General features: G+C 70.6%; 94 protein-coding genes, 2 tRNA genes, 1 pseudogene and 1 riboswitch (1 of these 98 running past the window's edge). Of the genes and pseudogenes, 47 read left to right on the top strand and 50 right to left on the bottom strand.

Translation table 11 applies throughout. The features are described 5' to 3' along the window. The 5 genes from ACFV6E_RS19325 to ACFV6E_RS19305 form a co-directional block, all read right to left on the bottom strand. Positions 1–353, bottom strand: the 5' portion of a protein-coding gene (locus tag ACFV6E_RS19325) for an anti-sigma factor family protein (RefSeq protein WP_385462980.1). It extends 598 nt beyond the left edge of the window; 353 of the gene's 951 nt are visible here — the first part of the coding sequence; its start codon is at positions 351–353; its stop codon lies off the left edge, out of view. Continuing rightward, positions 350–1,099 (bottom strand): RNA polymerase sigma factor SigM, encoded by a 750-nt coding sequence (sigM, locus tag ACFV6E_RS19320; protein ID WP_385176145.1) that lies wholly within the window; start codon positions 1,097–1,099, stop codon positions 350–352. The genes ACFV6E_RS19325 and sigM overlap by 4 nt, the downstream gene beginning before the upstream one ends. Before the next feature lie 28 nt (positions 1,100–1,127). Then, positions 1,128–2,843, bottom strand: a complete 1,716-nt coding sequence (locus tag ACFV6E_RS19315) for a serine/threonine protein kinase (RefSeq protein ID WP_385176147.1) — start codon at positions 2,841–2,843, stop codon at positions 1,128–1,130. Between the two features lie 118 nt (positions 2,844–2,961). Then, a complete protein-coding gene (gene murJ, locus ACFV6E_RS19310; RefSeq protein ID WP_385462977.1) occupies positions 2,962–5,175 on the bottom strand; it encodes a murein biosynthesis integral membrane protein MurJ in 2,214 nt (737 codons plus the stop codon). A 46-nt stretch (positions 5,176–5,221) separates the two neighbouring features. Then, positions 5,222–7,654 (bottom strand): DUF6049 family protein, encoded by a 2,433-nt coding sequence (locus tag ACFV6E_RS19305; protein WP_385462974.1) that lies wholly within the window; start codon positions 7,652–7,654, stop codon positions 5,222–5,224. Positions 7,655–7,889: 235 nt separating this feature from the next. On the opposite strand from ACFV6E_RS19305, the gene ACFV6E_RS19300 reads away from it, so the two are divergent. Further along, complete coding sequence (locus ACFV6E_RS19300) at positions 7,890–9,332, top strand: CCA tRNA nucleotidyltransferase (RefSeq protein ID WP_385462971.1); 1,443 nt, start codon at positions 7,890–7,892, stop codon at positions 9,330–9,332. A gap of 127 nt (positions 9,333–9,459) precedes the next feature. On the opposite strand, the gene ACFV6E_RS19295 is transcribed toward ACFV6E_RS19300, so the two are convergent. From ACFV6E_RS19295 to ACFV6E_RS19280, 4 genes are all read right to left on the bottom strand, one after another. Beyond that, positions 9,460–9,939, bottom strand: coding sequence for a hypothetical protein (locus ACFV6E_RS19295; RefSeq protein ID WP_385159824.1), 480 nt, complete (start codon positions 9,937–9,939; stop codon positions 9,460–9,462). 118 nt (positions 9,940–10,057) lie between these two features. Next, positions 10,058–11,320 (bottom strand): MFS transporter, encoded by a 1,263-nt coding sequence (locus ACFV6E_RS19290; RefSeq protein ID WP_385462969.1) that lies wholly within the window; start codon positions 11,318–11,320, stop codon positions 10,058–10,060. An 89-nt stretch (positions 11,321–11,409) separates the two neighbouring features. Further along, positions 11,410–12,492 carry an inositol-3-phosphate synthase gene (locus tag ACFV6E_RS19285; RefSeq protein ID WP_385159828.1) on the bottom strand — a complete coding sequence of 361 codons (1,083 nt, stop codon included), beginning with the start codon at positions 12,490–12,492 and terminating at the stop codon, positions 11,410–11,412. Between the two features lie 44 nt (positions 12,493–12,536). After that, a complete protein-coding gene (locus ACFV6E_RS19280; protein WP_385159830.1) occupies positions 12,537–13,220 on the bottom strand; it encodes a PadR family transcriptional regulator in 684 nt (227 codons plus the stop codon). A gap of 374 nt (positions 13,221–13,594) precedes the next feature. On the opposite strand from ACFV6E_RS19280, the gene ACFV6E_RS19275 reads away from it, so the two are divergent. Together ACFV6E_RS19275 and ACFV6E_RS19270 are read left to right on the top strand one after the other, a co-directional pair. Further along, positions 13,595–16,243, top strand: a complete 2,649-nt coding sequence (locus ACFV6E_RS19275) for a transglycosylase domain-containing protein (protein WP_385462966.1) — start codon at positions 13,595–13,597, stop codon at positions 16,241–16,243. 108 nt (positions 16,244–16,351) lie between these two features. Further along, positions 16,352–17,857 (top strand): glycosyltransferase family 87 protein, encoded by a 1,506-nt coding sequence (locus ACFV6E_RS19270; protein WP_385462963.1) that lies wholly within the window; start codon positions 16,352–16,354, stop codon positions 17,855–17,857. Between the two features lie 103 nt (positions 17,858–17,960). Here the strand turns inward: ACFV6E_RS19270 and ACFV6E_RS19265 are convergent, their stop codons facing one another. The 3 genes from ACFV6E_RS19265 to ACFV6E_RS19255 form a co-directional block, all read right to left on the bottom strand. After that, entirely contained in the window at positions 17,961–18,992 is a 1,032-nt protein-coding gene (locus tag ACFV6E_RS19265) for an alanine racemase (protein WP_385159836.1), read from the bottom strand. A gap of 59 nt (positions 18,993–19,051) precedes the next feature. Continuing rightward, entirely contained in the window at positions 19,052–20,173 is a 1,122-nt protein-coding gene (gene femX, locus ACFV6E_RS19260) for a peptidoglycan bridge formation glycyltransferase FemX (protein WP_385462961.1), read from the bottom strand. A 232-nt stretch (positions 20,174–20,405) separates the two neighbouring features. After that, positions 20,406–20,744 carry a hypothetical protein gene (locus ACFV6E_RS19255; RefSeq protein ID WP_385159840.1) on the bottom strand — a complete coding sequence of 113 codons (339 nt, stop codon included), beginning with the start codon at positions 20,742–20,744 and terminating at the stop codon, positions 20,406–20,408. Positions 20,745–21,043: 299 nt separating this feature from the next. Here ACFV6E_RS19255 and rpsF point away from each other — a divergent pair, with 299 nt between their 5' ends. From rpsF to rplI, 4 genes are all read left to right on the top strand, one after another. Then, positions 21,044–21,334 carry a 30S ribosomal protein S6 gene (gene rpsF, locus ACFV6E_RS19250; protein WP_004950685.1) on the top strand — a complete coding sequence of 97 codons (291 nt, stop codon included), beginning with the start codon at positions 21,044–21,046 and terminating at the stop codon, positions 21,332–21,334. 78 nt (positions 21,335–21,412) lie between these two features. Continuing rightward, positions 21,413–22,006, top strand: coding sequence for a single-stranded DNA-binding protein (locus ACFV6E_RS19245; protein ID WP_385159842.1), 594 nt, complete (start codon positions 21,413–21,415; stop codon positions 22,004–22,006). Between the two features lie 44 nt (positions 22,007–22,050). After that, a complete protein-coding gene (gene rpsR / locus ACFV6E_RS19240; protein WP_003949403.1) occupies positions 22,051–22,287 on the top strand; it encodes a 30S ribosomal protein S18 in 237 nt (78 codons plus the stop codon). 18 nt (positions 22,288–22,305) lie between these two features. Then, on the top strand, positions 22,306–22,752 hold the full coding sequence (rplI, locus tag ACFV6E_RS19235; RefSeq protein WP_385159844.1) for a 50S ribosomal protein L9: 447 nt from the start codon (positions 22,306–22,308) through the stop codon (positions 22,750–22,752). 202 nt (positions 22,753–22,954) lie between these two features. Here rplI and ACFV6E_RS19230 read toward each other — a convergent pair whose 3' ends face one another. Then, positions 22,955–24,292: an MATE family efflux transporter gene (locus tag ACFV6E_RS19230; RefSeq protein ID WP_385462959.1), complete on the bottom strand. Its 1,338-nt coding sequence runs from the start codon at positions 24,290–24,292 to the stop codon at positions 22,955–22,957. 459 nt (positions 24,293–24,751) lie between these two features. Here ACFV6E_RS19230 and dnaB point away from each other — a divergent pair, with 459 nt between their 5' ends. The 3 genes from dnaB (at position 24,752) to ACFV6E_RS19215 (ending at position 28,196) form a co-directional block, all read left to right on the top strand. Then, positions 24,752–26,230, top strand: coding sequence for a replicative DNA helicase (dnaB, locus tag ACFV6E_RS19225; RefSeq protein WP_385159848.1), 1,479 nt, complete (start codon positions 24,752–24,754; stop codon positions 26,228–26,230). 42 nt (positions 26,231–26,272) lie between these two features. Then, positions 26,273–26,707 (top strand): VOC family protein, encoded by a 435-nt coding sequence (locus tag ACFV6E_RS19220; protein ID WP_385159850.1) that lies wholly within the window; start codon positions 26,273–26,275, stop codon positions 26,705–26,707. Between the two features lie 103 nt (positions 26,708–26,810). Next, a complete protein-coding gene (locus ACFV6E_RS19215; protein ID WP_385462956.1) occupies positions 26,811–28,196 on the top strand; it encodes a serine hydrolase domain-containing protein in 1,386 nt (461 codons plus the stop codon). Between the two features lie 106 nt (positions 28,197–28,302). On the opposite strand, the gene ACFV6E_RS19210 is transcribed toward ACFV6E_RS19215, so the two are convergent. Both ACFV6E_RS19210 and ACFV6E_RS19205 read right to left on the bottom strand, forming a co-directional pair. Beyond that, positions 28,303–28,755 carry a GNAT family N-acetyltransferase gene (locus ACFV6E_RS19210; RefSeq protein WP_385159854.1) on the bottom strand — a complete coding sequence of 151 codons (453 nt, stop codon included), beginning with the start codon at positions 28,753–28,755 and terminating at the stop codon, positions 28,303–28,305. A 60-nt stretch (positions 28,756–28,815) separates the two neighbouring features. After that, a complete protein-coding gene (locus ACFV6E_RS19205) occupies positions 28,816–29,274 on the bottom strand; it encodes a MarR family winged helix-turn-helix transcriptional regulator (RefSeq protein ID WP_385159856.1) in 459 nt (152 codons plus the stop codon). Here ACFV6E_RS19205 and ACFV6E_RS19200 point away from each other — a divergent pair. Together ACFV6E_RS19200 and ACFV6E_RS19195 are read left to right on the top strand one after the other, a co-directional pair. Next, positions 29,189–30,625, top strand: coding sequence for an MFS transporter (locus ACFV6E_RS19200; protein ID WP_385462953.1), 1,437 nt, complete (start codon positions 29,189–29,191; stop codon positions 30,623–30,625). The genes ACFV6E_RS19205 and ACFV6E_RS19200 overlap by 86 nt on opposite strands. A gap of 118 nt (positions 30,626–30,743) precedes the next feature. Beyond that, entirely contained in the window at positions 30,744–31,166 is a 423-nt protein-coding gene (locus tag ACFV6E_RS19195; protein ID WP_385462951.1) for a heme-binding protein, read from the top strand. A gap of 110 nt (positions 31,167–31,276) precedes the next feature. On the opposite strand, the gene ACFV6E_RS19190 is transcribed toward ACFV6E_RS19195, so the two are convergent. Further along, a complete protein-coding gene (locus ACFV6E_RS19190; protein WP_385462948.1) occupies positions 31,277–32,143 on the bottom strand; it encodes a GNAT family N-acetyltransferase in 867 nt (288 codons plus the stop codon). Positions 32,144–32,773: 630 nt separating this feature from the next. On the opposite strand from ACFV6E_RS19190, the gene ACFV6E_RS19185 reads away from it, so the two are divergent. After that, complete coding sequence (locus ACFV6E_RS19185; RefSeq protein WP_385462944.1) at positions 32,774–34,042, top strand: globin domain-containing protein; 1,269 nt, start codon at positions 32,774–32,776, stop codon at positions 34,040–34,042. 34 nt (positions 34,043–34,076) lie between these two features. On the opposite strand, the gene ACFV6E_RS19180 is transcribed toward ACFV6E_RS19185, so the two are convergent. The 5 genes from ACFV6E_RS19180 to ACFV6E_RS19160 all read right to left on the bottom strand — a co-directional run bounded on the left by ACFV6E_RS19180 (position 34,077) and on the right by ACFV6E_RS19160 (position 37,787). Further along, positions 34,077–34,559, bottom strand: coding sequence for an NUDIX domain-containing protein (locus ACFV6E_RS19180; protein WP_385159866.1), 483 nt, complete (start codon positions 34,557–34,559; stop codon positions 34,077–34,079). Positions 34,560–34,626: 67 nt separating this feature from the next. Continuing rightward, positions 34,627–35,532 carry a LysR family transcriptional regulator gene (locus ACFV6E_RS19175; protein ID WP_385159868.1) on the bottom strand — a complete coding sequence of 302 codons (906 nt, stop codon included), beginning with the start codon at positions 35,530–35,532 and terminating at the stop codon, positions 34,627–34,629. 205 nt (positions 35,533–35,737) lie between these two features. Then, positions 35,738–36,910, bottom strand: coding sequence for a cystathionine gamma-lyase (locus ACFV6E_RS19170; RefSeq protein ID WP_385159870.1), 1,173 nt, complete (start codon positions 36,908–36,910; stop codon positions 35,738–35,740). Next, entirely contained in the window at positions 36,907–37,398 is a 492-nt protein-coding gene (locus tag ACFV6E_RS19165) for a low molecular weight protein-tyrosine-phosphatase (RefSeq protein ID WP_385462941.1), read from the bottom strand. Before ACFV6E_RS19165 ends, ACFV6E_RS19170 begins: the two co-directional genes overlap by 4 nt. A gap of 8 nt (positions 37,399–37,406) precedes the next feature. Beyond that, positions 37,407–37,787, bottom strand: coding sequence for a phage holin family protein (locus tag ACFV6E_RS19160; protein WP_385159874.1), 381 nt, complete (start codon positions 37,785–37,787; stop codon positions 37,407–37,409). A gap of 81 nt (positions 37,788–37,868) precedes the next feature. Between ACFV6E_RS19160 and ACFV6E_RS19155 the strand changes: the two genes are divergently transcribed. From ACFV6E_RS19155 to ACFV6E_RS19140, 4 genes are all read left to right on the top strand, one after another. Further along, positions 37,869–38,186, top strand: coding sequence for a cupin domain-containing protein (locus ACFV6E_RS19155; protein WP_385160006.1), 318 nt, complete (start codon positions 37,869–37,871; stop codon positions 38,184–38,186). A gap of 195 nt (positions 38,187–38,381) precedes the next feature. Continuing rightward, complete coding sequence (locus ACFV6E_RS19150; protein ID WP_385159876.1) at positions 38,382–38,594, top strand: DUF5326 family protein; 213 nt, start codon at positions 38,382–38,384, stop codon at positions 38,592–38,594. Between the two features lie 485 nt (positions 38,595–39,079). Then, the gene (locus ACFV6E_RS19145) at positions 39,080–39,805 is read left to right on the top strand and encodes an IclR family transcriptional regulator (protein ID WP_385160008.1); all 726 of its coding nucleotides are present in this window, start codon (positions 39,080–39,082) and stop codon (positions 39,803–39,805) included. 98 nt (positions 39,806–39,903) lie between these two features. Further along, positions 39,904–40,341 (top strand): SsgA family sporulation/cell division regulator, encoded by a 438-nt coding sequence (locus ACFV6E_RS19140; protein WP_385462938.1) that lies wholly within the window; start codon positions 39,904–39,906, stop codon positions 40,339–40,341. A gap of 113 nt (positions 40,342–40,454) precedes the next feature. Here ACFV6E_RS19140 and ACFV6E_RS19135 read toward each other — a convergent pair whose 3' ends face one another. Further along, the gene (locus ACFV6E_RS19135; protein WP_385462935.1) at positions 40,455–42,272 is read right to left on the bottom strand and encodes a YibE/F family protein; all 1,818 of its coding nucleotides are present in this window, start codon (positions 42,270–42,272) and stop codon (positions 40,455–40,457) included. A gap of 72 nt (positions 42,273–42,344) precedes the next feature. Continuing rightward, positions 42,345–42,501: riboswitch (TPP riboswitch) on the top strand. Between ACFV6E_RS19135 and thiC the strand changes: the two genes are divergently transcribed. Then, positions 42,494–44,335 (top strand): phosphomethylpyrimidine synthase ThiC, encoded by a 1,842-nt coding sequence (gene thiC, locus ACFV6E_RS19130; RefSeq protein WP_385462933.1) that lies wholly within the window; start codon positions 42,494–42,496, stop codon positions 44,333–44,335. It overlaps the preceding riboswitch by 8 nt. Positions 44,336–44,369: 34 nt before the next feature. On the opposite strand, the gene ACFV6E_RS19125 is transcribed toward thiC, so the two are convergent. Then, positions 44,370–44,756: a VOC family protein gene (locus ACFV6E_RS19125; protein ID WP_385160010.1), complete on the bottom strand. Its 387-nt coding sequence runs from the start codon at positions 44,754–44,756 to the stop codon at positions 44,370–44,372. A gap of 5 nt (positions 44,757–44,761) precedes the next feature. Then, positions 44,762–45,127 carry a DUF1801 domain-containing protein gene (locus ACFV6E_RS19120; RefSeq protein WP_385159883.1) on the bottom strand — a complete coding sequence of 122 codons (366 nt, stop codon included), beginning with the start codon at positions 45,125–45,127 and terminating at the stop codon, positions 44,762–44,764. 188 nt (positions 45,128–45,315) lie between these two features. Between ACFV6E_RS19120 and ACFV6E_RS19115 the strand changes: the two genes are divergently transcribed. Next, positions 45,316–46,200, top strand: a complete 885-nt coding sequence (locus ACFV6E_RS19115) for a LysR family transcriptional regulator (RefSeq protein ID WP_385462930.1) — start codon at positions 45,316–45,318, stop codon at positions 46,198–46,200. 152 nt (positions 46,201–46,352) lie between these two features. Here the strand turns inward: ACFV6E_RS19115 and ACFV6E_RS19110 are convergent, their stop codons facing one another. From ACFV6E_RS19110 to ACFV6E_RS19100, 3 genes are all read right to left on the bottom strand, one after another. Further along, the gene (locus tag ACFV6E_RS19110) at positions 46,353–47,228 is read right to left on the bottom strand and encodes a hypothetical protein (protein ID WP_385462928.1); all 876 of its coding nucleotides are present in this window, start codon (positions 47,226–47,228) and stop codon (positions 46,353–46,355) included. A 182-nt stretch (positions 47,229–47,410) separates the two neighbouring features. Beyond that, positions 47,411–48,493: a metallophosphoesterase gene (locus ACFV6E_RS19105; RefSeq protein ID WP_385462925.1), complete on the bottom strand. Its 1,083-nt coding sequence runs from the start codon at positions 48,491–48,493 to the stop codon at positions 47,411–47,413. A gap of 209 nt (positions 48,494–48,702) precedes the next feature. Next, positions 48,703–49,815 carry a LacI family DNA-binding transcriptional regulator gene (locus ACFV6E_RS19100; RefSeq protein WP_385159891.1) on the bottom strand — a complete coding sequence of 371 codons (1,113 nt, stop codon included), beginning with the start codon at positions 49,813–49,815 and terminating at the stop codon, positions 48,703–48,705. Between the two features lie 458 nt (positions 49,816–50,273). On the opposite strand from ACFV6E_RS19100, the gene hisC reads away from it, so the two are divergent. The 6 genes from hisC to ACFV6E_RS19070 all read left to right on the top strand — a co-directional run bounded on the left by hisC (position 50,274) and on the right by ACFV6E_RS19070 (position 61,253). After that, positions 50,274–51,356 carry a histidinol-phosphate transaminase gene (hisC, locus tag ACFV6E_RS19095; RefSeq protein WP_385462922.1) on the top strand — a complete coding sequence of 361 codons (1,083 nt, stop codon included), beginning with the start codon at positions 50,274–50,276 and terminating at the stop codon, positions 51,354–51,356. A gap of 477 nt (positions 51,357–51,833) precedes the next feature. Further along, positions 51,834–53,348, top strand: a complete 1,515-nt coding sequence (locus ACFV6E_RS19090) for a cytochrome ubiquinol oxidase subunit I (protein WP_385159895.1) — start codon at positions 51,834–51,836, stop codon at positions 53,346–53,348. Positions 53,349–53,368: 20 nt separating this feature from the next. Next, entirely contained in the window at positions 53,369–54,373 is a 1,005-nt protein-coding gene (gene cydB, locus ACFV6E_RS19085; protein ID WP_385462919.1) for a cytochrome d ubiquinol oxidase subunit II, read from the top strand. 66 nt (positions 54,374–54,439) lie between these two features. After that, positions 54,440–58,099, top strand: a complete 3,660-nt coding sequence (gene cydD, locus ACFV6E_RS19080) for a thiol reductant ABC exporter subunit CydD (protein WP_385462916.1) — start codon at positions 54,440–54,442, stop codon at positions 58,097–58,099. A gap of 143 nt (positions 58,100–58,242) precedes the next feature. Beyond that, entirely contained in the window at positions 58,243–59,862 is a 1,620-nt protein-coding gene (locus tag ACFV6E_RS19075) for a GAF domain-containing protein (protein WP_385159902.1), read from the top strand. 311 nt (positions 59,863–60,173) lie between these two features. Beyond that, positions 60,174–61,253, top strand: coding sequence for a M23 family metallopeptidase (locus ACFV6E_RS19070; protein WP_385159904.1), 1,080 nt, complete (start codon positions 60,174–60,176; stop codon positions 61,251–61,253). 4 nt (positions 61,254–61,257) lie between these two features. Here ACFV6E_RS19070 and ACFV6E_RS19065 read toward each other — a convergent pair whose 3' ends face one another. Continuing rightward, positions 61,258–62,178, bottom strand: a complete 921-nt coding sequence (locus ACFV6E_RS19065) for a Cof-type HAD-IIB family hydrolase (protein ID WP_385159906.1) — start codon at positions 62,176–62,178, stop codon at positions 61,258–61,260. Between the two features lie 203 nt (positions 62,179–62,381). Here ACFV6E_RS19065 and ACFV6E_RS19060 point away from each other — a divergent pair, with 203 nt between their 5' ends. Further along, entirely contained in the window at positions 62,382–63,299 is a 918-nt protein-coding gene (locus ACFV6E_RS19060; protein ID WP_385159908.1) for an LLM class flavin-dependent oxidoreductase, read from the top strand. A 106-nt stretch (positions 63,300–63,405) separates the two neighbouring features. Here ACFV6E_RS19060 and ACFV6E_RS19055 read toward each other — a convergent pair whose 3' ends face one another. Then, complete coding sequence (locus tag ACFV6E_RS19055) at positions 63,406–63,954, bottom strand: RNA 2'-phosphotransferase (RefSeq protein WP_385462999.1); 549 nt, start codon at positions 63,952–63,954, stop codon at positions 63,406–63,408. A gap of 251 nt (positions 63,955–64,205) precedes the next feature. After that, complete coding sequence (locus ACFV6E_RS19050) at positions 64,206–65,975, bottom strand: SDR family oxidoreductase (RefSeq protein ID WP_385462913.1); 1,770 nt, start codon at positions 65,973–65,975, stop codon at positions 64,206–64,208. 282 nt (positions 65,976–66,257) lie between these two features. On the opposite strand from ACFV6E_RS19050, the gene ACFV6E_RS19045 reads away from it, so the two are divergent. The 6 genes from ACFV6E_RS19045 to ACFV6E_RS19020 all read left to right on the top strand — a co-directional run bounded on the left by ACFV6E_RS19045 (position 66,258) and on the right by ACFV6E_RS19020 (position 70,581). Next, positions 66,258–67,265 (top strand): ABC transporter ATP-binding protein, encoded by a 1,008-nt coding sequence (locus ACFV6E_RS19045; RefSeq protein ID WP_385160014.1) that lies wholly within the window; start codon positions 66,258–66,260, stop codon positions 67,263–67,265. Further along, a complete protein-coding gene (locus ACFV6E_RS19040) occupies positions 67,255–68,160 on the top strand; it encodes an ABC transporter permease (protein WP_385159912.1) in 906 nt (301 codons plus the stop codon). The genes ACFV6E_RS19045 and ACFV6E_RS19040 overlap by 11 nt, the downstream gene beginning before the upstream one ends. Further along, the gene (locus tag ACFV6E_RS19035) at positions 68,157–69,068 is read left to right on the top strand and encodes an ABC transporter ATP-binding protein (protein ID WP_385462910.1); all 912 of its coding nucleotides are present in this window, start codon (positions 68,157–68,159) and stop codon (positions 69,066–69,068) included. The genes ACFV6E_RS19040 and ACFV6E_RS19035 overlap by 4 nt, the downstream gene beginning before the upstream one ends. Positions 69,069–69,078: 10 nt before the next feature. After that, positions 69,079–69,798, top strand: coding sequence for an ABC transporter permease (locus tag ACFV6E_RS19030; RefSeq protein ID WP_385159916.1), 720 nt, complete (start codon positions 69,079–69,081; stop codon positions 69,796–69,798). Between the two features lie 91 nt (positions 69,799–69,889). Then, positions 69,890–70,177, top strand: a complete 288-nt coding sequence (locus tag ACFV6E_RS19025; protein WP_385159918.1) for a hypothetical protein — start codon at positions 69,890–69,892, stop codon at positions 70,175–70,177. A 319-nt stretch (positions 70,178–70,496) separates the two neighbouring features. Then, positions 70,497–70,581 (top strand) — tRNA-Ser (locus tag ACFV6E_RS19020). Between the two features lie 60 nt (positions 70,582–70,641). Here ACFV6E_RS19020 and ACFV6E_RS19015 read toward each other — a convergent pair. The 9 genes from ACFV6E_RS19015 to ACFV6E_RS18975 all read right to left on the bottom strand — a co-directional run bounded on the left by ACFV6E_RS19015 (position 70,642) and on the right by ACFV6E_RS18975 (position 81,450). Next, a complete protein-coding gene (locus ACFV6E_RS19015; RefSeq protein WP_385159920.1) occupies positions 70,642–71,457 on the bottom strand; it encodes an HAD family hydrolase in 816 nt (271 codons plus the stop codon). Then, positions 71,454–72,731: a serine--tRNA ligase gene (gene serS, locus ACFV6E_RS19010; RefSeq protein WP_385159922.1), complete on the bottom strand. Its 1,278-nt coding sequence runs from the start codon at positions 72,729–72,731 to the stop codon at positions 71,454–71,456. The genes ACFV6E_RS19015 and serS overlap by 4 nt, the downstream gene beginning before the upstream one ends. 609 nt (positions 72,732–73,340) lie before the next feature. Next, positions 73,341–74,276, bottom strand: coding sequence for a prephenate dehydratase (pheA, locus tag ACFV6E_RS19005; protein ID WP_385462908.1), 936 nt, complete (start codon positions 74,274–74,276; stop codon positions 73,341–73,343). A 154-nt stretch (positions 74,277–74,430) separates the two neighbouring features. Beyond that, the gene (gene efeB, locus ACFV6E_RS19000) at positions 74,431–75,846 is read right to left on the bottom strand and encodes an iron uptake transporter deferrochelatase/peroxidase subunit (RefSeq protein WP_385462904.1); all 1,416 of its coding nucleotides are present in this window, start codon (positions 75,844–75,846) and stop codon (positions 74,431–74,433) included. 6 nt (positions 75,847–75,852) lie between these two features. After that, positions 75,853–78,066, bottom strand: a complete 2,214-nt coding sequence (locus tag ACFV6E_RS18995; RefSeq protein WP_385462997.1) for a copper resistance CopC/CopD family protein — start codon at positions 78,064–78,066, stop codon at positions 75,853–75,855. A 259-nt stretch (positions 78,067–78,325) separates the two neighbouring features. Next, the gene (locus ACFV6E_RS18990; RefSeq protein ID WP_385462901.1) at positions 78,326–78,826 is read right to left on the bottom strand and encodes a copper chaperone PCu(A)C; all 501 of its coding nucleotides are present in this window, start codon (positions 78,824–78,826) and stop codon (positions 78,326–78,328) included. Continuing rightward, complete coding sequence (locus tag ACFV6E_RS18985; RefSeq protein WP_385462898.1) at positions 78,823–79,476, bottom strand: SCO family protein; 654 nt, start codon at positions 79,474–79,476, stop codon at positions 78,823–78,825. Before ACFV6E_RS18985 ends, ACFV6E_RS18990 begins: the two co-directional genes overlap by 4 nt. Before the next feature lie 112 nt (positions 79,477–79,588). Then, complete coding sequence (locus ACFV6E_RS18980) at positions 79,589–80,335, bottom strand: YcnI family protein (RefSeq protein WP_385462895.1); 747 nt, start codon at positions 80,333–80,335, stop codon at positions 79,589–79,591. Positions 80,336–80,538: 203 nt separating this feature from the next. Continuing rightward, positions 80,539–81,450 carry a hypothetical protein gene (locus ACFV6E_RS18975; protein ID WP_385462893.1) on the bottom strand — a complete coding sequence of 304 codons (912 nt, stop codon included), beginning with the start codon at positions 81,448–81,450 and terminating at the stop codon, positions 80,539–80,541. A gap of 248 nt (positions 81,451–81,698) precedes the next feature. Here ACFV6E_RS18975 and ACFV6E_RS18970 point away from each other — a divergent pair, with 248 nt between their 5' ends. After that, positions 81,699–82,205 carry an ATP-binding protein gene (locus ACFV6E_RS18970; protein ID WP_385159936.1) on the top strand — a complete coding sequence of 169 codons (507 nt, stop codon included), beginning with the start codon at positions 81,699–81,701 and terminating at the stop codon, positions 82,203–82,205. A 566-nt stretch (positions 82,206–82,771) separates the two neighbouring features. Next, complete coding sequence (locus tag ACFV6E_RS18965; protein ID WP_385159938.1) at positions 82,772–83,641, top strand: alpha/beta fold hydrolase; 870 nt, start codon at positions 82,772–82,774, stop codon at positions 83,639–83,641. Positions 83,642–83,728: 87 nt separating this feature from the next. Here the strand turns inward: ACFV6E_RS18965 and fxsT are convergent, their stop codons facing one another. The 4 genes from fxsT to fxsA all read right to left on the bottom strand — a co-directional run bounded on the left by fxsT (position 83,729) and on the right by fxsA (position 91,848). Next, a complete protein-coding gene (gene fxsT / locus ACFV6E_RS18960; protein ID WP_385462890.1) occupies positions 83,729–87,700 on the bottom strand; it encodes an FxSxx-COOH system tetratricopeptide repeat protein in 3,972 nt (1,323 codons plus the stop codon). A 77-nt stretch (positions 87,701–87,777) separates the two neighbouring features. Next, a complete protein-coding gene (locus ACFV6E_RS18955) occupies positions 87,778–89,031 on the bottom strand; it encodes a TIR-like protein FxsC (protein ID WP_385159942.1) in 1,254 nt (417 codons plus the stop codon). Between the two features lie 198 nt (positions 89,032–89,229). Further along, positions 89,230–91,626, bottom strand: coding sequence for an FxsB family cyclophane-forming radical SAM/SPASM peptide maturase (locus ACFV6E_RS18950; RefSeq protein ID WP_385462887.1), 2,397 nt, complete (start codon positions 91,624–91,626; stop codon positions 89,230–89,232). A 21-nt stretch (positions 91,627–91,647) separates the two neighbouring features. After that, positions 91,648–91,848 (bottom strand): FxSxx-COOH cyclophane-containing RiPP peptide, encoded by a 201-nt coding sequence (gene fxsA / locus ACFV6E_RS18945; protein ID WP_385159946.1) that lies wholly within the window; start codon positions 91,846–91,848, stop codon positions 91,648–91,650. An 828-nt stretch (positions 91,849–92,676) separates the two neighbouring features. Here fxsA and ACFV6E_RS18940 point away from each other — a divergent pair. Together ACFV6E_RS18940 and ACFV6E_RS18935 are read left to right on the top strand one after the other, a co-directional pair. Beyond that, entirely contained in the window at positions 92,677–93,624 is a 948-nt protein-coding gene (locus ACFV6E_RS18940; RefSeq protein WP_385159948.1) for an intradiol ring-cleavage dioxygenase, read from the top strand. Between the two features lie 9 nt (positions 93,625–93,633). After that, on the top strand, positions 93,634–94,485 hold the full coding sequence (locus tag ACFV6E_RS18935) for a triphosphoribosyl-dephospho-CoA synthase (RefSeq protein ID WP_385462884.1): 852 nt from the start codon (positions 93,634–93,636) through the stop codon (positions 94,483–94,485). 88 nt (positions 94,486–94,573) lie between these two features. On the opposite strand, the gene ACFV6E_RS18930 is transcribed toward ACFV6E_RS18935, so the two are convergent. Both ACFV6E_RS18930 and ACFV6E_RS18925 read right to left on the bottom strand, forming a co-directional pair. Continuing rightward, positions 94,574–96,061, bottom strand: coding sequence for an aminopeptidase P family protein (locus ACFV6E_RS18930; RefSeq protein ID WP_385462882.1), 1,488 nt, complete (start codon positions 96,059–96,061; stop codon positions 94,574–94,576). Between the two features lie 133 nt (positions 96,062–96,194). Next, complete coding sequence (locus ACFV6E_RS18925; RefSeq protein WP_385159954.1) at positions 96,195–97,715, bottom strand: PP2C family protein-serine/threonine phosphatase; 1,521 nt, start codon at positions 97,713–97,715, stop codon at positions 96,195–96,197. A gap of 491 nt (positions 97,716–98,206) precedes the next feature. On the opposite strand from ACFV6E_RS18925, the gene ACFV6E_RS18920 reads away from it, so the two are divergent. Together ACFV6E_RS18920 and ACFV6E_RS18915 are read left to right on the top strand one after the other, a co-directional pair. After that, positions 98,207–98,872, top strand: a complete 666-nt coding sequence (locus ACFV6E_RS18920) for a bifunctional DNA primase/polymerase (protein WP_385159956.1) — start codon at positions 98,207–98,209, stop codon at positions 98,870–98,872. Positions 98,873–98,927: 55 nt separating this feature from the next. Beyond that, positions 98,928–99,530 (top strand): hypothetical protein, encoded by a 603-nt coding sequence (locus ACFV6E_RS18915; protein ID WP_385159958.1) that lies wholly within the window; start codon positions 98,928–98,930, stop codon positions 99,528–99,530. Positions 99,531–99,794: 264 nt separating this feature from the next. Here the strand turns inward: ACFV6E_RS18915 and ACFV6E_RS18910 are convergent, their stop codons facing one another. The 3 genes from ACFV6E_RS18910 to ACFV6E_RS18900 all read right to left on the bottom strand — a co-directional run bounded on the left by ACFV6E_RS18910 (position 99,795) and on the right by ACFV6E_RS18900 (position 102,746). Continuing rightward, positions 99,795–100,784 carry a DUF5926 family protein gene (locus ACFV6E_RS18910; RefSeq protein WP_385159960.1) on the bottom strand — a complete coding sequence of 330 codons (990 nt, stop codon included), beginning with the start codon at positions 100,782–100,784 and terminating at the stop codon, positions 99,795–99,797. 384 nt (positions 100,785–101,168) lie between these two features. After that, positions 101,169–101,810 (bottom strand): ATP-binding protein, encoded by a 642-nt coding sequence (locus tag ACFV6E_RS18905; protein WP_385159962.1) that lies wholly within the window; start codon positions 101,808–101,810, stop codon positions 101,169–101,171. Positions 101,811–101,927: 117 nt separating this feature from the next. Continuing rightward, complete coding sequence (locus tag ACFV6E_RS18900) at positions 101,928–102,746, bottom strand: glycerophosphodiester phosphodiesterase (RefSeq protein ID WP_385462879.1); 819 nt, start codon at positions 102,744–102,746, stop codon at positions 101,928–101,930. Positions 102,747–103,003: 257 nt separating this feature from the next. On the opposite strand from ACFV6E_RS18900, the gene ACFV6E_RS18895 reads away from it, so the two are divergent. Next, entirely contained in the window at positions 103,004–104,545 is a 1,542-nt protein-coding gene (locus ACFV6E_RS18895; RefSeq protein ID WP_385159966.1) for a trypsin-like peptidase domain-containing protein, read from the top strand. A gap of 173 nt (positions 104,546–104,718) precedes the next feature. After that, a tRNA-Ser gene (locus ACFV6E_RS18890) sits at positions 104,719–104,805 on the top strand. A 131-nt stretch (positions 104,806–104,936) separates the two neighbouring features. Here the strand turns inward: ACFV6E_RS18890 and ACFV6E_RS18885 are convergent. Next, positions 104,937–105,677, bottom strand: coding sequence for a glycosyltransferase family 2 protein (locus tag ACFV6E_RS18885; protein ID WP_385159993.1), 741 nt, complete (start codon positions 105,675–105,677; stop codon positions 104,937–104,939). Positions 105,678–106,105: 428 nt separating this feature from the next. On the opposite strand from ACFV6E_RS18885, the gene ACFV6E_RS18880 reads away from it, so the two are divergent. Then, entirely contained in the window at positions 106,106–106,582 is a 477-nt protein-coding gene (locus ACFV6E_RS18880) for a histone deacetylase (RefSeq protein ID WP_385462877.1), read from the top strand. 6 nt (positions 106,583–106,588) lie between these two features. Here ACFV6E_RS18880 and ACFV6E_RS18875 read toward each other — a convergent pair whose 3' ends face one another. After that, a complete protein-coding gene (locus ACFV6E_RS18875; RefSeq protein ID WP_385159997.1) occupies positions 106,589–107,467 on the bottom strand; it encodes a bifunctional DNA primase/polymerase in 879 nt (292 codons plus the stop codon). A 392-nt stretch (positions 107,468–107,859) separates the two neighbouring features. Between ACFV6E_RS18875 and ACFV6E_RS18870 the strand changes: the two genes are divergently transcribed. The 6 genes and pseudogenes from ACFV6E_RS18870 to ACFV6E_RS18845 all read left to right on the top strand — a co-directional run bounded on the left by ACFV6E_RS18870 (position 107,860) and on the right by ACFV6E_RS18845 (position 115,271). Continuing rightward, the gene (locus ACFV6E_RS18870; RefSeq protein WP_385159999.1) at positions 107,860–108,183 is read left to right on the top strand and encodes a hypothetical protein; all 324 of its coding nucleotides are present in this window, start codon (positions 107,860–107,862) and stop codon (positions 108,181–108,183) included. A 395-nt stretch (positions 108,184–108,578) separates the two neighbouring features. Beyond that, positions 108,579–109,568: pseudogene (locus ACFV6E_RS18865) on the top strand (bifunctional MaoC family dehydratase N-terminal/OB-fold nucleic acid binding domain-containing protein); the annotation flags it as partial. A 524-nt stretch (positions 109,569–110,092) separates the two neighbouring features. Continuing rightward, positions 110,093–111,259, top strand: coding sequence for a lipid-transfer protein (locus ACFV6E_RS18860; RefSeq protein WP_385160001.1), 1,167 nt, complete (start codon positions 110,093–110,095; stop codon positions 111,257–111,259). Between the two features lie 52 nt (positions 111,260–111,311). Next, on the top strand, positions 111,312–112,622 hold the full coding sequence (locus ACFV6E_RS18855) for a glycoside hydrolase domain-containing protein (RefSeq protein ID WP_385462874.1): 1,311 nt from the start codon (positions 111,312–111,314) through the stop codon (positions 112,620–112,622). Between the two features lie 245 nt (positions 112,623–112,867). After that, positions 112,868–113,425, top strand: a complete 558-nt coding sequence (locus tag ACFV6E_RS18850; RefSeq protein ID WP_385160004.1) for a SigE family RNA polymerase sigma factor — start codon at positions 112,868–112,870, stop codon at positions 113,423–113,425. 202 nt (positions 113,426–113,627) lie between these two features. After that, positions 113,628–115,271: a long-chain fatty acid--CoA ligase gene (locus ACFV6E_RS18845; protein WP_385462995.1), complete on the top strand. Its 1,644-nt coding sequence runs from the start codon at positions 113,628–113,630 to the stop codon at positions 115,269–115,271. Positions 115,272–115,343: the final 72 nt, after the last annotated feature.

Raw genomic sequence — 115,343 nt, 5'->3', positions numbered from 1 at the left:
GAAACATGCGCGCCGTCGCCGTCGCAGTCGTCGTCGACCGGCGGACGGGAGGTGCTGACCGACGTCTCGGCCTCGGCGGCATCGAGGCCGGGCGCCGTGGCGCTCAGCAGAGCCTCCGCGGCGAGCGCGGCATCGATCCGTCCCGCGACATCGGCGGGCATGGTGGACGGTCCTGGAAGCGTGCCGAGAAGCCCCTGGATCTCCTCCAGGGACGCGTAGACGTCCGCGCAGACCGGGCAGTCGTCCAGATGCCGTCGTACGTCCGTGGTGCGCGAGGAGGAGAGAAGTCCCTCCGTGAGGTCGGAGAGTTCCGTGACGTCCGGGTGCCCGGCCGCATCGGTCGTGGATGTCACGCTCGCCCACCTCCGCCCTTCACAGCAGCTGAATCGCTTGGTCCTGCGTCGCCCGGTCCTGTGTCGTCCGGTCCCGCTTCCGGTGGGACGGACGCGCCCCGCGTCCGGTTCCTTTCACCGGACGACTCGTCGCCCGGTGGTCGTTTCCCCGGCCTTTCCCGGCCGTCGTCCTCCGTGCGGAGGTGGGCGAGCAGCGGCAGCAGTCTTGCTCTGCCCCGGGCACAGCGGCTCTTGACCGTCCCGGTGGGCACATCGAGCACACGGGCGGCCTCCGCCACCGGGTACCCCTGCATGTCGACCAGGACCAGGGCGGCCCGCTGGTCGGGCGGCAGAGTACCCAGCGCCTCCAGGAGTTCTCGGTGGAGGTCGTTGCGCTCGGCGGGAGCCGACGCCGATTCGTGCGGTTCGAGGAGCTGCTCGAGACGCTCGGTGTCGTCGACTGGGGAGGTCTTCCGGGAGGCCGCCTTGCGGGCACGGTCCAGGCAGGCGTTCACCGTGATGCGGTGCAGCCACGTGGTGACCGCCGACTGGCCACGGAAGGTGTGGGCGGCCCGGTAGGCGGACACCAGGGCGTCCTGGACGGCGTCGGCGGCCTCCTCACGGTCCCCCAGGGTCCGCAGCGCCACCGCCCAGAGCCGGTCGCGATGGCGCCGGACCAGCTCCCCGAAGGCGTCGGGGTCCCCTTCGACATGACGGGTCAGGAGGTCCTGGTCGCTTGCTTCGCCGTGAGCGCCCGCATCGGCCATCGGACCCCCTCCCCTCGGTCGACGCCTGTCAGCCGGTGAACTTCACATCCGTTATGGCCTGCTTGTAGCCGGCCCCGCTGAAGTCGTCCTTGCCGGCGTACGGCGCCGCGGTGATCCACACCAGTACGTACCGCGTCTTCACCGCCTTGTCGGCGGAGATCTTGAGCTGCTGACCGGACGTCGTGGCCGTCGCGATCTTCTTCATGGAGCTGAGCGGGGCCGAGGACGACAGCGAGTCGGCCGCGTACAGGGAGGCCGTGGTGTGGTCGCCGCTGTAGTTGAGCCCTATCGACGCCGCCGAAAGATCCTGCGACGAGCCCAGGTCGTAGACGATGCCCACGCCCTCCTTGAAGGGTGCGAGGACCGGACCCCCGGTGTACGAATAGGTGCGCCAGTACGTCGAGCTGTCACCGTCGTAGGTCAGACCGACGTCGCCGGCGTGCTGGGGCTTCCCGTCCGGGTAGTACTCCTGGGCCCCCTGGATCGTGATCGGCTTGACCGGCTTCGTCTCGTCGCCGCTCTTGTCGTTGCCGTCCGTGGTCTGCGTCTTGTCGGTCTCCTCCGACTTGCCGTGGTCCATCAGCGCGTCCGCCAGCTGCCAGCTGCCCAGTCCGAGGGCGGCGATGAGCAGCGCGGAGACGGCCCACTTCAGTGCCTTGCCGGTGCGGCTCTGCAGCGGAGGCGGCGGGGCGGCCACGGGCTGGGTGACACCAGGATGCGGTGGCTGACGCCCGTACGTGCCCTGCTGGTACGTCGTGCGCTGGTACTCCGGCGGTGCGGTGAAGGCGGGCTCCGGCGGGCGGATGCGCGGCATCTCGCTGATCGCCTTGACCAGTTCCTCCGGAGTGGTGCACGGGGGATCCTGGCGCGAGGCGGTCGCCCCGTCGTTGGCGAGCGCGCGCATGGCGAGCTCCGAGAGACCGCGGTGGACGCCGGCCCGGACCTGGTCGGGTGCGATCAGACCGATGCCCTTGGGCAGCCCGGAGAGACCGTAGGCGTCGTCCTCGTACGGCCAGCGCTGGGTGAGCGCGGCGTACAGGAGCGCGCCGATGGCCTCCGTGTCGGTGCGCTGCGGGGTGTCGGAGCTGATCCCGCGCAGCGCGGCGTTGACCGCGAGTCCGCGGATGCGCCACTGGCCGGACGACGAGCGGAGCACGCAGCCCGGAGTGAGCCGCAGATGGGCCAGGCCCTCGCGGTGTGCGGCGGCCATGGCCTGGGAGACCTGGGTGACCATCTGGTAGGCGTCGTGCACCTCCAGCGGGCCGGAGGCCAGGAGCGTGGTCAGCTCCGTGGCGTCGGGGAGCCACTCGTGGACCACGTAGACGAGGTCGTTCTCCTCGACCGCGTCCAGGACCTGGACGAAGCGGGGATCACCCAGCAGGGCGGAGGAGCGGGCCGCGGCCAGCACCGAGCGGGCCCGGGCATGGTCGGCGGGCAGCAGGTGCACGCCGACGGCACGGCGCAGCTTCTCGTCCACCGCGCGCCAACTGCTGAATCCGTCCAGACGGGTGACGCATTCTTCAAGGCGGTAGCGTCTGGCGAGCTTGTGACCGCTGTGCAGTTCAGGCGGTGAGACTTTTCCGGGATCCTCCGTCCCGCCGCTCCCCTGTGCCTCGTCGCTCTCCGTGTCCCGCTCCCGGTTCTGGGCCACCCCGTCGGCCGTGGACTGGTCCGCCTGCGCGGTCAGCGGCTCATCACCGCTGTTGTCTGCCACGTCGACGGCAGCCGTGCTCCGTTCTGCCACCGTCGTTCCTGCCTCCCCATCCGTTGCGCGCTGTCCGACGCCGAAACCAATTGTGCCCACAGTCCGCCGCTATGCACGACACGCGGTGGCGGACGATGGTTGTGCGCTTACCCCCGCCTCAGCGCCCCAGGCGCCCGCGGACCATGCCGACCATTGAGTTGAGCTCCTCGATGCGCATCTTCCGCGCGGCCACGAAGAAGACACCGAAGAGGAGGAAACCGCCGCCCGCGAGGGCGAGCATCGAGCCACCGACCCCCTGGCCCAGGGACTTGCTGATGCCGTAGCAGGCCGCGCCGCCGACCAGGGCCGCCGGCACCGAGGCGATACCGAGCCGCGCGTACGTCCGCAGGACACGGGAGCCGTCCAGATCGCCGCCCAGCCGCTTGCGCAGCCGGTTCCAGGCGACGCCGACACCGATCGCGTACGCGAGACCGTAGGAGGCCGCCATGCCGACCACGGCCCAGCGGGCCGGGAGCACGAAGTAGCACACGGCGGAGGCGCCCGCGTTGACGACGGCCACGATCACCGTGTTGTAGAACGGCGTCCGGGTGTCTTCGTAGGCGTAGAAGGCGCGCAGGACGACGTACTGGACGGAGTACGGAATCAGGCCGAGGCCGAAGGCCATCAGCATGTAGCCCATGTTCGTCGCCGGGCCGGTGCCGGAGGAGCCGAAGATCAGCGTGCACATCGGGATGCCGAGCGCGACGAACCCGAAGGCGACCGGGACGATCGCGACGGCCGTGGTGCGCAGCCCCTGGGAGATGTCGTCACGAACGGCGCCGCTGTCGCCCTCATGGGCCGAGCGGGAGATCCGCGGCAGCAGGGCGGCCATCAGGGAGACCGTGATGATCGCCTGCGGCAGGCCCCAGATGAGCTGTGCGTTGGCGTAGGCCGCGAAGCCGGTGCCCTTGACGGGGGAGTCCTTGGTCGCCGCGGTGGAGAGCTGGGTGACGACCATCGCGCCCGCCTGGTTGGCGAGGACGAAGAGGACCGTCCACTTGGCGAGCATCACGGCCTTGCCCAGGCCGTGGCCCTTCCAGTCGAAGCGCAGCCGCATGCGGAAGCCGGTCTCCCGCAGGTACGGGATCATGGCGAGCGCCTGGACGACGAGGCCGAGCAGCACACCGATGCCGAGGAGCCGCTGGCCCTCCAGCGGGATGTTCGAGACTTCCATGTGCGAGTTGGCGGCGCTGCCGTACACCCAGATGAAAGCGCCCAGGGTCACGATGATGACGATGTTGTTCAGGACCGGGGTCCACATCATCGCGCCGAACCGGCCGCGGGCGTTGAGGACCTGGCCCATCACCACGTGGATGCCCATGAAGAAGATCGAGGGCAGGAAGTACCGGGTGAAGGTGACGGCGACCTCGTTGGCCGCGGGGTCGCTGGCGATCGGGTCGGACAGCAGCCGGACCAGCAGGGGCGCGGCGAACATCGCGAGGCCGGTGAGCACGCCGAGCGCCACCATGACCAGGGTGAGCAGACGGTTGGCGTACGCCTCACCGCCGTCGTCGTCGTCCTTCATGGCGCGCACGAGCTGCGGCACGAAGACGGAGTTGAGGCCACCGCCGACGGTGAGGATGTAGATCATCGTCGGCAGCTGGTAGGCGACCTGGAAGGAGTCACCGAGCAGGCCGAGACCGAGGGCCGAGACGATCAGCGCGGAGCGGACGAAACCGGTGAGCCGGGACACCATCGTGCCCGCCGCCATCAGGGCGCTCGACTTCAGCAGGCCGCCTGCCCGGCCGCCCTTCTTCGGTGCGGCAGCGGCGGGCGCGGGCACCTGGGCGGGCACTTCAGGACCCTGACGCGGAGCGGGAGGGGGCGGCGTACCCGGCATGGCGGGCGCCTCCATGGCAGGACGCACACCGTCCTGCTGCTGGTCCCGGAAGAGGTGGGCGAAGGCATCGGGTTCGTGGCGCTGCTCGCCGGCCTGCGAGACCAGGTCGTCCACACCGACGAACTGGGTCGTCCGGGGGTCCTCGCCGTACGGCAGGTGCCGCGTCGGGCCCGCGGGCTCCGGCGGTGGCGTCTGCGCCCAGACACGCGGGTCGGGGGCGTACGGGGAAGCGGGCGGCTGGGCGTAGAGCGGTGGGGGTGCCTGGTACGTGCCCGGGTGCGGCGGGGGGTGCGCGGCGCGGTCGTAGAGCGCCTCGGTCACCGGGTCCTGCGCGGACAGGTCGTGCCCCCGGTACGGGTCCTGGTCGTAGGCGTCCTGGAAGTACATGTCCGCGGGGGGCCCCGGCGTCTGGCCGGGCTGGGGCGGAGGGCCCTCGGGGTATCCCGAGTCGCCCGCGCCCTGACCGCGGTCACCGTCGTACGGCGCGTTCATGGTTACCCCACCTCATCGTCCCCGGGCCCACCGGCCACGACATCGCTCAACGGTCCACTCTCTCACCCGCGCCGGACGGGTCGGTGCTTTCCGGTGCGGTGTCCGCTGTCGGGTCACTCGGCTGCTCCGGGGCGTCCGTCCCGGCTCCGGAGGCGGAGTCCCCCGTGGATCCGTCGTGTGAGTCCGTGGTGACGGTGTTCTCAGTGTCTACGGTTCCGTCGGCGGCCTTGTTCAGGTCCTCGGCGTTCTCGTCGTCCTCGTCGAGTTCACGGTCCTCCTCGGCCTTCCGGGCCGCCGCGCGCTTGCGCTGCGTGTACATCCGGAAGCCGGCGAGCACGAGGAGCAGGACACCGCCGGCGATGACCAGCATCACCGTGGGCGTGACTTCGTTGACGTCCACGTCGAAGGTGACCGCGGGGCCGTAGGGCCGGTTGTCCTCCGTGTACAGCTGCGCCACCACCGTGACCGGGCCGTTGGCGTTGGCGTTGGTGGTGAACTTCACCGACTGGCTGTGCCCGCCCGAGACCTTGATCTGCTGCTCGTAGTAGGGACCGTCACCGATCTTCAGCCGGTTCGGCTGCTTCGAGGTGAGGCGCAGCAGCAGGTGGTCGGCGCCCTGCACCAGGTTGTTCTGCACCGTGACCGGGATCGTGGCGCTGCGCCCGGAGAGCTTGGTCTCCGACTTCTCGATCAGCCGGACCTGGCCGGTGAGCACCTGGAGATAGGACTGCACGCCCTCGCGGAAGGCCTGGCCCTCTTCGGCACGGCCGCGCCAGGAGGTGGACATGCCGCGGTTTATGGCCAGCCCGAAGGGCGTCACGACGCGGGAGGAATCGCTGAGGATCACCTGGAAGCTGTCGAGCTTGTCCTGGATCTCCTCGGTCCGCTCGAAGGCCGCCTGCGGGAGCTGCTGTTCCCTCAGCGCGGAGGGGTAGGCGGAGGCGGACGGCACCCGGGTCGTGGCGTCGGGGTCCGGCTTGGCCTTCGCCGCGACGGACAGCTCCTGCGAGTCGGACCAGGTGCTGTTCTGGAGGTCCTTCAGAGCCTGGGCCATCGTCTGGGCCTGGCTCGCCGACGGCATGCGCTGCGGGGCGACCACGATGTTGCGCTGGTTGCCCGGGTCCTGGAGGTTGATCAGCAGGCTCTGGGCGAGGAACCCCTGCACGGCCAGCACCGAGTCGTCCGCCTTGGTCATGTCGCCCTCGAAGGCGGTCGAGAGGCGGGCGTCCGCGACCACCGCGGTGGTGCCGCCGCCGATGGGCCGCGCCGCGCTGGGCGTGTACGGCAGCCCCCCGGTCTCCTTGAGGCTGTCGCTGCGGGCGATCACCTTGTCCGCGCCCGCGGAGGTGGCCACCTTGACGATCGAGGGGTCGATCGCCCCGTCCGCCGGCCAGGCGAAGTCGGTGCTCGGCGTCACGTGCAGGATGGTCTTCACGGTGTCGGCGGCGACTTCGGTGGCGTCCTTGAGGTGGCTCAGGGAGCCGGTGACGGTCTTGCCGTTGTGAGCCAGCGACGCCAGATCGGGGTCGGCGAAGGGGAGGGAGACGACTTCCTTGTCCTGGACCGTCTTCTCCAGCTTGTCGAGCCAGGCCTTCGCCACCGCCTGGTTCTTCCCGACCGTGTTGGTGCCGTTGGCGCCCTTGATCTCGTAGCTGTCGCGCATCGCGTCGACCGACGCCAGCAGATCCGGGTCGACGACCCAGGTGACGTCGAGATCCCTGCCCAGCGACAGCATCTGGTCCAGCCGGCCGCCGGGGGAGAGCTCCTTGGCGAGGTCGTCGTTCTCGAAGACGGGCGTCTGCTGTTCGTTCGAGCCGGTCTCGGCCGTGAGGTGGACGGTCGAGATCAGCGGCCAGAGATACGTGGTCTTCGTCCTGGTGTCGGCCTCGTCGGACTGCCAGGGCAGGAAGGTGCGCTGGATCCCGAGCACCTGCTCGTACGGCTGGGCGGCCGTCTGGCCGGACACGGAGACGCCAAGCTGGTAGACGCCGTCGGAGCCGAGGTTCAGCTTCTTGACCGGCACCGAGATGCTGAAGTGCTGCGAGACGCCGGTGGTGAGCTTGGAGAACTCCTGGACGTACTTGCCGCCGACCCGCGTCCCGTCGACGCCCTGCTGGTAGGTGGTGCGCTTGGTGACGTCGTCGAGCGCCGTGCGGCTGTTCAGGAAGGAGCCCACCCGCAGATCCACCCGGGCGTCCGTGACCGCCTGCTTGCGCGTGTTGGTGACCGTGCCGGAGATGGTGACGGTGTCGCCGTCGGTGGGGACAGTGGGGCTCACCGTGTCGAGGGCGACATCGACCGGGCCCGAGCTCGCGGCGGCGGCCGGAGAGGTCTGCGGGGCCGCCTCGGCCGCCGGCATGGCAGGCAGTTGCGCCAGCCCGGCCAGCAGGGGCGCACCGGCGAGCAGCGCACCGGTGCGCCGCAGCCACCGGCGGGCAGGTGAGGCACTCATCCCCTGGAAGTCTGCCGCCTCGGCCACGCGCTCGCCCGTCCCTCGTCGTCGTTCAGTGGTCGTCGGATTGTGCGTCCACGCATGGTAACGATGTGCGCCGAGGGTAAGTGCCGCGGTCTGCTCCACAAGATCCGCAGGACACGGGCCACTGTCCACTATGTACGTCTATCCCGGACACTGTCCCCGCGCGCACCGGTGGAGGGGCGTGTGCACGTTTTATGGAGGCGCCCCGGGCCGTGCGGGCCACGTACCCTTTTCTGTTGTGCCGAACGCCAACGAAGACAACCCCAGTGCCCTGAGTCAGGTGCAGCGCCGCGCGGTGAGTGAACTGCTGCGGGTGTCCCCTGTCGCCGACGACCTCGCCCGCCGTTTCCAGGACGCAGGGTTCTCGCTCGCCCTGGTCGGAGGCTCGGTCCGGGACGCGCTCCTCGGCCGGCTCGGTAACGACCTGGACTTCACGACGGACGCCCGCCCCGAGGACGTACTGAAGATCGTGCGGCCCTGGGCGGAGGCCGTGTGGGAGGTCGGCATCGCGTTCGGCACGGTCGGCGCGCAGAAGGACGGCTACCAGATCGAGGTGACCACCTACCGCTCCGAGGCGTACGACCGGACCTCGCGCAAGCCGGAGGTGTCGTACGGGAACTCCATCGACGAGGATCTCGTCCGCCGCGACTTCACGGTGAACGCGATGGCCGTGGCGCTCCCCGAGAAGGAGTTCGTCGACCCGTACGGCGGTCTGGCGGACCTGTCCGCGCGGACGCTGCGCACGCCCGGTACGCCGGAGGAATCCTTCTCCGACGACCCGCTCCGGATGATGCGCGCCGCCCGCTTCGCCGCGCAGCTCGACTTCGAGGTCGCCCCCGAGGTCGTCGCCGCGATGACGGACATGGCCGGGCGCATCGAGATCGTGTCGGCCGAGCGGGTACGGGACGAGCTGAACAAGCTCGTCCTGGCCGCCCACCCGAGGAACGGCCTGACGCTGCTCGTCGAGACGGGGCTGGCCGAACGCGTCCTGCCGGAGCTGCCCGCCCTGCGGCTGGAGCGCGACGAGCACCACCGGCACAAGGACGTCTATGACCACACGCTGATCGTCCTGGAGCAGGCGATGGAGCTGGAGCAGGACGGGCCCGATCTCACGCTGCGGCTCGCCGCGCTCCTGCACGACATCGGCAAGCCGCGCACCCGTCGCTTCGAGAAGGACGGCCGGGTCTCCTTCCACCACCACGAGGTGGTGGGCGCCAAGATGACCAAGAAGCGGATGACGGCGCTCAAGTACTCCAACGACCTTGTGAAGGACGTCTCGCGCCTGGTCGAGCTGCACCTGCGCTTCCACGGGTACGGCGCCGGAGAGTGGACGGACTCCGCGGTCCGCCGCTACGTACGGGACGCCGGCCCGCTGCTCGACCGGCTGCACAAGCTGACCCGCTCCGACTGCACCACCCGCAACAAGCGCAAGGCGACGTCGCTCTCCCGGGCCTATGACGGGCTCGAAGAGCGCATCGACCAGCTCAAGGAGCAGGAGGAGCTGGACGCCATCCGCCCGGACCTCGACGGCAACCAGATCATGGAGATCCTGGGCGTCGGTCCGGGGCCGGCGATCGGCCAGGCGTACAAGTATCTGCTCGAGCTGCGTCTGGAGAACGGGCCCATGGAGCACGACGCGGCCGTGACGGCACTCAAGGAGTGGTGGGCCGAGCAGAGCTGAGCGGCACGAAGGGCGTCATGTTTCACGTGAAACATGACGCCGGATACGCCGAGGGCATGACTCCCGATACGCCGAGGGGCGGTGTTTCACGTGAAACACCGCCCCTCGGCGTATGCCGACCGAGCTGTTACTTGGTCTCCTTCAGGCACAGCACCACGTCATGGCCGCCGCCGGTCTGGATGTACGAGATCTCCGCGTCCGAGACGCTCTCACACTTGCTGTCGTCGCTGGTGCTGTCGAACTTCTCGACGACCTTGTACTCGGAGTCGCTCGACGAGCAGTCGACCGTCTTGAGGTCCGGGCTGACGCTGGTGCCGTCGTTGTGCATGCAACTGCCCACGGAGGCGGTCTCCGCGTCGCTCTGCCCGAGGTACCACTTCACCCCGTACAGGGCTATCGCGACCACGATCAGGGCGACGATGCGCAGAGCCTTCTTGCCGAACCGGCTGCCGGAGGACGGCGGCGGGACCGGGGCGCCGGGCGCGCCCTGCTGGAACGGCGGGTACGGCTGCTGCTGGGGGAACCCCGGCTGTGCGGGTGCTGCCGCGGGAGCGCCGGGCTGCTGGGCGAACGGGTTCTGGCCCTGAGGCGGCGGCGGAGTAGTCACTTGGGGGTCCCCCTCGGAACGTGTGGATTCGCATGGCGCGAAATAAGACGTGCGTAAGTTATCGGGCCGCACTGACATTTCAGTAGCCGAGGGGCCCTCTGTGTCATTGATGTGACACTTACTGGCGAGCAAAGCGGTGCATAGTCACAGCAACCGCCCCGTAGATAACGGCTACCGTGATCACCAGCGGGACGGAGCGTCCGTCGGGCGGCAGCATCAGCGCGGCCACCGCGGCGGCGCCGACGAACGCGACGTTGAACAGCACGTCGTAAACGGAGAAGATCCGGCCACGGTAGGCGTCGTCCACGGAGGACTGCACGAGGGTGTCCGTGGCGATCTTGGCCCCTTGCGTGGTCAGACCGACCACGAAGGCCAGCAGGAGCATCGGGACCACGGTGAAGGTGAGCCCCAGCGCGGGGCTCATCGCCGCGGCGAGGGCGGCGCAGACGGTGATCCATCGTCCGGAGCCCAGCTTCTCGGCCGTGGCGGGGGTGATGACGGCAGCCGCGAAGAAGCCCGCTCCGGAGATGCCCACGGCCAGGCCGAGGAGCGCGAGGCCGCCCTCCGAGTCGGACGACCACGCGTACCGGCAGAGCATGAGCACCATGACCGTCAGGGCGCCGTAGCAGAAGCGCATCAAGGTCATCGACGCGAGCGCCCAGGCGGCCTGGCGGCGGGCCGGCTGGGCGAGATGACGTACGCCGGCCACGAGCCCGCGCGCGGTGTCGCGGAGAGCCGAACCCAGCCGCGGCCGCAGCGACCGCCTGTCGGGCCCGAGGAGGTCCGGAGCGATGCGCAGGGACGCGAGCGCGGCGGCCGCGTACAGGGCGGCCCCCAGGAGGACCACCGCCGTGTTGGAGTCCGCGGCCAGCAGCCGTACGGCGAGGGCGACGGCGCCGCCCGCGCTGGCGCCCAGCGTGCCGGCCGTCGGGGACAGCGAATTGGCGATGATCAGGCGCTCGGAGTCGACGACCCGCGGCAGCGCGGCGGAGAGACCGGCCAGGACGAAGCGGTTGACCGCGGTCACGCAGAGCGCGGAGGCGTAGAAGAGCCACTCGGGGACGTGGCTGACCATCAGGAGGGCCGTCGCGCACGCCAGCGCGGCGCGCAGCAGATTGCCGTAGAGGAAGACCTGGCGCCGTCGCCAGCGGTCCAGCAGGACGCCCGCGAAGGGGCCGACGAGGGAGTAGGGCAGCAGCAGGACGGCCATGGCCGAGGCGATGGCGGCCGCCGAGGTCTGCTTCTCCGGGGTGAAGACGACGTACGTGGCGAGGGCCACCTGATAGACACCGTCGGCCCCCTGGGACAGCAGCCGTACGCCGAGCAGGCGCCTGAAGCCCGTGAAGCGCAGAAGTATCCGCAGGTCGCGCACGACAGCCATGGGCACAGCCTCACACAGGAGGAGGGCCCCCGGGCGCACTGCCCCGGGGACCCTCGACGGACGAACCGGATCTCGTCTCCTGACGAGTCCTAGCGCTCGACCTCACCCTTGATGAACTTCTCGACGTTGTCGAAGGCCTCGTCGTCGAAGTACTGGACCGGCGGGGACTTCATGAAGTACGAGGACGCCGACAGGATCGGGCCGCCGATGCCGCGGTCCTTGGCGATCTTCGCGGCGCGCAGGGCGTCGATGATGACACCCGCGGAGTTCGGGGAGTCCCAGACCTCGAGCTTGTACTCCAGGTTCAGCGGGACGTCACCGAAGGCACGGCCCTCAAGGCGGACGTAGGCCCACTTGCGGTCGTCGAGCCACTGCACGTAGTCGGACGGGCCGATGTGGACGTTCTTCTCCCCCAGCTCGCGGTCGGGGATCTGAGACGTGACGGCCTGGGTCTTCGAGATCTTCTTCGACTCGAGGCGGTCGCGCTCGAGCATGTTCTTGAAGTCCATGTTGCCGCCGACGTTGAGCTGCATGGTGCGCTCGAGACGGACACCGCGGTCCTCGAACAGCTTGGCCATCACCCGGTGCGTGATGGTGGCGCCGACCTGCGACTTGATGTCGTCACCGACGATCGGGACACCGGCCTCGGTGAACTTGTCGGCCCATTCCTTGGTGCCGGCGATGAAGACCGGGAGGGCGTTGACGAAGGCGACCTTGGCGTCGATGGCGCACTGCGCGTAGAACTTCGCCGCGTCCTCGGAGCCCACGGGCAGGTAGCAGACGAGGACATCGACCTGCTTGTCCTTGAGGATCTGGACGACGTCGACCGGCTCCTCGGCGGACTCCTCGATGGTCTGGCGGTAGTACTTGCCTAGCCCGTCGAGGGTGTGGCCGCGCTGCACCGCGACGTCCTTGTGCGGGACGTCGCAGATCTTGATGGTGTTGTTCTCGCTGGCACCGATGGCGTCCGAGAGGTCGAGACCGACCTTCTTCGCGTCGACGTCGAAGGCGGCGACGAACTCGACGTCACCGACGTGGTAGTCGCCGAACTGGACGTGCATCAGGCCCGGCACCTTGGTCGCCGGGTCGGCGTCCTTGTAGTACTCGACGCCCTGTACCAGCGACGCGGCGCAGTTGCCCACGCCGACAATGGCTACGCGAACCGAACCCATTCCGGTTGCTCCCTGTGTGTACTCGGTGAGACCCCGAACGGGTCTCACGTGGCGGTGTCGTCGGACGGATCCGGCCGGGTGCTGTCCCGGTGCCGGGGCAGGCCGCCCGTCTCTCCAGATGTGCTGTCGTGCTGAGCGGAGCCGTCGGGTGCGGAACGCTTCTGGTCCCGTCCGGCCCGCTCGCTCTCGATGAGCTCGTTCAGCCAGCGCACTTCGCGCTCCACGGACTCCATTCCGTGCCGCTGAAGCTCGAGGGTGTAGTCGTCGAGGCGCTCGCGGGTGCGTGCCAGGGAGGCGCGCATCTTCTCCAGCCGCTCCTCCAGCCGGCTGCGGCGGCCTTCCAGCACCCGCATGCGTACGTCGCGCGACGTCTGGCCGAAGAAGGCGAAGCGCGCGGCGAAGTGCTCGTCCTCGTACGCGTCGGGGCCGGTCTGCGACAGCAGGTCCTCGAAGTGTTCCTTACCTTCCGCCGTCAGCCGGTAGACGATCTTGGCTCGGCGTCCCGTGAGCGGAGCGGCGAGGGCGTCCTCGGACGTCGCACCCGTTTCCTCGATCAACCAGCCGTTGGCGACCAGCGTCTTGAGGCAGGGGTAGAGCGTCCCGTAGCTGAAGGCGCGGAACACACCCAGTGACGTATTGAGTCGTTTGCGCAGCTCATAGCCGTGCATCGGGGACTCGCGGAGCAGGCCGAGCACGGCGAACTCCAGGATGCCGGAACGCCGGCTCATGGTCGCCACCTCCCTGTCGCTGCCTCGTCGGCACGGTCCTTATGCCGAGCTGATGTATCGACTCGATACATCAGCACGATAGAACGCCCCTACGGTTGCGACAAGAGGGGGCATGGTGAACGGCGTCACATCACCGATTCTCATGAAGTAAGTTGCCTGATTTGGGGTGAACTTCGGCCCTAGGCGGGTTTTGACGGTGCGTAGTCTGTGCGCCATGCACACCACCGGGAACCGAGTGACGACCGAGGACGTCTCCGTCCTCGGTGCAGTACGGGTGAATGCGAATACGACCGCATCCGTACTTCGGGGGGACCGGAAACCAGCCGCCGTTTCCAGGCGCGCAGAGGTGCGCCTGCCCGAGGAGTAATCGTTCGATGAGCGAGCACCGTCGCAAATCGCCGCAGCCGCAGGACGGCGGGCGTGCCGCGGCCCGACGAGGACAGTCCGGCTCGTCCTCCGGCCGTCGCGCCGCACCGCGGGGCGCCACCGGATCTCCTTCCGACTCCGGGTCGGGAGGTGAGGAGCGACCGTACGGCGGCCGGGCCGAGGCCCGGCGAGCCGGACAGCGAAGCGGTGGCGGCCGGCGCAGAGCCGCCGAAGGACCCGGACGCGGCTCCCAGAGCGGGCCGGGGCGCGGCCGGGGCCGTCAGGCTCCCGCCAAGAAGCGCATCATCGACTACCCACGCGCGGACAGGTACGGCGCGAAGCGCTGGGTGCCGTCGTGGAAGCTGGTGACCGGCCTGTTCATCGGCTTCTTCGGCAGCCTGGTGACCGTGGCGGGTGTCGCCTACGCGCTGGTCGGCGTGCCGGACGTGGCCAAGACGGCCACGGCGCAGAACAACGTCTACTACTGGAGCAACGGCGACCAGATGGTCTCCACCGGTGGTGAGACGAACCGGCAGATCATCAGCTACGACAAGATCCCCAAGGAGATGCGCTACGCCGTCATGTCCGCGGAGAACAAGACGTTCGAGACGGACAGCGGCGTCGACCCCATGGGTATCGCCCGTGCCTTCGTGAACATGGCCAAGGGCGGCCAGACGCAGGGTGGCTCCACCATCACCCAGCAGTACGTCAAGAACGCCATGCTGAACGACCAGTCGCAGACGGTCTCCCGGAAGTTCAAGGAGCTGTTCGTCTCCATAAAGGTCGGAGCCTCGGTGTCCAAGGAGGACATCATGGCCGGCTACCTGAACTCGGCGTACTACGGGCGCAACGCCTACGGCATCCAGGCCGCGTCCCGCGCGTACTTCGGCGTGGAGGCGACGAAACTCGACGCCAGCCAGTGCGCCTTCCTTGCCGCGGTCCTCAAGGGCGCCACGTACTACGACCCGGCGGGCGCGACCTCGATCGACCCGGCCGCCACGCCCCAGGCGAACCGCAAGCGCGCGGTGACGCGATGGAAGTGGATCCTCGACGAGGAGGTCAAGGACGGGCGCCTGACGGCCGCCGAGCGGGCCGAGTACAAGACGTTCCCGGAGATTCAGAGTCCGCGCTCCAACCAGCAGCTCAGCGGACAGATCGGTTATCTCGTAGACCTGGCCAAGGCCTACATCATCAAGAACACCGACATCACCCAGGACCAGCTCCAGCAGGGTGGCTACGAGATCCACACGACCTTCGACAAGAAGAAGGTGACGGAGCTCGAGGACGCGGTGAAGAAGGTCCGCAAGGAGCACATCAACACGAAGCAGCGTCCGGACACCGACAAGTACGTCCAGTTCGGCGGAGCCTCCGTGAACCCGACGAGCGGGGCCATCGAGGCCATCTACGGCGGCGAGGACGCGACCAAGCACTTCACCAACAACGCCGACCAGACCGGTGCCCAGGTGGGTTCGACGTTCAAGCCGTTCGTGCTGGCGGCCGCCATGTCGTGGGGCGTGCGCGACCCCGACGGCGGAGAGACGCAGGCACAGGACGAGCGCACCGTCGTCTCCCCGAAGAGCCTGTACAGCGGCAAGAACAAGCTCAAGATCAAGCAGTACAACGGTGACGTCTGGATGGACAAGGACGGCAACGAATGGCTGCAGACCAATGACGGCGGCCAGAGCTACAACGCCCCGACGTATCAGATCGACCTGCGCGAGGCGATGCGGGAGTCCGTGAACTCCGCCTACGTCCAGCTCGGCATGGACGTCGGCCTGGACAAGGTCAAGCAGGCGGCCAAGGACGCGGGCATCCTGGAGGACAGCTTCGCGAGCTCGAACTTCCCGTCCTTCTCGCTCGGCACCTCCGACCCCAGCGCCATCCGGATGGCCGGCGCCTACTCGACCTTCGCGGCCAGCGGCAAGCAGCGCGACCCGTACTCGGTCACGAAGGTCACCAGCGAAGACGGCACGGTCTTCCAGCACAGCGATGTCGAGAAGACCACGCAGGCCTTCACCTCGAAAGTGGCCGACAACGTCACCGACGTGCTGAGGACCGTGGTGGAGAAGGGCACCGGCACCAACGCCAAGCTCAGCGACCGCCAGGTCGCGGGCAAGACCGGTACCACCGACGGCAACAAGTCGGCCTGGTTCGTCGGGTACACCCCGCAGCTCTCCACCGCGATCACCATGTACCGGATGGACGACGACGAGAAGAACGAGAAGCGCGAGTTCCTCAAGATGTACGGAACGGGTGGAGAGAAGAAGATCCACGGTGCCTCGTTCCCGTCCGAGATCTGGCACGACTACATGGAGAAGGCGCTCAAGGGCGCGAAGGTCATCGACTTCCCGGAGCCCGAGGACATCGGCACGATCGTCAACGACACTCCGTCTCCGAGCGTGACCCCGTCGGCGACCGCGACGGAGGAGGAAGAGGAGAGTCCGTCGCCGTCGGTGACGCCCAGCGAGAGCAGTGCCTCGCCCACGCCCACGGAGAGCGAAACCTGTGGCAATTGGGACTGGGACTGCACCGAGGACGGTGGCTCGGATACGGGCGGCGACGAGGACGGCGGAACGGACGCGGGATCCAGCGCCACACCATCGGAGTCGACAGGCAACAGCAGAGGCAACGGCAATGGCGGGGGCATCTTCGGATAGCCGCAGAGCCACCCGCAAGCCGCGTTTCACGTGAAACAAGGGCCGCCGCACCGACCAGGTGCGGCGGCCCTCGGCGTTTTCCTAGGTGCATACGGCAGGATGTGCGGCATGCCCAGTGCAGAGACGACGCGAGCGAGCGTGCACGAGCCGGAGCCGGTGCAGCCGACCAGGGAAGACGGGGTCGCCGCGCACGGCAGTGAGCTGATCGGCGGCCCTGTCGGACGACGAGCACTGTCCGGGACGTCCTGGTGGACTCCCCTGCGGGCCGTCGTGCTCATCGCGATCGGCATGTTCGCCCTCGGCATGGTGCAGAAGCTCCCCTGCTACGACGGCGGCTGGTTCTTCGGCGCCAGCTCCCAGTACACGCACGCCTGCTACTCGGACATCCCGCACCTCTACCAGGGGCGCGGCTTCGCCGACGGCCTGGTGCCGTACTTCGACAAGCTCAGCGGCGACATGGACTACCTCGAGTACCCGGTGCTCACCGGTGTGTTCATGGAGGTCGCCTCCTGGGTCACGCCGGGCAGCGGCAGCATCCAGGACCAGGAGCAGATCTACTGGATGGTCAATGCCGGGATGCTCATGGTGTGCGCGGCGGTCATCGCCGTCTGCGTGACCCGGACGCACGCCCGGCGCCCGTGGGACGGCCTGCTGGTCGCCCTCGCGCCGGCCTTCGCGCTGACCGCCACCATCAACTGGGACCTGCTGGCCGTCGCTCTGACGGCCGCCGCCATGCTGATGTGGTCCCGGGGCCGGGCCCTCGCCTTCGGCCTCCTGCTGGGGCTGGCAACGGCCGCGAAGCTGTACCCGGTGCTGCTGCTGGGGCCGCTGCTGATCCTGTGCTGGCGCGCCGGCAAATGGCGGGACTTCGGGACCGCCTTCGGGGGCGCGGCCGTGGCCTGGCTGGCGGTGAACCTTCCGGTGATGCTCTTCGCCTTCGAGGGCTGGTCGAAGTTCTACACCTTCAGCCAGGAGCGGGGCGTCGACTTCGGGTCCTTCTGGCTGATCCTCACGCAGCGCTGGGGCAGCCCGTTTCTGACGACGGACAACATCAACACCCTCGCCACCGTCCTGATGCTGCTGTCCTGCCTCGGCGTCGCGGCCCTCACGATGACCGCACCGCGCCGGCCCCGCTTCGCCCAGCTCGCGTTCCTGATCGTCGCCGCCTTCATCCTCACCAACAAGGTCTACTCGCCGCAGTACGTTCTCTGGCTGGTGCCCCTCGCGGCGCTGGCCCGGCCGCGCTGGCGGGACTTCCTTGTCTGGCAGGCATGCGAGGTTGTGTACTTCCTGGGCATCTGGATGTACCTCGCGTACACGACCAGCGGTGACGCCCACAAGGGTCTGCCCACCGAGGGCTACCAGGCGGCCATCGCCGTCCATCTGCTGGGCACGCTGTACCTGTGCGCGGTGGTGGTGCGCGACATCCTCATGCCGGAGCGGGACGTGGTGCGCCTGGCGGGCGACGACGACCCGACAGGCGGCGTGCTGGACGGCGCCGAGGACGTCTTCGTACTCGGCGCCGCGGCCCGTCCGCCGCGGCATGCGGCGCATATCGAGGGACCGCAGGTGCAGTGGGGCGGCACGGGCGCTGCGGGTGACCGTTCGCCCTGAGCGAACAGCACCCGGACGGGCGCGGACGAGCCATGCGAAAGGCCGTACACGGTCACCGTGTACGGCCTTTCGCATGCGTCCGGCGCGCTCCCGCGCCCGCGGATCAGCGGTCGACGATCCGGTCGAACTGCGTGGTGGTGTGCCGCAGGTGGGCCACCAGCTCCTCGCCGACCTGCGGCTCGGGGGCGTCCGAGGGCACGAAGAGGATCGAGACCTGCATGTGCGGGGGCTCGGCGAACCAGCGCTGCTTGCCGCCCCACACGAACGGCGCGAGGTTCCGGTTGACCGTGGCGAGACCGGCCCGGGCCACGCCCTTGGCGCGCGGCATGACGCCGTGCAGCGCCTTGGGCGCCTCCAGGCCGACGCCGTGCGACGTACCGCCCGCCACGACGACCAGGTAGCCGTCGGAGGCCGCCTTCTGCTGCCGGTAGCCGAAGCGGTCGCCCTTGGACACACGGGTGACGTCCAGGACGGCCCCGCGGTACTCGGTTGCCTCGTGGTCCCCCAGCCACAGCCGCGTGCCGATGCGGGCGCGGAAGCGGGTCTGCGGGAACTGCTGCTGGAGCCGGGCGAGCTCCTCGGCCTTGAGGTGGCTGACGAACATGGTGTGCAGCGGCAGCCGGGCGGCGCGCAGCCGGTCCATCCAGCCGATGACCTCCTCGACGGCGTCCGAGCCGTCGGTGCGGTCCAGCGGCAGATGGATGGCGAAGCCCTCCAGCCGCACGTTCTCGATGGCGGCGTGCAGATGGGGCAGGTCCTGCTCGCTCACGCCGTGCCGCTTCATGGAGGACATGACCTCGATAACGACGCGGGCGCCCACGAGGCCGTACACGCCGTCGATCGACGACACGGAGCGGATGACGCGGTCGGGCAGCGGTACGGGCTCCTCGCCGCGTCTGAAGGGCGTCAGCACCAGAAGATCGCCACCGAACCAGTCCTTGATCCGGGCGGCCTCGTAGGTGGTGCCGACGGCGAGGATGTCGGAGCCGAGGCGCGTGGCCTCGTCCGCGAGCCGTTCGTGGCCGAAGCCGTAGCCGTTGCCCTTGCAGACGGGGACGAGCCCCGGGAACTGCTCCTGCACGTGCTTGTGGTGTGCCCGCCAGCGCGCGGTGTCGACGTAGAGCGTGAGCGCCATGGCCGGTCCCGGAACCTTTCGTATCGGCGTAAGTCAGAGAATGAAACGGAAAGCCCAGGTCAGCGTCGCGACATATAGATGTCGAGCGCCTTGTGGAGCAGCTTGTTCAGCGGGAAGTCCCACTCGCCCAGGTATTCGGCGGCCTGCCCGCCGGTACCCACCTTGAACTGGATCAGGCCGAAGAGGTGGTCGGTCTCGTCCAGCGAGTCGGAGATGCCGCGCAGGTCGTAGACGGTCGCCCCCAGGGCGTACGCGTCGCGCAGCATCCGCCACTGCATCGCGTTCGAGGGCCGTACCTCGCGGCCGATGTTGTCCGAGGCGCCGTAGGAGTACCAGACGTGCCCGCCGACGACGAGCATCGTCGCGGCGGAAAGGTTCACCCCGTTGTGCCGCGCGAAGTACAGCCGCATGCGATTGGGGTCCTCGGTGTTGAGGGCCGACCACATGCGCTGGAAGTACGACAGCGGGCGGGGCCGGAAGTGGTCGCGGACGGCCGTGATCTCGTACAGCCGCTGCCACTCCTCCAGGTCCTGGTAGCCGCCCTGGACGACCTCGACGCCGGCCTTCTCGGCCTTCTTGATGTTGCGGCGCCAGAGCTGGTTGAAGTTCTTGTGGACCTCTTCCAGGGAGCGGTTGTCCAGCGGCACCTGGTAGACGTAGCGCGGCTGCACGTCACCGAAGCCGGCGCCGCCGTCCTCGCCCTGCTGCCAGCCCATGCGGCGGAGCTTGTCGGCGACCTCGAAGGCGCGGGGCTCGATGAAGTCCGCCTCTATGTCCCGCAGCCGCTTGACGTCGGGGTTCTGGATGCCCTGCTTGATGGAGGCGGCCTCCCAGCGCCGGATGATCACCGGGGGGCCCATCTTCACGGAGAACGCGCCCTGCTGCTTGAGGTGCGCGAGCATCGGCCGCAGCCAGTCGTCGAGGTTCGGCGCGTACCAGTTGATGACCGGACCCTCGGGGAGATAGGCGAGATACCGCTTGATCTTGGGGAGCTGGCGGTAGAGAACGAGACCCGCGCCGACCATGTCACCGGTCTTGTCGTCGAACCACCCGAGGTTCTCCGAGCGCCACTCCGCCTTGACATCGGCCCAGGCCGGAACCTGCATGTGGCTCGCCGCGGGCAGGCTCTGGACATAGGCCAGATGCTGCTCTCGACTGATGGTCCTCAGGGTCAGGCTCATTCCGGGCGCTCCTCGGGCTGGTGTGTCCCCATGGGTACAGGGGCTCCTGGCTCTCGCGCCGAAGCCTACTGCGCCCCGCGAGCGACCCGTCTGGCCGTACGGAACCTGTGCCCTGACCGGTACCGGCCGGGACCGCGCGTCGCGTGGTCCCCGCGGGTGCGGCCGGCCCGCGGAAGGCCGGCCGCACCCGCCGGTGCCGGCTCGGGTGCCGGCCCGGTGCGGAACCGGAGCGTCAGCCGATGACGCCGCCGAAGAGACCGCCGTGGGCCATGCCGAGGAAGAAGCCGACGGCCGAGGCGCCGAGGCCCATGATCAGCGCGAAGCGCTCGCGCGTGGTGATGGAGACGAACTGTCCGTAGGCCCCCGTGAAGATGCCCACCAGCCCCGCCCACGAGCTGAGCAGGTGGAGGTTGTGGAACATCGCCGTCACGAAGGCGGTGACCCCGAGGATCGCGGTCACCCAGAGCAAGGTGTCCTGCAGCGGGTGCACCTTGTGGTCGGTGGCGAACAGGGATCCGACGGCATGAGGCCGTGCTGTCCGTGCGGCGTTCGGTCGCATTGTCTGTGCCATGAGGCACCTCCTGCGGAAGGCGGCGCATCCTAGCGCCGTACACACCCGAGGTCTCCAGACTGACGGCGAACCCGGCCGGATTTCAACCGGAAGCGGGTGTGCGGGTAGTCTGTACCGTCTGCACCGGTGTCTGCCCAGGCTCGTGACCAGCTCACGGCCAGGTCACGACGGGGATCCCGCTCGGTTCGTCCTTCGCGGGGACCCGACTGTCAGTGGCGGCCGATACCGTTGCGCACGCATAACAACCCTCCTGCCACGGAACGACCGTGGCCGCTGAGTCCAAAGGAGGTGGGTTCCACATGCGTCACTACGAGGTGATGGTCATCCTCGACCCCGATCTCGAGGAGCGCGCTGTCTCCCCGCTGATCGAGAACTTCCTCTCCGTCGTCCGTGAGGGCAACGGAAAGGTCGAGAAGGTCGACACCTGGGGCCGTCGTCGTCTCGCGTACGAGATCAAGAAGAAGCCCGAGGGCATCTACTCGGTCATCGACCTGCAGGCCGAGCCTGCGGTCGTCAAGGAGCTCGACCGCCAGATGAACCTGAACGAGTCGGTCCTCCGGACCAAGGTCCTCCGTCCCGAGACCCACTGAGCCTTCCCGCTCAGCTGATCCCGGGATTCGAGTAGCAGCACCAAGCAGCCAGCAGCAAACCCGCCGAGAGGTACCCCCATGGCAGGCGAGACCGTCATCACGGTCGTCGGCAATCTTGTCGATGACCCCGAGCTGCGCTTCACCCCTTCCGGTGCGGCGGTCGCGAAGTTCCGTGTCGCGTCCACTCCCCGTACCTTCGACCGCCAGACGAACGAGTGGAAGGACGGCGAGAGCCTGTTCCTGACCTGCTCTGTCTGGCGTCAGGCGGCGGAGAACGTCGCCGAGTCGCTCCAGCGAGGCATGCGCGTGATCGTGCAGGGCCGGCTGAAGCAGCGGTCCTACGAGGACCGTGAGGGCATCAAGCGCACGGTCTACGAGCTGGACGTCGAGGAAGTCGGCGCCAGCCTCAAGAACGCCACGGCCAAGGTCACCAAGACCACCGGCCGAGGCGGCCAGGGCGGTTACGGCGGCGGCGGTGGCGGCGGCCAGCAGGGTGGCGGCGGCTGGGGCGGAGGCCCCGGCGGCGGTCAGCAGCAGGGTGGCGGCGGTGCTCCCGCCGACGACCCCTGGGCGACCAGCGCTCCTGCCGGCGGCGGCAACCAGGGTGGCGGCTGGGGCGGAGGCTCCGGCGGCAACCAGGGCGGCGGCTACTCGGACGAGCCCCCCTTCTAAGGGCGGGCCGTACCCCCACTTCTTGATCACACAGGAGAAACACCATGGCGAAGCCGCCTGTGCGCAAGCCGAAGAAAAAGGTCTGCGCGTTCTGCAAGGACAAGGTCACGTACGTGGACTACAAGGACACGAACATGCTGCGGAAGTTCATTTCCGACCGCGGCAAGATCCGTGCCCGCCGCGTGACCGGCAACTGCACGCAGCACCAGCGTGACGTCGCCACGGCCGTGAAGAACAGCCGTGAGATGGCGCTGCTGCCCTACACGTCCACCGCGCGCTAAGGAAAGGGTGACCGACACATGAAGATCATCCTGACCCACGAGGTCTCCGGCCTCGGCGCCGCCGGCGACGTCATCGACGTCAAGGACGGCTACGCTCGCAACTACCTGGTTCCGCGGAAGCTCGCGATCCGCTGGACCAAGGGTGGCGAGAAGGACGTCGAGCAGATCCGTCGTGCTCGCAAGATCCACGAGATCCAGACCATCGAGCAGGCCAACCAGGTCAAGGCCCAGCTCGAGGGTGTGAAGGTCCGTCTGGCCGTTCGCTCCGGCGACGCCGGTCGTCTCTTCGGTTCCGTCACCCCGGCCGACATCGCCTCGGCGATCAAGGCTTCCGGTGGCCCCGAGGTCGACAAGCGCCGCATCGAGCTGGGCGCGCCGATCAAGACGCTGGGCGCCCACGAGACGTCCGTGCGCCTGCACCCCGAGGTTGACGCCAAGGTCAGCATCGAGGTGGTCGCTGCCTGAGTGCAGCGCTCGGCACAGCTGAGAGAAGGGCCGCGTTCCTCTGGGGCGCGGCCCTTCTGCGTGCCGTTCTCAGGCGAACCTCGGCGGCTCGGACTATGCAACGTGAAGCCTCGACGGCTTGGACTGTTTCACGTGAAGCCTTGGCGGCTTCGTCTGTTTCACGTGAAACGGGCCGTTTCACGTGAAACATCAGTGATCCGCTTCAGCGGGTGGCTCCGGTGACGATCCAGCGACCGGAACGGGATCGCAGCCACAGGGTCAGCAGGCGCATCGCCATCATGAGAGCCATCGCTCCCCAGAGAGCGGTCAGCCCGCCACCGAGCGACGGTACGAGCAGCGCCACCGGAGTGAAGACCGCCAGGGTGATGATCATCGCCCACGCCAGATAGCGCCCGTCCCCGGCACCCATGAGGACACCATCGAGCACGAAGACGATGCCGGAGACCGGCTGGGAGACCGCCACGACGAGCAGTGCCGGCAGGGCGACGTCCTGTACGCCGGAATCGCTGGTGAAGAGCGGCAGGAACACCGGTCTGGCGAGCACGACCAGCGCCCCCAGTACGACTCCGACGGCGAAGCCCCACTGCACCATCCGTCGGCAGACCGCCTGGGCGCCTTCGGCGTCGTTCGCTCCGAGGTAGCGCCCGATGATGGCCTGGCCCGCGATGGCGATCGCGTCGAGAGCGAAGGCGAGCAGGCTCCACAGCGACAGGATGATCTGGTGCGCGGCCATATCGGCATCGCCGAGGCGGGCGGCGACCGCGGTGGCGATCATGAGGATCGCCCGCAGCGACAGGGTGCGCACCAGCAGCGGTGCTCCCGCGTGTGCGCTGGCCCTGATGCCGGCGATGTCGGGCCGCAGCGAGGCGCCGTGCTTGCGGGCTTCCCGTACGACGACGTACAGGTACACGAAGGCCATGCCGCACTGGGCGATCACGGTGCCCCAGGCGGAGCCGGCGACGCCCAGATCCGCCCCGTACACGAGGCCGGCATTGAGCAGGGCGTTGGCCACGAAGCCCGCGACGGCCACATAGAGCGGTGTCTTCGTGTCCTGGAAACCGCGCAGGACACCGGTGGCGGCGAGCACGACGAGCATGGCCGGGATGCCGAGCACCGAGATGCGCAGATAGGTGGTCGCGTAGGGGGCGGCTGTGTCGGAGGCGCCGAAAAGCTCGACCAGGGCGGGCGCCGTGGGCAGAGCGGCGGCGATGACAGCCGCGCCGATCAGCAGGGCGAGCCAGATCCCGTCCATGCCCTGGCGGATCGCGGCACGGACATCACCCGCGCCCACGCGACGGGCGACGGCGGCCGTGGTGGCATAGGCGAGGAAGACGAAAACGCCGACGGCTGTCATGAGGAGGGCGGAGGCGACGCCCAGGCCGGCCAGCTGGGCGGTTCCCAGATGGCCGACGATGGCACTGTCGGCCATGACGAAAAGGGGCTCGGCGACGAGTGCGCCGAAGGCCGGAACGGCCAGCGCGACGATCTCCCGATCGTGTCGGCGCCGGACGGCCCTGGGTGTCGCTGGAGCCTGTGTCATGAGCAGCAATCTAATCTTCCACAGGTAAGAGATGCAACTCATGAACGACCCTTACTTTTGTTGGGGTCGTGTGCCTCTTCGTGCACCGTTCGAGGTGAACTCGGCAAGACTGGGGAAGTTTTTCTTCTGCACAGCCGGTGGACGATATTTGCGCAGGTCAGGGTGGGTTCCCGTGAGTTGGGGAGGGCTTGTTCACAGGGCTGTCCACCGGCTCGTGCACAGCTTTTGCATGGTTCTCCACAGCATCGGGGCCGTCGTCCACATGGCCTGTGGATAACCAGATTGGCTGACGGTGCCGACGGGCCTAACGTAGGGCGGCGCCCGCTCGCTCCTCCGTCCTCGGAAAGCTGGCAAAACCGAGTCGTCAGAACCGGAGTTGGGTGACTCATTTGTCAGTGCCGTGCCGTAGAAAAGAGGGGCACGGTTAGGTCCGCTCGGCGGACGGGAGGAGGTAGCTCGGTGAGCATTTCCGAGCCCCTGGACGACCCGTGGGCCGACAGCGGCCCCAGTGATCGTCTGCCTGCCTCCCGGCGGCGTGGCGAGGGTGGCAGAGGCCGCGACGAGCAGCACGAGCGCGGCCGGGAAGCCGGCGACTGGGACGGCGGAGGCTCGGCCTTCGAGCGGGTGCCGCCGCAGGACGTGGACGCGGAGCAGTCCGTTCTCGGCGGCATGCTGCTGTCCAAGGACGCCATCGCCGACGTCGTCGAGGTCATCAAGGGCCACGACTTCTACCGGCCCGCGCACGAGACGATCTTCACGGCGATCCTCGACCTGTACGCGAAGGGCGAGCCGGCCGACCCGATCACGGTCGCGGCCGAGCTCACCAAGCGCGGCGAGATCACCAAGGTGGGCGGCGCCCCCTATCTGCACACCCTGGTCCAGACGGTACCCACGGCGGCGAACGCCGAGTACTACGCGGAGATCGTGCACGAGCGCGCGGTCCTGCGGCGCCTGGTCGAGGCCGGCACCCGCATCACACAGATGGGATACGCGGCCGACGGCGACGTCGACGAGATCGTCAACAGCGCCCAGGCCGAGATCTACGCCGTCACCGAGCAGCGCACCAGCGAGGACTATCTGCCGCTCGGCGACATCATGGAGGGCGCACTCGACGAGATCGAGGCGATCGGCTCCAGAAGCGGCGAGATGACCGGTGTACCGACCGGCTTCACCGACTTCGACTCGCTCACCAACGGTCTGCACCCGGGCCAGATGATCGTCATCGCCGCCCGCCCCGCCATGGGCAAGTCGACGCTGGCCCTCGACTTCGCCCGGGCAGCGTCGATCAAGCACAACCTGCCCAGCGTCATCTTCTCGCTGGAGATGGGTCGCAACGAGATCGCGATGCGCCTGCTGTCCGCGGAGGCCCGGGTCGCGCTGCACCACATGCGCTCCGGCACGATGACGGACGAGGACTGGACCCGGCTCGCGCGCCGGATGCCCGAGGTATCGGCGGCGCCGCTCTACATCGACGACTCTCCGAACCTGTCGATGATGGAGATCCGCGCGAAGTGCCGCCGCCTGAAGCAGCGCAACGACATCAAGCTGGTGATCATCGACTATCTGCAGCTGATGCAGGCCGGTGGGTCCAAGCGCTCCGAGAGCCGCCAGCAGGAGGTATCGGACATGTCCCGGAACCTGAAGCTGCTCGCCAAGGAGCTGGAAGTCCCGGTCATCGCGCTCTCGCAGCTGAACCGAGGCCCCGAGCAGCGTACGGACAAGAAGCCGATGGTGTCCGACCTGCGTGAGTCGGGATCGATCGAGCAGGACGCGGACATGGTGATCCTGCTGCACCGCGAGGACGCGTACGAGAAGGAGTCGCCGCGCGCGGGCGAGGCGGACATCATCGTGGGCAAGCACCGTAACGGCCCCACGGCGACGATCACTGTCGCCTTCCAGGGCCACTACTCGCGCTTCGTGGACATGGCGCAGACCTGATAAGGAAGTTCCGGCGAGCGGAGCGCGGGCTAGGGTGTGCCAATGCCGCCGATCAAGCAGGTCCAGGTCACCTTCGACTGCGCGCAGCCCGAGCGCGTAGCCCGCTTCTGGTGCGAGGTGCTGGGGTACGTCGTCCCGTCACCGCCGGAAGGGTTCGACACGTGGGACGACTACAACCGCTCGCTGCCGCCTGAGGAGCGGGACGCGTGGTTCGCCTGCTCCGACCCTTCGGGTGTCGGTCCGCGGCTGTACTTCCAGCGCGTTCCCGAAGGGAAGGTCGTCAAGAACCGGGTCCATCTCGACGTGCGGGTCGGCACCGGGCTCGTGGGTGAAGAGCGCCTTTCCGTACTTGAGGCCGAATGCGTGCGCCTGGTCGCGCTCGGCGCGACCCGCGTGCGTCTCCTGCTCGCCGATGAGGAGAACGAGTCCTGCATCTCGATGCAGGACATCGAGGGCAACGAGTTCTGCCTCGACTGAGGGGCCGCGAACCCGCACCCGCCGCGCACGGCGGCGGGGACATGCGGTCCGGTCCGGGGAAATGCGCTCGACGTGCGGTGCACGGGCGGGTGGACTGGGTCGCATGACGACACCCCAGGAAGAGCTGCTGCCCGCCACGCGACGCGCCCTGCTGCACCGGATCGCCACCGCTCAGGCCGAAGGAAGGGCGCCGTCGCTGGTCGCGGCGGTCGTCCGGGGCGGGCAGACGGTCTGGACCGGCTGCCGTACCTCCGTGGACGGGCACGGCCCGGACGAGAACGTGCAGTACCGGATCGGCTCCATCACCAAGACCTTCACCGCCGTACTCGTCCTGCGGCTGCGTGACGAGGGCGTCCTGGACCTCGGTGACCCGCTGGAGAAGCATCTGCCGGGCACCGGCGCGGGGGAGGCCACGATCGCCGAACTGCTCACGCACACCAGCGGGTTGGCGGCCGAGTCGCCTGCTCCCTGGTGGGAACGCACACCCGGCTCGCTCCGTCCTGAGCTCGCCGATGTGCTGGGCGAGCAGCCCTTCCGGCATCCGGTCGGGCGGCGGCACCACTACTCGAACCCCGGCTACAGCTTGCTGGGCGCGCTGGTGGAGCAGCTACGGGGGGAGCCCTGGGAGGAGGTGCTGCGGCGGGAGGTGCTCGAACCGCTAGGCCTGCATCGCACGAGCGGACAGCCGCAGGCGCCGCACGCGGGAGGCTGGGCCGTGCACCCCTGGGCGGACGTGCTGCTGCCCGAGCCCTCCGAGGACCTGGGCCGGATGGCTCCGGCCGGGCAACTGTGGTCCACGGCCGCGAATCTGGCCCGGTTCGCGGTCTTCCTCGCCCGGGGTGACGACCGGGTGCTGAGCGCGGACTCCGTGCGCGAGATGCGGGCGCCCGCCGCTCCGGCCGAAGCGCAGGAAGTGGCGGCGGGCGTCGCCTACGGTCTCGGCCTGCAGATCCTGCACCGTGACGGCCGGCTGCTGACCGGGCATTCCGGCTCGCTGCCCGGCTTCCTCGCCAGTCTCTTCATCAGCGTGGAGGACGACGTGGCGGCCGTGGTGCTCGCCAACTGCACGTCGGGACCCCTGACGACGACCGTCGCCGCCGATCTCGTACGCACGGTGGCGGAGGCCGAACCGCGGATCCCGGAGCCGTGGCGGCCGCTGCCCGAAGCCGATGCGGTCGCGCTGGAGTTGGCGGGGCAGTGGTACTGGGGGACACACGCCTTCGCGCTGCGGCTGACGGCGGGCGGGGGCCTCTCACTGGGACCGCTGACCGGCACCGGCCGCGGCGCTCGCTTCCGGGACAACGGTGACGGCACCTGGACCGGCCTCGAAGGCTATTACGCAGGAGAGCTGTTGCAGGCCGTACGGCGTCCCGACGGGACTCTGAGCCATCTTGATCTCGGATCGTTCGTCTTCACCCGCCAGCCGTACGACGAGAGCGCGCCCGTGCCGGGCGGAGTCGATGCCGGAGGGTGGCGCGGACTGCCATAGCGGCTCGCGCAGCGAGAAGGGCCCTGTTTCGCGCGTCCTGTTTCACGCGTTGTGTTTCACGTGAAACAGGACCCTTCCGTGAGTCCGGGGGCTCAGGCAGCGAGCTTCAGAGCGACAGTTTGAAGCCGACGTGCGAGGCGGTGAAGCCGAGCCGCTCGTAGAAGCGACGGGCGTCGGTGCGGGTGGCGTCCGAGGTGAGCTGAACCAACTGGCAGCCCTGGCGCCTGGACTCCTCGACGGCCCACTCGATGAGCTGCGTGCCGAGGCCGCTGCCCCGTTCGTCGCTGTGGATGCGCACGCCTTCGATGATGGACCGCGTCGCTCCCTGCCGGGACAGCCCGGCGACGATGGTGAGCTGGAGGGTGCCCACTACACGGCCCTCGCGGACGGCGACCACCAGGTGCTGGTTCGGGTCGCCGCTGAGCCGTTCCAGCGCGGCCAGATAAGGGGTCAGGTCGTCCGGCGTCTCCCGCTGGGCGCCCAGCGGGTCGTCCGCGAGCATGGCCACGATCGCCGGCACGTCTTCCACCGCGGCCGGTCGTATGTCGAGATCTCCCATGACCGCAGCCTATGCGGACCCGCCGCGTCGGCCGGCGCCCCCTCTTCTGTCGGCTCGGGTCTACGCGGGCGCGTGCACCGACTCCACGACCCGGACGAGGGGAGCCAGCTCGGGGTTCTTCGCGGCCTCGTCGAGTGCTTCCCGCAGCGCGGCGTCATTGGTGGGCCGGGCCTTCTCCAGGAGGTCGAGTCCCGCCTCGCTCACATTGGTGTAGATGCCGCGCCGGTCGGTCGGGCAGAGATAGCGCGACAGGAGCCCGCGGTCCTCGAGCCGGGTGACCAGCCGGGTGGTGGCGCTCTGGCTGAGCACGACCGCATCCGCGACCTGCTTCATCTGTAGATGGCCGCCGTCGCCGTCGTGCTGCCGGCTGAGGACGTCCAGCAGCGAGTACTCCCGGACGCTCAGCCCGTGCTTGCCCTGGAGAGCGCGCTCGATGTGCGCCTCGATCCTTCCGTGCAACAGGGAGAGGGCGCACCAGCCCTGGGCTAGGGCGGTGAGCGCGGGATCCGTCGCTGTCATGGCGTTTTCCTCCGTCCCGGAGCGGCTCTCACCAGGATACGACACAACCGCAATAGGCCGCGCTTGCAAGTATCCCGCGTCTGCAACTATTGTGAACGCACGCAAAGCGCTCGTGCAATCGTCCGGGAAGGGTGCTTCACTCATGCCTCTCGCGCTTCTGGCCCTCGCGATCGGGGCCTTCGGCATCGGAACGACCGAGTTCGTGATCATGGGCGTACTGCCCGAGGTCGCGGGCGACTTCGGTGTCTCGATCCCCACCGCCGGCCTCCTGGTGACCGGCTACGCCCTCGGTGTCGTGATCGGCGCCCCGATCATGACCGCGCTCGGCACCAAGGTGTCCCGCAAGCGGATGCTGATGCTGCTCATGGGACTGTTCGTCCTGGGCAACCTGCTCTCCGCCGTCGCCCCCGTCTTCGGGCTGATGCTGGTGGGCCGAGTGGTCGCCTCCCTGGCTCACGGCGCCTTCTTCGGCATCGGATCGGTCGTCGCATCCGAGCTGGTCGCGCCCGAGAAGAAGGCCGGCGCCATTGCCATGATGTTCAGCGGCCTGACCGTCGCCAATGTCGTCGGCGTCCCGCTGGGCACACTGATCGGACAGTCCGCGGGCTGGCGGGTCACCTTCGCCGGAGTGGCCGCACTGGGCATCGTCGGCCTGCTGGGCGTCGCCAAGCTCGTCCCCGAGATGCCCAAGCCCGACGGGGTACGGCTCCGGCACGAACTGGCCGCGTTCAAAAACGTCCAGGTGTTGCTCGCCATGGCGATGACCGTCCTCGGCTTCGGCGGCGTCTTCGCGGCCGTCACCTACATCGCGCCGATGATGACGCACGTGGCCGGGTTCGCCGACGGTTCCGTCACCTGGCTCCTGGTTCTCTTCGGCCTCGGCATGGTCGGCGGCAACCTCATCGGCGGCAGGTTCGCCGACCGGGCGCTGATGCCGATGCTGTACGTGTCGCTGGGCGGCCTCGCCGTCGTGCTGGTCCTCTTCACGCTCACCGCGCACAACAAGATCCTCGCGGCTGTCACGATCGCCCTGATCGGCGCCCTCGGCTTCGCGACCGTACCGCCGTTGCAGAAGCGCGTCCTCGACCAGGCGCACGGCGCTCCCACGCTGGCCTCGGCCGTGAACATCGGCGCCTTCAACCTCGGCAACGCCCTCTCGGCCTGGCTCGGCGGCATCGTCATCGCGGCCGGCCTGGGCTACACCGCCCCCAACTGGGTCGGTGCCGTCCTCGCCGCGGCCGCCCTGGTCCTGGCCGTGCTCTCCGCCGCCCTCGAACGCCGCACCGGGCGGCCCAGCACGGTCGTCGCGGGAGCCACGCCGACCGAACAGCGCGCCGTCGCGCACCACTGACCCGGTCCGCCGGCGGGACCAGGGCCGCCCCCCTCCCGCGAACCGAACAACCCCTCTGCACCCCCCGAGCGCCTTCTACGCACCGCGACGCTCAGCACCACCCGCAAGGAGAAACCTCATGAGCACCACCACCGCTGTCGCCCCGCTGACCATCCAGGACGCCGAGTTCCTCGTCACCGAGGCCACCCGCGCCGCCGAGACCGCCGGAGTCACCGTCAGCGTGACCGTCCTCGACGCGGGCGGGCACCTGCTGGCCTTCCGGCGCGACGACCGGGCTGTGCTGATCTCCGGGGAAACCAGCACCCGCAAGGCCTACACGGCGCTCCAGCTCGACTCGGCGACCGCCGACCTCGTCGACGCGGTGCAGCCGGGCGGCCTCTTCCACACTCTGCCCACCGCGCTGGACCGTCCGCTGCTGTTCATCGCGGGCGGGGTACCGGTCCGCCGTGACGGCCGGCTGATCGGAGCGATCGGGGTCGGCGGCGGCGCCCCGGAGCAGGACCACGGGTTCGCCACCGCCGCCGCGGAGGCTCTCGCCTGATCGAGGCCTGTCGGCGCAGAGCGCCGGTCCCCCTACCCCGGGGGCCCGGCGCTCTTCCGTGTCTATCCGGCGTGCGGCAGCCGCCGTTCGTCCGACGTGCGGCGGCCGTCTCAGCTCGCGGCCACCGTGAGCGGGGCGAAGCGCCGCGTCCAGTCCCCGGGCAGCTCCGTGATCCCGTACGTCATGACCGCGTTGAAGGAGACGGATTCCAGACCGCGCTCCTTCGCCCAGGAGAGAAGCTCCTCGTGCCGTACGTCGATGTCGGTGCGCAGCGGACGGTCCGTACGAGCGGCCAGGGAGGCGATAAGCGCCTTGGCCGTCTCCGTGTCGCGGGCGACCACGGGGCCCATGACGTGCGTCTCCATGTTGGGCCAGGCAGCCGCGTACCCGATGATGCGGCCGTCCTCCTCGGCGACGCGCAACTGGTCCGCGAAGGCCGGCAGCCGGGTGATCACATGCGTGCGGTCCGAGCCGAAAACCTCCTCGTCGAGCCGGAGGATCGTGGTGAGGTCCTCCGCGGTGGCGGACCTGGTGGCCACGTCAGGCTCCGGCCCGCCCGGTACGAAGCGGCCGCGGACCATCTCGGCCCGGCCGGTCACCTTGAAGCCCAGCTCCTCGTAGAGCGGGCGGCCGATAGGGGTGGCGTGCAGCGTGAGCGGCGTGGTGCCCATCTCGGTGAGAACGTGTCGCATCAGCCGTCGGCCGACCCCTTGGCGGGCATGGCGCTCCGCGACCAGGACCATGCCGATCGCCCCGAGGCCGGGACGCTCTCGTGGTCCGTACTCGGTCACCACGCAGGCGGCGACGAGTCCGCTCTCGGGGTCGTCGATGCCGTAACCGGTACCGGCCGCCAGAAGCAGACCCCATTTGTGTTCCTCGCGGGGCCATCCCCGGTTCTCGGACAAGTCGGCGCAGGCGGTGAGGTCGCGGAGCGACAGTCGGCGGATGGGCGGAGCGGGGAGGGATGGTGTCGACACGCAGGTCAGGCTGTCTGACCAGCCCCCCTGGCGTCCACCGGTTTGGCGCATACGCCTGCGCTTTTGGCCATCTCATGCACTTCCGCACAGTGAGCGGACAGATGTTTCACGTGAAACGGCGCGCTCCGTCGGCCACGATCAAAGCGGACCGGCATCCGGCGGGTGTCGCCACGTCATCGTCCATGGGGTGAGATCTGTGGGATGTCTATGAATTGGTCCGGCGCGCCCGGTAATTGAAGGAATTACTGGTTCGGCCGGACAATTCATGAGTGGCATGGAAGAGCTTGTGCGTGGACCGCCGACCGGTAGGGTCGACTGCGGTTCCTCACGGGGCGGTTGGCCTACCGTTCCGACAACGGCACGAACACAGGCCAAAGCAGCCTAACGGGATGGAGAGATCGAAGACCCGCATTCCCCGTTATGCCATCCGCCGTCGACCCGGGGATGGGAAGCTGCGGGAAGAGTAGTGCGGCCCATGTCACACACGTGAGTCACTCCGTACGCGGGGACGGAATTCAAGGATTCAAGTGCCGGCAATGACCGGCGAGATTGAACGGGGCCGTAAGAACAACCGTCTGCGAGGGAAAGCAGGCAACTTCCCGCTGAGGAAGTGCGCAGACCGACCGAAAGATGTTCGAGGCGAGGCACACCATGAAGGCTCCGACCACTACGCCGGCCGACAACGGCAATCCCGGCGGCAACGGCGGAGGCGGTTGGTTCACGCCACGCAACGAGCCGATGCCCGCCGAGGCGTCTCCCGCGCCGACCGGGTCCGCCCGGCACGGCTCACCGGACGCCCGGCTGATCCAGCGCACCATGACCGAGATCGAGCCCATAGCCGACAAGGTGACCTCGTACTTCTACGCGCTGCTCTTCGTACGCCATCCCGAACTGCGGTCGCTGTTCCCCGCCGCGATGGACACGCAGCGGGACCGGCTGCTGAGAGCGCTGCTGATCGCCGCCGAGCACATCGACAACAGGGACGTGCTGGTCACGTATCTCCAGGGCCTCGGCCGGGGGCACCGCAAGTACGGCACGCGCCCCGAGCACTACCCGGCCGTCGGAGAGTGCCTTCTCGGCTCGCTCAGCCACTACGCCGCCTCGGTCTGGGACGCGGAGACGGAAGCGGCCTGGGTGCGGACGTACACGACGATCTCCCAGATCATGATCGACGCCGCGGCGGCCGACGAGCTGCGCGCCCCGGCCTGGTGGCACGCCGAGATCGTCTCGCACGATCTGCGGACCCCCGAGATAGCGGTGTTCACCGTCCGTCCGGACCAGCCGTACCCCTTTCTCGCCGGGCAGTACACGAGTGTCGAGACGCCGTGGTGGCCACGCGTATGGCGGCACTACTCGTTCGCCTCGGCGCCCCGCTCGGACGGGCTGCTGTCCTTCCACGTGAAGGCGGTCCCGGCAGGCTGGGTCTCCAACGCCCTGGTGCACCGGGCCCGGCCCGGCGACGTCATCCGGCTCGGACCGCCGACCGGCACCATGACCGTCGACCACACCACCGAGAGCGGACTGCTCTGCCTGGGCGGCGGTACCGGTATCGCCCCCATCAAGGCGCTCGTCGAGGACGTCGCCGAACACGGTGACCGGCGCTCGGTGGAGGTCTTCTACGGCGCCCGTACGGGCCACGACCTCTACGACATCGACACGATGCTGCGGCTCCAGCAGAGTCACCCGTGGCTCGCGGTGCGGCCGATCATCGACCAGCAAGCGCATCTGCAACTTCCGGACGCAGTCCGCGAGTACGGCCCGTGGAACGAGTACGACGCCTATCTCTCGGGACCGCCCGGCATGATCCGCAACGGAGTGGACGCGCTCAGGGACGTGGGCATCCCGTCGAGCCGCATCCGGCACGACTCGGTGGACGAACTCGTCATGGCCGGGAACTGACCACCGGTACCAGGCGAGGCCCCAGGAGAACGGGTCAGCCCAGGTCGGGCGCGTGCATCGCCAGAACGCCCTCGATATTGCCGTCCAGATAGTGCCGCAGTGACAGCGGGACGAGATGGACGGAGGCGATGCCGACCCGGGTGAAGGGGATCCGTACGATCTCGTACTCGCCCAGCGGCTCGTCCACCTCGGGGCCGTGCCGCTGACTGGTGTCCATGGACTCGAGGCGGCAGACGAAGAAATGCTGCACCTTCACGCCGGTCGCGCCACCGTCCTCGCCGATGTGCTCGACGGTGTCCACGAAGCAGGGCACCACATCGGTGATCTTCGCACCGAGCTCCTCGTGCACCTCACGGTGGAGAGCGTCGACCACGGTGGTGTCCTCGGCCTCGACCCCGCCGCCCGGGGTGACCCAGTAAGGATCGACACCGGGCTTGGTGCGCTTGATCAGGATCAGGTCGTCGCCGTCCAGCAGGACGGCGCGTGCGGTGCGCTTGACCACGGGTCGGACGGTCATGGGGGAAATGTGGCCCGGTTGGTTCCACGTGAAACATCGCAAAGCAGCCGGGCGCCGTCCGGGGGCCTCAGCCCCAGTCCCCTGCTGCTCGCAGCAGCCATTCGTGCGCCCGGGCGATGTGCGGCATGGCCAGAGTGCCGGTGCGCACCACAAGAAAGTACGTACGTAAAGGCGGAATGGCCGGATCCAGCAGTGCCACGACCTCGCCGGCGTCCAGCGCCTCCGCGCACAGGTAGCGCGGCAGTACGGCGAGACCCGCGCCCGCGGCCGCACAGGCGAGGACGGCACGCAGATCGGGAACGACGATCGCGCCCGCCGCGGCGGGACGGGAGTCGAAGACAGAGGCCCAGTAGCGGGCGACGAACGGCAGCGACTCGTGCACCTCTATGAGGGGGCAGGTCTCCAGCGCGTGCGCGCCTCTGCGGCGCAGCTTTCCGGCGCCTATGCGGGCGGTCCAGCGAGGGGCGGCGATCAGAACGAGTTCCTCGTCGCAGAGCGGAGTCGCGGTGAGCAGAGCACCGCGTGGGCGGGCCGTCGCGATGGCCAGATCATGATGTCCGGCAGCCAGTCCCTCCAGGGTCTCCTCCGCGGTGCCGAAGGAGGCGCGCAGGGCGAAGCCCTGACCGTCGTCGCCGGTGAGTTCCGTAAGAGCGGGAAGGGCCCGCTCGGCGGTGAACTCCGGCGGCCCGGCGAGATGCAGCGTCCGTAAGGAGGAGTCCTCGTCGAGGCCCGTCTCGGTGATCTCCACCAGGGCGTCGAGGTGCGGGGCCGCCTTGTGGGCGAGTTCGTCGCCGATCGTCGTGGGCGTGACGCCCCTGGCCTGGCGCAGAAAGAGGGGCCGCCCCAACTGGCGTTCCAGAGTCCGTATCTGTGAGGTCACGGCCGGCTGCGACAGACCCAGCAGGGCGGCGGCGCGGGTGAAGGAGCCGGCCCGGTGCACGGTCACGAACGTGCGCAGCAGGGCCAAGTCCATGGAGTCCCTCCCCTCCCAGCACCCCCGACCGAACCCCAACTATAAATATGTCGATAGGTCTCTGTCGCTACGGTGATTGGACACTGACACAGAGTCAACTAGCCTTGTCCGCACGGTTCTTCGCGCGCAGAACCGGGGGCGGTCCGAGCCACGAGGGGGGAGGTTCGGACCGTCCGCGTTTCTAAAGTGCCCCGCTACGCGTCGCTCATTCGGCCGATTCGTCCAGCGCGCGCAGGATGTCCGCCACCAGGTCCTCGGGGTCCTCCGCACCGGCCGAGAGACGGATGAAGCCCTCCGGCACCGCGTCCCCGCCCCAGCGGCCACGGCGCTCCGCCGTCGACCGCACCCCGCCGAAGCTGGTCGCGTCGTCGACCAGGCGCAGCGCGTCGAGGAATCGGTCGGCACGCGCCCGGTCCGGCAGCGTGAAGGAGACCACGCATCCGAAGCGCCGCATCTGCTGGGCGGCGACCTTGTGGGAGGGGTCGTCCGGCAGCCCCGGATAGCGCAGCCCGCTCACCTCCGGCCGCGCGCGCAGGGCCTCCGCGACGGCGAGGGCGTTGGCGGTCTGGCGGTCGGCGCGCAGCTGGAGCGTGGCGAGCGAGCGGTGGGCGAGCCAGGCCTCCATCGGACCGGGGATCGCGCCCACGATCTTGCGCCAGCGCCGCACCGGCGCCATCAGCCCGGCGTCGCGCCCGGTGACGTAGCCGAGCAGCAGGTCGCCGTGTCCGGTGAGCATCTTGGTGCCGCTGGCCACGGAGAAGTCGGCGCCCAGCTCCAGCGGGCGCTGCCCGAGCGGGGTCGCCAGGGTGTTGTCGACGGCGACGAGGGTGCCCTGGGCGTGGGCGGCCTCGACGAGCCGCCGCACGTCGCAGACGTCGAGCCCCGGGTTGGACGGCGTCTCGATCCACAGCAGCCTGGCGCCCTCCAGCACGTCGAGCTGGGCGTCGCCGCCGGTCGGCGCGGTGCGCACCTCGATGCCGTACGCGGTGAGCTGCTCGCGGACCAGCGGCAGCACCTGGTAGCCGTCGTTCGGCAGGACCACGACGTCGCCGGCGCGGAGCTGGGAGAAGAGGACCGCCGAGATGGCGGCCATGCCCGAGGGGAAGGCGAGCGTTTCGACGTCGTCCGCGCCGGGCGCCTCCAGCTCGCCGATGGCCCGCTCCAGCAGGGTCCACGTCGGGTTCTCGTCCCGGCCGTAGGTGTACGGGCCCGTCGGCTCGCCCGGCAGATGGAAGTGGGCCGCGAAGACGGGCCCGGGCAGGGTCGGCTCGTACTTCACCGGCTCGGGCAGCCCGGCCCGCACCGCGCGTGTGCCGTCACCGGTGTCCGTACCGGACGTACCCGCTGTACCGGACGTGTCGAAGTCCCCGGTTGTCATGCCGCCTGTCCCTTCACGTGCTCACATATCTCGGCGAGCAGACCGCTGCTCGCCGACTCCACCATCTCAAGACACTCCACGAAGTCGTCCATATGTCCGTAATACGGATCGGGAACGTCCAGGTCGAGCCCGGCGGCGGGGTCGTACGAGCGCAGCAGGCGAACCTTCGCCGCGTCCCCGGGGGTGGGAGCGAGACGGCGCAGGGCCCGCAGATGGCCGGTGTCGAGGGCGATCACGAGATCACGGCCGGCGAACCAGGAGGCCCGGAACCGCCGGGCCGTGTGGTCGCCCGGGTAGCCCTCGGCCTCCAGCACGGCGACGGTACGCGGGTCGGCGCCGTCCCCCTCGTGCCAGCCGTCGGTGCCCGCACTGTCGACCTCGATCAGGCCATCGAGCCCGGCTTCCCCGACCCGGGCGCGGAAGACGGACTCCGCCATCGGGGAGCGGCATATGTTGCCGGTGCAGACGAAGCAGACGCGGTAGGGCATCGGGGCGCTCAGTCCTTGTCGTCGGGCAGGACGACGTTCAGGGCCCAGGAGACGACCGAGATGATCAGGCCGCCCACGACGGCGGTCCAGAAGCCCTCGACGTGGAAGCTCAGGTCGAGCTTGCCGGCCAGCCACGACGTCAGCAGCAGCATCAGCGCGTTGACCACCAGGGTGATCAGACCGAGGGTGAGGATGAACAGCGGGAAGGTCAGCACCTTCACCACCGGCTTCACCAGGAAGTTCACCAGTCCGAAGACCAGCGCGACCAGGATCAGGGTGCCGATCTTCTTGCCGGTGCTGTCCCCGGTCAGCGTGATCTTGTCCATGATCCAGACCGCGACGGCCAGGGCCGCTGCGTTGGCGATCGTCTTGACTACGAAATTCTTCATGTGTCTGATCGTGGCAGAACGGATCGGTTCATGAGCACGGCCGCGAGCACGGCCGACGGCGCAGGAGAGCGGACGAGGACGATGAAGGCATTCCGGCTGGACGAACTGGAGGCGGAGCGCGCCGCCAACGACGGTGCCTACCTGCAGTTCCTGCGCGAACGGAACATGTCGGTCGGCCTGTACGCGCTCGATGCCGGCACCCACGATCCGCAGCAGCCCCACCAGCAGGACGAGGTGTACTTCGTCGTGAGCGGGCGTGCCTCGGTCACGGTGGGTCTGGAAACCACGCAGGTGGCGCGCGGCAGCGTCGTCTACGTGCCCGCCGGGGTCGCGCACAAGTTCCATCACATCACCGAGGACCTGCGGGTCCTGGTGGTGTTCTCTCCACCGGAAAGCTGACCCCGGCCTCCGGCATTCCCTAGGGGACCGGTCAGGGGGAGACAGGGGGTGCGAGGCCCCCGCCGCCTCCTGCCGCGGCTCTAGCATTCAAGGCAGGACGTAAAAGATCCGGGAGCCACAGACTCCGGACGGACGTCGGGAAGCCGTGACCGGGGCCGTGAGGCGGGGGCACGGACGGGAAGGTGGACGAGGGCGATGCGAGAGATCTTCAGCGGTTTGCCGTGGTGGGTGAAGTGGGTCGCGGTGCCCGTCATCGCCCTGGTCGTGTTCGGCAGCCTGATAGTCAGCGTGGTGAGCGTGGTGATCGGCCTGCTCTTCAAGGTGCTGGTCTTCGTGGCGCTGGTCGGCGGACTGATCTATGTCGTAAGGAAGTTCATGTCGAGTTCGTCCTCGCGCGGCGACTGGTGACGCGTATCCCGGCCGCCGGGGCGGACGGAGGCCGGGGGGACAGGGACGCAAGGTTCCCTCGGCCGGGGGAAGTTTCCCGCCAAGGCCGTCATCGGGCGCTAAGAGACCGTTAAAGTCCGGATTTCGACGCGGGTCGCTCCCCTCGGCGGCACAACCCAGGTGCCTCTCCTACAGCGGCCCTCCTCGCGCTCCGGGAGAACTCCTTGGCCACCGTTGACTTCGTTCGCGCCGCAACGCACGCCGCACCTGCCCAACGGCGGGGCTCGCCGACGCCCCGCACCCCGACCGCACCGCCCCTGTCCCCACCCGCGAACGTACGCTCCGAGACCCCTCAGCCGCAGTCCCCGGCGCCGGTCCGGCGGGCCGGTGACGACAACCCGCAGGTTCCCGCCGCGCGTATGCGGTCCACCGCGGAGCCGGCTCCCGTGGCGCCGGTGGCGGACCCGCCGGCCACCGATCCGCACCGCACCACCCTCATCGGCTCCGTGCAGCGGGCTATGCGGCTGCTGGAGGCCGTGGCCGCGCGCGAGGGCGGAGCGCCCGCCAAGCAACTCGCCCGGGACGCCGGACTGGCCCTGCCCACGACGTACCACCTGCTGCGCACCCTGGCCCACGAGGGCTATCTGCACCGGGAGAAGGGGCTGTTCTTCCTGGGGGAGGCCGCCGAGCGGCTGAGCAGCAGCGGAGCCCAGCAGAAACGTCGCAGCACGATCAACGACGCGCTCGCCCACTGGGGCCGGGAGATCGGCGTACCCGTCTACTACGCGGCCTACCGGGACGGCGAGATCGAGGTCCTGTCGGTCGCCGACGCTCCCGGCTACCGCGCGGTCGAGGAGTGGGCCGACTTCCGGGAGACCGGCCACGCCCACGCGATCGGCCAGTGCCTGCTCTCCCAACTCGACGAGCAGGCCCGCCGCGACCACCTCGACCGCTACCCGGTGCGGTCCCTCACCCCCTACACGGTGCGTGACGGGCAGACGCTGTTACGGCGCCTGGAAGCGCTGGGACGCATGAAACCCGTGGTCGAGAGGCAGGAGTACGCGCTGGGGACGGTGTGCGCGGCGGTCCCGATCACCGCGGGCAGCACCGCCGCGACCGTGGCCCTCTCCCTCCCCGCTCACCAGGCGGAACGCCTGCTGCCGTCGGCGCGGCGGCTCCAGACCGAGATCGGGCGGCTGCTCGGGACCCTCGCGATCTCTATCAGCATCTGAAAACTCACTCCTTGTGATCTCCCGTATACGTTGAGCAAGATGCAGCAGGGTCAGGGATGTGTTTCCCGGCCAGTCGACGGCAAACGACGGGGTAGACGATGCGCGAGTCGGTAGAGGCAGAAGTCATGATGAGCTTCCTGGTGTCGGAGGAGCTCGCCTTCCGCATCCCGGTGGAGCTGCGGTACGACACCTGCGATCCGTTCGCCGTGCGGCTGACCTTCCATCTGCCCGGCGACGCCCCGGTGACGTGGGCCTTCGGCCGGGAACTGCTGATCGACGGCGTGGGCCGCCCCTGCGGGGACGGTGACGTACGCATCTCCCCCACGGAGCCGGAGCTCTTCGGCGAGGTGCTGATCCGGCTCCAAGTGGGCGGTGACCAGGCGCTGTTCCGATCGGGTACGGCTCCGCTGGTGGCCTTCCTCGACCGGACGGACCGGCTCGTCCCGCTGGGGCAGGAGCGTTCCCTCGCGCACTTCGACACCCACCTCGACGACGCGCTGGACCGCATCCTGGCCGAGGAACAGAGCGCGGGCTGAGCACAGCGGTGCCTGCAAGTCCCTGTGCCTGGTGCCTGTGCCCGGCACCTGACGACCCCGTGCCTCCGTCTCTGCCTTCCCTCCCGACGGGCCCGGCCGTGGCCGGGCCGGGCTCAGCGCTTCCGCCGCCGGCCCCGCCCGCCCCGCGCGGGTGTCCTGGCGTCCGCATCGAGCGGGGGCCGGGCACTTGCCGGGGCCGGGACGCCCGCTGACTTCGTGCGGTCGGCCGACACCACCAGGGCCGCCAGCGCGGTGGTGACCGGGACCGACGCGACCAGACCGATCGAGCCCACCAGCGTGCGCACGATCTCCTCGGCGACCAGCTCGCTGTTGGCGACCGTACCGACGCTGCTCTGCGCGATGGAGAAGAGCAGCAGCAGCGGCAGCGCGGCGCCCGCGTAGGCCAGGACCAGGGTGTTGACGACCGACGCGATGTGGTCGCGGCCGATCCGGATGCCCGCGCGGTACAGCTTGCGCCACCCCATCGTCGGGTCCGCCTGGTGCAGCTCCCAGACCGCGGAGGTCTGCGTCACCGTGACGTCGTCGAGCACGCCGAGCGAGCCGATGATGACGCCGGCCAGCAGCAGACCGCTCATGTCGATGGCCGGGTACAGGCCGTGGATGAGGCCGGTGTTGTCGTCCACATTGCCGGTGAGCGCCGCCCAGCCGATGAACCCGGAGCCCAGGATGCCGATCAGCAGCAGCGAGAGCAGCGTGCCGAGCACCGCCACTGATGTGCGGGCCGAGAGGCCGTGGCACATGTAGAGGGCGATCAGCATGATGGCGCTGGCTCCGACGACCGCCACTATCAGCGGGTTCGACCCCTGGAGGATCGCGGGCAGGATGAAGAACGTCAGCACCAGGAAGCTGACGGCCAGCGCGATCAGCGCCATGACTCCGCGCATCCGGCCCACCACCACGACGGCCAGCGCGAAGATCCCGGCGAGCAGCGCCATGGGCAGCTTGCGGTTCACGTCGGCGACCGAGTACTGGAGGTTCTCCGGCGCGGAGGGCTCGTAGGCGACCACGACCTTCTCGCCCTGGCTCAACTGCCGTGACTGGTCCGGCTGGACGATCTCGGTGAAGGTCCGGCCCTTGTCCTTGCCGGTGTCGACCCGGATCGTCGCCTTCTTGCACTCGCCGGTCGCCTGCTGCTGGGCGGAGGAGCCCTCGGCGGTGGAGGTGTCGCCGGTCGGGGTGTCCGCCGAGGCGTTGACGGACTTGCAGTCCACCCGGACGACCTTGGTGACCGTCGCCTGCTGGGTCTGCCGGTCGAAGCCGACACCGGTGCGCTCATGGGAGGGGGCACCGCCCGGCCAGAGCACCGCCAGGCCCACGACGACCGCTGTCGCGAAGGGAATCAGCACCGCGGCGATGACCTTGCGAAGATGCTTCGAGACGGGCGCGGCCGGGCCGTGACTGTGCGAGTGCCCGTGGCCGTGGCCGTGGCCGTGGCCGTTCCCGTGCCCGTCCCCGTCCTCGGGCCCCGGCCCGTGCCCGCCGCCGGATCCCGGACCCTGGCCGCCACCGGGCCCTGATCCGCCACCAGGCCCCGATCCGCCGCCGGGTCCCGGACCTTGCCCGTTCCCGCCCGCGGACCCGGACCCAAATCCTGATCCGCCGAGTGCCGGGCCTTGCGCGCTCCCGCCCCCGCCTCCGAACCCTCGCCCGCCGCCCTGACCCGGCCCCCGCGCGCCACCGAATCCGCCACCCGGTCCATGCCCGCTCGGTCCATGCCCGTCCGGCCCGTGTCCACCCGGTCCGTGGCCGCCGGGCCCGTGCCCGCCCGGCCCATGGGCCTGCCTGTCGCCGGGATCCTGCCCATGGCCGCCGTCCGGGCCCGGCCCGGACGGCGGTCTGTGAGGCGTTCTCTGCGGCGGCCCGTGCGGCGGCCGGGAGGGTGGGAAGGGCGGCTGAGGCGTCGTGGTCACCGACCGATCATCGCAAGAACGAAGGGGGCCCTCTGTTCACCGCGCCAATATTGCCGCTAGCGTGGAGTTACCTTTTGCACACGCGGGAGCTCGGAGCACCGGGCTGAGAGGGCGCTGACCTCCGTCCCAGCGATGTTTCACATGAAACATCGGCGGACGGACACCGCTGCGTCGACCGCTGAACCTGTTACCGGGTAATGCCGGCGTAGGGAGTAGGTCTCATGACCAACAACGACGTACGCACGCCTGCCTCCAGCCAGACGGACGAGGTGTCCGACGTGTCTCCGGGCGATCAGTCCCAGGAGCCGTCGCGGGAGGCCGGCAGGTCCATCGGCTGGCACAAGGCATACGTCGAGGGCTCACGCTCCGACCTGCGGGTGCCGGTCCGTCAGGTGCACCTGACCAACGGGCGGTCGGTCACGCTGTACGACACCTCGGGCCCGTACACCGATCCGGCCGTCGACACCGACGTACGCAGGGGCCTGGCGCCGCTGCGGGAGAACTGGATCACCGCTCGCGGCGACACCGAGGAGTACGCGGGCCGCCCCGTCCGTCCCGAGGACGACGGGATCAGGCACACCGCGCCGCGCGGGGGCCTGCGTAATCTCGACGCGGTCTTCCCGGGACGGCCGCGCCAGCCGCGCCGGGGCCGCCCAGGCCGGCCGGTCACCCAGCTCGCCTACGCACGGCGCGGCGAGATCACGCCCGAGATGGAGTTCGTGGCGGTCCGCGAGAACGTCGACCCCGAGGTCGTACGTGAGGAGATCGCCGCAGGCCGCGCGGTCCTGCCCGCGAACGTCAACCACCCGGAGATCGAGCCGATGATCATCGGCAAGCGGTTCCTGGTGAAGGTCAACGCCAACATCGGCAATTCCGCGGTCACTTCCTCCATCGAGGAGGAGGTCGAGAAGATGACCTGGGCCACCCGCTGGGGTGCCGACACGGTCATGGACCTGTCGACCGGGCGCAACATCCACACGACCCGCGAATGGGTCCTGCGCAACTCCCCCGTCCCCATCGGCACTGTCCCGCTGTACCAGGCGCTGGAGAAGGTCGACGGCCGGGCCGAGGAGCTGACCTGGGAGATCTACAAGGACACGGTCATCGAGCAGGCCGAGCAGGGCGTGGACTACATGACCGTCCACGCGGGCGTACGCCTGTCGTACGTGCCGCTCACGGCGAACCGCAAGACCGGCATCGTCTCGCGCGGCGGCTCGATCATGGCGGCCTGGTGCCTGGCGCACCACAAGGAGTCGTTCCTGTACGAGCACTTCGATGAACTCTGCGAAATCCTCGCCGCGTACGACGTCACGTACTCGCTCGGCGACGGCCTGCGGCCCGGCTCGATCGCGGACGCCAACGACCAGGCACAGTTCGCGGAATTGCGGACGCTCGGGGAACTCAACGCGATCGCCAAGCGTTTGAACGTACAGACCATGATCGAGGGCCCGGGACATGTCCCGATGCACAAGATCAAGGAGAACATCGACCTTCAGCAGGAGATCTGCGATGAAGCTCCGTTCTATACGCTCGGCCCGCTGACGACGGACGTCGCACCCGCGTACGACCACATCACCTCCGGCATCGGTGCCGCGATGATCGCCTGGTGGGGCACGGCCATGCTCTGCTACGTCACGCCCAAGGAACACTTGGGCCTGCCCAACCGTGACGACGTCAAGACCGGCGTCATCACCTACAAGATCGCCGCCCACGCAGCCGACCTCGCCAAGGGGCACCCCGGTGTGCAGGAATGGGACGATGCGCTGTCCGACGCCCGCTTCGAGTTCCGGTGGGAGGACCAGTTCAATCTGGCCCTCGACCCGGACACGGCACGGGAGTTCCACGACGAGACGCTCCCGGCCGAGCCCGCCAAGACGGCACACTTCTGCTCGATGTGCGGCCCGAAGTTCTGCTCGATGAAGATCAGCCAGAGCATCACCGAGCGGTTCGGCGGCGGGGCGGCCGACGGCGCCTCCGCCGAGGAGGTCGCCGAGGGGATGCTGGAGAAATCGCGGGAGTTCGCGGCGAGCGGCAACCGGGTCTATCTGCCCATCGCCGACTGACGCGACGGCGGGCCGGCTCCCCGGCGTGGCGTGGTCACGCCGGGGCGTCCTCCGGGTACCAGCGGAGTTCCACGGTGTTCCCGTCAGGGTCCTGGACGTAGACGGACGTGGCGGAGCCGCGTGCGCCGAAGCGGTCGACGGGGCCTTGTAGAACCGTGAAGGTCCCGGACGCGATGACTTCGTCCCAGTCCAGCGGTTCCACGGTGAGACAGATGTGATCGACGTTGGACTCGCCCCGGGGGCGGCCGACCAGATCGATGATGGTTTCGGAGGTGATGCGCACCGAGGGGAACGGGACCCGGCCCGCCCGCCACTCGGCGACGCGTACGGGTTCGAGGCCGAGGAGACCGGTGTAGAAGTCCAGGGAGCGCTCGACCTCCCCCACGTTGAGGACGAGGTGGTCGAAGGCCTTCACGCGCAGTGCGGTCACTTCTCCTCCTCCAGTGCGACGGCCCGGCGCAGCCAGTCCGCGAACAGGACCGGGTCCACGTCGGCGACGGTCCGCAGCTTCACGGACGCCATCCGGCGGGCACCGGCGACCAGCCGTCCGGACGGGTCGGCGATGTCCTGGCCCCGCCACAGCCCGAACGTGACATAGGTGCTGTACGCCTTGAGCAGGCAGACCGGCGTCCGGCCGGGTCTGTCGCCGAGGCCCCAGGTGGGATGGCCGTGCCAGAGTGCGCCCGCGCCCTCCGGCAGGGCGGCGTCGATGACGGAACGCAGCTCCTCGCCGGTCTTCCGCAGGTCGTCGTCGAGTCCGTCCAGGTACGAGGTGATGTCCGAGGCGCTCATAAGGCTTCCTTGTCGCTTGTCGCTTGTCGCTTGTCGCTTGTCGCTTGTCGCTTGTCGTGAAGGGGAGAGGCGGTGGAGTCCGGAGGTGGACGCCTTCTACGATCCGCCGGGGAGAAACCGTCATCAAGGCGGAATCGGACTACGGTCGTTGAGCCTGATTAAACGCTGGGGGGCATGTGCTGGAGCGGGTGGAGATCGAGACCTTCCTGACGCTCGCCGAGGAGCTGCACTTCGGCCGCACCGCCGAGCGGCTGCGCGTCACGACCGGGCGCGTCAGCCAGGTCATCAGAAAGCTCGAGCGGCGGATCGGCGGCCCGCTGTTCGAGCGGACCAGCAGGACCGTACGCCTGACCGCGATCGGGCAGCGGCTGGCCGACGATCTGGCGCCGCTGGTCGCCGGTATCGAGGAGGCGCTGCGCAGAGCCGCGGACGCCAGCCGGGGCGTCACGGGCGAACTGCGGGTCGCCTTCCTCGGCGAGTGGACCGCGCCTCCGCTCCTGAAGGCGGTCGCTCTGTTCGGCGAGCGGCACCCCGACTGCCGGGTCGACGTACGCGAGGTGCAGTTGTCCAATTCGCGTACGAGTCTGCTCGACGGCTCGGTGGACGTCCTCGTCGCGTCGTACCCGTTCGACGGGATGGCCTGCGGGCCGGTCCTGCTGCGGGAGACACGGGTGCTCGCCGTGGCCGCGGGGCACCCGCTCGCCGGCGAGGAGTCGGTCTCCGTGGAGGTGCTCGCGGATCATCCGGTGGTCCAGTATCCGGAGGTGACCTCGGCGGCGTTCAAGCAGGACCGCACGCCGGACCGCACCCCGTCGGGACGGCCGGTTCCCAAGGGCCCGTCCGGCCGGTCGTTCTCCGAGATGCTCACCCTGGTCGCGATGGGCAGGGGCGTCCTGCCGGTCGGAGAGCATTCCCGCCGTTACTACCCTCGCCCGGACATTTCCTACGTCCCGCTGTACGACGCCCCGCCGATCGAGCGGGGCCCGGTGTGGCGGGAGGGGAACACCACGGAACGCGTCCGCGAGTTCGTACGGGCGGCGGCGGACGTCAGCCAGGACATGGTCGGCCCATGAGCCGGCACGGACGCGGGCCGGACCGCCCGCTCGCGCTCCCGTGGTCGGGGCACGAGCAGCGGCACCGGTGCGTCGGTACGCCGGGCTCTGCCGGATCGGTGTCACCCCGGACGGCGGCGACCGTGTGCCGCCCCGGCTGTGGTGGCCGGGGGTCAGTCCGGCTGGTGGTCGGGACCCCCGAAGTCCGGGCTGCTGAAGTCCGGGCTGCTGAAGCTCGGACGCGAATTCGCCGTCGTGCCGCTGCGGCCCTCGGGGCTGCTGAATCCGGGCCGGTTGTAGCCCAGGTGCGGGATGCGGCCGGTCGGTTCCGGTGTCTTGCCGCTCACCGCCGCGGCGGCGCCCGGGTCCACGAGCGCCTCCCGCAGGAACGGCAGGATGCCCCGTTCCAGCAGGGCGTCGCGCCAGGCTTCCCTGGCCCGGGCCACCTCCTCGTTCAGCCGTCCCCTGCTTTCGGCCTCGGCCGAGCCGTCGCCGTTGCGCAGTGCGGTCAGCAGCAGGCAGACAGCGGCGATCAGGATCGCGACCGCGGTGACCGCACCGAAGACCCAGCCGGTGGTCAGCATGGTCTTGGCGAACGCGGGTTCGGGATCGAGCATCTTCAGGAGGTAGCCCACGAGCAGGAAGATCGCCGCCGCCGTCCCGGCGAGGACGGGCGCGAGCACCGCCACCACGGCGGCGACGCCCGCTCCGGCCGTCTCGGCGACCTCTCCCATCGTGGTCGCGAGCCCCACGGCGGTCGTGCCCGGCTCGGTGGAGCCGGCCTCTTCACGGACCGGCGGGGTGGACGGCGCCGGCCGGCGCAGTTCCTCGCGGACCTTCACGTAGTGCTGATATTCGGCCGCCGCGGCGGCCGTGATGAACGCCGTGGCGTTGAGCGCCATCGTGCGCAGTTGTTCGGGGTTGAGCCGCTTGCCGACAGCGGCGAGTTCCGGACGGTGTGGGGCGGAGCGCAGCGCCTCATTGAGGATCCGCTCGTATTCCTGGCGGTCCTCACTCAGCAGGTGCTGCGGAACGCTGTTCATGTGCATCCCCCGATGCTCCGTAGGGCTTGGGGCTCGCACGCTGACGAGCCGTCGGGCAGAAACGGAGGGGAGCCTGCTACGGATAAGCCGATGGTAGAGCGGCGACGGCGGGCGGTGACAGGGGGTTTCCGGAAATTGCCCCCTGCCCGGCCGTGACCGTCTACGGTGAGCGCCTGCCCAGATAACGCTCAGACATCCAAGGGCAGTTGCTGGACCAGTAGCTTTCCGGCCATGGTCACTCCGCCGTCCATCGCGATGGCCAGACCGTCGGCGTAGACATGCGGTCCCTCGACGGCGGGGGGCGCCCCGTCGTCGCTGTCCTCCGAGCCCACCTCGCCGAGCAGGTACGGGATGGGGCTGTGCCCGTGGACGATGCGCGTCCCGCCGTAGACGTCCAGGAGGGAACGGACGGCCTCCGCGCCACCGTCGTCGCGGAAGGCGAAGCGCTTGGTGAACTTGCGGAACAGATCCCAGCACTCGTCCGCGTCGTTACGGGTGAGGGTCTCGCGGACCGTGTCGTTGACCGCCTCGATGGAGTCGCCGTAGTCGAGGTAGGCGGTGGTGTCCGAGTGCACCAGGAGGTGGTTGTCGGAGATCTCCATGGCGTCCAGGCGGGCCATCCACTGCAAGTGGTGGTCCTGGAGCCGGTCCATGTCGGTCTTCTGCCCGCCGTTCAGCAGCCAGGCGGCCTGGAAGGTGGCCGTACCCGCGCCGGAGTTGACGGGGGTGTCGCCGAAGCGCTTGGCGCCGAGCAGCAGCAGCTCGTGGTTGCCCATGAGCGCCTTGCAGTAGCCGCCCGCCGCGGCCGCCTCGGCGGACAGCCGCATCACGAGGTCGATGACGCCGATGCCGTCCGGCCCGCGGTCGGTGAAGTCGCCGAGGAACCACAGCCGCGCGTTGCCCGCCGACCAGTTGCCCGCGGCGTCGACGAGGCCCTTCTCCTGGAGCGCGGCGACGAGCTGGTCGAGATAGCCGTGCACGTCGCCTACGACGAACAGCGGACCCGGGCCGCCCTGGGCGGGCTCCGGGTCGGGCGCGGCCTCGGGATCGAAGACCACCTGGACCGTGTCACCCCGGTTGATGACGGGCAGGTCGCGCTGTGTGGGCGTGTACTCCGCGGGCTCGGCCGGCTCGGCGGCGAGTGCGGCGCCCCCGCCGGGGGGCGCGCTCTGCGCGTACGGACCGGTCTCGTGGACGTACGCGGGCACCCGGAAGTCCCGCAGCGTAGCCGTACGCTCCACCTCGGGTCCCTGACCGGCCCCCTGAGTCATCGACCCCTCCACCATCGCGCCGCATCTGCACCGCGTCGGACTGCCTGGTCGCAGCGGCCCGCGGTGTCGTCCGCCCATCATAGGAATGCGGATCGCGCCATGTGATGACCCAGGGGTGGTGAATCGGATCAGGACACCGGTTCACCGTGGTTTTCGCCCGAATTGGGTGGGGCTTTCCCTGCTGTACATCAACCTCCGCACCCTGTGAATCATCCCTCCTCCGGTGATCGCGGCGGGCTGACCGTCGTGCGCGGCGGTCGCCGCTCCGAGGACGTCCGCACGATCAGCTCCGTCGGTATCACCTGCTCGACCGGCTGGTCCGAGTCGACCCCCTCGATGGCGTCGATGAGGAGCTGGACCACGGCGGTGCCGATCCGGCGGGGCTTCAGGGACAGGGTGGTGATGGGCGGCTCGGTGCTGGCGTAGACGGTGGACTCGCTGCAACAGACGAGCAGGAGGTCCTCCGGTACCCGCAGGCCGTAGCGGCGGGCCGCGGCCAGCAGGTCGGTGCCGTTCGGGTCGAACAGGCCGTAGACGGCGTCGGGGCGGTCGGGGCGGGCGAGCAACCGGTCGGCGGCCACGGCTCCCGCGCACGGATCGTGCGCGGGATAGGCCTCGTACACCGGATCCTGGCCCACCGACTCGCACCAGCGCAGATACGCGGTCGTGGAGAGGTGGGTGTAGGTGTCCGTGGTGGTGCCGGTGAGGAGGCCGATCCGGCGGGCGCCGGCCGCGGCCAGATGGTCGAGGATGTTGAGGACCGCGGCCTCGTGGTCGTTGTCCACCCAGGCGGTCACGGGAAGTGATCCGGCCGGGCGGCCGTCGGAGACGACCGGTAAACCCTGTCTGGCCAGCTCGCTGACGACTGGATCCTGGTCGGACGGGTCGACGACCACGGTCCCGTCCAGGGCGACGTTCGACCACACGTCGTGGCGCGAGGTCGCGGGGAGGATGACCAGGGCGTAGCCCCGGGCGAGCGCGGCCGAGGTGGCGGCTCTGGCCATCTCCGCGAAGTACGCGAACTCCGTGAAGGTGAAAGGTTCATCCCCGTAGGTCGTGACGGTCAGGCCGATCAGTCCCGACTTGCCGGTACGTAGTGTTCGGGCCGCGGCGGAGGGGCGGTAGCCCAACCGGTCGGCGACCTCTCGGACGTGGCGTCGGGTGGCGTCCGGCAGCCTGCCCTTGCCGTTGAGGGCGTCGGAGACGGTCGTGATCGAGACTCCGGCGGCGGCGGCCACGTCTCTGATGCCCGCTCGGCCCGGCCGACCGCCTCGGCGGGGGGTGTCCGCCCGGCTCACCTGGTGCTTCCCTGCTGCTGTCATGGCGAGCCGATAGTAGGGCTCATGCGGTGGGGTAGGGCGGACGCATATGCACGCGTTGACAGGCACGTTTTTGCATGGTCATTTCGCGGCAACTGCCTTGGAAATAAAGGCACTTGAACGATGCAAAAGCGCTACGTGGCTTGTCGGCGTGCACGGGCCTGCCAAGTGAGCCATGTTTCGAAGAGGTCTCAACTCACACTCACGGGTGATGCGCGCCACGGCGTGAGCCACCGGCGCGTGACCGACCGGACGGCGCGCCCCCGGTTCGACGCGCATCGTGCGGCCGATTGTCGAGAGCCGGGGCGCGGCGGGCGCGGCGGGTTGTCCACAGCCGTGGGTGCAGTGGGCGCGGCCGGTTGTCCACAGCCCATTCGCACCGGCGGCGAATCCTCATAAGGTGAGAAGCATTGGTAGCCGGTGGTGGTCATGAGCCGGTGGTGGTCAGGAGGAGGACTGCGGTGAGCGAGACGAGCCCCAAGCTACGAGCCGAGCTGGCGGGAATCCCCACCTATGTGCCCGGCAAGGCCGCCAAGGGAGAGGGCCCCGCGGCGTACAAGCTGTCCTCCAACGAGAATCCGTATCCGCCGCTGCCCGGCGTGATGGAGATCGTGACCGCCGCGGCCGGCGCCTTCAACCGGTACCCGGACCTGGCGTGCACGGGCCTGACGGACGAGCTGTCGGACCGCTTCGGCGTGCCCCGCTCGCACCTGGCGACCGGTACGGGCTCGGTCGGCGTGGCGCAGCAACTGGTGCAGGCCACGAGCGGCCCGGGCGACGAGGTGATCTACGCCTGGCGCTCCTTCGAGGCGTATCCGATCATCACGCAGATCAGCGGGGCGACGTCCGTGCAGGTCCCGCTGACGTCCGCGGAGGAGCACGACCTGGACGCGATGGCCGACGCGATCACCGACCGGACCCGCCTGATCTTCGTCTGCAACCCGAACAACCCCACCGGCACGGCCGTGCGCAGGGCGGAGCTCGAGCGGTTCCTCGACCGGGTGCCGGGCGATGTGCTGGTCGTCCTGGACGAGGCGTATCGCGAGTTCATCCGCGATCCGGAGGTGCCGGACGGGGTCGAGATCTACCGTGACCGGCCCAATGTCTGCGTGCTGCGGACCTTCTCCAAGGCGTACGGCCTGGCGGGCCTGCGGGTCGGCTTCGCCATCGCGCACGAGCCGGTGGCGGCGGCGCTGCGCAAGACGGCCGTGCCCTTCGGGGTGAGCCAGCTCGCGCAGGAGGCGGCCATCGCCTCGTTGCGCGCGGAGGACGAGCTGCTCGGCCGGGTCGGCTCCCTGGTCTGCGAGCGCAAGCGTGTGGTGGACGAGCTGCGCGCGCAGGGCTGGACGGTGCCGGACACGCAGGCGAACTTCGTGTGGCTGCGGCTGGGGGAGCGCACGCTCGACTTCGCCGCCGCCTGCGAGCAGGCCGGAGTCGTGGTCCGGCCGTTCACGGGCGAGGGGATGCGGGCGACGATCGGTGAGGCCGAGGCGAACGACATCTTCCTGAAGGTGGCGGAGGGCTTCCTCAAGGGAGCCCGGTGACCGACGGGTGCCGGGCCCGTTGACCGGAGGCCGCCCGGTGACCACCCCGTGCGCGGAGGCCGTTCGGTGATCGAAAAGCATCCGGTGATCCAGTAGCTGCGACTCGGGAGGTGGCGTTCGTCACCTCCCGGGCGCGGGCGGGCCCGCTCCTTGGCGCCGCTGCCGTCCGCAGGGGGAGGGCGAGGACGCCGTCATGCATCCGAAATATGCCCCAGCGGGTGGTTCTCGCCGCCGAAAAAGTCATGCGTGATCCCGGCGTCCGACGGAGGCGCCGGTCGCGGTGCGGACCTCGCCGCACCCTCATCTCGTGAGTCCCGGGATTAAGTACCCCCCACCTTCCTTCCCTCGAACGGCCATGCGTCATACTAGCTTGTGAATGTGAACGCGTTCACAAGCGTGTCCCGGTTGTCCCGTGCTGTGCGTGACAAACGGGGACAAGCCGCCGCTTGACCACGGCGATGTAAGGAGACTGACGACGTGGACTTGGCACTGGCGCCGGAGACCCTGGCGCGATGGCAGTTCGGCATCACCACCGTCTACCACTTCCTCTTCGTCCCCCTGACCATCTCGCTCGCCGCGCTGACCGCCGGCCTGGAGACGGCCTGGGTGCGCACGGCCAAGGAGAAGTACCTCAGGGCCACCAAGTTCTGGGGCAAGCTCTTCCTGATCAACATCGCCATGGGTGTCGTCACCGGCATCGTGCAGGAGTTCCAGTTCGGCATGAACTGGTCCGACTACTCGCGGTTCGTCGGCGACGTCTTCGGCGCCCCGCTGGCCTTCGAGGCGCTGATCGCCTTCTTCTTCGAGTCCACCTTCATCGGGCTGTGGATATTCGGCTGGGATAAGCTGCCCAAGAAGATCCACCTCGCCTGCATATGGATGGTCTCCATCGGCACGATCCTGTCGGCGTACTTCATCCTCGCGGCCAACTCGTGGATGCAGCACCCCGTCGGCTACCGGATCAACAAGGAGCGGGGACGCGCCGAGCTCACCGACTTCTGGCACGTGCTGACCCAGAACACGGCGCTGACCCAGGCGTTCCACACGCTCTCCGCGTCGTTCCTGACCGGTGGCGCCTTCATGGTCGGCATCGCGGCCTTCCACCTGGTCCGCAAGAACAAGAAGAACATCCCGGTGATGAAGACCTCGCTCCGGCTAGGTCTGGTCACCTTGGTCATCGGCGGACTGCTCACCGCGGTCAGCGGCGACTTCCTCGGCAAGGTGATGTTCAAGCAGCAGCCCATGAAGATGGCCGCGGCCGAGGCGCTGTGGGACGGCCAGGACTCGGCACCCTTCTCGATCTTCGCCTACGGGGATGTCGACAAGGGCCACAACAGCGTGGAGTTCCAGATACCGGGACTGCTGTCGTTCCTGTCCTCGGACGACTTCACCTCGTACGTCCCCGGTATCAACGACACCAACAAGGCCGAGCAGGAGAAGTTCGGGGCCGGTGACTACCGGCCCAACATCCCCGTCGCCTTCTGGGGCTTCCGGTGGATGATCGGCTTCGGGATGGCGTCCCTCACCGTCGGGCTCGCCGGCCTCTGGCTGACGCGGAAAAAGTTCATGCTGCCGCAGCATCTGCGGGTCGGCGACGAGGAGGTGCCGCATCTCGTCCTGTTCAAGAACAAGGCGCTCGGTCCGACGCTCACCAAGTGGTACTGGCGCATCGCCATCTGGACCATGGCGTTCCCGCTGATCGCCAACTCCTGGGGCTGGATCTTCACCGAGATGGGCCGCCAGCCCTGGGTCGTCTACGGAGTGCTGCGCACCCGGGACGCGGTCTCCCCCGGTGTCTCGCAGGGCGAGGTCCTCACCTCGATGATCGTCTTCACGACGCTGTACGCGATCCTCGCCGTGGTCGAGGTCAAGCTGCTCGCCAAGTACGTCAAGGCCGGACCGCCGGAGCTCACCGAGGCCGACCTCAACCCGCCCACCCGGATCGGCGGCGACTCCCGGGACGCCGACAAGCCGATGGCCTTCTCCTACTAGGCCCAGGGAGCTGCTGAACCATGGAACTTCACGACGTCTGGTTCGTCCTCATCGCGGTCCTGTGGACCGGGTACTTCTTCCTCGAGGGCTTCGACTTCGGGGTCGGGGTGCTCACCAAGCTGCTGGCCCGGAACCGCACGGAGAAGCGGGTGCTGATCAACACCATCGGCCCCGTCTGGGACGGGAACGAGGTGTGGCTGCTCTCGGCGGGCGGGGCGACCTTCGCCGCCTTCCCCGAGTGGTACGCCACGCTCTTCTCCGGCTTCTATCTGCCGCTGCTGCTCATCCTGGTCTGCCTGATCCTGCGCGGTGTCGCATTCGAGTACCGGGCGAAGCGGCCCGAGGAGAAGTGGCAGCGCAACTGGGAGACCACGATCTTCTGGACCTCGCTGATCCCGGCGACGCTGTGGGGCGTGGCCTTCGGGAACATCGTGCGCGGCGTAAAGCTCGACCAGCACTTCGAGTACGTGGGCAACGTCGGGGACCTGCTGAACCCGTACGCGCTTCTCGGCGGGTTGGTGACGCTGACGCTGTTCACCTTCCATGGGACCGTCTTCGTCGGGCTCAAGACGGTCGGTGACATCCGGGAGCGGGCGCGGAAGCTGGCGCTGAAGGTCGGTGCGGTCACCGCCGTGCTGGCCCTGGCCTTCCTGCTCTGGACGCAGGCGGACAACGGTGACGGCACGTCCCTGGTCGCGCTGGTCGTGGCGGTGGCCGCCCTGGTCGCGGCCCTGGTGGCGGTGCGGGCGGGCCGGGAAGGCTGGGCGTTCGGGCTGTCGGGGCTCACCATCGTGGCGGCCGTCGCGATGCTCTTCCTGACGCTCTTCCCGAACGTCATGCCGTCCTCGCTCAATGCCGACTGGAGCCTGACGGTCACCAACGCCTCGTCGAGCCCGTACACGCTGAAGATCATGACCTGGTGCGCAGGGGTCGCCACGCCGATCGTGCTGCTCTACCAGTCGTGGACGTACTGGGTGTTCAGCAAGCGGATCGGTACGCAGCACATCGCGGATGCCGCCCACTGAATCCCGCAGGGAGGGGCATGTTTCACGTGAAACACGCCCCTCCCGGAACCGAAGGGTGTGTTTCACGTGAAACCGATCGACCCGCGCCTGCTCCGGTACGCCCGTGCCACCCGACTCTTCCTCGCGGCGGTCGTCGGTCTGGGGGCCGTCGGAGCGGCGCTGGTCATCGCTCAGGCGATGCTCGTCGCCGAGATCGTCGTGGGCGCCTTCCAGCACGGCTACGCGGTGGCCGAACTGCGCACACCGCTCGCGCTGTTGGCGGTGGTCGAGGCCGGCCGTGCGCTTGTCGCGTGGCTCACCGAGCTGGCCGCACACCGGGCGAGCGCGGCGGTGAAGGAGGAGCTGCGCGGACGCCTGCTGGAGCGGGCCACGCAGTTGGGTCCGGGCTGGCTGAGCGGTCAGCGCACCGGCTCCCTCGTCGCCCTGGCCACGCGCGGAGTGGACGCCCTCGACGACTACTTCTCGCGCTATCTGCCGCAGTTGGGGCTCGCCGTGGTCGTGCCCGTGGCGGTCCTGGCGAGGATCGTCACCGAGGACTGGGTGTCGGCGGCGATCATCGTCGGCACGCTGCCGCTGATCCCTCTCTTCATGGTGCTGATCGGCTGGGTCACCCGGTCGCAGATGGACCGGCAGTGGCGGCTGCTGTCCCGTCTGTCGGGGCACTTCCTGGACGTGGTCGCGGGACTGCCGACGCTCAAGGTGTTCGGCCGGGCGAAGGCACAGGCGGAGTCCATCCGGCGGATCACCGGCGAGTACCGGCAGGCCACTCTGCGGACCCTGCGGATCGCTTTCCTGTCATCCTTCGCCCTGGAACTGCTCGCCACGATCTCCGTCGCGCTGGTGGCGGTGACCATCGGCATGCGGCTCGTCCACGGCGACATGGACCTCTACGTCGGCCTGGTCATCCTCGTCCTCGCGCCGGAGGCGTATCTGCCGCTGCGGCAGGTCGGGGCGCAGTACCACGCGGCCGCCGAGGGGGTCGCGGCCGCCGAGGAGATTTTCTCGGTACTGGAGACCCCCGTACCGGAGTCCGGCTCGCTTGCCGTCCCCGAGGGGCGGATCAGCGTCGAGGGGGTGACCGTGCGCTACCCCGGGCGGTCCTCCGACGCCCTGTCGGACGTGTCGTTCACCGTCGGGCAGGGCGAGACGGTGGCCCTCGTGGGCCCGAGCGGTACCGGGAAGTCGACGCTCCTGAACGTCCTCCTCGGCTTCGTCCGGCCGGCCAGCGGCCGGGTGCTGGTCGGGGGAGTCGATCTCGCCTCGGCCGACCTGGCGCAGTGGCGCGAGCGGATCGCCTGGGTGCCGCAGCGACCGCACCTCTACGCCGGGACGATCGCCGAGAACGTACGGCTGGCGCGGCCCGGGGCGGACGACGCGGCGGTCCGGCGGGCGCTGGCCGACGCGGGCGCGCTGCACTTCGTGGACGCGCTGCCGGACGGTGCCGGGACCGTGCTCGGTGAGGACGGGGCCGGGCTCTCCGCCGGTCAGCGGCAACGTCTCGCGCTGGCACGGACGTTCCTCGCGGACCGGCCGGTGCTGCTCCTCGACGAGCCGACGGCCGCGCTGGACGGGGCGACGGAGGCGGAGATCGTGGCCGCCGTACGCCGCCTCGCGGTGGGCCGGACGGTGCTCCTGGTCGTCCACCGGCCCGCGCTGCTCGGCGCGGCGGATCGTGTCGTACGGCTGGAGGCTGCGCCTGCCGCGACGGCCGCGACGGCCGCGACGGTCGCCGGTCTTCCGTCGGCTGCTGATCTTCCGTCGGCCGCCGGTCTTGCGCCTGCCGCCTGTCTGGCGTCGGCCATCGACCCCTCGTCGGCCATCGATCTCCCGTCGGCCATCGATCTCCCGCCGACCACCGGTCTCCCGGACGCCTTGGCCGAGCAGTCGGCCCGCTTCGGCGAGCCCGCTGCCTCCGCGCCGGTCGGGACGGAGCAGGCCGCGTCGCCGACCGTCTCGCCGACCGCATCGCGCCGTGGCGTCCTCGCCCGCGTCCGGGCCATGGCACGTGCCCGTCGCGGGCGTCTCGCCCTCGCGCTGCTGCTCGGCAGCCTCGCGCTGGGCAGTGCCGTCGGTCTCATGGCCACCTCCGGATGGCTTATCTCCCGGGCCTCCCAGCAGCCGCCGGTCCTGTACCTGATGGTGGCCGTGACGGCGACGCGGACCTTCGGCATCGGGCGGGCCGTGTTCCGGTATGCCGAGCGGCTGGTGTCGCACGACGCCGTGCTGCGGATGCTGGCCGACACCCGGGTCGCCGTATACCGGCGACTGGAACGGCTGGCGCCCGCCGGACTGCGTACCGCCCGCCGCGGTGACCTGCTCTCCAGGCTCGTCACGGACGTGGACGCCTTGCAGGACTACTGGCTGCGGTGGCTGCTGCCCGCGGGGGCCGCGCTCGTCGTCTCCGCCGGGTCCGTCGGCTTCACCGCCTGGCTGCTGCCCGGCGCCGGTGCGGTGCTCGCACTCGGACTGCTCGCCGCCGGTGTCGGGGTCCCGCTGGTGACCGGCGCGGTGGCGCGCCGCGCGGAACGCAGGCTGGCGCCCGCCCGCGGTGTCCTGGCGACCCACGTGGCCGATCTGCTCACCGGGACAGCCGAGTTGACCGTCGCCGGTGCGCTGCCCACGCGGACCGCCGAGGCCCGCCGTGCCGACGGCGTCCTCACCCGGATCGCCTCCCGCGCGGCCACCGCCACCGCACTGGGCGACGGACTCACCGCGCTCGTCTCCGGCCTGACCGTCACCGCCGCCGCGCTCGTCGGCGCCGGGGCCGTCGCCGACGGACGGCTGAGCGGCGTTGCCATGGCCGTTGTCGTCCTCACCCCGCTGGCCGCCTTCGAGGCCGTCCTCGGACTGCCGCTCGCCGTCCAGTACCGCCAGCGGGTGCGCAGGAGCGCGGAGCGCGTGTACGAGGTGCTCGACGCACCCGAGCCCGTACGGGAGCCGGAACGTCCCCGGCCCGTGCCGGCCTCGCCGTTCCCGGTACGGCTGAGCGGCCTCGAGGCCCGTCACCCGGGGCAGCACCGGGACGCGCTGGCGGGTGTCGACCTGACCCTCGGCCAGGGGCGGCGGATCGCCGTGGTCGGTCACTCCGGGTCCGGCAAGACGACCCTCGCGCAGGTGCTGCTGCGGTTCCTGGACGCGCCCGCCGGTTCCTACACGCTGGGCGGCGCGGACGCGACGGCGATGGACGGCGACGACGTACGGCGGGTCGTCGGACTGTGCGCGCAGGACGCGCACCTCTTCGACAGCTCGGTGCGCGAGAACCTGCTGCTGGCCCGCAAGGACGCCACCGAGCCGGAACTGCGCGACGCGCTCGCCCGGGCCCGGCTCCTCGACTGGGCGGACGGACTGCCCGACGGCATCGACACCCTGGTCGGCGAGCACGGGGCACGGCTGTCCGGCGGCCAGCGCCAGCGGCTCGCACTGGCCCGTGCGCTGCTCGCCGACTTCCCCGTCCTCGTCCTGGACGAGCCCGCCGAGCACCTGGACCTGCCGACGGCCGACGCGCTCACCGCCGACCTCCTCGACGCGACCGAGGGCCGTACGACGCTGCTGATCACCCACCGGCTGGCCGGGCTCGAAGCGGTCGACGAGGTCATGGTCCTGGCGGACGGACGGGTGGTGCAGCGGGGGCCGTACGCGGAGCTGGTCGCCGTCGAGGGACCGCTGCGGGAGATGCGGGAGCGGGAGACCGAGAGCGAGGCGCTGGTCGGGGCTGCGGGCCGGTAGGCCCGCGTGCGTGGTGCCGACGGTGAGCCGGTGAGGCCGGGTGCACGGCTGTCGGTGGTTGACCGTCGACGTCGGCTCTGGTGTGAGGGCGCACCGACCGGCTTCGACTTTCTATGTCAAATGGGACTTATTAGGCTCATGGCATGGAACCGGCCCCCGATGCGCCCGCGCCCGGCGAAGGCACCGGCCTGGAGCCGCACTCGACGCTGAACCGGATCTGCGAGACCGCGGCGGAGCTGACGGACGCGCGCTACGCGGCCATCGAGGTGCTCGCCGAGGACGGCGGCGGACTCGTCGACTTCGTCCAGTACGGGGTGGACGGGACGACCGGACGGCTCATCGGACGACTTCCCGACGGGCACACGGGCGTGCTCGGCGCGCTCACCGGCGAGGCGGAGCCCCTGCGGCTGACCGACCTGACCGAGGACCCGCGCTTTCGCGGCTTCCCCGCGCACCATCCGCCGATGCACAGCTTCCTGGGCGTACCGATCCGGGCGCAGGAGGAGGTCTTCGGGAATCTGTACGTGACCGAGAAGCACGGCGGCGGCCCGTTCGGTGACCACGACCTGGCCCTGCTGCGGGTGCTGGCCACGCAGGCGGGCATCGCCGTCGGCAACGCCCGGCTGTACGACGCCGCCCGGCAGCGCGAGCAGTGGATCGACGGTTCGGTGGCCGTCACCACCGCGCTGCTGTCCGGGAGCGACGCCGAGGACGCCCTCCAGGTCGTCGCCGAGCGCGCCCGGCGACTGTCGGGCTCAGCGGCCGGCAGCGTGCTGCTCCCCCTGGACGAGGGCGGCCTCGAGATCGTCGCCGTGGCTCCGCAACGGCAGTCCGCGGCGCTGGGAGCCGTCATCCCGCCGGAGAGCGAGCTGGCGGCCGAAGTCCTCGGCGGCGTCCCCGTGTTCGTACCGGACGTGGCCACCGACCCGCGCATGCTCACCGATCTGGCCCGCGCGTACGGGCCGACCATGATGCTGCCCTTGCAGAGCGACGGGCGGGTGCTGGGGGCGCTCGTGCTGCTCCGGGACCGGGGCGCCCGTACGTTCACGGGAACCGAACGCACGCTGGCCACGCAGTTCGCCTCACAGGCCGCGCTGGCCCTGATGATGGCCGAGGCGCAGCGCGACCGGGAACGGCTCGCGGTCTATGAGGACCGCGACCGGATCGCGCGCGACCTGCATGATCTCGTCATCCAGCGGGTGTTCGCCACCGGGATGATGCTGGAGAGCGCGCAGCGGCGGTCGGCGGAGCCCGGGGTGCGGGACAGGATCGGCAAGGCGGTCGGGGAACTCGACATCACCATCCAGGAGATCCGGACCGCGATCTTCGCCCTCCAGGAGGAGCCCGCCGAGGCGCCGCCCGGGCTGCGGACCCGTGTGCTGCGCGAGCTCAACACGGCCGCCGTGACCCTGGGCTTCAGGCCCGCCCACCGCTTCGCCGGGCCCGTCGACACGGTGGTGGGCGAACGCACCGCCGACAACCTCGTCGCCGCCCTCCGCGAGACCCTCTCGAACGCCTTCCGGCACTCCCACGCCTCCCGCATCGACGTCGTCGTCGACGCCACCGTCGTCCTGCCGGACGGCGGACAGGGCGTACGGCTGACCGTCGCGGACGACGGGGTCGGCATCCCGGAAGGCGGCCGGCGCAGCGGCCTGAGCAACCTCGAGCGGCGTGCCGAGTCGCTGGGCGGCGCGACCTGGCACGAGCCGGGCATCGGCGAGGACGGCGCCGGTACGACGGTGGTGTGGCAGGCACCGCACTGACACCGACGGTCTCGCCATCCGTACCGGACCCGCAGCGGTCGGTATTCGGAGCCGCGCGTGCCACCCGTCCTCCCGGGGCCGCGCGTGCCACCCGTCCTCCCGGGGCCGCGCGTGCCACCCGTCCTCCCGGGGCCGCGCGTGCCACCCGTCCTCCCGGGGCCGCGCGTACCACTCGCCCCCGCGGACCCGCGCAACCCGTCCGGACACGGCCCCTGTTCGGCCGAACCGGATGGTCCGTCCGGGGCGGCGGCTCCCCCATGCGTACGACGTGAACAGGACCGCGGGTGCCCGGACAGGTCAGGATCGCCGGCATGCGCCCACCTCGCCGCCGCCCGCTGCTCGTACCGGCACTGCTGTGCGCGCTGGCGCTCCTCGCGGCCGGACCCTCGGCGGCGGACGACGACGCCGGGGCCGACCCCGGTGTCAGCGCCCGGGTGGCACGCCTCTACGAGGACGCCTCCGCGGCCGTCCGGCAGTACGAGGAGGGCCGGCGGGAGGCCGAGGTCCAGCGGATCGTCGCCCGGCGGGCCGCGACGCTTCTGAAGCGGGAACGGCAGGACGTCGCGGTGCTGCACGGAGACCTCGGCCGGATCGCGCGCGCCCAGTACCGGCAGGGCGGCGGGCTCCCGTACACCGCGCAGATGCTGCTCGCGGACGATCCGGACGCGCTGATGCGCGGCCAGCGGGCCGTGTGGCGGGCGGACCTGGCGGTCGACAACGCCGTGTCCAAGAGCCGGCGCGCCGAGCACCGGCTCGTCGCGGACGAGGAGAAGGCGGCCACGGAGTGGCGGGCGCTGGAGCGGCGGACCGGCGAACTCGCCGAGACCAGGCGGATCATCGAGGCGAAGCTCGGCGAGGCACGGTCGCGGCTCCAGGGGCAGGCCGACGCCTCGGTGGCCGCGGGCTCCTGCCGCGGTGCCGTCCGGCTCGACCAGTCGGAGCGGGACGTCCCGGCACCGTGGGTCACGCCGGTGGAGGAGTTCGAGCTGTCGGCCGGGTTCGGCAGCGGCGGCGAGCGGTGGGCGCACCGGCACACCGGCCAGGACTTCGCGGTGCCGATCGGTACGCCGGTGCGGGCGGTCGGCGCGGGCAGCGTGGCCCGGGTGTCGTGCGGTGGCCCCTTCGGCATCGAGGTCGTGGTCCGGCACCCGGACGGCTACTACACCCACTACGCGCACCTCGCGGCCGTCACCGTGGACCAGGGGGAGCGGGTCGAGGCGGGGCAGTGGCTCGGCCAGTCGGGCACGAGCGGCAACTCGACCGGCCCGCACCTGCACTTCGAGGTACGGCTGACACCGGACTCCGGCTCGGCCGTCGACCCGGTCCCGTGGCTGGCCGAACGCGGGGTGAAGCTCTCACCGGTTCCGTTGGAGCCCTGGTCGTTCCGGTGAAGCCCTAGCCGTTCTTCGGGGCGCTGCCGCCGGTGCTCCGGGAGCGCCCCGCGAGTATCTGCTCGATGACGACCGCCACACCGTCCTCGTTGTTGGCGGCCGTACGGCCGGAGGCGGCGGCGATCACGTCGGGGTGCGCGTTGCCCATCGCGTAGGAGCGGCCCGCCCAGGTGAGCATCTCGACGTCGTTCGGCATGTCCCCGAAGGCGATGACCTCCTCGTGGGAGATCCCGCGCTCGGCGCAGCACAGCGCGAGCGTGCTCGCCTTGGAGACGCCCGGGCCGCTGATCTCCAGCAGGGCGCTGGGGCTGGAGCGGGTGACGGTGGCCCGGTCGCCGATGGCCAGCCGGGCCAGGGTGAGGAAGTCGTCCGGCGCGATGGCGTGGTGGAACGCGAGCACCTTGAGCACCGGCTGTTCGGCGCCGAGGGCGTCGTCCGCGAGCAGCTTCTCGGCGGGCGCGATCATCTCGGGGGGCTCCGCGTGCAGCGCGGGGTACTCCGGCTCGAGGTGCAGGCCGTAGGTGCGCTCGACGGCGCACGCCGTGCCGGGGGCCGCGGAGCGCAGCAACTGGACGACGTCGAGCGCGGTGCGGGGCGCCAGTTCGCGGATCTTGACGAAGCGGTGGGCGCCGGGGCCGCCGTGCAGGTCGACCACCGCCGCGCCGTTGCCGCAGATCGCCAGGCCGTGGCCGTGGACGTGGTCACTGACGACGTCCATCCAGCGGGCCGGGCGTCCGGTGACGAAGAAAACCTCGATGCCCGCCTCCTCGGCCGCGGCGAGGGCGGCGACCGTGCGTGCGGAGACGGACTTGTCGTCGTGCAGCAGAGTGCCGTCGAGATCCGTGGCGATCAACCGGGGCTGAACGGTGGAGGCCGGGGTCTCGGGCCGTCGAGTCGCTGAGGTCACCCGGTCATTCTCGCTCATATACGTGCACGTGCGTGCGAAGGTCCGCACAAGTGAGTGGTTATCTGCATCACCAGATCCGGTACGACCTCAGGCCCCGTCACCGCCCCGCGCCACGTGGACGCCCTGCGCCTCGCCGACGCCCCGTAGCCCCGTGGCCCCGGGCTCAGGGCTGCCGAGGCCGGCCCCCGCCCACGCACGGCACCCCGTCTAGGCTCTGTCGCATGAGTCTGCGTCTGAGCACCGTGATCCTGCCGTACCGCCGGTGGCAGGAGGGGAGCCGGGCCGCGTGGGAGCGCGCGGAGGCGCTGGGCTTCCACACCGCGTACACGTACGACCATCTGTCGTGGCGCGTGCCGTTCCGGGACGGGCCGTGGTTCGGCGCGGTGCCGACGCTGACGGCCGCGGCGGGTGTCACCGAGCGGATGCGCCTGGGCACCCTGGTCACCTCGCCCAATTTCCGGCACCCGGTGACCCTCGCCAAGGACCTCATCTCGCTCGATGACATCTCCGGCGGACGCGTCACCCTGGGCATCGGTGCGGGCGGCACCGGCTTCGACGCCACGGCCCTGCTGGCCGGCGACCAGAAGCCGTGGACCCCGGGCGAGCGGGCCGACCGCTTCGCCGAGTTCGTGCCGCTGCTCGACCGGCTGCTGACCGAGGACACGGTGACGTACGACGGGACCTTCTACTCGGCGACCGGGGCGCAGAACGTCCCCGGCTGCGTGCAGCGGCCCAGGCTGCCCTTCGCGGTGGCCGCGACCGGGCCGCGCGGGATCGGGCTCGCCGCGCGGTACGGGCAGGCGTGGGTCACCACCGGCGACCCGAAGCTGTACGAGACGGGCACCCCGGAGCAGTCCCGCGAGGCGATCCGGCGCCAGGTCGCGAGGCTCGGCGAGGCGTGCGCGGAGATCGGCCGTGAGGCCGGCGAGGTGGAGAAGATCCTGCTGACCGGGTTCACGCCGGACCGGTCGCGCCCCCTGGAGTCGGTGGACGCGTTCGTCGACTTCGCGGGCCGGCACGCGGAGCTGGGCTTCACCGAGATCGTGGTCCACTGGCCGGTCCCGGACACGGTGTTCGCCGTGGACACGGACGTCTTCGAGCGCATCGCCACGGAGGCGGCCGCGCAGTTGGGCGAGTAGGGGCCCGCAGGGGCGCGTCAGCACGGGCCTCGCGGGGCGATCGGGAGGGAGCGTGCGGGGCACGGGCACGGGTGCGGTGGCGGCGGTGACGCGGTGGCCGTGCGGATCAGCGCGGTCCGGGGAACCGCAGGTAGCGCGGGGGCACGGCGGCCGTCAGCCAGACACCGTTCGCGCTGACGTGGAAGACGTGGCCGTCGCGGTGCATGGCGGCGGCGTCGACGCCGAGCACGACCGGGCGGCCGCGGCGGGCTCCGACGCGGGTGGCGGTCTCGCGGTCGGCCGACAGGTGCACGTCGTGCCGGTTCATCGCCCTGAGGCCCTCGGCGCGGATCTCGTCCAGGCTGCGCTGCACTGTGCCGTGGTAGAGGTGTGCGGGCGGGGTCGACGGGGGCAGTCCGAGGTCGACATCGACGGAGTGGCCCTGGCTGGCGCGGATCCTGGTGCCGTCGATCGCGAAGCGCTGCTTGTCGTTGGTGGCGACCACGCGGTCGAGCTCCGCGCGGCTGAAGCGGAAACCGTGGGCGGTGGCGGCGGCGATCAGCGTGTCGATCTCGACCCAGCCGCCCTCGTCGAGCGTGAGCCCGATCCGCTCCGGCCGGTGCCGGAGGTGCTTCGCGAGGTACTTCGACACCTTCACGGTGCGTCTCCCGTCCATCTCCTTCTTCTCTTCGTTCATTTCACCAGCGTGCCTGGAGAGACGATGATCACGCGATCGAATTTGCTCCGAAGGTTTGATCCACAACCAAGTAGGGTTATCCACAAGCTGGTTGGCGAATCTGTGGACAAGTAACGGCTGTCCACAGGTAGTTGGTGAACTGACAGGCTGACAGTCCGACTTCACCGCACCCCGGCCAACGCCGCCCTCGCCGTCGATGCGTGGAGAGGACGACGCCCAACTCACACCTGTCAGAACGGCGGGTTGAGGCGGGCAACGCCGCGCAGCGCTCCCGGTGCCAGCCGCGACAACAGACGCATACCGCGTGCCTCGGGTGTGACGGCGACGACCGCCTGGTTCCGCACCACCGCCTGGAGCACGGCGTCCGCCACCTTCTCCGCCGGGTAGTTGCGCAACGCGTACAGGCGCACGGCCTTTTTCCGGCGTCTTACCACCTCGGCGGTGTGCAGCCCGGCGAAGCGCGCCGTGCTGGTGATGTTCGTGTTGACGAAGCCGGGGCAGATCGCCGAAACGCCGATTGCCCGGGACGCGAGTTCAGCGCGCAGGCACTCGCTGAGCATCAGTACCGCCGCCTTCGACGTGCAGTACGCCGGCAGCACTTTCGACGGCTGATAGGCGGCGGCGGAGGCGGTGTTGACGATGTGGCCGCCCTGACCGCGCTCGGCCATCTGCTTGCCGAAGAGCCTGCACCCGTGCAGGACGCCCCACAGATTGACGTCGAGGACCTTCCGCCAGTCCTCGGCCGTGGTGTCGAGGAAGGATCCGGCGAACCCGATCCCCGCGTTGTTCACCAGCACGTCCACCACCCCGTAGGAGACGGCGACTTTCTCGGCCAGCTCCTCCATGGCCGCCTCGTCGGAGACGTCCGCGGTCTCCGCCCAGGCGTCGGCGGCACCGAGCAGCCGGCACATCTCCGCGGTCCGGGCCGCGGACTCCGCGTCACGGTCGACGGCCACCACGCGCGCGCCGGATCCCGCGAAGGCGTGGGCAGTTGCCCGCCCGATGCCGCTGCCCGCGCCGGTGACCAGGACGAGCTGCCCGCCGAACCGGTCCGCGTACCTGCCGGCCGGGACGGTGGTCCGGCGCGCCGTGCGCCCGCCCTCCTGGCCGGTGACGAAGTCGGTGATCCACCCCGCGAGTTGGTCGGGGCGGGTGCGCGGGACCCAGTGCCTGGCCGGGAGCGTGCGCCGCACCAGCTCCGGAGCCCACGTCTCGAGTCCGTCGTACAGCCGCTCCGAGAGGAAGGCGTCCCCGAGGGGCGTGATGAGCTGCACGGGCGCGTGGGCGTACGCGTCCGGACGCGGTCTGCTCAGCCGGGGCCGCACGTTGTCCCGGTACAGCCAGGCGCCGTGCGCGGCGTCCTGGGGCAGCGACGGGGTCGGGTAGCCGTCGGCGGGCGTGCGCTCGACGCGCCGCAGGATCGCGGGCCAGCGTCTGCCGAGCGGTCCGCGCCAGGCCAGCTCGGGCAGGACGGGGGTGTGCAGCAGGTACACGTACCAGGACTTGGCGCCCTGGCCGAGGAGCTGGCCCACCCGGCGCGGGGTCGGGCGCCGCACGCGCTGCTTGATCCAGTGCCCGAAGTGGTCGAGGGACGGTCCGGACATGGAGGTGAAGGAGGCGATACGGCCCTTGGTGCGCTCGACCGTGACGAACTCCCAGGACTGCACCGAGCCCCAGTCGTGGCCCACCAGGTGCACCGGCTCGTCCGGGCTGACCGCGTCCGCGACCGCCAGGAAGTCGTCCGTCAGCTTCTCCAGCGTGAACCCGCCGCGCAGCGGCCGCGGCGCCGACGATCTGCCATGCCCGCGGACGTCGTAGAGGACCACGTGGAAGCGGTCGGCGAGGCGGCTCGCGACCTCGGACCAGACCTCCTTGGAGTCGGGATAGCCGTGCACCAGCACGACGGTCGGCCGGGACGCGTCGCCCAGCTCGGCGACGCACAGCTCGACCCCGCCCGTCCGCACCCAGCGCTCCCGCGCGGCTTCCAGCCCTGTCCTCACACGTCCTCCGCCCAACACCGCTCGCCGACTGTGCGCTACGTGTCCGTAACGTGACACCGACGAATGTGGCAATCAATGAGACGCAGCGTCAATAGGGGGGTGCGCGCCTGTGGACGGCCGGGCCGGTGTGGACAACCCGGTGACCGTTCCGGGTGACCGCTTGGCGGGTGGAGTACCTGAGGAGGGGACCCCTACGGGCCCGTACGTCTGAGGTCTGACACCGATGCAGCTCCGTGGGGTGACGACCGGTGTGGCCTGCGCCACTACTTTCGAAGTGTGACTGTGATCGCGACCGAAAGCCTGAGCAAGCGGTTCCCCAAGGTGACCGCGCTTGACCGGCTCTCCGTGGACGTCGGGCCCGGTGTCACCGGACTCGTCGGAGCCAACGGCGCCGGCAAGTCCACACTGATCAAGATCCTGCTGGGTCTGTCCCCCGCCACCGAGGGCCGCGCCGAAGTGCTCGGACTCGACGTCGCCACCAAGGGCGGCGCCATCCGCGAGCGCGTGGGGTACATGCCCGAGCACGACTGTCTGCCGCCCGACGTCTCGGCCACCGAGTTCGTCGTCCACATGGCGCGCATGTCCGGACTCCCGCCGACCGCCGCCCGCGAGCGCACCGCGGACACCCTGCGCCACGTCGGCCTGTACGAGGAGCGCTACCGCCCCATCGGCGGCTACTCGACCGGCATGAAGCAGCGCGTCAAGCTCGCGCAGGCCCTGGTGCACGACCCGCAGCTGGTCTTCCTGGACGAGCCGACCAACGGCCTCGACCCGGTGGGCCGCGACGAGATGCTCGGCCTGATCCGCCGCATCCACACCGACTTCGGCATCTCCGTCCTCGTGACCTCGCACCTGCTGGGCGAGCTGGAGCGGACCTGCGACCACGTCGTCGTGATCGACGGCGGCAAGCTGCTGCGGTCCAGCTCCACCACGGACTTCACGCAGATCACGACGACCCTGGCGGTCGAGGTCACCGACACCGACGAGCACCCGGACGGCACCCGCGCGGTCCGCGACGCGCTCCACGCGCGCGGGGTGGACACCCACGACGGCAGCGGGCTGCCCGGTGCCGGTCACGTCCTGCTGCTCACCGCCGAGAGCGAGGAGACGTACGACATCGTGCGCGACGTCGTCGCCGGCCTCGGCCTCGGCCTGGTCCGCATGGAACAGCGCAGACACCGCATCGCGGAGGTCTTCAAGGAGCACGACGAACGCGGTGATCGCGGTGATCGTGACGAACACGGCGGGCGCGACGAGCAGCGGAAGGAGGCGGTCGGCCATGGCGGTTGAACAGCCCCTCGCCCCCGGCGGCGAGCAGACCCGGATCCACAACATCGGCTACCGCGGCTACGACGGCCCGCGTCTCGGCCGGAGCTACGCCCGCCGCTCGCTGTACTCGCAGTCCCTGCGCGGCGCGTACGGACTGGGCCGCTCGGTGAAGTCCAAGGTGCTGCCGATGCTGCTCTTCGTGGTGATGTGCCTGCCCGCCGCCATCATGGTGGCCGTCACGGTCGTCACCAAGGCCAAGGACCTGCCCCTGGACTACACGCGGTACGCGATCGTCATGCAGGCCGTCATCGGCCTCTACGTCGCCTCCCAGGCGCCCCAGTCCGTCTCGCGCGACCTGCGCTTCAAGACCGTACCGCTGTACTTCTCGCGCCCCGTCGAGGCCTCCGACTACGTGCGGGCCAAGTACGCGGCCCTCGCCTCGGCGCTGTTCGTGCTGACGGCCGCGCCGCTGCTCGTGCTCTACATCGGCTCCCTCCTCGCCAAGCTCGACTTCACCGATCAGACGACAGGATTCGCCCAAGGGCTGGTCTCCGTGGCACTGCTCTCCCTGCTCTTCGCCGGCATCGGCCTGGTGATCTCCGCGGTCACCCCGCGCCGAGGCTTCGGCATAGCGGCCGTCATCGCCGTACTGACCATCTCCTACGGCGCCGTCTCCACCCTCCAGGCCATCGCGGACGTGCAGTCCAGCGGTGCCGCGGTCCCCTGGATCGGTCTCTTCTCGCCGATCACGCTCATCGACGGCGTGCAGACCGCCTTCCTCGGCGGGTCCTCCTCCTTCCCCGGAGGGGAAGGACCCACGTCCGCCCAGGGAGTCGTCTTCCTCGTCGTCGTCCTCGGTCTCATCGCCGGCTGCTACGGCCTGCTGATGCGCCGCTACCGGAAGGTCGGACTGTGACCACCCTCGACATCGACCACGTCTCGCGCTGGTTCGGCAACGTGGTGGCGGTCAACGACATCACGATGACGATCGGCCCCGGCGTCACCGGACTGCTCGGCCCGAACGGCGCGGGCAAGTCCACCCTGATCAACATGATGGGCGGCTTCCTGGCACCCTCCACCGGCTCCGTCACCCTCGACGGCCGCCCGGTCTGGCGCAACGAGGAGATCTACAAGCACATCGGCATCGTCCCCGAGCGGGAGGCGATGTACGACTTCCTCACGGGGCGCGAATTCGTCGTCGCCAACGCCGAGTTGCACGGCCTGGGCAGGAAGGCGGCCCAGCGGGCGCTCGCCACGGTCGAGATGGAGTACGCGCAGGACCGGAAGATCTCCACGTACTCCAAGGGCATGCGGCAGCGCGTGAAGATGGCGTCCGCGCTCGTCCACGAGCCGTCGCTGCTGCTGCTCGACGAGCCCTTCAACGGCATGGACCCGCGCCAGCGCATGCAGCTCATGGACCTGCTGCGGCGCATGGGCGACGAGGGCCGCACCGTGCTGTTCTCCTCGCACATACTCGAAGAGGTCGAACAGCTCGCCGCGCACATCGAGGTGATCGTCGCCGGGCGGCACGCGGCGAGCGGCGACTTCCGGCGCATCCGCCGCCTGATGACCGACCGCCCGCACCGCTATCTGGTGCGCTCCAGCGACGACCGCGCCCTGGCGGCCGCGCTGATCGCCGACCCGTCGACCGCCGGTATCGAGGTGGACGTCACGGAGGGCGCGCTGCGCGTCCAGGCGGTCGACTTCGGCCGGTTCACCGCGCTGCTGCCCCGGGTCGCCCGCGACCAGGGCATCCGGCTGCTGACGGTCTCGCCCTCCGACGAGTCCCTCGAATCCGTCTTCTCGTATCTCGTCGCCGCGTAGGAGGCCGAAGATGTACGACCCCACAGTCGCCCGGCTCACCTACCGGGCCCTGCTCGGCCGCCGCCGGGCCCTCATTCTGGGGGCCCTGCCCGTCCTGCTGCTGGTGATCGCCGCGGTGGTGCGCGCCCTGACCGGAGCGGACGACCAGGTCGCGGCCGATGTCCTCGGCGGATTCGCGCTGGCCACGATGGTGCCGATCATCGGCGTCATCGCCGGTACGGGCGCCATCGGCCCCGAGATCGACGACGGCTCGGTGATCTACCTGCTCGCGAAGCCCGTGAAGCGGCCGGCGATCATCTTCACCAAGCTGATCGTCGCTGTCGCCGTGACCATGGTGTTCTCCGCCGTCCCGACCTTCCTCGCGGGCCTGATACTCAACGGCAACGGCCAGCAGATCGCCGTCGCCTACACCGTGGCCGCGCTGGTCGCCTCCATCGCCTACGCGGCGCTCTTCCTGCTGCTGGGGACGGTGACCCGGCACGCGGTGGTCTTCGGCCTCGTCTACGCGCTGGTCTGGGAGGCGCTGTTCGGTTCGCTGGTGTCCGGGGCGCGCACGCTCAGCGTCCAGCAGTGGTCGCTCGCCGTGGCACACAAGGTCACCGGCGGGGACCTCGTCACCTCCGACGTGGGCCTGCCGACCGCGACGGTCCTGCTCGTCGTGGTCACCGTCCTCGCCACCTGGTACGCGGGACAGAAGCTGCGCACCCTGACGCTGGCCGGGGAGGAGTGAGCCGCCGCTCCCGGCCCTGACACGGGCCTCACGGGTGCACGGGCACACTGGACGGCGGACGGGCCCGGACGGGCCCGGCGGAAGGACCGGGATGGCAGTGGAGGAACCGCGGGGCGACTACGGGCACGGTGACGGCGGGCACGGCGGGCACGGCGGTGACGGACACGACGGCGAGCGGGCCGGGGACGGCTGGGACGGCGTCGTGCTCGACGAGGACTTCATACGCTCCGCCCGGGCGAAGGAGCCGTCCGGCCGGGCCCGGATGCTCGCCGCCCGCTGGCGCGACGGGGGACCCGAGCCGCAGCCCTGGCGCTCCGACGAGCCGCCCGCGGGCTGGTTCTTCAGCCGGAGCCGCCGACGCAGGCGCCGCCGCCAGTAGCCGGGCCCGCCGCCGGTAGCCGGGCCCGGCGCCGGTGCGGCGGCCCGCACGGGGCGCGCGTCCGGGCCGCCGTTTTTATTCGGTGGCGTCGGGGCGGGCGCGGCGGCACAGTAGTGGTGTCCGCACCGCCGGTCCGCAGCCGGCGCCACGATCCGGGAGAGGAGCGCGACGATGCACGCCAGTAGCAGTGCGTCGAGCTCCCGGCAGGGCAGCACGAGGCGGTTTCCGGAGTAGCCAACCCTCCGTCGAGTCCGCCCCGCACGGGGAGCTGCCCGGGGCGGCCGCTTCGAGCGCGCGTCTGTGCGCGGGCCGCCCACCCGGAGGATTGGCCGAGAGGTAAGGCACCGGCTTGCTAAGCCGTGGTCGGGGTCGTCCCCGCGCGCGTTCGATCCGCGCATCCTCCGCAGACAAGAGCACCGACACCAGGGGCCAGTGGTCCCGGCCTCCCAGGTGTCGGAAGAGCCCTAACCCAGCAACCGCTCCAGTACCACCGCGATGCCGTCCTCCTCGTTCGAGGACGTGATCTCGTCCGCGACGGCCTTGAGTTCGGTGTGGGCGTTGGCCATGGCCACGCCGTGCGCGGACCAGGCGAACATGGGGATGTCGTTCGGCATGTCGCCGAAAGCGATCGTGTCCGCGGCCTTCACCCCGAGGCGCCGGGCCGCGAGAGACAGCCCCGTGGCCTTGGACAGGCCGAGCGGGAGCAACTCCACGACACCGTGGCCCGCCATCGTGACACCGACGAGCCCGCCCGCGGCCTGGGAGGCCGCCTCGGCGAGCTCGTCGTCGGTGAGCGTCGGATGCTGTATGTACACCTTGTTCAGGGGCGCGGACCAGAGGTCCTCGGCGTCCGTGATCGGCAGATAGGGCAGGCGGCCCTCCTGCGCCCGGTAGCCGGGGCCGATCAGCACCTCGCCGTCGAGCCCGTCCCGGCTGGCGGCGAGCAGCAGCGGCCCGACCTCCGCCTCGATCTTGGCGAGCGCCAGACCGGCGAGCTGCCGGTCCAGGGTCACCGAGGTGAGCAGCCTGCGCTCCCCCGCGTGGTACACCTGTGCGCCCTGGCCGCACACCGCGAGCCCCTCGTAGTCGAGTTCGTCGAGGATGTGGCGGGTCCAGGGCACGGCGCGCCCGGTGACGACGATGTGCGCGGCGCCGGCCGCGGTGACCGCGGCCAGCGCCTCTCGGGTGCGCTCGGACACCGTGTCGTCGTTACGCAGCAGCGTCCCGTCGAGATCGGTGGCGACCAGCTGGTACGGGAACCGCCCGGAGGTACCGGTCACTTGGCGACCGGCTCCAGGAGCTCGCGTCCGCCGAGGTAGGGGCGGAGCACCTCGGGCACCCGCACCGAACCGTCGGCGAGCTGGTGGTTCTCCAGGATCGCCACGATGGTGCGCGGTACGGCGCACAGCGTGCCGTTCAGCGTCGCCAGCGGCTGCACCTTCTTGCCGTCGCGCATCCGGATGGACAGGCGGCGGGCCTGGAAGCTGTCGCAGTTCGACGCCGAGGTCAGCTCGCGGTACTTGCCCTGGGTGGGGATCCACGCCTCGCAGTCGAACTTGCGCGAGGCCGAGGCGCCCAGGTCACCGCTGGCGACGTCGATCACCTGGAAGGGCAGCTCCAGGCCGCTCAGCCACTGCTTCTCCCAGTCCAGGAGCCGCTGGTGCTCGCTCTCGGCGTCCTCGGGCGCGACGTACGAGAACATCTCGACCTTGTCGAACTGGTGCACCCGGAAGATGCCGCGGGTGTCCTTGCCGTAGGTGCCGGCCTCGCGGCGGTAGCACGGCGAGAATCCGGCGTACCGCTGCGGCAGCTTGTCGGCGTCGAGGATCTCGTCCATGTGGTACCCGGCGAGCGGGACCTCGGAGGTGCCCACCAGGTAGAGGTCGTCCTTCTCCAGGTAGTACACGTTCTCCGCGGCCTGGCCGAGGAAGCCGGTGCCCTCCATGGCCTGCGGGCGGACCAGGGCCGGGGTCAGCATCGGCGTGAAGCCGGCCTCGGTGGCCTGGGCGATCGCCGCGTTCACCAGCGCCAGCTCCAGGAGCGCGCCGATGCCCGTCAGGTAGTAGAACCGAGAGCCGGAGACCTTGGCGGCGCGCTCGACGTCGATGGCGCCGAGTGCCTGGCCGAGCTCCAGGTGGTCCTTGGGCTCGAAGCCCTCGGCGCCGAAGTCGCGGATCGTGCCGTGCGTCTCCAGGACGACGAAGTCCTCCTCGCCGCCGACGGGCACGTCCGGGTGCACGATGTTGCCGAGCTGGAGGAGGAGACGCTTGGTCTCCGCGTCGGCCTCGTCCTGCTCGGCGTCGGCGGCCTTGACGGCGGCGGCGAGCTCACCGGCCTTCTTCAGCAGCTCGGCCTTCTCGTCACCGGAGGCCTTGGGGATGAGCTTGCCGAGCGCCTTCTGCTCGGAACGGAGCTCGTCGAAGCGGACGCCGGACGACCTGCGCCGCTCGTCGGCGGAGAGAAGGGAGTCGACGAGCGCGACGTCCTCTCCACGGGCGCGCTGCGACGCACGCACACGGTCGGGGTCCTCACGGAGCAGGCGAAGGTCAATCACCCTGCAAGGCTACCGGTGCGCACTTCGGGCTCACGACTCGATATTCCGGTCCGCCGGTTCTGTCACGATTTGGGTGAAATGGTGGATCGACGGCAATCCGCGGGCAATCCGCGGGTAATCCGCGTCAATAAAAGGGGCACGCATCCCTGAAACGGGGCAGAGCGGTGTCGGCGGATTGACCGGATCCCCTTGTGGAGAGCGGGACTTGGCGGTGGTGTTGTCCACAGGAATCCACGCCCTCGCGGAGTTATCCACAGGCTGTGCGGTTGATCTGTGGACTTCGGAAGTGATCATTCCGAAAGCCGCATGCCGGACGAAGGTATCCCGGGACAAACCCGCTTTGCCTCCACTTTCGAGTGGAAAGCGTTCGCTCCAAAGGATTGATCAAAGGAAAAGGGTGGACGAGGGGTGACCTGCGGGGCTGTGGAAGGAGTTGGGCTCCGTAGATGGATTTGTCGACGATGTCACCCTTCGCTGTCGACTTGTCCCCAGGTCGAGAAGCTCGCCTGTGGATAACTTCTGTGGATGAAGACAATCGGCTGGTAGGACCGGCTTCGGCCACGGCCGAAACCAATACCGGCAACCGCGGCGGTTATGCGCCGACGCCGGTCAGAAGCGTCCGTCCTGGCAGCGCGCCAGCCAGTCGGAGGCGGCGGAGAACTCGCCGTCGGACGTACCGGGGCGCAGCGGTCGTACGTCCGACACCGATACCCCGGCCCGCGGATAGGACCCGAGGAAGCGCACCTGGGGACAGATGCGCTTGAGGCCCATCAGCGCCTCGCCCACGCGGCGGTCCGTGATGTGGCCCTCGGCGTCCACGGAGAAGCAGTAGTTGCCGATGCCCTCGCCGGTCGGCCGGGACTCGATGCGCATCAGGTTGACGCCGCGCGCGGCGAACTCCTGGAGCAGTTCGAGCAGCGCACCGGGGTGGTCGTCGCCGAGCCAGATGACCACGGACGTCTTGTCGGCACCGGTCGGCGCGGCGGGACGGGCCGGACGGCCGGTCAGTACGAACCGGGTCTCGGCGTTCGCCGCGTCGTGGATCTCCGTCACCAGCGGTTCCAGGCCGTACGTGGCCGCCGCGAACTCGCCCGCGAAGGCGGCGTCGTACCGGCCCTCCTGGACCAGCCGGGCACCGTCCGCGTTCGAGGCGGCCGACTCCCACAGGGCGTCCGGGAGGTGGGCCGCGAGCCAGTTGCGCACCTGCGGCTGGGCGACCGGGTGCCCGGTCACGGTCTTGACGCCCGTCAGCTCCGTACCGGGCCTGACCAGCAGGGCGAAGGCGATCGGCAGGACGACCTCGCGGTAGATCATCAGCGGTTCGCCGAAGGCGAGTTCGTCGAGGGTCGCCGTGACGCCGCCCTCGACCGAGTTCTCGATCGGGACGAGCGCGGCCGCGGCCTGGGAACCGCGCACCGCGTCGAGCGCCGCCGGCACGGACACCATGGGAACCAGCTCCCGGGTCGCGGCCTCCGGAAGCGTACGGAGCGCGGCCTCGGTGAAGGTGCCCTCGGGACCCAGGTACGTGTAGCGCGTCGCCGACATACCGTCACCCTAATGGGCCGCGAAGCCGGGCGATCGCCGGACGGTCCACGACCACGGTCACCACCGTCGGCCGCACCCGGCCGCCGGATCCCGGCTCCCGCACCCGGCTCCCGCTCACGAGCACCCCCAGGCTCAACCCCGAGCACACCCGGGCTCAGCCCTCCAGCAGCCGCTGCCCCACGTACTCGCCTTCGGCCGCGCCGCCGGGTACGGCGAACAGGCCGCTGGCCTCGTGCCGGATGTACTCGGACAGGGCGTCGCCCCGGTCGAGCTTGCGCTGGACGGGGACGAAACCGCGCAGCGGATCGGCCTGCCAGCAGATGAACAGCAGACCCGCGTCCGGTACCCCGTCCGCGTCGAAGCCGTCGTGGAAGGAGAACGGCCGGCGGAGCATCGCCGCGCCCCCGTTCTGGTCGGGCCGGGTGATCCGGGAGTGCGCGTTGAGCGGGATGACGAGCCGGCCGTCGGAGCCGGTCTTCTCCAGCTTCGGTTCGGTCGTCTCGCTGCCGCCGGTCAGCGGCGCCCCGTCCGACTTCCGCCGCCCGATGACCTGCTCCTGGGCGCCGGAGGAGAGCTTCTCCCAGTCGTCCAGGAGCATCCGGATCCGGCGTACGACGACGTACGAGCCGTGGGCCATCCAAGCCGGGTCGCCGGACGCGGGGACGAAGATCCGCTGGTCGAAGTCGGACTCGGCGGGCTTGGGATTGCGGGTGCCGTCGATCTGGCCCATCAGGTTGCGCGTGGTCAGCGGCTGGGCGGTGGCGCCCGGCGAACGGTTGAAGCCGTTCATCTGCCAGCGCACGCGCGCCGCGGAACCGGCGTCCCGCTGCACCGCGCGCAGTGCGTGGAAGGCCACCAGCGCGTCGTTGGCGCCGATCTGCACCCACAGGTCGCCGTTGCTGCGGGCCTTGTCGAGATGGTCGGAGGAGAAGTCGGGCAGCGGGTCCAGGGCGACCGGCCGCTGCTTCTCCAGACCCGTACGCGCGAAGAAGCCGTGGCCGAAGCCGAAGGTGATGCTGAGGGACGAAGGACCGGCGTCGCGGGCCACGTCCGTGTCGTCGTGCGAGGCCGACTTCCCGGCCATCAGCAGCCGGGCCGTCTCCGACCAGCGGCGCAGCAGGGCGGCCGCCTCCTTGCGGCCGGCGCCCGCGGCCAGGTCGAAGGCGACGAGGTGGCCGCTGGACTGGAGGGCGGTGGTGATCCCCGGCTGATGTTTCCCGTGAAACATCACCGTGTCCGCGCCAAGTGAGGTCAGGGGTGCGGTCTGTTCGGCCCCGGGTGCCGCCGCGTATCCGGCGGCACCGCCCGCCGCGCCGAGGGCGAGCCCGGTGGCACCGGCGGTACCGAGCAGCCGCCGTCGCGAGAAAGCGCCCGGGGAGGCGCCGACGGAGGTGCCCGCGGGGCCCCCTTGCGAGGCGCCCGCCCCGGCGCCAGCGGTCTCCGCCGGGGAGCCGGACCCGGACCCGGAACCCGTACGGGACCCGGGCCCGGAGCCGGAACCCGCACCGGACCCGGAGCCCGAACCCGGGCCGTTCGCGGGTGGGGCCTCCGGAGTGGACTGGTCAGCCATGGTGGTTCAGCCGATCTTCGCGTTCTTGGTCACGGTCGTCTGGTCGATGTCGGAGGTCCGCACGGTCACCGCGATCTTCCAGTCGCCCGCCATGGGGATCTGCACGCCGGTCGCCGTCCAGTGTCCCGTGGCGATGTGGTCGGGCAGTACGGGCAGCGGTCCGAGGTCCTTGGCCTTGAGGGTGAAGGCGAGCTTGACCTCGGGCACGTCGAAGGCTTTGCCGTTCGGCCGTTCCACGAAGAGGTGCAGGTCGTTGCCGCCGACGCGGGCCGGGTCGAGGCTCAGCCGCACGGTGCCCTTCCCGTCCTCGCCGCCCGTGTCGAACGGGACCGTCAGGGACAGCGGACCGGACCGCTGCGGCGCGGACGCGGTGGCGGCCGCCGCCTCCTCCTGCGTCCGGCCGGGTTCGGTGGACGTCAGCACGGTGGTCACCGCGAGCAGGACGACGGCGACGCCCGCCTCGGCGAGCACCGAGCGGCGCAACCCGGAGCGGTGCGGGTCGGCGTCCCTGATGCGTTTCTCGCGCGCGGTGGCCACGGCAGCCCGCTGCCGCGCCAGTTGGGCGGCGCGGCGCGGATCCGCGGAACCGGCACCCGCGGACACGGCGGCGGGCTCCTTCTCCGCCACCTGCTGCTTCACCGGCTCAGCCACCCGCTGTTTCACCGGCTCCGGCACCCGCTGCTGCGCGAGCTTCGCCACCCGCTTCTTCGGGGGCTTCGACGTCCGCTGTTTCACCGGCACGGTGATGTTGCCGTCCACCCGCACGCCGGCGTTGCCGTCCACCGGCGCGGTGACGCTCTCGGCGGTCCGGCCGGCCGCTGCCTCCGACAGCCGGCCGGTCCAGCGCCGGGAGACGTAGGCGATGCCGACGAGCAGCACCACCAGACCGACCTTGACCAGCAGGAGCTGCCCGTAACGGGTGCCGGTGAGCGCCGACCAGGAGCCGACCTGGCGCCACGACTGGTAGAGCCCGGTCACCGCCAGCGTGACCACGCTGCCGAACGCGACCCGCGAGAAGCGGCGTACGGCGGCGGCCTCGACGGCCTGTCCCGCGGGGGCCCGGTACAGCGCCACGAGCAGTGTGCACAGGCCGCCGAGCCAGGCGGCGACGGCCAGCAGGTGCAGTACGTCGACGGGCATCGCGATGCCGGGCTGGATGCCGACCGAGGCGTGCTCGGCCATCGACCAGGAGGCGGCCAGGCCCGCCGCGACGACGATGCCGCCGATCGAGAGCCCGAAGGTCAGGTCCCGCCGCTCGGCGGCCAGCTCGGCGGCGTCACCGCTGTCGCCGTCGCCGTCACCCGCCGCCTTCACGGCCCCGTCCGCGGCTGCCCCGTCCGCGGCTGCTCTGCCCGCCGTAGCCCCGTCCGCAGGGGGACGGCCCTCCGCTGCCCCGTCCCCCGGGACCCCGTCGACCGCCCCGTCACGCTTCACGTACGCGCCGAAGAGCACCGAGATGAACAGGGCGGCGGCCGCGAGCAGCAGCAGGCGCGAGACCAGGGCCGCGCCGGTCTTCGTCTGGAGCACCTGTCCGAGCAGGCTCAGGTCGAAGATGTCTGCGGCCTTGCCCGAGCCGGTGTACGCGCCGCGCAGGAACAGCAGCGCGAGGGTGGCCGCGGTGAGCGCGAGCCACCCGCCGACCACGAGCCGCTGCACCGGCCGTACTCCCGCGCCCCGCTGCCAGCAGCCCAGCACGAAGGCCGCGCCGCCGGCCAGCAGGATGAAGCCCGCGTACGACACGTAGCGCGCGAAGCCGTAGAGCCCGCCGACGAAGCCGCCGCCGGCCGCCTGGTCGGGCACGCTGGCGGCGGTCGCGGAGGGTGCGCCGATGGAGAAGGTGAAGGCACCGGAGACGGGGTGGCTGTCCGCCGACACGACCTGGTAGGTGACGGTGTAGGTGCCGTCGGGCAGCCCCGAGTGGAGCGGTACGCGGTAGGTGGCGCCGCCCACGGCGGAGTTCTTGCCGGTGTCGACCCGCTTGCCCTGCGGGTCCAGGACCCGCAGCGAGTCGTCGGACATGGCGACGTTCTCGGAGAAGGTCAGCGATACGTCGGTGGGCGCCTTGTCGACCACCACTCCCTGCTGGGGGTCGCTGCCGGTCAGCGCCGCGTGCGCGGCGGCCGGCCCGGCACCGGCGAGCAGCGCGCCGAGCACGGCGAGAAGCAGTAGCACCGCCGTCCGCCCGCGTACGGCGAGGAGCCGCGAAGCCGCCGTCCGCACGCGTACGGCGAGGAGCCGCGAAGCCGCCGTCCGCACGCGTACGGCGAGGAGCCGCGAAGCCGCCGTCCGCACGCGTACGGCGAGAAGCAGCAGCACCGCGACCCGCACGCGCACGGTGAGGAGCCGCGACACCGCCGTCCGCCCGCGCACGGCCCGTCCGCCGACCCCGTAGCCGCTTCCCCGGGACCCGCCGACCAGGTCGCCCCGGTGACGGTGACCCCCGCGGGGAGTGATGGCCTGCGTCAAGGTGAGCCCTCCCTCAGTGCCCGGTCTTCGGGCTGTACGTCGCGGACTTCACCGGCATGGTGATCTTCACCGTGCCGGTCTCGGCGAAGTGCAGCTCCACCGACACCTTCTCGCCCTGTTCCGGCGTGTGGGCGAGCTTCTCGAACATCAGGTGGTTGCCGCCGCTGGACAGCTCCAGCGTCCCGTGCGCGGGCACGGCGAAGGACTTCTCCTCCGTCATCGCACCGCCCTCGGTGGAGTGCAGCGTGATGTCGTCGGCGAGCCCGCTGGTCACTGAGGTCAGGCTGTCGGCGGTGTCGCCCGAGTTGGCGACGGTGAAGAAGCCGGCCGCCATGGTGCCGGCGGACGGCGCGGGCATGTACGCGCCGGTGACCTTCAGGTCGGGCCCCGAGGACGAGGCCGACGAGGAGCCGCCGCAGCCGGTGAGGACCAGCGCCGCCCCGGTGACCACGGCGGCGGCCGCGGCGCGCCGGGCGGACGGGAAGCGCCCGGCGGGCCGGGCGGGCCGGCTCACGGGTTCTCCCCCTTGACCAGCTTCGGCAGGTCCTTGGTGTAGTCGTCGACCGTGGCGTCCTCGCCGTAGAGCACATAGCCGCCGTCGGTCTTCGGCGAGAACGCGATGACCTGGGTGCCGTGCACGGAGACGATCTTGCCGTCCTTGTCCTTCGTGGACGGTTCGATGGAGATACCGAGGGTGCGGGCGCCGGCCTGGATGGTGGAGAAGTCGCCGGTCAGACCGATGACGTCCTTGTCGATGCCCTTGAGCCACTTGCCCAGCGCGGCGGGGGTGTCCCGGTCCGGGTCGGTGGTGACGAACACGATGCGGAGCTTGTCCTGCTCCGCCTTGGAGAGCTGCTTCTTGGCGACGGCCAGGTTGTTCATGGTCAGCGGGCAGACGTCGGGGCAGTGCGTGTAGCCGAAGTAGATCAGCGTCGGACGGCCCTTGGTCTCGGCCCGCAGGTCGTACTTCTCGCCCTGGGTGTCGGTGAGCAACAGGTCGGGCTTCTCGAAGGGCTGGTCGAGGACCGTGGCGGCCTTGTCGCTGCCGGCCTCGGCGGACACCTCGGCCACCGGCTTGTCCCCGTCGCCGCCGCTGCCGCAGGCGGAGAGGGTCAGTGCCGCGACGGTGAGCAGGGCGGCCGCGGCGAATGTCTTCTTGCGCATAGAGAAATGTCCCAGATATCCAGATGTGAAGGCACCGGAGCGCGCCAGGGTCGCACACCGCACCGGGCGGTGACGTCGTACGACCCCGGGCGCGCCCGGCAGCCGGTGGTTCTCAGGCGTTGGTACGCCGACGGCCGGCCAGGACGCCGTAGGCCACGCCCGCCAGACCGACGACGATGCCGACGACGCCGAGCACACGCGCCGTGGTGTCGCTGCTGTCGCCGCCGTCGGTGGCGGCGGCAGCCGTGGTGGAGTCCTTGGCGGAGTCGTCGGAGGCGGAGTCGGAGTCCGCGGCGGCGGAGCCGTGGTGGCCGTCCTCGTCGGAGGCGGCGGTCAGTTCGAGGACCGGTGCCGGGTTCTCGGGCTCCTCCTGGCCCTCCTCCTGCGGCTCGATCCAGCGCACGACCTCCTTGTTGTCGTACGTCTGGATCGCCTTGAAGACGAGTTCGTCGGCGTCCTCGGGGAGCTGGCCGACGGAGAGCGGGAACTTCTGGAAGAAGCCGGGCTCGATGCCCTTGCCGGTGGCCGTCCAGGTGACCTTGGAGACGGCCTCGGAGATCTTCTCGCCGTGCACCTCGAGCGGCTTGGCCAGCTTGGACTTGGTGATCTTGATGGTCCAGCCGTCCACGGGCTGCGCCGACACGGAGGCGAGCGGGTGGTCGGTCGGGAAGTTCACCTCGAGCTTGTTCGTCGAGGCGTTGTCGCGCTCGTTCGGCACCTTGAAGTCGATCGTCGCATAACCGCCCTTGGCGGCCTCGCCCTCCGGTTGCACACTGACGTGCGCGAAGGCGGGGGTGGACAGGACGACGACGGCCGAGGCGGCGACGGTGCCGGCGGCGGCGGTACGGAAAGCCTTCATGACAGAGAACACTCCGCAGTGAGTGGTGATCCGATAAGGAGGGGGACGCACGTGCGAAGAGGTGCCGCAGCCCGGTCCCGTTGCGGAAGGCGCCGAAACAGCACTCCCGGGGGGTGGGGCTGGAGACCACGGGCACGCGCGCGTGCCGCACGACGGCATCCCCTCCGGGCGGAGTCCTTCTCCTGGTGGAGCGGTGCGTCGTGTCAGGCGGCGAGAGCGAGCGTGCCGGGCGGCGGGCCGCGCCTGATCACCGAGTGCTGGAGCGCCGCGGTCCGCGGCGCGGCCGGGGGCGGCGGCGCGGTGCGCGGCCGCCGGGGCACCGGGCCCGTGGAGCCGGGCAGGCCCGCCCGCAGGGCGCGTACCAGCGCGAGCGCCGCGCGCAGCGCACGGACGAGGGCGGCCTCCGCCACGCCCTCGGCGGAGAGCCGGGTCAGCCGCACGACCGCCAGATCACCGCGGCGCAGCACCCAGCCGGCGGCCACCGCGGCGAGCACGTGGACGAGCAGCATGGGCAGCGAAGGCAGTACGGACATCGACGAGCCGGCGGCGGCCGACATCGCGTCCGCCGAGTGGTGCATGGCGGCCGTGTGGCCGGTGTCCAGCCGCGCGTCGCTGAGGATCCGCTGGGCCTGCTCGGGGCTGATGGCCGCCATGGAACTGCCGCACACCAGCCGTGCGGCGCGCTCGACGAGCGCGGCGTCGGACGCGTGCCCGGCCACGACAGCCGTCACGGAGGACACGCCCGTGGACGTACCCGTGGAAGCCCCCGCGGGGGCACCCGTGGAAGCACTCAGCGACGAGCCCATGGACGCTGCCATGGAGGACGCCGCAGACGTGCCGTGCTGCCCGAGCCCGAAGAGCGTGTGCAGCGCGGTCTGGCCCAGTGCGAGCAGCGCGGCGATGCCCGGCAGCGACCGCTCGCGCCCCGCCAGCGGTGCCGCGACGGCGAACACCGCGAGAAAGCCGACGGTCGTCGTCCACAGCGGAACCATGTCGCGGGAGGCGAAGCCGTGACCTGCCGCGGCCAGCACGACGCAGACCGCGGCGAACACCGTGGCCCTGAGAATCCGGAGATCGCTTCCGGAGCGCGCCGCGCGCACGTGGGGGGCAGACATGGCGGCCTCATCATCGCACTGGCCGTATCCGCCCCGTACGGCAGGTCCGCAAGATGGCGTACGGGACGGAATGTGCCGCTTCGGGAGGGGCTGACGGTGCATATGCCGATTTCCAGTGTCCGCACATACACCGATCTGGGCGTCCGCACATCCGCCATATGGGGGGCATCACTCGCTGTGGGCAATTGCGCACGGGGCAAGAGGGCAATACGTATCGGTATGTCGAGCCGCGGCCGGGAGGCTGGAGCATGAGCATCTGGTGGTCACTCCATCTGCGGCGCGAGGCCGCGAGCGTGCCGCTCGCCCGCCGCCTTCTGCTCGGCACGATGGAGACGGCGGGGGTCGACCCGGACGTCAGCTACGACCTCTCGCTCGCCCTCAGCGAAGCCTGTGCCAACGCCGTCGAGCACGGCGGGGACAACGGCGGGGACACGCTGACCCACGGCCCCGCCGAGGCGTACCGGGTCACGGCGTATCTGGACGGCGAGACGTGCCGTATCGAGGTGACCGATTCGGGGCCGGGCTTCCCGGCCGCCGCGCCGCACCCTCCCGGACCCGACCGCCCGGGCAGGCACGCGCACTGGCCGCTGACCCGCGTCGCCCGCAGCGACGACGAGAACGGCCGCGGCCTGGGCCTCATCCGCGAACTGGCCGACCACGTCCACATCGGCAACAAGCCCGGCCGGGGCGGCGCGGTGGTCAGCTTCGACAAGATCCTCAAGTGGCGGGACGATTCACCGCTGGTGACGGTGTAGCACTCCGGCGCACCGGCGACGCCTCCGCGGGCGCAAGAGACACCGGACGCGGTCTGGGCCGGGTGCCGCTCCGCCTGCATACTGGCCGGATGGGGGACTTGTCGAACAGCGCGGGCGGCTGCCTGTGAGGCGGCTCCGGCCGCCGCCGCGGGGGACCGCACCCACGGGGACGGTCACATCGACCACCGCACGGCCGACCGGCACCGGGACACGGACACCCGCCGCCCCGGCACGCGTCCGTGGAAGCACCACTGCCACGTGTCCCGCACGTGTCCGTGGAAGCACCACTGCCACGTGCCCGGAACGTGTCCGTGGAACCACCACTGCCACGTGCCCGGAACGTGTCCGTGAGACCACCGCTGTCCCGTCCGCTGTCCCGTCCGCCCTACCCGGCGCCGCCGCCTCCGCCCCGCGCGGCCGTCGGCGCCCGCACCCGCTGCGGCCGCTCCCCTCAGCACGGCACACCCGGCCCCTGCCGCATGCCCGCAGGGGCGGCTGAGGTGCCGCCGGCAGCCGAGCGAGCCCACTGGACGACAAGACAGCTGGATCAGGACAAGGGGAGCGCCATGCACCGATGGGTGTGGACCGGGGACCGCCGTCGTCTGGCCGTGGAGCAGCGCGGAGACATGGCCGGCAGGCCGGTGTTCCTGCTGCACGGCACCCCGGGCAGCAGGCTGGGCTTCGTTCCGCGCCCGTCCGTGCTGTACCGGATGGGCATCCGTCTGATCACCTTCGACCGTCCGGGCTACGGAGACTCCGACCGCAACCCGGGACGCATGGTCAGCGACGCGGCGGGCGACGTCGCGGACATCGCCGACGCCCTGGGGCTCGGCCACTTCGGAGTGGTCGGCCGCTCCGGGGGCGCGCCGCACGCGCTGGCCTGCGCCGCACTGCTGCCGGGCCGTGTGACGCGGACGGCCGCCCTGGTCAGCCTGGCGCCCCGGGACGCCGCCGGGCTCGACTGGTTCGAGGGGATGACCGAGTCGAACGTACGGGAGTACACGAGCGCGGGGCTCAGCCGCACGCTGGTGACGGCGAGACTCGGGCGCCGCTCGGTGTCCATCGTCGCGAACCCGGCCGCGTCCATCGCCGAGATGCGCGACGAACTGCCCGAGTCGGACCGCTGGATCGTGGCGGACGCGGGGATCCAGGACATGCTGGAGCGCAACTTCGCCGAGGGGCTGCGGGACTCGGCGGACGGCTGGGTCGACGACGTCATGGCGTTCAGCACCACGTGGGGCTTCGCCCCGGAGAGCATCGAGTCGCCCGTACTGCTCTGGCACGGCGAGGACGACGTGTTCGCACCCGTCCAGCACACCCGGTGGCTGGCTCAGCACATCCCCGGTGCCAGCGTCGAAGTGGAGGCCGGCGCAGCCCACTTCGGCGCGCTGCGGGTGATGACGCGGATGATGCGCTGGGCGGTGAGCGCGGAGTAGCGGCGGCAGCGGTACGGGCCCCGTCCACCGGGGCCCGTACCGCCCGTACCGCCCATACCGCGTCCGCGGACCGTCCCGCGGTCCGGCTCAGATCTGCTGCGGCTCCAGGTCACGGCTCACCCGTCGCCATTCCCGGATCGACTCGGTGACCGGGTGCGCGTCGCCCAGGAGCTGGCCGAGGGCCGACTCCGCCGCCTCGTGGAACCGCATGGCCTCCTCGTGCCGTGCCAGCCCGCGCAGCGAGATCGACAGGTTGCCCATGGCGATGAGCACGTCGGGGTGCTCCGAGCCGAAGCGCTGTCCCAGGCCGTCGAGAGCGAGCTGTTCCCAGCGTTCGGCGAGATCGTTCAGGCCGAGATCGGCCTGAGCGTTCGCCAGGTTCAGCCCGGCGCACAGGACCGAGGGATGGTCGTCGCCGAGTCGCGAGGCCAGGGTGGACCGGGCCAGCTCGGCCTGTTCGGCGGCCTTCTCGGGCTCCCCGACGGCCCGCTGGTAGATGGACAGGTTGTTGAGGCAGAGCATGGTGAACGGGTGCTCGGCGCCAAAGGAGTTCTGGTAGCCCTCGAGCATCTGCTCGACCAACTGCACCGCCCGCGTGGCCCCGCCGTCGGGGTCGGTGGCGAAGTAGTCGGCCGCCAGGTTGAGCCCGCAGGCCAGGGCCTCCGGAATGGTGCTGCCGTAGCGGTCGCGGTAGCGCGCGTACGTCTCCCACGCCTCCTCGGTGATGCGCAGCGCCTCGGCGGTGTGGCCGGCCTTGCGCAGGGAGACCGCGAGGCTCTTGTCGGCCCGGAGCACCTCGGGGACGTCGGGGTTCAGCACCTGCTCGAAGCTCCTGCGCACCTCGCGCAGGATCTCCGCCGAGCCCTTGAAGTCGCCCAGCTCCCGCAGGTCCCGCGCGTGGTGGCCCTTGGTGATCAGGGTGTACGGGTGCAGCGGCCCCAGCAGCGCGGTACGGCGGCGGACCGTGTCGTCGTCGAGCTGGCGCGCGGCCTCGCTGTCGCCGGCCAGCCGGTAGTCGATGCCCAGGTTGTTGGCGGCGGACAGCGTACGCGGGTGGTCCTCGCCGAATATCTCGCGGAACCCGCGGTAGATGCGCTGGTCCAGCTCCAGGGAATCCTTGAAGTGGCCCAGTGCCCTGAGGTCGGCGGCGAGGCTGCCGGAGGTGATGAGGATGGTGGGGTGGTTGTCGCCGAGCAGTTCGCGCTGGCTGGTGAGGGTCTTCTCGTCCAGGTCGCGGGCGGCCTGGTGCTGGCCCTGCGAGCGCAGCACGTTGGCCAGCTCGAAGCGGAGGTTGAGGATCTGTTCGTCGGTGGCGTCCGAGAACTCGGTGGTCCAGAACTTGTCGAGCTGGGTGGCCAGCGTCCGTGCCGCGTGCAGTTCGCCGCGCTTCCACAGGTAGCGGACGCGGTCGACCATGAGCTGGCGCGGTTCCTCCTCCGAGCACTCCCGGATGTTCGACGGAGTCAGGTGCGGCCAGATCACCTCGAACCCGGACCACTGGGCGGGGTCGTCGACGGCGCCCTCGGGCGGCCGGGCCATGGCGAGGATGCGGTGCACCTCGTGGACCGTGTCGTCGTTCCGCTCCGCGCTCATGCCCTCGCGCACCGCGGCCTGCACCAGGCGGTGCACCTGGACCGAGTTGTCGGTCGAGTCGACCTTGGCCAGCGCGAACCGGTTCAGGGCCTGGGTGACCCGGCCGAGCATGTAGCGGGCGCGCAGATCCTTGTCGTACGGCAGCAGGGCCCTGATCATCGCGTCGCTGCCGATCAGGCTCATGGAGATGGGCTCGGCGGCGAAGAAGCTGCACAGTTCCAGCAGACGGGCCGCGGCCGGTGATTCCTGGAGCAGCCGGTTGATGGAGATGTTCCAGGTGGCGCCGACGGACGAGGGGTACTCGACCGCCTCGACCGCCTCCTTCACGGACAGCACCCGCGTGGACTGCTCGTGCAGCTGGTCGATGTAGTCCTCGACCGGGGTGGCCGTCGCCTCCAGCCAGGCGGCCGCGACCTCGAGGGCCAGCGGCAGGTCTCCCACGGCGTCGGCCACCCGGTCCGCGTCCTGCTCGTTCAGACCGGGCACCCGGCGGCAGAGGTGCTCCACGCTCTCCTCGCGGGTGAAGACCTCCACCTCCATCGCCTGCACGCGCGGCGAGGTGGGCCGGGCCCGCGTGGTGACCAGCAGATGGCCGTAGATGTCGTCGCGGACCGGCGCGGTCTGCTCCGGGAACAGGTCCAGCGCCCTGTCCAGGTCCTCGACGTTGTCGAAGATCAGCAACCACCTGTCGTACGGCTGTCCGTCCCGGAGCGCCTGGACGGCGGCCTCGACCGCCTCCCCGACGTCGCCGGCGCCCACGCCGAGCTGCTGGGCGAGTGCCGCGAGTTTCGGCGGCACCAGTTCGGGCTGCTCGGCGTCGACCCACCACACCACGTCGTAGTCCGCCATGAACCGGTGGGCGTACTCGCGCGCCAGCTGGGTCTTGCCCACGCCGCCGAGACCGTGCAGGACCTGCGGCATGCGCTGGCCGGGGCGCCCGGTGGCGAGCTGTTCGCGCAGCCGGTCCAGGAGGGAGGAGCGGCCGGTGAACCAGCGGTAGCGGGTGGGGATGTTGGTGATCCGCCGGCCCATGCTCGGGAAGCGCAGCCCGCGTGAGCTGGGGGACAGGGTGGAGACGGCGTCCGAGCGGTCGAGTCCGGAGAGCAACGCGCCGTAGGCCTGCGTCTCGTCCAGGCCCTTGAGGTCGATGACGCCCCGGCTGGCGTACGGCAGGCTGAGCTGGACGTCGTCCACCCGGATCGCCACCGGCTGCTGCCGCTTCTCCGAACCGCCGGAGTGCACGGCCGCGTCCCACGCCACCCGCGCGCGGCGGTAGTCCACGAAGCTCGGCGAGAGCACGGCGAGCACACGGTGCGTGGCACCGGGCAGGGCGTCCGCGCCGATCTCGGTGGTGGACATCGACTGGACGTTCTTCGGCACCACGTCGAATCCGGCGCCGCGCAGCACCGACTCCAGCCAGTCCACCCACATCCGGTCCTCCGAGACGTGGTACAGCATGAGCTGCGACAGCGGCACGGGCCGGCGCCGGGTGTACGCGGACTTGTACTGGGCCCGCTTCGCCTCGCTGATCGCCGGCAGCTTGCCGACCCGCTCCTCGGTGATGACGGAGGTGAGCCGCTCGCACGCGCTCAGCATCGAGTTGGCGGTCTTCGGCGGGTCGCCGAAGGCGGCGAGGATCTCCTCGTAGGCGTAATAGGGCTGGTAGAGGATCTCCATGGCCGCCCAGTAGTCGGCCAGCTGGTCGGTGTTCAGACCGGCCGGGAGCCCGGAGAAGCGCTCCCTGGCCAGGGCGCGTCCGGCGTCCAGCTTGTCCTTCTCGCCGAGGTCGATGCGCATGGCGACGGGCAGGATGCGGATGCCCTTGTCCCCGTACCGCTCGCGGATGTCCTGGGCGACGGCGGCGGCGCCCTCGATGCTCTGGTCGCTGAGGGTGTAGCAGACGACCAGGGTGTGCGGCATCTGCACGGTGCAGATGTCCGCGAGGTCGCTGAGCCCCGTACGGCTGTCGATCAGTGTGTAGTCGTAGGAACGCTGCATGTCGGCACGCATCGCATCGAAGAACTGACCGCCGCCGTAGCTGGCGTAGAAGTGGTCCCAGTCCATGTTGCCGACGATGGGGTAGTCGCGGTGCCTCTTGCCCGCCGAAAGGAAGTCCAGGCTGCCGCCGCCCGGGAAGGCCCAGTCAAGGGAGAGCGCGTGCGGCCTGACCCGGGCGTAGCTGCGGTGCCAGTCGGAGGCCCGGTTGGGCAGGTCGCGCAGCGCCTCACGGCGGTAGTCGTCTATCAGGTTGACCAGTCCGGGAGTGGCCCGCAGCAAGGAAGGGTTGAGGAAAGGGTGGAAGAACTTGTGCAGGCCGGGAGCTTCCAGGTCCCAGTCGACGGCCAGGACGCGATGGCCGTTCGCGGCCAGGATCCAGGCCACGTTGGCGAGCGCCATGGTCCGCCCGGTGCCGCCCTTGTACGAGTAGAACGTGATTACGGTGCCTTTGCGGTCCTTCTCCGACATGCGCCTGCCCTCCGCCCTCTCGGCTGTGCTCTGCCCTCGCCCTTCGGTCGTTCGGTGGTGCCGGTGGTGCCAGGGGACTAGCCGAGATCGCTGGGTCCCCTGAGCCGCGGGGGCCGGGTCGGCGGTCCCTTCGGCGGATAGGTCCTCGCATGTTCCTCGTAGTAGGAGACGGCCTGCTGGACGGCTTCGTGCAGTTCGCTGCCGAAGGAGTCCAGGGTGCGCAGGCCCCCCTGGGGCGAACGGTGGCCGGCGCCCTCCACCATCCGGGCGGCCAGGATCCGGTCGGTGAGCGATTTGAGCCGTTTCTCCTTGTCGACGGCCAAGGAGTCGTCGTTGTTCGGCGGCATCATGACGCTGATCCAGGGCCGCTTGTCCCCGGTGAGCCGGTCCATGAAGTCCCTGCCCTGGGACGAACCCAGCACCCACCGGTCCAGCAGGAGCAGACCGGGGGACTCGGGCGGCCCCGGACGGAGAATGCGGTCGGCGTCGTACGCGAAGTTGCCGACCTTCACCTTGTAGTCCATGGCGCGCACCAGGTCGGCCGCGTGGTCGCCGAGGGGCTGCGCCGATTCGGGATAGTAGGGGTTCCAGTCCCGCGGCACGTCCCCGTAGTAGTGCGGTTTGCATCCCTGCGGCAGGGACGAGCGGGTGCAGGCCAGCACCGAGATGTAGAACTCCGGCGGGTGCACGGACGATCCGAAGGCGCTGGGCAGCGACTCGTAGTCCTTGTAGACCTGCCCCTCGTCCAGCTCGGTCTCCTTGGCCACCCGCACGATCCGCTGGGCCAGCCGGTACACGGCCCGCTCGTACTCGTCCTGGAGGTAGCGCAGTTTGGTCAGCCCGTAGAAGCCCTCGTCCGCGTAGTCCCGGCCGAAGTCCGCGTGGTTGAACTGGAGTTCAGCGGCGACCTGGGGCATCTGGACGGGTTCCACGGGCACCCATAACGCGGGGATGATCGCGCTGCTCCACGACGTCGCGCTGCGCACGCGCTGGTTGATCTGCCGCTGCGAGAAGGCCCACCACTCCCGGCCGCACTGCTCGCTGATGAAGTAGCGCGGCGAGTACAGGGGCACGAACACCTTGCACCGGGCGAGGTTGTCGGACAGTTCGTCGGTCCACCGGGTGCCCACCGCCATGCCCTGGTCCAGGAAGCCGGCCTTGGTCCCCCGCGGCAGATCGGTCATCTGCAGTATGTGCTGGCACAGACCGTCGTAGAGCTTCTTCACCCATGCGTCGGGATCGGTGTCGCCCGAGTCGTGCTTCGGGGTGTGCGCGTAGCTGAGGAAGAAGTACGGGTTTCCCCCTCTGGCCCTGCCCGAGTCAACTCGCACGTATGCACCCCCCGACATCCCGTGACTGGAGCCCCAGTGTAGGAAGCCACAAGTCCCGTTCGGAACAGGACGGACAACTCCGGCTTGATCAGGACCTGGGTGCCTCGTCCGGTAACCGGAACGCGATGCGCGGCGCGGCGGCCGGGTGGCGCCGCCCGGCGACCGCGGGCGGACGGCCCCGGCCGTCCGAGGCACAGGTCACCGAGCAGCCCAAGCGGCCCGGTGTTCCTGGGCTGCCCGCCGGGCGGCCTGCTCAATCTCCGCGTCGACGTCGTCCGCCAGCAGCCTTCGCACGGTGGCGTGCATGCCCTCGACGAAGCGCTCGCCGAGGGGCGTGAGTGCGCCGCAGGACGCCAGCGTCCCGACCGCCTCGGCCGTCTCCTCACGCCACCGGGAGAACTGCTCCGCGGCCTTCCGTGCCTGGTCACCGGTGGTGCTCCGCCACCGCGCGCGCCAGAACTCGATCACCGCGAGATGGGCGTACGTCCCCTGGAGCAGCCCTTCCAGCGGCCGGGGATCGGGCCGCCACGGTGCGTAGAAGAGCTCGTCGCACGTCGGGTCGTAGAGGTCCACGAGATCGAGTACGGCACCGAGCTTCACGTGCTGGAACTCGTGCACGAGGAGCAGCGCCAGCAGCTCCGGGGCGGCGGGCCGGGCGATGGCCACGGCACCGAAGGCGTCCCGCGCGGCCGAGCTGACGTCGGACCCCTCGACCGGCAGCAGCGGGGTGACGACCCGCAGCCCCGAGGCGATGCCGGGCGCGTACGCCGGCAGTTCGCGGCGGATCCACCGCCAGGCGGCGGCCAGGTCGGCGCGCCAGATCTCCGCCTCGTCCTCGCCGAGCCGCCGGTGCACCGGATGGTCGTGGCAGTCCCGCCAGGGGTCGGTGTCCTCCAGGGCGACGGCCCAGCCGTCGAACTCGAAGGCCCACCGTCCGCGCCAGGCCGCGTCGTCGGAGTTCTTGGCGGCCACGGGGCGCGGGCGCCCGCCGGTTTCGGCCACCGTGAAGCCGTCACCGGAGACCTGGACCTCGGCCGTGCCGCCGCGGGCCGTGAGCGCGCCCAGCGTCGGCAGCCGCAGCAGCCCGTCGTGGACCGGCACGGTGACCGTGCCCGCGTGTCCGGCGCGCACCGCGGCCGCCGCGGCCATCTCGGCCAGGCCCCGCACGGCCGTCGCGGGAGCGTCCTCGTCGCCCTGGAGGGACCGCAGGGCCCACGGGCGGACGTAGGGGTGCGCCAGTACCGCGTCCACCGATTCCTGGGCGCCCGTGTCCAGCGTGGTGAGGGTCTGCCAGGCGGCCTCGCCCGGTGCGGTGCGCGGGGTGTCGCGCCAGACCGCGGCCAGGAGTTCGCGGTTGACGGCGAGCTGGTGGCGGGCCAGCAGTTCCACGGTGGTGGCGGAGCCGGTACCGGACGCGATCTCGCCGAGCTGGTCGTCGGTGAGCGGGCGCCGGGAGAGCTGATCGGACATGTCACGGTCCTGGATGTCGGTGATGAGGCGCTTGAGATCGGAGCAGTACGCGGACGGGTTGTCGAAGCCGCTGCCGGTCCGGTACCGGTGTGCGTAGAGCCCGCCGCCGCAGGAGGCGACGACCGGACACGCGCGGCACTCGTCGCTCAGCGAGTCGAGCCCTTCCTGCCGGACCGCGATGCCAGGGTGGGCGGCCACTTCGTCGAGCGAGTGGGAGAAGACGTCCATGCCGGTGGCGGGGGCGCCGTCGTAGGCCGTCTTGAGCGAGTCCGCCTGTTCGAACGTCCCGTCGGTCTCGATCACGGCGAGGTCGGCGGGGGCCAGCCCCAGCGACTCGGTCAGGCTGTCGCCACCGCGCAGGGTCCTCAGTACGGAGTCGAAGATCCGTACGTCCATGGGGCGGCCGTGCGCCGTCCAGCGGTCGTAGACCGTCAGCAGCCAGCGTGCGTAGGCCGTGCCGTCGACGTCGTCCGCGGGGCGTGGCGGCAACTCGTCCCAGGTGGCGTGCGGAAGGAGGAAGTCCACCCGGGGTGGCGTTAGTTCGGCGAGCGCGTCGTAGACGGCGACCGGGTCGTTGCGCACATCGATGGTGCAGAGGATCCCCGCGTAGAGGTGGCGGTAGCGGGGTTCGTTGAGCAGCGAGATGCCGCGCAGCACTCTGTCGTGGCTGCTTCGGCCGTCGCGGTAACGGCGGTGGAGGTCGTTGGCGGCCTTGTCACCGTCCAGCGAGACGCCGACCTTGATGCCGTACTGGTCGAACAGGTCGCAGAAGCGCTCGTCGAGGGTGACCGCGTTGGTGTGGATGCGTAAGTCGAGGTCGCACACGCCGGCTAACGCGCGGTTCAGTTCCTCGGCCGCCGCACGGATCCGGGCCCGGCCGGCGAGCAGGGGTTCACCGCCGTGCAGGACCACGTGGACCGTGTCCAGCGCGTGGGCGGCGGCGTGTTCGGCGATCCGCCGCGCGGTCTTTCGCAGAACCGTCTCGGACACCACCATGGGCCGACCGCGCCAGCTCTGGTCGGCGTGCTCGAACACATAGCAGTGGTCGCAGGCCAAGTCGCAGCGACTGTGCATCTTGACCACGAACTGCCGTAACGGGTTCGGTGGCCGGCCCATGTGTGTCATGTGGGTGTTGACGGTCCCGGATCAGACGGAGGAGTTGAAGGCGGCGACCGCCACCTTGCCCGGCCCCCGTCGCTCGGCGCCGTTCGAGATGACACGGGTCAGTGCGGGCGACGACGCCTCACCGCGCTGGGCGGCCAGTGAGACCAGGGACACCCGCTCCGGACCGAGCAGAGCCTCTGCCTTGACCGGTTCCATGGCCGCGGCGTCGTGGGATGCGTTCATTCGGACCTCAGCTATCTGTGCGCACGCACTGTGACGGGAAAGGGCTTGCATCTCAACTTGAACACTGACCGGCTGAACCCGCACATGGAGCTACCGAACGACTTGTCACAGCCGACGCGCGCATCGTCGAGTGTCCCGTCGGCCACTGATCACGAGCAGCGTAGCGCGCAAGTAGCTCGCTAAACGTGAACGTCGTCACAGCAGGCGGGCAGGGGCTGATGCGCCCCGCCGACGCCGGAATCGGGACCACTCGGATGAGCCATCTCAAGAGTGCAGGTCAAGGGAAGCGTTCAGGGATCCGGGTACCAGACGTCCTTTGCCAACTCGTTACCCCCTTGGGCAGAATTTCATCTGTCTGTGCGGGCCGTGGGTACTGCGAATGAACGGTTTTCGCTCCGTCTGTCGCAGCAGGCGCGGGCGGTCCGAGGAGCATCGGCGCCGCTCGGGCACGCCTCCGCCCGGGAGGTGTGCCCGGCGGTGTGTGCCCTCCAGCCCCGGCTTTCCACCGGCCCTGCGAGCCGGTGGGTCGTGACGCTCGGTGACGAGCGTGGGCGGAGGGAGCGTGCTTGTTGCCGTGGACGCCGCCCGGTTGCCGGCGGTTCCGCCCCTGAGCGGTGGAGAGGGGAGGCGCCCGGCGGTTCACGGCGCGGCGCGCGGCCGGTCGGCCGGTTGGTTTCCGGCGCCGCCGGCCCTGCGGGGACGATTCTTGTGTTTCCGCGCCCTTCGGGACGAGTTGGAATCGCGCCGACTTCAGGAAGCTCAGGATTCTTGGCTCACTCACAGCGCTACCCGAAGTTACTGACGGGTGCCGTTCCTAACTTCGCCAGCATGACTGGGAACCACAAAGACTCTTCCATCTCCCGCCGCCGCGCCCTCGTGGTCAGCGGCGGGACCGTGGCGGCCGGCGGACTGGCCTTCGCCGGTTACCAGGCCGCGAACGCCGGCGAGACGACCACCGCGCAGGCGGCCGCCGCCTCCGCGTCGGCGAGTTCCACCTCGTCCGGTGGCCAGTGCGTGCTGATGTCCAGCGTGACCGAGGGGCCCTACTACCTCGACGGCGCCCTGGTGCGGAAGGACATCACCGAGGGCAAGGACGGCGTCCCGCTGACCCTGCGCATCACCGTCCAGGACACCACCGACTCCTGCGATCCGGTGGCCGGCGCGGCCGTCGAGATCTGGCACTGCGACGCCTGGGGCTACTACTCCGGCTACACCACCGCCAACCCCGGCGGCTCCGCGCCCGCCGAGAGCGAGGACGGCTCCACCGCCGACGACAAGACGTACCTGCGCGGCTACCAGATCGCCAACGCCAACGGGGTCGTCAAGTTCGAGACGATCTTCCCGGGCTGGTACACGCCCCGGACCTGCCACATCCACGTCAGGGTGCACACCGGCGGCCAGAAAGCCGACGGCACCTACGAGGGCGGGAAGATCAACTTCACCGGCCAGCTCTTCTTCGACGACGACATCGCCCAGGAGATCTTCGAGCTGGAGCCGTACTCGAAGCACACCGGCGACTACACCGAGCTCGCCGACGACATGGTGTACGACGACGGGGGCGCCGCCAGCGGTCTGCTCACCCTGAAGGCGGTCCACAAGGGCAACCCGGCCAAGGGGTACAAGGGCTCCATCGTCCTCGGCATCGACCCGGACGCCGAGAGCACGGGCGCGGGCAGCGGCGACGGCGGTACGCCCCCGAGCGACGCCCCGACGGGCACGCCCCCGAGCGGAAGCCCCGGCTCCAGCACCTCCCCGTCGGCCTCCGCGTCCTCGTAAGGTACGCGCATGAGCCGCCGCGAGGACGACCGCGAGGACCAGACACTGGCGCGGGCCGCAGTGGCCGCGCTGACCGGTCAGCTGGAGCTGGCGCCCAAGCCCGGGCTGCCCGATCCGCGCGACCTCGGCGCCCGCGCCACCCGCCGGGACCTGTGTTCCCTGCGCTGGTCGGCCAAGGCGCTGGCACCCGGCCTCGCGGCCATGGCGGCGGCCGCCCGGCGCACCGGGGAACCCACCCCCGGGCTGCGCGCCGAACTCGGCGCGATAGGCCGCTCCACCGAGCACTCGGTGGGCCTCGCGGGCGGCGGCCACCGCGGCGCCCTGTGGGCCCTGGGCTTCCTGGTCGCGGCCGCGGCCCTGGAACCCCGGGCCCGCGGCACCGAGGTGGTCGCGACGGCCAAGCGGATCACCGCGCACGCCGAGCGCGGAGCGCCGCTGCGCGCCTCCCGCGGGTCGACGGTCTCGGCGAAGTTCGGGGCCGCCGGCGCACGGGGCGAGGCACGGGCCGGCTTCCCCCATGTACGACGGGGTCTTGAAGCGCTTCATACGGCCCGCCGCGCGGGGACCGCCGAGCCCTGGGCCCGGCTCGACGCGCTGCTCACCATCATGTCCACCCTCTCGGACACCGAGCTGCTCTACACGGCGGGGCCGCACGGGCTGCGCCACGTCCAGGCGGGCGCCCGCGGAGTCCTCGACGCGGGCGGCACCGCCGTACCGGCGGGCCGGGAGGCCCTGCGCGTCTTCGACGACGACCTGCGCACGCGCGCGTGGAGCCCGCGCGGCAGCGGAGGACTCCTCGCGGGCGCGCTGTTCGTCGACTCCCTTCCGGTGACGGCCGCTTCACCGGCATACGTGGCCTGAAGCCCGGACCGGGTACGCCGATGGCCGGACACCTGTACGGGTGTCCGGCCATCGGTACGCGGTGCGCGGCGGGTCAGAGCCTGTGCTCTCAGCCCTTCAGGGCCGCCATCCACGCCTCGACCTCGTCGGAGCGGCGCGGCAGGCCCGCCGACAGGTTCCGGTTGCCGTCCTCGGTGACCAGGATGTCGTCCTCGACGCGCACGCCGATGCCCCGGTACTCCTCGGGCACGGTCAGGTCGTCCGCCTGGAAGTACAGGCCCGGCTCGACGGTCAGGCACATGCCCGGCTCCAGCGTGCCGTCCACGTACGTCTCGGTGCGCGCGGCCGCGCAGTCGTGGACGTCCATGCCGAGCATGTGGCCGGTGCCGTGCAGGGTCCAGCGGCGCTGGAGGCCGAGCTCCAGGACGCGCTCCACGGGTCCTTCGACCAGACCCCACTCCACGAGCTTCGCGGCGAGCACGCGCTGCGCCGCGTCGTGGAAGTCGCGGTACTTGGCACCCGGCCGGACGGCCGCGATACCGGCCTCCTGGGCCTCGTACACCGCGTCGTAGATCTTCTTCTGGATCTCCGTGTAGCGGCCGTCGACCGGCAGCGTGCGCGTGACGTCGGCGGTGTAGAGGGTGTGCGTCTCGACACCGGCGTCGAGCAGCAGCAGGTCGCCGGGGCGCACGGGCCCGTCGTTGCGCACCCAGTGCAGCGTGCAGGCGTGCGCTCCGGAGGCGGCGATGGTGCCGTAGCCGATGTCGTTGCCCTCCACGCGCGCGCGGAGGAAGAACGTGCCCTCGATGTAGCGCTCGCTGGTCGCCACGGCCTGGTCGAGGACCTTCACGACGTCCTCGAAGCCGCGCACGGTCGAGTCGACGGCCTTCTGCAGCTCGCCGGCCTCGAAGTCGTCCTTGACCAGGCGCGCCTCGGAGAGGAAGACCCGCAGCTCCTCGTCGCGCTCGGCGGTCACCTTGTCGGTCAGCGCCGCCTCGATGCCCGCGTCGTGCCCGCGCACGACCCGCACCGGGCCGGTGGCCTCGCGCAGCTTGCCGGGCAGCTCGCGGACGTCGGAGGCGGGGATGCCGTAGAGCTGTCCGGCCTCGGCCAGCGAGTGCCGGCGGCCGACCCACAGCTCGCCCTGGCCCGACAGCCAGAACTCGCCGTTCTCCCGGTCCGAGCGCGGCAGCAGGTAGAGGGTGGCCCGGTGCCCGCCGTCGGCCGGCTCCAGGACGAGCACGCCGTCCTCGGTGAGGTTGCCGGTGAGGTACGCGTACTCGACCGAGGCGCGGAAGGCGTACTCGGTGTCGTTCGAGCGGGTCTTCAGGTTCCCCGCGGGGATCACCAGGCGCTCGCCCGGGAAGCGTGCGGAGAGCGCCGCGCGGCGCTCGGCGGTCCGCCCGGCCTGCGCGATCGGCTCCAGGCCGTGCAGCTCCGTGTCCGCCCAGCCGGTGCGCATGCTCTCGGCGAGCTCGTCGGACACGCCCGGGTACAGGCCGTTCTTCCGCTGCTTGACCGTCTCTTCCTCGCCCGCCTCGCCGGCGGCATCGTCAAGCACGGCTTCCGGGGTCTCCGGATTGAGCGCCTCCGACACGGTGTGCCTCCTCTGTACGACTTCGAACCACCCCATCGTACGGTCGTACGGAAGTGGGCCCAGGGGCGTATCACCTGTTACCGGAGCAGCGCGGGACGCGTGCGTCCCGGCCGTCGCGGCGGACCGGCCGCGCTCAGTCGAACCGGGCCGCCAGCAGTACGACGTCCTCCGTGCCGTCCGTCTCGTCCAGGCCGTCCGGCAGCACCGTGCGCAGCACGTGGTCGGCGATCGCCTCCGGGTCCTCGCGCAGCGCCCTGGGCACGCCCGCGGCGGCCGAGTGCAGCCGGGCGAAGGCGCGGTCCATCGGGTCGCCGGTGCGGTGCAGCAGGCCGTCGGTGTAGAGCAGCACCGTCTCGCCGGGCTCCGCGGTCAGCTCGACGCTCGGCGCCTCCCAGCAGGCGAGCATGCCCAGCGGGGCGGAGAGGGAGGTCTCCACGTACTCCGTGCGCCGCTCGCCGATCACCAGCGGCGGGCTGTGCCCGGCACCGGCCAGCGTGATCTTGCGCAGCGCGGGCTCGCAGTAGGCGAACAGCGCGGTGGCGGAGCGGGCCGGCTCGGTCAGCCGCAGCAGCAGCTCCAGATCGGACAGGACGGCCACCGGGTCCTCGCCCTCCATCACCGCGTACGCCCGCAGGGACGCGCGCAGCCGTCCCGTCGCGGCGACCGCGCTCGGCCCCGAACCGGTCACGGAGCCGACGGCGAGCCCGAGCGCGGCGTCCGGCAGCGGCAGCGCGTCGTACCAGTCGCCGCCGCCGCGCGGCCCGCTGCGGCGGCGGGCGGCCAGCCGGACCCCGGCGACGCGGGGCAGCCGGGCCGGCAGCAGCTCCTCGGTGATGGTCGTGATGCACGCGCGCGTGCGCTCCAGCTCCACCATGCGCGCCAGGTGCTCGGCCGCGCAGCGGGCGTAGAGGCCGACGAGGTGCCGCCGGCGCTCGTCGGGTTGGGCGGGCTCGTCGTAGAGCCACACGGCGGCGCCGATCCGGCCCGCGGTGTCGGCGGACAGGGGGAGCGCGTAGCTCGCGGCGCAACCGAGCCGGGCGGCCACCTCGCGGTGGCGGGGGTCGAGCCCGTCGTCGGCGAGCAGATCCGGCCGCACGATCTCGCCCTCACCGCCCGGCAGCCCGTCCAGGATCTTCCCGTACGAGGTGCTGCCGCGCGGGACCGTCTCGATATGGCCGAGATCCGCGCGGCCGAGGCCCAGGCCGGTCGTGGTGTCGGGGCCGAGTCCGTCGCGCGGCTCCAGTACGGCCAGGCCGCGGCGCGCGCCCACCAGGGCGGCGCCTGCCCGCAGCGTTTCCTGGAGCGCCTCGTGCAGGGTGGTGGTGCGCGCCAGGCGCTCGGTGAGTTCGTGCAGGGTCGTCAGATCGGAGACCCAGCCCGCCAGCCGGTCCTGCAAGACCGCTCCGGGCCCGATGGCCGGTGGGGCCGGTGTGTCCGGTGGGGCTTCGGTGACGTCCGGCGTCGGCGCGACAGTGTGTGCGGGTGCGGGAACCGTGGAATCGATTCCGGCCACTTTCGGAAGGTGAGGGGCGTTCATGGCGTCCGGCCTCCGGGCCGGTGCGTATTGCTCGATAGCATCGCAAACCCCCATGTCATTCTGCGGCGCTAGCGGTGTCTCCACATGTACACGCACTCGTGAGGGGATGTCCAGCATTGTCCTGCTGGGATTCCTGGTGTCCGAGAGACTCTTGCAAAATCGCGGATTTGGCTTAAAACTGCCTCGGGTAACGGCTTATTGAGGTCGACTGGCCTTGTTCTACAGAGCGTCACAGCGGTCGTGATGGGTACGTACTCGGTGAAGGCCGGGGGTGCTTGAGATCCACCCGGAACCTGGCGACAGAACCGGGCGTCTTAATCACCGACGACCGCGCCCCATCCTCCTGTGGCGGAGGCGGCTGAGAAATGCGGGACGGCAAAACGCCAGGAGCCGCCACCCCACGCCATGCCCATGCTTTCAGTACACGCAGTCGAGCACACGCAGTATGGACGCGGACGTAGCCAAGTGGCCAAGGCTCGGCCCCTGGGGGTTCCCCCTGTCCGGGGCAGGGGTGTGATGCGCCAGCAGGTACGCACAGTGAAGTGATCGACACATGGTGTGATTTTCCACGGTGTTGCCAGGCGTGCAACGGAAAGGAACGAGCGCTCATGCGCGAGATCCTCGGAAGGCGACGCAGGCTCCTGTCCAGGCGAGGCGGCGGGAGCCCTGAAATGCTCGGTGCGGCTCTGACCTTCGCGACCGCATGGCAGTGGCCGGTACTTCCCGGTGTGGCACCGGACCCGCAGGGCCGCGGCCGCTGCGGCTGTCCCGACCCGGACTGCGCGGTCCCCGGCGCCCACCCCTTCGACCCGGGTCTGCTGGCGGCCACCAGCGACGAACGCATGGTGCGGTGGTGGTGGACCAACCGGCCGACGGCGCCGATCGTGCTCGCCACCGGCAACGCCGCGCCCTGCGCGGTGAGCCTGCCGGCCCTCCCGGCGGCTCGCGCCCTCGACGCGCTCGACCGCATGGGGATGCGTCTCGGCCCCGTGATCGCCTCTCCCGCCCGCTGGGCCATCCTGGTCGCGCCCTACTCCCTGGAGCAGCTCGGCGAGCTGCTGTACGCCAAGGACCACGTGCCCGGCTCGCTCCGCTTCCATGGCGCGGGCGGCTATCTCGCGCTGCCGCCGTCCGAGACCGGCCAGGGCCAGGTCCGCTGGGAGCGGGCCCCGCTGCCCGGCTCGGCCGCGCCCTGGGTGCCCGGCGTCGAGGCCGTGGTGGACGCGGTGGTCGAGGCGCTCACTCGTACGGGTGTGAGCGCGCCCGAGTTGTAGGGGTGTCGGGCGCGCGGGGACCGGGCGCCCGCCCTTCGTCGTTATCTTCCCTCGTATGGTGCGTCGCCCCCGTCAGTGGTCTCCGCTGACCCGAGAAATCCGTCTGCCGGCCCTCACGGGGATCGTGGCGGTGCTGGCCGCCGTGCCGCTCGCCGTGGCCTCCGCGGGGCCTGTCGGTGACGGAGAAGCTGTCGGTGACGGAGGGGCTGTCGGTGGGGGCAGGTCGCTGGTCGAGCGTGCGGCCGGGCGCGGTGGTGGGTCCGGTGACGGCAAGGAGTTCGAGCCGGGGCGGGAGCCGCTGCTGCTCGGCCTGGGGCTCGCCACCGCCGCGCGGTGCGGGCCCGAGCTGGTCTCCCCCGACGGGGTCGAGGCGCAGACCTGTGTGCTGAACCAGGGACGGGAGACCTGGGCGCGCACCTACTACCGCAATGCCACCGGCGAGGCGCTGGATTCCGTTCTCAGCCTCATGGCGCCCGGGGGCCGCACTGTCCAGATGCGCTGCCCCATGGACGCCGGGGACGAGCCCGATGTGTGCGAGACACCTAGGCGGCGTACGGCGGGTGATGCGGCGGCCTACACGGCGGTCGCGGAGTTCGCGAGGGGAACCGGGGACGGGCCGCTGCTGCTGCGCTCGGGGAGCAACTCGCCGCGGACGTAAGGCAGTTGAGGAATGTGCCGGTCCGCTGTGCTGTCCGGGGGCCGGCGGGCCGCGCGGGGGCGGCAAAGAAAGGACCCGGTTGCTGGCGACGGGGGATGCACCAGCAACCGGGCTATTGGAACGGTAACAAGAGATCGGCGGTTCGCAAATTCGAAGTCGGCTATTCGGACACGGATTTGCCTGTCACGACCGGGAGTTGTGACAGGAGTCACCCCTTCCGGGCCGTCTCGTGCGGCTGACCGGTCGGTCAGTCCGTTCTGTGTGTCAGCTGAGCGTCACCTGTCGGTTGGTGAGGCCGCCGCGCGCCCGGCGCTCTTCCGCGCTGAGCGGCTCGTCCGTGGCCAGGGCCGCCGCGAGGCGCTCCGCGAACTCGGCGGCCGGCTTCTCGACGTCCTCGGCGGTGACGCCGGTCGGCAGGTCCCAGACCGGCACGGTCAGGCCGTGCGCCCGGAAGGAACCGACCAGACGCGTCCCCTCGCCGAGGCTCGAGCGGCCCGCGGCGTGCAGGCGCGCGAGTGCGTCCAGAAGTCGTTCCTCGGCGTGCGGCATGACCCAGCGCAGGTGGTTCTTGTCCGGGGTCTCGCACCAGTAGGCGGCGTCGACGCCGGTCAGCTTGACCGTCGGGATGGCCGCCGCGTTGGCCCGCTCCAGGGACGCGGTCACCTCAGGAGTGGCGTTCTCCGCGTCCGGGACCCAGAACTCGAAGCCCTCGTGCACAACTGGCTCGAACGTGCCTTCGGGGTCGAGCAGATCCTGGAGCCGGGGGCCGTCGGCGGGGGCGCGGCGGCCCTCGACCGGGGTGCCGGGCTCGGCGGTGAGGGCCCGCCGGAGCGTGTCGGCGAGGTCGCGGCTGATGTCGCCGGAGGCCGTGTCGTTCTGCAGGCCGAGCAGGACCGAGCCGTCGTCGCGGCGCAGCGCGGGCCAGGCCATCGGCAGCACCGTGGCGAGCGTCACCGACGGGACGCCTTCGGGGAGGGCGTCCTTGAGCTTCAGCTCTACGGTCGCCGCGGGGACGAGCTCGCGCAGGGCCACCCAGTCGCCCTCGCCGGGCAGGCCCTCGAAGGGGCGCTGCACCAGCTCGGTCGCCGCGTGCGCGGCGGCCCGGCCGTGGCAGGCCTTGTAGCGCCGGCCGCTGCCGCAGGGGCAGGGTTCGCGGGCGCCGACCACCGGAACCTGTCCGTCGGCTTCCGCGGTGCGGGCCCCGCCCTTGAGCTGCGGCCGCCCGGCCTTCGTCTGGGGTCGCTTCTTGGCCATCGTGGGTGTCTCCCGGTTACGGCTCGTCTGGTACGGGCGCGAGCCTAGCCGCTCGTACGTAGGGGGACGGGAGGCTGTGGACAACGCCGGGAGGGCCGGCGGCGGGGGTACGGGGGTGCGGGTATCGGGGGTGCGGTTCCTCTGCCGGTCCGCTGTGGTTCGACGCCGGGCGGTCGTGGGTCGGGGCCGCGCCGGTACATCCGCCCGTCCCTGCCGTGGTCGCTCAGGGGGTGCGATCGGGGGTGGTCTCCGGACGACCACGTCAGGGACGGGCATGTGATGTACCGGCACGGCCCCTTCCGTGCGTGCCCGGCCGCGGGTCGTACGTGGCCGCGGAGCGTGTTCCTTGAGTGCGCGGCTGCCTGCCGGCTGACGCGGGCGGGCTCAGTCCAGTTCGTCGAAGGCGTCCGCGAAGTTCAGGCCCGAGAAACCGTTCATCCCCGAGGAGACCGCCGGTGATGTCACACGCGCGGCGAAGTCGTCGCGGCGGTGCGCGCTGACGACGTCGTCCTGGACGACCACCCACACCGTGACTTCGCCGCGGACGTCGTCCCGTACGCCCCAGTCCTTGGCGAGTGCGGTGATGATGTTCAGCCCGCGGCCGCCGTGCGCGGTGACCGAGGGCTTCGACGGAACCGGACGGGTCGGACCACCGCCGTCCGTGACCTCGACCGTGAGGCGCCCACCGGTGTCCACCCGCCAAGCGGCGCGTACGTCGCCGTCACCGGCCAGGGCGTCGCCCAGCGGCCTGCCATGCCGGCACGCGTTGCTCAGCAGTTCGGAAAGGATCAGTACGGCATCGTCGATGACCGGTTCTGCCACTCCGCCGGTGCGCAACTGCGTACGCATCCGGTGTCTCGCTTTCCCCACGCCCGCAGGGCCATGGGGTACGGCCATGCTTGACGACGCGGGCACCTCCTGTGCCACCACAAACGCCACCCCCGAGACCTCCTTCGCCCCACGCCACGGTGTGGATGCCCTCCCCGGCTTGAGCGGAAACCGGTCAGTCGACGTGCTCTGACGCACTCATGACGGCAGGACACGCAGCGAACGCGCCGGTGCACTCCCCGTTAAGGCGTGGCCTGTAATTGTCGACATTGGGGGGTTTGGGTGGGGTGCGGTGATTGTCAGTGGTCGGGGTTTTCAGCGGCCCAGTCGGTCCAGCACCGCCCTCGGGCGGTTGGTGATGATGGCGTCCACGCCCAGGTCGACGCAGAGGTCGACGTCCTCGGGGGCGTTCACGGTCCATACGTGCACCTGGTGCCCGGCCCGCTTCAGCCGCTGGATGTAGGCCGGGTGATTGCGCACGATCCGCATCGAGGGGCCCGCGATCCGGACACCGGTGGGCAGCCTTCCGTCGCGCAGCCGGGGCGAGACGAATTGCAGGAGATAGACGGTGGGCAGGGTCGGGCAGGCCGCGCGGACGCGGTGCAGGGACCGCGCCGAGAAGCTCATGACGCGTACCGGGGACTCGGCGGCGGACTCCGGGGCGTCGAGGCCGAAACGCTTCAGCAGGAGCAGCAGCCGCTCCTCGACCTGGCCGGCCCAGCGCGTCGGGTGCTTCGTCTCGATCGCCAGCTCCACGCGGCGGCCCGCGTCGGCGACGAGTTCGAGCAGCCGCTCCAGGGTGAGTACAGAGGTGTCCTCGGGGTCGCCGGAGCGGTGCTCCCAGTCGGGCGCCTCGGGGTCCTCGTCGAAGTTCTTCCAGGAACCGAAGTCCAGGGCGGCGAGGTCCGCGAGCTCCAGGGCGGAGACCGCGCCGCGGCCGTTCGACGTACGGTTGACGCGGCGGTCGTGGACGCAGACGAGGTGGCCGTCGGCGGTCAGCCGGACGTCGCACTCGAGGGCGTCGGCACCGTCCTCGATCGCTTTCCGGTAGGCGGCCAGGGTGTGTTCGGGGGCCTCTTCGGAGGCGCCGCGGTGGGCGACGACCTGGATCGGGAGCTGTCGTGCGTGGGTCACCGCGTCATGGTGCCACCGCCCCGGGGTAGGCGTGGAGGCGATGACTCCAGTCTTACATTCGTTTTGCCAGACAGGTCCGATATAAAGGATCGTCTCGGACGCACAGCGACCGCTTATGGTGCTCTGACGGCCGGTGGGAAAAGCTGACGGCATACACATGCGCATGCACAGCTGAATCGCGCCGGACCGTCGGCAAGCGTGAGCGAGCGTGACCGAGTGCGACCGAGAACAACAGCCGTGGATCGAGGAGAAGAGCTGTGAGCACCGAGAACGAGGGCACTGCGGTCCCCCCGGCCCCGTCCGCACCTCCCGTGCCGGTGGATACTCCCGCTCCTTCCGCGCAGCCCCCTGCGCCCGAAGGCAACGCACCGACGGCTCCGATCCCGGCGGTGCCTCAGGGAGGGCCCGGACAGCCGCAGACCGGGCAGCCCGGTCAGCATGCCCCTGCGGAGCCGGACACGGTGTCCCATGGGCAGAGTGCGCCGGGTGCGCCGTATGCGGCTCCGGGGCAGGGAGCGGGTCAGGGCTACGGTGGCGCGGCGGCCGACGCCTCCTGGCCTCCGCCGCCCGCCGTGCCGTCCTACGCGGACGGCGGTGACTCCGGTGCCGGGGCCCACGGCGGGTCCGGTGGCGGCTGGGGTTCCTCCTACCAGCAGCCCGCCGAGCCGAAGAAGAAGTCCGGCCGCGGTGGTCTGGTGGCCGCCATACTCGTCGCCGCGCTGGTCGCGGGCGGCGTCGGCGGCGGTATCGGGTACTCGCTGGCCAAGGACAACGACGGTTCCACGGACTCGACGACGGTGTCCGCCTCCGAGAGCGGCGGTGACGTCAAGCGCGACTCGGACACCATCGCCGGCGTCGCCCAGGCGGCGCTGCCGAGCACCGTCACCATCGAGGCCGAGAGCAGCAGCGGCGAGGGCGGCACCGGCACCGGCTTCGTCATGGACAAGCAGGGCCACATCCTCACCAACAACCACGTCGTCGCCGAGGCGGTCGACGGCGGCAAGCTCTCCGCGACCTTCCCGGACGGCAAGAAGTACGACGCCGAAGTGGTCGGCCACGCCCAGGGTTACGACGTCGCCGTCATCAAGCTGAAGAACGCGCCGTCGAACCTGAAGCCGCTGACCCTCGGCAACTCGGACAACGTGGCCGTCGGCGACTCGACGATCGCCATCGGCGCGCCCTTCGGTCTGTCGAACACGGTGACCACCGGCATCATCAGCGCCAAGAACCGCCCGGTGGCCTCCAGTGACGGCAGCTCCAGCAGCAAGGCGTCGTACATGAGCGCCCTCCAGACGGACGCCTCCATCAACCCGGGCAACTCCGGCGGTCCGCTGCTCGACTCCAAGGGCTCGGTCATCGGGATCAACTCGGCGATCCAGTCCACGAGCAGCGGCGGTCTCGGCGGCACCAGCCAGTCCGGCTCCATCGGCCTGGGCTTCGCCATCCCGATCAACCAGGCGAAGTACGTCGCCCAGCAGCTCATCAAGACCGGTGAGCCGGTCTACGCGAAGATCGGCGCGTCCGTCTCCCTGGAGGACACCACGGACGGCGCGAAGATCACCGAACAGGGCGCGAGCGGCTCGGAGGCGGTCGAGTCGGGCGGCCCGGCGGACAAGGCGGGCCTGAAGCCGGGCGACGTCATCACCAAGCTCGACGACATGGTGATAGACAGCGGCCCGACCCTGATCGGCGAGATCTGGACCCACAAGCCCGACGACACCGTCAAGCTCACCTACACGCGCGACGGCAAGACCCACACGACCGAGGTCACCCTCGGCTCCCGCAAGGGCGACAGCTGACGGACGGGCACGAGGGCTCACGTGTCGCGGGCGGTGATGGACACGAGGGCTCACGCGGTGGGGCGGTGGGTGCCGTGACGCCCCGTCCGGCGTGAGCGCCCGGCCTCAGCCACCCGGGCCCCGCCCGACCCGTTAGTCTTGTCCCGCGCGGCCGCTGATCGTGGCCCGCGCGGGGTGGGTTGCCCGAGCGGCCTAAGGGAACGGTCTTGAAAACCGTCGTCGCAGCGATGTGACCGTGGGTTCAAATCCCACACCCACCGCCGTGGCTCAGGTCATGGGCAGGTAGGCGGAAGGGGTGTCTCTCCGTGAGAGACACCCCTTCCGCGTTCGGCCCCTTCTTGCCTCGCCGCCCTGAGGAGCCCGGGGACGCTCGGCTGGCGTCACGGCGGCTCTAGGCGGAAGCGAAACCCAACGCTTCGGCGCGGGCCCTGATGATGCGTATGCGGGCCTCGCGTTCGGCGGGGTCCGCATGCGCGGGCTGTCTGGTGCTTTGCCCAGGCCACTTGCGGTAGAGGAGACCCGTCTTGGCCGTGAAGTACCCCTGGCTGACGGCGCTCGCGGCAAGCAGGAGTCCGGTGTCCTCCGAGGCCGGGAGGGCCATCCAGCCGCCCAGCGCGAGCAGCAGTTCCCGTCTGATGCACAAGGAGCCGGGGACCACCGGCGGAACGTGATCCAGGGCTTCCCAGCGGTGCAGCAACGCACCCCGTTCTATCGGTCCCTCGGGCGGGTCCTGGTCGAAGCCCACCGTCGAGCCGTCGGGGAGCAGGTCCAGAGCTCGCGACGTGGCCCATCCGGTGTCCGCGCGCTCGGTCAGGACCGCGATGTCGCGGGCCAGTGCGTCGGGCGTCAGCATGTCGTCCGCGTCGAGAACCTTCACGAGGCTGCCTTCGGCCCGGGCGAGCGCCATGGTCCTGGCCACCCCGGGGCCGCCGTGCCGGCCGTCACTGAAATCTATCCGTGAGTCGTACGGCAGGTAGCCGGCCACCGTACCGGTGCGGCCGTCCTCCTGGATGACCCACTGCCAGTCCCATCCGTGGGGAAGCTGCTGCTTGACCAGAGACGCGTAGGCGTCCGGCAGGTACTCCGCTCCAGCGGCGTGCACGGCTGTCACGACAGTCACGAGGCCGTTCAAAAGGACCACCGTGCCGCGGACTTCGCGTCTACCATCCTGAACTCGTCCCTTCCGCCCCATGATGACTTGCAGTCACACTGTCACCAAAGATCCGTCTCAGTATGGCCGAGTCGCATCGCGAGCGGTCGTCCGGCATCCACACGCCCGCCCCGGCCTGTTCTCGGCACCCTCCGCCCGACCGGTCTGCCTCTCGTGCATAGGTCATCATGGCGTTCGTGGACATTCCTGGCGGTTCGAGCGGAGCGGTGTCGGGAAGCGAGGCTGGGGCACGGCTCGTCTGGTACGCCTCCTACGGGTCCAATACGGATCCCGAGCGGCTCGCGTGTTATCTGCGTGGGGGGCGGCCGGTGGGGGCGGTCAGGGGGCAGCCGGGGTGCCGGGATCCGCGGCCGCCCGCGCGTTGCGCCGCGGTCGAACTGGACGGTGCCGTGTACTTCGCCACCGAGTCCGCGGTGTGGTCGGGAGGCCGGGCGTTCTACGACCCGGACGCCGGCGGCCGGGTGCTCGCCAAGGCGTATCTGGTGTCCGTGGAGCAGTTCTCCGACATCGCCGCCCAGGAGATGCACCGGACGCCCGGCGGCGCGTGCCTGGATCTCACGGAGGTGCTCGCGCGCGGGCGTTCGGTGCTCGGACAGGGCCGCTACGAGACGCTCGTCTGCGCGGGACGGCTCGACGGCCTGCCGGTGCTCACCTTCACCGCGCCCTGGGGCCTGCGCGACGTGACGTCGTTCAACCCTCCGTCGGCGGCCTACGTGCGCTGTCTCGCGGCGGGGCTGGTGTCCGCCGGGGTGTGGGACGTGCCGGCCGTCGCCGCGTACCTGGCGGCCTGCCCGGGCGCGGCCGGCCACTGGTCGGCCGCGGCCCTGACCGACCTGCTGGACCAGGCCGGCCCCCAGATGTCGTGAACGGCCCTACGGCCCCGCGCAACCCGTCATCCGGGCCGCCGAGGCGATCGTCGAGCGGGCCTCGCGTTCGGTGAGGCCGGTGCGGACGGCCGCGTCGGTGAGGTCGTTCGCCAGTTCCGGTCCGAAGCCGTTCTCGTAGGCGCGGCAGGCGGCCCAGAAGAGGCGGGTGTTGCGCTGCCCCTCGTGCGCGCCCAGGACGAACTGGACCAGCCCCTGGCCGTGCTGTCCGGCCGACCGCGGCACCGCCCGGTGGTGCTGTCGCGGCGGTGGCAGGAGCAGACGCAGGAGCTCGGGCGGGCAGGGCGCCGGGGTGAGCTGGGCGGTCCCCGGCGCCGTGCCGTACACGCCGTGCGCGGTACGTGAACCGGGGCCGACCAGGTAGCCGCCCGCGCCCCTGATGTCGATGCCGGGGGCGAGCCGGCCGGCCGAGTTGGGGACGACCACGTCGGGCGGCCCGCTCAGCCAGAGGTGGCGGCCCCCGCTGGGGGTGAGCACGACCACCGTGTCCGGGATCGTGAAGAGATGGCGCAGCGCCAGCTCGCGCAGGGCGGCCGAGGAGTCCGTACCGGACTTGGTGTCGAGGTCGATGCCGATGAGGTGGTGCGGGTGCAGCCCGCAGGCGATGCCGTAGCCGCTGGCCCATGGGGCGGCGGCGAAGAGCTCGCGGATGCGTCGCGGGTCGGTCGAGGCGTCGTACACCCCGTGCCCGAAGCGGCCGCACTCGCCGTGACAGGCGGGCGCCGTGGGGTCGGGGTCGTCGCGGTGGGGGGAGCGGAGGGCCGGGAGCTTGGTGCGGGACAGCGGGATGACCGCCAGTCCGCGTTCGGCGGCGGAGAGGGCGTGAGCCAGGGCCAGGGTCGTGGCCTGCCGGTCGATGGTGGCCATGGCTCTATGCTCGTACGGGTGTTCGAAAAAGGGAAGAGGGCTCGGGCGGCGGTGTCGGCGTGTCGGTCCTGGCCGGACGGTGCGCGGGAGCGCGCCGGAGCGCCACAGGAACGCTTCAGGGCTTGTGGGGCTTGGGGTGCGGGTGTCCGTTCGATGCCGGATCGGTGGTTCTTGAGCGAGAAAGAGCGACAAAGGTGATGACGGGGGTTTATCGACTTGTCATCACGCTTGCGTGCTAATCGGGGTCCGCGGTGTGGTTCACCCGGGACCCGCTGGGCAACTCTGGTCTCGCGACGTCGCGAACATCGCCGGAGCGGTCGGCCAACCGCCCCGGCACACGCCGTACTTCCCGGTCTCGACCGGTGCGTACATCCGGTTCTGGAGGAAAACTCATGGCTTACATCCGTACCGCCCGCGTCACCGTCCGCGTTCTCGCCACCATGGCGGCCCTGCCGCTCGCCGCCGCGCTCTTCTCGGGTGCCGCGGAGGCGGACAACGGCGCCGTCGCGGGCAACGGATCGAACGCGGCCGTGGCCACCGTCAACGGCAGCGGGGTCGGCAGGGACAACTACGGCAACTCGTCGACATCGCAGCAGCAGGCCGTCGGATCCGGCGCCTCGAACCAGAACAACACGGCTCAGGTGAACGGAGCCGGTTTCACCGCCATCGACCAGTCGAACGAAACCGTCGCCGTCAATTTCACCGAGCTCTGGTGAGCCCGGGGAGGGGGGTCGGGGGCCGGGGCCGGGAGCCAGGGGAGGAGGCCGAGGAGCCAAGGGGGTAGGGCGAAGTCGGGGGCCGGGGCTGGGGGGCTCCGGAACCCCGGGGGTGGGGCAGAGGGGGGATTGAGCGTCTGCGCGGCGGTGCTTCGGTGCCGTCGCGCAGACGTGTTCCGGGGTGTGCGCGCAAGCGTGTTCCGGGGTGCGTGCGCGCAGGCGTGTTCCGGGGTGCACGCACAGGCGTGTTCCGGGTGCGTGGCGGCGTGCTCCGAGGCGGTTACGTGGCGGCGTGCTCCGAGGCGCGTGCGTTGCGGCGACCTTGACGGCTCCCGATTTCTGACGCACAGTCAGAAACCGTCATCGCGCGGCGAGGGCATGGTCCCGATGAGGGCATGATCCCGGTGCCGGTCAGCCGTGGCTACGGAGTGGAGCACGAGGGGGCGAGGGCGGTGGGCGACGAGTTCCTGGCGCGCCTGAAGGCGTACGAGGGCAGGCGGGCCGCCGTCGCGGGCGCGGGCAAGGACCCGGTCAACGCGCCGATGATCCGGCACTGGTGCGAGGCGATGGGCGACACGAACGCCGCCTACCGGGGGCCGGACGCCATCGCCCCGCCCGCCATGCTCCAGGTGTGGACGATGGGCGGACTGTCCGGCCACACCGGCCGCAACGCCGCCCACGACGAACTGTTCGCCCTGCTCGACGGCGCCGGCTGCACCTCGGTGGTCGCCACCGACTGCGAGCAGCGGTATCTGCGGCCACTGCGGCCGGGCGACGCGATCACCTTCGACACGGTCATCGAGACGGTGTCCGAGCGGAAGACCACCAAGCTCGGCGCGGGCCACTTCATCACGACCCTTACGGAGATCAGGGTCGCCGGCGAACTCGCCGGTACCCACCGTTTCCGGATTCTCAAGTACGCGCCCGCGCGGCCACGTAACCCGGGCGGCGAGCAGGCCCCGGCCCCCGCCGCCCGGCACAAGCCCGCGGGCCGCAGACCGCGGCCGGTGGTCAACCGGGACAACGCCGGCTTCTGGGAGGGCGTCGAGCACCACCGGCTGCTGATCCAGCGGTGCGGCGAGTGCGGGACCGCGCGCTTCCCCTGGCTGCCCGGCTGCAATGCCTGCGGCTCCGCCAAGTGGGACACGGTCGAGGCGAGCGGCGCCGGCACCGTCTACTCGTACGTGGTCGTGCACCACCCGCCGTTCCCCGCCTTCGACCCGCCGTACGTGGTCGGCCTGATCGAACTCGCCGAGGGCGTGCGGATGGTGAGCGGCGTGGTGGGCGTGGAGCCGGGCGCGGTACGGATCGGGATGCCCGTACGGCTGCGGTTCGAGCGGTACGACGACGAGCTGGAACTGCCGGTGTTCGAATATGAACGGGGACAGAAGCAGGCGCAGGGGCGGGTGGCCCGCGAGGGAGAGCGCGCGGTGCGTGAACCCGAGGGAGAGCGCGCGGTGCGTGAACCCGAGGGAGAGCGCGCGTCGTCTGGTCCCGAGGGGGAGCGTCCGGTGTGCGGTGAGCGTCTGCCGCCGCTGGAGATCCCGGTCACCCGCACGCTCGTCGTCGCCGGGGCCGTCGCCACCCGCGACTACCAGGACGTGCACCACGACGCGGAGTCGGCGCGGCGCAGGGGATCGCCCGACGTCTTCATGAACATCCTGACCACGAACGGGCTGGTCGGACGGTACGTCGGCGAGCACTTCGGGCCCGGTGCCGTCCTGCGCGAGCTGGTCATCCGGCTCGGGGTGCCCAACTATCCCGGCGACACGATGGTGCTGACCGGCACGGCCGAGGACGCGGGCGACGGCACGGTCACGGTGCGGGTCGTCGGCACCAACGGCATCGGCGCCCACGTGACCGGAACGGCGACCGTCGTGCCCCCGACGTCCCCTACGGGCGGTGCCGCATGAGCGTACGGGCCAAGGACACCCTCGGCGGCCGGGCGGCGATCGCCGGGATCGGGGCCACGGAGTTCTCCAAGGACTCCGGGCGCAGCGAGCTGCGGCTCGCGGTCGAGGCCGTGCGGGCCGCGCTGGACGACGCCGGGCTCACCCCGGCCGACGTGGACGGACTGGTCACGTTCACCATGGACACCAGCCCGGAGATCACCGTCGCGCAGGCCGCCGGCATGGGCGAGCTGTCCTTCTTCTCGCGGGTGCACTACGGCGGCGGAGCGGCCTGCGCCACCGTCCAGCAGGCGGCGCTCGCGGTGGCGACGGGCCTCGCCGAAGTCGTCGTCTGCTACCGCGCGTTCAACGAGCGGTCGGGGCGGCGCTTCGGCTCCGGCGTGCAGCACCGCGAGCCGTCGGCCGAGGGCGCGGCGCTCGGCTGGAACCTGCCGTTCGGCCTGCTCACCCCCGCCTCCTGGGTGGCGATGGCGGCGCGGCGCTACCTCCACACGTACGGTCTGACCCCCGAGGCGTTCGGCCGGGTCGCCGTCCTCGGGCGGCGGTACGCGGCGACGAACCCGGCGGCGTACTTCCACGGCAGGCCGATCACCCTGGCCGAGCACGCCGCGTCCCGCTGGATCGTCGAGCCGCTGCGCCTGCTGGACTGCTGCCAGGAGACCGACGGCGGCCAGGCGCTGGTGGTGACGACCGTCGAGCGGGCGCGCGACCTGCCCCGGGCCCCGGCGGTGATCACGGCCGCCGCGCAGGGCGCGGGCCGCGCCCAGGAGCAGATGACCAGCTACTACCGGGACGATCTGTCCGGTCTGCCGGAGGCGGGAGTGGTGGCCCGGCAGTTGTGGCAGTCGTCGGGGCTGACGCCCGCGGAGATCGACGTGGGCATCCTGTACGACCACTTCACCCCGTTCGTACTGACGCAGCTCGAGGAGTACGGCTTCTGTGCGCCGGGGGAGGCCGCGGACTTCGTCGCCGCGGAGACGCTGCCCCTGAACACCCACGGCGGCCAGCTCGGGGAGGCGTACCTGCACGGGATGAACGGCGTGGCGGAGGCGGTACGGCAGCTTCGGGGCACCGCCGTGAACCAGGTACCCGACGCCGCCCGCGTCCTCGTCACGGCGGGCACCGGCGTCCCCACTTCGGGGCTGATTCTGGGGTCGGACGGATGAACGGGGCGTGTGGTTGACGCACGCGTGCGCGAGCGCGTCCTTCACTCGCCCTATGGATCGTCACACGCGTCATCCGAGTCATCACGGTCACGGTCGGCAGGAACCCGGCGACCGTCCGGACCGCCGGCGGCACCGCGACCGCCGACGGGGCCGCCCCACAGCCTTCGCCGCGCTGAGCCTGACCCTGCTCCTGCTGTCGCTGGCGGGAGCCCCGGCGTCCGGCACGGAACGGTACGGCCCCGGCGGACCCGATCCGTTCGGCCCGGGAGCGGAGGCGGAGGCGTTCGGCTCGTTCGACTCGTTCGACTCGTTCGGCTCCTTGTCGGACGAGGTGGGCCGCGGCCTGGAGCACGCGGTGAGCCCGATGGACGGGTACGAGGACGGGGACGAGGACGGATACGAGGGCGAAGGCGGGTACGGGGACGGGCATGAGGGTGGGTACGGGGACGAGCCGGGGCGGGAACAGGAGCTGACCCCGGGGCAGGGCCAGGCCCCGGAACAGGGAGGCCAGGCCCCGGACGAGGATCAGGGCCGGGCCGAGACGGAGGGCCAGGCCCAGTCCCCGTCCCGGGAGCATGACCAGTCCCGGTCCCCGGAACAGGGGCAGTCCCCCGCCGGCGTACCGGAGCGGCCGCAGCGGGTCGGCGCGGCCGTCCGTTTCCGGGGCCGGGCCTTCGACACCTGCCACACCCCGTCCGCGGACACGATGCGCAAGTGGCTGGCCTCCCGCTACCGCGCGGTCGGCGTGTACTTCGGCGGCCGCGGCCGGGCCTGCCCGAACCAGCCGCGGCTGACCAGCGCCTGGCTGCGGACGGTCGACGAACTGGGCTGGAACGTGCTGCCGCTGTACGTGGGATCGCAGGCGAGCTGTGTGTTCAGCGACAGCAAGAAGCACGTGTCGATCGGCAAGAAGCCCTGGGAGCGCGGGCAGCAGGAGGCGGCCGACGCGGTGCGCCGGGCGCAGGCGCTCGGCATCGAGCCCGGCAGCCCGCTCTACCTGGACATGGAGGCGTACAACTACCGGAACAAGAAGTGCGCCAGAACCACGCTCAAGTTCGTCCGCGGCTGGAACCGCGAGGTGCGCAGCTACGGCTATGTCCCGGGGTTCTACAGCAGCGCCGAGACCGGCGTGCGTCACATGGAGAACGCCCGGCGGGCGGGCACGCGGGACCTGCCGACGGTGATGTGGTTCGCGCGCTGGCGCGGGAAGCCGGCGCTCACCAAGGAACCGGTGCTGCGGCCGGGCTCCTGGTCGGGCGGCCGGATCCACCAGTACGCCGGGAACGTGAAGGAACGGCACGGCGGCCGGACACTGGTCATCGACCGCAGCGTGGTGGACGCACCGGTCGCCCGGATCGGCTGACGCCGCCGATCTCTGCCGGGGCCGTCGCCTTCTCCGCCGTGCTGCTCGGTGGTGCGGCGACCGCCCCGGCTTTCCGGGGATGAAACCCTCAGGAATGAAACCCTCAGGGATGAACCCTCAGGGATTGTCATCCCCTCGTCCACCTCTGGGAGGTGGGGCCTGCCCCCTTCCTACAACCTGAGGCGGACATGGCTTCGGGACCTGCGGCCGATCCACGGAACCGGCCGCGCTCCTAGCGTGGAGCCATGACCACACCCGTCTGCACCAGCGCTTCGAACGCCGCAACGCCAGCGCGGCAGACCCTTGCGTACCCGTCCTTCGCGTCGTACATGAGGGCCCGCCAGCCGGTGCTGCTGCGGACCGCCCGGTCACTGACAGCGAACCCGAGCGACGCCGAGGACCTGTTGCAGACCGCGCTCACCAAGACGTACGTGGCCTGGGAGCGGATCGAGGACCACCGGGCGCTGGACGGCTATGTGCGCCGCGCCCTGCTGAACACGCGGACGTCGCAGTGGCGCAAGCGCAAGGTCGACGAGTTCGCCTGCGAGGAACTGCCGGAGCCGGAGACCGTGCCTGCCGGGGACCCGGCCGAGCAGCAGGCGCTGCACGACGCGATGTGGCGGGCGATCATGAAGCTCCCGGCCAGGCAGCGGGCGATGGTCGTCCTGCGGTACTACGAGGACCTGAGCGAGACGCAGACGGCGGAGGTGCTCGGCGTCTCCGTCGGCACGGTGAAGTCGGCGGTGTCGCGCGCGCTGGGCAAGCTCAGAGAGGACCCGGAGCTGTCCACGGCCGGTCACTGAGCCCTCGGGCACGGGTTGGGCGCCGATCCCGTGTCCCGGGGCGGGCACTGACCTCCCGGTCCCGGTCCCCGGCCGGGTCGGGCCGGAAGCTGATCGATCATCCCGGAGTAGTGACATACCGCTCGGTATGTGCGCAGAATCAGCGCAACCTTTACGACCGAGTAGGCAATGTCGCCCCCGGGAGGACGCCGTGCAGAGCACGATGCAGGACGTACCGCTGCTGATCTCCAGGATCCTGACCCACGGGTCCCGCATCCACGGCTCATCGCAGGTGATCACCTGGACCGGCGACGGCGGACCGCAGCGCCGCTCCTACGCCGAGATCGGCGCCCGCAGCGCCCAGCTCGCGCACGCGCTGGGCGAGGACCTCGGGGTCGGAACCGGGGACCGGGTAGGAACCCTCATGTGGAACAACTCGGAGCATGTCGAGGCATACTTCGCGATTCCCTCCATGGGTGCGGTACTGCACACCCTCAACCTCCGGCTCCCCGCCGAGCAGCTCGTCTTCATCGTGAACCACGCCGCGGACCGCGTGATCATCGTCAACGGTTCGCTGCTTCCGCTGCTCGCGCCGCTGCTCCCCGACCTGCCGACGGTCGAGCACGTCGTCGTGTCCGGCCCCGGCGACCGTTCGGTGCTGTCCGGAGCGAGCGCGCGGGTGCACGAGTACGAGGAACTGATCGAGGGCAGGCCGACCGCGTACGACTGGCCCGAGCTCGACGAGCGGGCCGCCGCCGCGATGTGTTACACCTCCGGGACCACCGGCGACCCCAAGGGCGTCGTCTACTCGCATCGCTCGATCTACCTGCACTCCATGCAGGCGTGCATGGCCGAGTCCATGGGGATCACCGACCAGGACACGTCGCTGGTCGTGGTCCCGCAATTCCATGTGAACGCGTGGGGCCTGCCGCACGCGACCTTCATGACCGGCGTGAACATGCTGATGCCGGACCGCTTCCTCCAGCCGGGCCCGCTCGCCGAGATGATCGAGAGCGAGCGGCCGACCCACGCGGCGGCCGTTCCCACCATCTGGCAGGGCCTGCTCGCCGAGCTGCGCGCCCACCCGCGCGACGTCGGCTCCCTCGCCCAGGTCACCATCGGCGGCTCGGCCTGCCCGCCGTCGCTGATGGAGGCGTTCGACTCGCTCGGCATGCGCGTGTGCCACGCCTGGGGCATGACGGAGACGTCCCCGCTGGGCACGGTGGCGCGTCCGCCGGCCCACGCAGTGGGTACGGACGAGGAGTTCGCGTACCGCCTCACCCAGGGGCGCTTCCCGGCGGGCGTCGAGGCGCGCCTCACCGGGCCCGGCGGCGAGCGGCTGCCCTGGGACGGCGAGTCCGCGGGCGAGCTGGAGGTACGCGGGCCGTGGATCGCGGGCGCGTACTACGGCGGCCCGGACGCCGGGGCGGTCCGCCCCGCCGACAAGTTCAGCGAGGACGGCTGGCTCAAGACCGGGGACGTCGGCACGATCAGCCCCGACGGTTTCCTCACCCTGACCGACCGCGCCAAGGACGTCATCAAGTCCGGCGGTGAGTGGATCTCCTCGGTGGACCTGGAGAACGCGCTCATGTCCCACCCGGACGTCGCCGAGGCCGCCGTGGTCGCCGTCCCCGACGACAAGTGGGGCGAGCGCCCGCTCGCCACGGTCGTCCTGAAGGAGGGCGCCACCGCCGACTTCACCACCCTCCGCGCCTTCCTGGCCGACGAGGGCAGCATTGCCAAATGGCAACTGCCCGAGCGCTGGACGATCGTCCCGGCCGTCCCGAAGACGAGCGTCGGGAAGTTCGACAAGAAGGTACTGCGGCGGCAGTACGCCGAGGGCGAGCTGGACGTCACTCGACTCTGACGGCACGACGTCACTCGGCTCGGACGACGCGGGGCGGGGGTTGGGTGTGTTTCACGTGAAACACACCCAACC

It is taken from the genome of Streptomyces sp. NPDC059785 (assembly GCF_042732375.1).
Taxonomy (GTDB): Bacteria; Actinomycetota; Actinomycetes; order Streptomycetales; family Streptomycetaceae; genus Streptomyces.
Note: the sequence above shows the minus strand (reverse complement) of the source record. Positions and strands in the feature narration are given on the sequence as shown.

Excerpts from the sequence above, each read along its gene's own strand:
- ACFV6E_RS19265 (WP_385159836.1), bottom strand. The coding sequence starts at position 18,992 with ATGGCGCTCACGCTCTACGTCGACACCGCGCGCTGGCGGGCACACCAC.
- ACFV6E_RS19200 (WP_385462953.1), top strand. The coding sequence starts at position 29,189 with ATGTGCGCCTCGATCCTTCCGTGCAACAGGGAGAGGGCGCACCAGCCC.
- ACFV6E_RS18970 (WP_385159936.1), top strand. The coding sequence starts at position 81,699 with ATGAGCATCTGGTGGTCACTCCATCTGCGGCGCGAGGCCGCGAGCGTG.
- cydB (WP_385462919.1), top strand. The coding sequence starts at position 53,369 with ATGGAACTTCACGACGTCTGGTTCGTCCTCATCGCGGTCCTGTGGACC.
- ACFV6E_RS19270 (WP_385462963.1), top strand. The coding sequence starts at position 16,352 with ATGCCCAGTGCAGAGACGACGCGAGCGAGCGTGCACGAGCCGGAGCCG.
- rpsR (WP_003949403.1), top strand. The coding sequence starts at position 22,051 with ATGGCGAAGCCGCCTGTGCGCAAGCCGAAGAAAAAGGTCTGCGCGTTC.
- ACFV6E_RS19290 (WP_385462969.1), bottom strand. The coding sequence starts at position 11,320 with ATGGCTGTCGTGCGCGACCTGCGGATACTTCTGCGCTTCACGGGCTTC.
- ACFV6E_RS19170 (WP_385159870.1), bottom strand. The coding sequence starts at position 36,910 with ATGACAACCGGGGACTTCGACACGTCCGGTACAGCGGGTACGTCCGGT.
- ACFV6E_RS19215 (WP_385462956.1), top strand. The coding sequence starts at position 26,811 with ATGACGACACCCCAGGAAGAGCTGCTGCCCGCCACGCGACGCGCCCTG.
- ACFV6E_RS19110 (WP_385462928.1), bottom strand. The coding sequence starts at position 47,228 with ATGCACATGAACAGCGTTCCGCAGCACCTGCTGAGTGAGGACCGCCAG.
- ACFV6E_RS19070 (WP_385159904.1), top strand. The coding sequence starts at position 60,174 with ATGCGCCCACCTCGCCGCCGCCCGCTGCTCGTACCGGCACTGCTGTGC.
- rplI (WP_385159844.1), top strand. The coding sequence starts at position 22,306 with ATGAAGATCATCCTGACCCACGAGGTCTCCGGCCTCGGCGCCGCCGGC.
- ACFV6E_RS19180 (WP_385159866.1), bottom strand. The coding sequence starts at position 34,559 with ATGACCGTCCGACCCGTGGTCAAGCGCACCGCACGCGCCGTCCTGCTG.
- ACFV6E_RS19075 (WP_385159902.1), top strand. The coding sequence starts at position 58,243 with ATGGAACCGGCCCCCGATGCGCCCGCGCCCGGCGAAGGCACCGGCCTG.
- ACFV6E_RS18925 (WP_385159954.1), bottom strand. The coding sequence starts at position 97,715 with ATGCTGGACATCCCCTCACGAGTGCGTGTACATGTGGAGACACCGCTA.
- thiC (WP_385462933.1), top strand. The coding sequence starts at position 42,494 with ATGACCAACAACGACGTACGCACGCCTGCCTCCAGCCAGACGGACGAG.
- pheA (WP_385462908.1), bottom strand. The coding sequence starts at position 74,276 with ATGTCGGCGACGCGCTACACGTACCTGGGTCCCGAGGGCACCTTCACC.
- ACFV6E_RS19220 (WP_385159850.1), top strand. The coding sequence starts at position 26,273 with ATGCCGCCGATCAAGCAGGTCCAGGTCACCTTCGACTGCGCGCAGCCC.
- rpsF (WP_004950685.1), top strand. The coding sequence starts at position 21,044 with ATGCGTCACTACGAGGTGATGGTCATCCTCGACCCCGATCTCGAGGAG.
- ACFV6E_RS19185 (WP_385462944.1), top strand. The coding sequence starts at position 32,774 with ATGTTCGAGGCGAGGCACACCATGAAGGCTCCGACCACTACGCCGGCC.
- ACFV6E_RS19100 (WP_385159891.1), bottom strand. The coding sequence starts at position 49,815 with ATGACAGCAGCAGGGAAGCACCAGGTGAGCCGGGCGGACACCCCCCGC.
- ACFV6E_RS19155 (WP_385160006.1), top strand. The coding sequence starts at position 37,869 with ATGAAGGCATTCCGGCTGGACGAACTGGAGGCGGAGCGCGCCGCCAAC.
- ACFV6E_RS19040 (WP_385159912.1), top strand. The coding sequence starts at position 67,255 with ATGGCGGTTGAACAGCCCCTCGCCCCCGGCGGCGAGCAGACCCGGATC.
- femX (WP_385462961.1), bottom strand. The coding sequence starts at position 20,173 with ATGAGCCTGACCCTGAGGACCATCAGTCGAGAGCAGCATCTGGCCTAT.
- ACFV6E_RS19120 (WP_385159883.1), bottom strand. The coding sequence starts at position 45,127 with ATGAGCGCCTCGGACATCACCTCGTACCTGGACGGACTCGACGACGAC.
- ACFV6E_RS19165 (WP_385462941.1), bottom strand. The coding sequence starts at position 37,398 with ATGCCCTACCGCGTCTGCTTCGTCTGCACCGGCAACATATGCCGCTCC.
- ACFV6E_RS19175 (WP_385159868.1), bottom strand. The coding sequence starts at position 35,532 with ATGGACTTGGCCCTGCTGCGCACGTTCGTGACCGTGCACCGGGCCGGC.
- ACFV6E_RS18875 (WP_385159997.1), bottom strand. The coding sequence starts at position 107,467 with ATGGCCACCATCGACCGGCAGGCCACGACCCTGGCCCTGGCTCACGCC.
- ACFV6E_RS19230 (WP_385462959.1), bottom strand. The coding sequence starts at position 24,292 with ATGACACAGGCTCCAGCGACACCCAGGGCCGTCCGGCGCCGACACGAT.
- ACFV6E_RS19030 (WP_385159916.1), top strand. The coding sequence starts at position 69,079 with ATGTACGACCCCACAGTCGCCCGGCTCACCTACCGGGCCCTGCTCGGC.
- ACFV6E_RS18915 (WP_385159958.1), top strand. The coding sequence starts at position 98,928 with ATGGTGCGTCGCCCCCGTCAGTGGTCTCCGCTGACCCGAGAAATCCGT.
- ACFV6E_RS19160 (WP_385159874.1), bottom strand. The coding sequence starts at position 37,787 with ATGAAGAATTTCGTAGTCAAGACGATCGCCAACGCAGCGGCCCTGGCC.
- ACFV6E_RS18980 (WP_385462895.1), bottom strand. The coding sequence starts at position 80,335 with ATGAAGGCTTTCCGTACCGCCGCCGCCGGCACCGTCGCCGCCTCGGCC.
- ACFV6E_RS18845 (WP_385462995.1), top strand. The coding sequence starts at position 113,628 with ATGCAGGACGTACCGCTGCTGATCTCCAGGATCCTGACCCACGGGTCC.
- ACFV6E_RS19280 (WP_385159830.1), bottom strand. The coding sequence starts at position 13,220 with ATGAGCCGGCGTTCCGGCATCCTGGAGTTCGCCGTGCTCGGCCTGCTC.
- ACFV6E_RS19210 (WP_385159854.1), bottom strand. The coding sequence starts at position 28,755 with ATGGGAGATCTCGACATACGACCGGCCGCGGTGGAAGACGTGCCGGCG.
- murJ (WP_385462977.1), bottom strand. The coding sequence starts at position 5,175 with ATGAACGCGCCGTACGACGGTGACCGCGGTCAGGGCGCGGGCGACTCG.
- ACFV6E_RS19275 (WP_385462966.1), top strand. The coding sequence starts at position 13,595 with ATGAGCGAGCACCGTCGCAAATCGCCGCAGCCGCAGGACGGCGGGCGT.
- ACFV6E_RS19255 (WP_385159840.1), bottom strand. The coding sequence starts at position 20,744 with ATGGCACAGACAATGCGACCGAACGCCGCACGGACAGCACGGCCTCAT.
- ACFV6E_RS19140 (WP_385462938.1), top strand. The coding sequence starts at position 39,904 with ATGCGCGAGTCGGTAGAGGCAGAAGTCATGATGAGCTTCCTGGTGTCG.
- ACFV6E_RS18850 (WP_385160004.1), top strand. The coding sequence starts at position 112,868 with ATGACCACACCCGTCTGCACCAGCGCTTCGAACGCCGCAACGCCAGCG.
- ACFV6E_RS18870 (WP_385159999.1), top strand. The coding sequence starts at position 107,860 with ATGGCTTACATCCGTACCGCCCGCGTCACCGTCCGCGTTCTCGCCACC.
- ACFV6E_RS18855 (WP_385462874.1), top strand. The coding sequence starts at position 111,312 with ATGGATCGTCACACGCGTCATCCGAGTCATCACGGTCACGGTCGGCAG.
- ACFV6E_RS19285 (WP_385159828.1), bottom strand. The coding sequence starts at position 12,492 with ATGGGTTCGGTTCGCGTAGCCATTGTCGGCGTGGGCAACTGCGCCGCG.
- ACFV6E_RS19195 (WP_385462951.1), top strand. The coding sequence starts at position 30,744 with ATGAGCACCACCACCGCTGTCGCCCCGCTGACCATCCAGGACGCCGAG.
- ACFV6E_RS18975 (WP_385462893.1), bottom strand. The coding sequence starts at position 81,450 with ATGTCTGCCCCCCACGTGCGCGCGGCGCGCTCCGGAAGCGATCTCCGG.
- ACFV6E_RS18940 (WP_385159948.1), top strand. The coding sequence starts at position 92,677 with ATGACTGGGAACCACAAAGACTCTTCCATCTCCCGCCGCCGCGCCCTC.
- ACFV6E_RS19105 (WP_385462925.1), bottom strand. The coding sequence starts at position 48,493 with ATGACTCAGGGGGCCGGTCAGGGACCCGAGGTGGAGCGTACGGCTACG.
- fxsT (WP_385462890.1), bottom strand. The coding sequence starts at position 87,700 with ATGTCGGAGAAGGACCGCAAAGGCACCGTAATCACGTTCTACTCGTAC.
- ACFV6E_RS19150 (WP_385159876.1), top strand. The coding sequence starts at position 38,382 with ATGCGAGAGATCTTCAGCGGTTTGCCGTGGTGGGTGAAGTGGGTCGCG.
- fxsA (WP_385159946.1), bottom strand. The coding sequence starts at position 91,848 with ATGAACGCATCCCACGACGCCGCGGCCATGGAACCGGTCAAGGCAGAG.
- ACFV6E_RS19060 (WP_385159908.1), top strand. The coding sequence starts at position 62,382 with ATGAGTCTGCGTCTGAGCACCGTGATCCTGCCGTACCGCCGGTGGCAG.
- ACFV6E_RS18920 (WP_385159956.1), top strand. The coding sequence starts at position 98,207 with ATGCGCGAGATCCTCGGAAGGCGACGCAGGCTCCTGTCCAGGCGAGGC.
- ACFV6E_RS19205 (WP_385159856.1), bottom strand. The coding sequence starts at position 29,274 with ATGACAGCGACGGATCCCGCGCTCACCGCCCTAGCCCAGGGCTGGTGC.
- sigM (WP_385176145.1), bottom strand. The coding sequence starts at position 1,099 with ATGGCCGATGCGGGCGCTCACGGCGAAGCAAGCGACCAGGACCTCCTG.
- ACFV6E_RS19245 (WP_385159842.1), top strand. The coding sequence starts at position 21,413 with ATGGCAGGCGAGACCGTCATCACGGTCGTCGGCAATCTTGTCGATGAC.
- ACFV6E_RS19065 (WP_385159906.1), bottom strand. The coding sequence starts at position 62,178 with ATGAGCGAGAATGACCGGGTGACCTCAGCGACTCGACGGCCCGAGACC.
- ACFV6E_RS18985 (WP_385462898.1), bottom strand. The coding sequence starts at position 79,476 with ATGCGCAAGAAGACATTCGCCGCGGCCGCCCTGCTCACCGTCGCGGCA.
- ACFV6E_RS18965 (WP_385159938.1), top strand. The coding sequence starts at position 82,772 with ATGCACCGATGGGTGTGGACCGGGGACCGCCGTCGTCTGGCCGTGGAG.
- ACFV6E_RS18935 (WP_385462884.1), top strand. The coding sequence starts at position 93,634 with ATGAGCCGCCGCGAGGACGACCGCGAGGACCAGACACTGGCGCGGGCC.
- ACFV6E_RS18950 (WP_385462887.1), bottom strand. The coding sequence starts at position 91,626 with ATGACACACATGGGCCGGCCACCGAACCCGTTACGGCAGTTCGTGGTC.
- ACFV6E_RS18910 (WP_385159960.1), bottom strand. The coding sequence starts at position 100,784 with ATGGCCAAGAAGCGACCCCAGACGAAGGCCGGGCGGCCGCAGCTCAAG.
- ACFV6E_RS19055 (WP_385462999.1), bottom strand. The coding sequence starts at position 63,954 with ATGGACGGGAGACGCACCGTGAAGGTGTCGAAGTACCTCGCGAAGCAC.
- ACFV6E_RS18860 (WP_385160001.1), top strand. The coding sequence starts at position 110,093 with ATGAGCGTACGGGCCAAGGACACCCTCGGCGGCCGGGCGGCGATCGCC.
- efeB (WP_385462904.1), bottom strand. The coding sequence starts at position 75,846 with ATGGCTGACCAGTCCACTCCGGAGGCCCCACCCGCGAACGGCCCGGGT.
- ACFV6E_RS19025 (WP_385159918.1), top strand. The coding sequence starts at position 69,890 with ATGGCAGTGGAGGAACCGCGGGGCGACTACGGGCACGGTGACGGCGGG.